The sequence below is a fragment of the Paraburkholderia sp. 22098 genome (genome assembly GCF_052045935.1).
In the GTDB taxonomy this organism is placed as follows: domain Bacteria; phylum Pseudomonadota; class Gammaproteobacteria; order Burkholderiales; family Burkholderiaceae; genus Paraburkholderia; species Paraburkholderia caledonica.
Genome location: NZ_JBQEPV010000015.1, coordinates 1 through 115,343, shown reverse-complemented (window position 1 = coordinate 115,343; position 115,343 = coordinate 1). Strand labels below are relative to the sequence as shown.

Sequence of the window (115,343 nt, the reverse complement as noted above, 5' to 3'; positions counted from 1 at the left end):
GGGCGGCGTGACATTTGTGGGTGTGCTGACACTGGCCGCCTGCGCGTCGACGCCTGCAAGCCGTTCGTCGTCTTCCATCGATCCCCCAGCCGGCGAGCGTCTCATGGCGTTGACTGCATCGGGAGTGCAGACGTACACGTGCGAGTTCGACGCGCAGCATCGTCTGCAATGGGTATTCAAAAGCCCGCTGGCGACGCTATACGACACGAGTGGCCACGCCGTAGTCAATCACGCAGCGGGGCCTTCATGGCAAGCGAGCGACGGTAGCCGCATCGTTGGGCATGCAATCGCACAGTTGCCGAGCGATACGAAAGCGAGCGTGCCGCAACTCCTGCTGGAAACGCATAGCACGGCGGGAAGCGGCACGCTGTCCACGGTGCGGTACGTGCAGCGCGTCAAGACCGTGGGTGGCGTGGCGCCTGCCGCGCCGTGTTCGGCGGCGGGTGAGGCTGGTAGCTCGCCTTATCTAGCCGAGTATGTGTTCTATAAGTAGCGCGTGGCGAGGCTCTGCAACGTAGCTAATGGTGCCGTACCGCATAACGGAAACACGGCGCGAGGTGCGCTGCGGCCGTGGGCGAACCTCTGGCCTACGCTGTACAATCCGCGAACTTTCGTCTGCTGGCAATAAGCGCGCAGTTTGCGGTTCGCGCGCCGTCCGGCGGGCCTCAGCTTTTCGCCAGTCAATCATGTCAACAGCAGATGTCGAGGGTTTGCCCGTTTCACTACCGGGCATGATGCCGCGGCTTCGGGCACTCTCCGATGCCAATGAACGATGATCGCTTGCACGAGTGGCGGCACCGCCACCGGCATGTCCTGTATGCATTGCGCTGGTTCGCCGTACTCGCCATACCGGCGACACTCGCTGTGCTGTTCGTCTGGTGCGCCGGATGGTTTTCACCGCGGCTCGCCCCGGCGCGCATCGTCGATGCATTCCAGGCGACATCTACACCGCATCCCGGTTTTCGGCGCAATCACGCGAAGGGCGTTTGCGTGACGGGGCATTTCGTGAGCGACGGGGCAGGGACACTACTGTCGCGCGCGAGCGTGTTCGCGCACGGCCAGTATCCAGTCGTCGGTCGGCTATCGATACCTGGCAGCGATCCCGGGCAGAGCGATGGCGCCGCCCAGGTGCGCAGTTTCGCGCTGCGCGTCCTGCTGCCGCACGGCGAAGAATGGCGTCTTGCGATGAATTCAGTCCCTGTATTCGCCGTACGCACGCCTCAGGCTTTGTTCGAGCAGCTTGAGGCGGATGCGCGCGATCCGGGGACGGGCCGTGCTAACCCTGCGAAGATGCAGGCGTTTCTCGATAGCCATCCGGAGGCCCGCGCGTTCGGCCGGTATCTCGACCGGCATCCGCCCTCGTCAGGCTATGACAACGCGACGTACTACGGCATTAGCGCGTTCGAGGCTGTAAATGGAGAGGGCGTGCACCGCTTCGTGCGTTGGGACGTGGTGCCGGAAAACCCATATCGTCCCGCGGATGCAGGTCGTCTGCGCGATCCCGACTTCCTCGCGTACGATCTGATGAAGCATCTGCGCAGCGGTCCGTTGCGCTGGCACCTGATGCTGAACGTCGCTTTGCCGGGTGACACGACCGACGACTCCACACGGCAATGGGCGCAGTCGCCGGATCGAATGCGAATCGACGTGGGCACTCTCGTGATCGATCGAGCGCAAGCGCAGATAGACGGCCCGTGCCGCGATATCATTTTCGACCCGACGATCCTGCCCAACGGCATTGCGCCGTCGTCGGATCCGCTGCTTGCAGCGCGCTCGGCTACGTATGCAGAGTCGTTTGGCCGCCGCATGAAGGAAGAGTCGGCAGCGCATGCGGGCGCGCATTGATTTTGCATGAGTGTATCTATGCCTTAACGGTCGTGATCAATGGGCCTTCCTGCTGCGGTTATCATAGATGTCCGCTTGGAAACGTAAGTTTCGCGAGCCCAAGCCTGCTCAATCCTCATTTCCTCCCTTTGCGTACCGTCCAATGAAGCTCGACGACAGCCTACTGATCGCATATGCCGACGGCGAACTGAGCGCTGCCGATGCTGCATCGGTCGAGCAGGCGCTGGCCGAATCGGTCGATCTGAGACGCACCGTGGAATTGCTGCGTGCGTCGCGGCTTCCTTATCGGGAGGCATTCGCGAGGCAGAAGCTGCCACCGGTGCCGGATGAACTTCGGCGACGCGTCGAGGCAATGGCGAGTGCCGCACAAGAAAGAACCGGTTTCGCGGCGAGACAGCCGGCACGACGCTCTCCAAGCCTTTTGTGGCTTGCCGCGGCTTTCGTTGCTGGAGCGTTCTGCGTGGGCCTCGTACAACAATTGAACGCGCGCCTGCCGGGCGCGTTCAGCAACGGCGCGGCGACGACTGCGAGCGTCGACAGGCGGTCGTGGGTTAGCGTCGCCGCGGATTATCAGCGGATGTACACGCGCGAGACCGTTGAGAGTGTCGCGCCGGATCGAACGGCGGCGGTCGACAAGATCGACGCAATCCGCAACGTCGATGGCATTCGCTTGCGCGTTCCGGATTTGCGGCCGGCAGGATTGGCGTTCAAGTCGGTTGAGCGTTTGCGTTATGACGGCAAGCCGCTTGTGCAGATTGTGTACCTGCCCGAGCGCGGCGTGCCCGTCGCCCTTTGCGTAATCAAGGATTCGCGGCCCGACGAGTCGATCGCGCAGAAGAAGGTAGACGGCATGACTGTCGTGTCCTGGCGGCAGAATGAACTTGCGTATGCGTTAATCGGCACGCCTGACTCGGGCGACTTGCCGACCATCGCTCGGCAGATCGCAAACGCCAACCTCGACGAAATATTCTCCGCACTCGCAGCTGACCGTGCGGCGCGCGGCTGACGCTGCCGCGTTCGCGCAGCCTGCGTTTCGGGGAGCCGTCGCGGCATGACGCGCGACCCGCGCCGCGTCGTCAAAAATGCTGCGGCCACTCTAAAAGGCATGCGAATTGCTCAGGTCTTGAGACCGTTACGACGGTCGCGATTGCAGGCGGGCCACGTCGGCGTCGCGCAACATGACGGAGCAATTCAATATGACGGAAAAGAAAATCGCACAAACGGAAGATGAATCGACGTTGAACGCCGGGTCTGGCGACGACAATCCGAAGGTGCATCCCACGTCCAATGCCGAGAAAGATCCGGACGACTGGGTCACGGGCGAAGAACCGATGACGGGCGCTCAAGCCTCGTACTTGAAGACGCTGTGTGAAGAAGCAAAAGAGCCGTTCGACGGCTCGCTGACGAAGGCAGAAGCGTCTCGACGCATTGACGAACTTCAGGGCAAGACCGGCCGCGGAAAGGCCTGATCGGGCATTCTTCGCCATTCATACGGTGCGGCGCGCGCGTGGAGTAAGCCCAGTGCAGTGAGACCGCTCGCTGCAGCGCCGTCCGCGTGACCGGCATATTTACCAATGCGCCTGCAGTTAGCACCTATTCCGGAAGCGTTAAATCCCACGCAGTTCCGGGAGCGGGTTGCGAGCGGTGGTGAAGTTGCCCGCCGATGCTCGACAGTATCCTGCGACTCGTACGCAGGCCGATGTGTTCAAGAGCGCTCGGGAGCAAGCCGCGTCCATTATCGGCTACGCAGATTGTGTATCCGCCCGACGGGTTTCGCGTCAAACTTATTGTCAGCTGCCCGGAAGTCCCGGCGAAAGCATGTTCTACCGCGTTCGCAACGAGTTCGTTCACCACCGTTCCGATTGCGGTACACGTGTCCAGAGTCACGGAGATGCCCGATACGAGATTGATCTCAAGCGTGATACCGCTCTCGCGCAAGCCGTAAAAGTCGTGGAAGCTGTCGGCCATCGACGCAAGGTATCGCCCGAGATCGACCAGTTCGCCATGATCGCCTAGCCCCAGCAGATGGTTGTACAGCGAAGCCATGGCGAAGACGCGGCGCTCGACTTGCTTGAAGCTATCGCGCACATGCGGATCTTTGGCTAGCGCGCCATTGCGTTGAAGCATTGCAACGATGAGCTGAAAGTTGTTACGTATGCGGTGCTGCTGCTCCCTTAACAGGTCTACCTTGGCATCGCGATCGGCGGTGAGCATGGAGCGCGTCCGGTACTTCTCGATACTCTCCGAAAGTGCGCTCGCCACCGACGCGAGAAACGACATCTCCAATGCCCCGATGTGCGTCGGCTCGCGAAAGTCCACCTCGAGAATCCCGTAGGCGCCGCTGCGATTGATAAGAGGAAGGTTGACGGACGTGACGACCTGGTGCTCGATGAGAATGGCCGGGACCTTATCCTGGGGACGTAGCCGAACGTCTGGCTCGACCACCGGCTTCGCATTGGTGAGTGCCTCGCCGGCTGGATTCCATGCTTGGACGGCCCCCGCAGATCGGCCAATCACGTCTGCGCCCATGCCGTATTGTCCCCTGACGACCAGCGTGTCGCCGTCTCCTTCGACTTCGAGCACCTTTGACATTGGCGCATTGCAGCCGAGGGCGGCGCATTTGGCCGCCTCGTCGAGGATGGTTGCGAGAGGGGCATCGTCTTGCAACGCCTCTGTCATTCTCGCAAAGGCTCGCCAATGGCGCAAAACGTCGGTGAGCGCAGCCGTCTCGCCGGGTGCGGGCCGAAGCTCGTCGATGGATGCCGCCAACGTTGCTTTGCGTGCGTAATGCGCCATATGCGTACCGTCGTTTGTAAGCCCGATAATGCATCCTAGCACTTTGCACAGGTGGGCCCGATTGACGTAGTCATGAATGCCGCCTGACGCGGCGTGCGGGTCATGCTGTTGATGCAAAGGCAAACGGGATCGTCGCTGCGCAGTAGTCAGCGCGCGCACCATGTCGTGAGCGGACAATGTTCGCGCACATGTCCGACCTGTCGGGGTTCAGGAGAGGCTTTTCCGATGCACGAATAACAGTGAGAGGCGTCGATTCTTATTTCTATCGGTAATCCGAAATAAATTCTCGACGTTGCCGAATCCAGACCTGTCCGGTCCGCTCGATCAATCAGCGCACGCAGCTCCGCAACACGGCGGAGCGCGCACATTCGTTCTCGTGACTTTCGGCCAGCCTTATTTGCTGATCTGCTGCGGCTCCACCGATATGGCGACGGCTTCGTTGTAGACGACTTCTACCTGATCCCCTTTCTTGACGCGCTTGAACTGTTCAGGATCTTCTACCACGATGTCGACCGAATTGCCCTGCGGACCCTTCAGCGTCACCGTTCTGGTCTGCGGGTTCAGGGCGACCACATTGGCCATCACCGTGATTGCACGGGCGGCCGAGCCTCCGGGTTTTGCGCCTTCTGGTGCGCGGTTGAGCGTTTCACTCTGGCTGACTGTCGCGGGTCCGGTGCTCTTCTTCAGGCTCAAGGTGAGTGCTTGCGTGTACTCGGCTGCGACCGTATCGCCGAGCTTCAACTGGTCGAAGTTCTTCGCTTCTTCTCCAACTGTGACTTGCACGATCTTCCCTTTGGAGTCTTTTAGCCATACAGTCCGGGTATCGGCTTCAATGCCGACGATGGTCGATTTTGTCTTGACTGTTCCAGTCACGGAAACCTTGCCCGGCTCTCTCGTCACGTCGTACTTCGGCGTCGTATCGGCGAGTACTCCATGTGAAAAGGCCGCAGCCAGCGCGACGATTACGAGCTTTGTGGTGTTCATTGCTGATCTCCTCGAGTGTCCGACCGGGGGCCGCCGCGCGAATCGCGCGGCGACGGCGTCACGCACAGGCATGTGCGCAGCGCGATCACCAGGCGCTGTTCATTTGATGGTGTAGCCTCGCCCTTCCATACATGCGGCATATGCGCGGTTGAACGTATCCATGGCGCCTTGAGATTGCGCCTGGCCGGAAGCCTGCGCTGCGCGCCTGTTTTGCCGCGCTCTGGCACCGCCGACCATGGTGCCCGCCGCTGCGCCGACGGCCGCGCCTTTCCCGGCATCTCCGCCAATCGCACCGATCACTGCGCCACCGGCGGCGCCCCGCGCGGCACCCTGAACGCGCTCGCCACCGCCCACTGCGGGGCCCGATGGCGGCGGCGGAGCGTTGGCGACCGCAGTGGGGTCGACACCCGTGTTGTTCTTCGCCCAGGAATAGCAGGCACCGTCGTCCTCCTGCTGCTTCTGGGCGCTTTGTCCTTTGGCTGGATAGGCAATCGGTTTGGCCTGCGGCGCGCCGGAGCCTAGTAGTATGCAAACGGCGAAACCGTACACGGAGCACTTCCTTAGTGTGTTCACAGCACCTCCTCTGTCGGGCTATGTGCCGGTAGCGGCGCGTCTCCTGATGATTGCGTTCAGATGCCGGCGCACACAATGAGACCATGGTCCTATTCGGCCAGGTTTCGACGCCACATCGGCCCGCCCATCAGCCTCTGGTCATGCATTCGCCGTGATGTTGCATTTACGCCCCATTTGCACGCGGCCACCGTGACCGCAATGTCAGGTAGCAGAACGCGCAATTCGCTTAGGACCAAAGTCCGATTCCAGGTCTTCGATCAGCGGCTTACGCTTGATTGTGAGTACGGTCATGCGCGCTGCCAGTAGCGCTAATGCAGCTTTCTCAGTTGCGTGAGACGTGCTGCTCGCCGGCTCACGCACTGGAGGAAAACGTTCGTGACCAATAAAGTGCGCGCCGCTGGCCGGGCGACGGATGCGGCCGCGCCCAGCGGTTGGCGCTCGGTCTTTCCGCCTGCACAATGGCTCGCTTCCTATCAGCCAAAGTGGCTAAAGAAGGACGCGATTGCCGGCGTCACGTTAGCCGCGTATGGCATTCCTGTGTCATTGGCTTATGCGTCGCTTGCCGGCTTGCCGCCGCAATACGGCATCTATTGCTATCTCGTGGGCGGCGTGTGCTACGCGCTTTTCGGGTCGTCGCGGCAACTCGCCATCGGCCCGACGTCGGCTATTTCGATGCTGGTTGGTCTCACCATTGCAGGCATGGCGGACGGCGATCCCGCCCGCTGGGCGTCGATCGCCGCGTTGACTGCCTTATTGATTGCAGGCATGTGCTGCATTGCGTGGTTGCTGCGTCTGAGTTCGCTTGTCAACTTCATCAGCGAAACAATACTTGTGGGCTTCAAGGCGGGCGCTGCGCTAACCATCGCGTTGACCCAGCTTCCGAAACTTTTGGGCACGAAAGGAGGGGGTGAGTCATTTTTCGAACGTCTCATTGTTCTCGGTGGGCAGACCCCAACTACTTCGCTGACGGTGCTGATTTTCGGTCTCGTCTGCATCGCCGTTCTAGTGTTGGGCGAAAAATACCTGCCGGGCAGGCCGGTTGCCCTCGCGGTCGTTATCGTGTCGACCATTATTGTTTCCGTTACTTCATTGGCGGCGCACAGCTTCTCTGTGGTAGGCGCCTTGCCGCGAGGACTGCCCGAATTCCATCTGCCGACGCTGCGCGTGCGAGACGTCGACGGCATCGTTTCGCTAGCATTTGCCTGCTTGCTGCTGTCTTACGTCGAGAGCGTCTCTGCTGCGCGCGCGCTCGCGCAAGCCCATGGTTATGAGATCGACGCCCGTCAGGAATTGCTGGGCCTCGGTGCGGCGAATCTGGCCGCCGGGCTGTTCCAGGGCTATCCGGTTGCCGGTGGACTGTCCCAGTCTTCAGTGAACGACAAGGCCGGTGCACGAACACCGCTGGCGCTCGTATTTGCATCGTTGACGATCGCCTTGTGTCTGATGTTTCTGACCGAACTGCTCAGGAACTTGCCGACCGTGGTTCTCGCGGCAATTGTGATGGTCGCGGTCAAGGGACTGGTCGACGTGAAAGAGATTCGTCATCTCTGGCGCGTGAGTCGCTATGAGTTCGCCGTCTCGTTTGTCGCATTTGCGGCGGTTCTGATGCTCGGCATTCTGAAGGGCGTGATCGTCGCCGTTCTCGTATCGATGCTGCTGATTATCAGGCGGGCCGCACGCCCGCATGTTGCGCTTCTTGGCCGCATTCGCGGAACCCGGCGCTTTTCGGATATCCAGCGTCATGCCGACAACGAATCTATTGCGCATGTGCTTGTGTTTCGGGTTGCGGCGTCGCTGTTGTACTTCAATATCGAGCACGTGCGTCAGACAGTATGGGCAAAGGTCCACGAAGTTAGCGAGCCGATCAAGCTCGTGATATGCGATCTGTCGACGTCGCCCGTGGTCGATCTTTCAGGAGCGCGCATGCTGGCCGCGCTGCATGGCGCACTGCAAGCCGAAGGTATAAACCTACGGATAGTCGGCGCGCACGCTGAGGCGCGCGACATACTCCGCGCCGAGAATCTGGAGGCACGTGTTGGTCCGATTGGACGCCGGTATTCGGTGGCAGACGTTGTAGACGAATTCGAATCAGGCCGTGCGGCAGACTCGAAAGGGGCCCTGCGCGACACGGAACAAGCGGTGAAGACGGTCGTGAGTAAACCGGACTGAAGCGGACAAGAGCGGCCACGGTTCGTAACGGGAAAGGCGCCAAAAAGCACTCGAGCGAGACAGGCAATTGGCGCTGCATATTCTGGTGTGCCGCGATCGTGCCGCTTCAGCAGGTCAGTACATGATATCCACTCAACGCAGTTTGGCGGTAACGAGGAGAACGAGATGAACAGACAGATGAGCGGTGACTCGCGAGTTCGTGCGATCACCGCGGCTCCGGTTCCGGCTGCGGTTGCCTGTTTCTTTCAGCCGGTGCGTTTCGAGCCGTCTCCTTCAATAACCGGGCGCCCCGCACTTGCCCGGATGCGACCGCCGCGTTCGCTTGCTCACCTGTTCGTACGTTGCCTGACTGGAGTTGTGCTGCTTGCCGTGAGCGCGGGCAGTGTCGCTTCGAATTTGAACTTCCTGAAAAACACGCCGATCAGCTTCATGAGAGATGCTGATCGCAAGGCGCTCAACGACGCCGCGCAAAAGGCGCTGGAAAAGAAAGACGGCGAGGTTGTTCCGTGGAGTAACGCAGGAACCGGTAACCCGGTTGTGATCAATGGCACCATTACGCCGCACGACACGTCGACGAAAGGGGACCGGACGTGCCGCACCACGACGCTCGTCGCAAATGCGAAAGGGCAGACACAAAGTTGGACACCAACTGTCTGCAAGACTGGCAGCGGACCGTGGAAAATACTCAGGAAATAGCGGATCGAACGCACCCGGGCGTGACGATACGCAGGTATCTGCGCGCCGCGTCCGGCGAGTTGTTCAATTTCAGTGACAGCACCGCGCTTTGATGCGCAAGAAGAGCAACGCAATCGGCGCGGTCAGAATCGTTCGGCCACGTATTTGAATGGATAGTTGGGCTCCTTGTAACCGTTCGGCTTTTGCCGGGCCGGTAGGGTGACCTTTTCGCGCGCAATCGCCTTATAGGGAATCTTTTGTAGCAGATCGCTAATAATATTGAGTCGCGCACGCCGCTTGTCGTTGGATACCGCGACAAACCATGGGGCGAAATCGGTGTCGGACGCTTCGAACATTGCGTCGCGCGCACGCGAATAGTCGTACCACCTGCTATAAGACTTCAAATCCATGCCGGAGAGTTTCCAGACTTTACGCCCGTCGGTGATGCGAGCTTGCAGACGGCGAGTCTGTTCTTCTTCACTGACTTCGAGCCAGTATTTAAGCAGAATAATCCCCGAATGAACGATTGCACGTTCCACTAGCGGCACCGCCTTGAGAAAGCTCACGGCTTCATTTTCGGTGCAAAAACCCATTACCCGCTCAACGCCTGCACGGTTGTACCAGCTGCGATCGAAGATCACGATTTCTCCGGCTGCGGGCAAGTGAGGCAGGTAGCGTTGCACGTACATCTGGCTTTTCTCGCGGTCCGTGGGTGCGGGCAATGCGACCACGCGGAATACACGCGGACTCACTCTTTCGGTGATTGCCTTGATCGTGCCGCCCTTGCCGGCGCCGTCGCGCCCCTCAAAAACGATGCAGATCTTTTGCCCGGTTTGTACGACCCATTCCTGCAGCTTCACCAGTTCGACCTGCATTGGCGTGAGTTCGCGCAGATATTCCTTGTTGGATAAGGTCTCACGCTTGACTGGCTCGTCCTGCTTGCTTTGGTGCTTCGTCATTGCAATCTCTCCGCGCGCGCCGCCACAGCCTCGGTTGATGATTCACTAGAGTATGCGGCGGCACCGCGGCAAACAATGAGCCTTTGGTCCAATAGCGCGGCTGGTCGTCCTGTTCTATCCTCGGGACGTCCCGACGGGTGCGAGGATAGAGCAAGACGCGCCGCGAACATCGGGCATGCCAGATCGTTCGTGAAGCTAACGAACCGGAACCGCGATGAGACGATCCGAAACCAGAATAGCGTTTGCACTAGTGGGCGTATTTGTCATTGCGCTGAATCCGCTTGCGAATCGTGGTTCACGAAAATGACAGGCGCTATCTACTGGGCAACTACTGAGCAACTACTGGGCAACCTGCCATCGCAACACCGGATGCGTCGCGCCCGCAGGCATCGCCCACGCGCCAGTGGAGCTGAAGTCGTAGGTGGGACCGAAGCTCGACGGCATGCTCATCTGTGCCGTGGTCAACCCCTTCGCTGCCGAGGTGCCCGTCCCGCTATAAACATCGCGGGTTGCCAGGGTGGTCTGAGTGTCCCAGTAAACGTCGCCCGCAATGGTGCCGTTGTTGGTGCTTGCAACGCCGAGCGGAGGCGGGCCGAGCGTCGGATTTATGTTCTGTACGACTTTGCCGGTGGCGAACGACTGCTCGATCGTGCCGTCGTTTCTTTGAACCAGCGCGGCACTGCCGTCCGAACACTGCGAGCCGTTTCCGCCGCCGCAATAGTTCGGCTGGAACGACACCTGTCCGGTCGCGTATGACTGCGAGATGAGTCCCGAGTTGCTGCCGACCAGTCCTCCGCCGCCTCCCGTATGCGCCTGCGCGGCCACTGCGCCCGTTGCATACGACTGCCGGATCGTCCCCGCGTTGATTCCGACCAGTCCGCCGAGCGTGCCCTCGGCGGAGACATCCACGTTGCTGCCCGAGCGCGTGATCGTGCCATAGTTGTACCCGATCAGCCCGCCGGTGCTGGAGGTGTAGCTGTAGCCTCCAAACGCGGAAGCGGATCCGCTAGTGCGTGCGTAAGTGACGAGTCCGTAGTTGAACCCGGCCAGCATGCCGTACGAACCGTAGCCTTGCTGATTATTGATCTTCCCATTCACGTCTACATGACGCACGACGCCCGCCGCGCCGATCACACCGAACAGGCCGGCTGCGCGCTGATCGGGACCGCCGGTCATGGCGCCGGGTGTGACGAGCACCGTGCTCGACAGTGAGAGTCCATTGATTGCATGCCCCATGCCATCGAACTGACCGGAGAACGGCGTCGCGCCGTCGCCGATCGGTGTAAACGGGAACGGAGGCGGGAAGCCCGAGGTCGCGCTTGCGTCGATGTCTTTGCCAAGCGCATAGCTGCCGGCGAGATCCGTCGAGATCTGCTGCAGGTCGCTCAGCGAATTGATCAGTTTATAGGCTGTCGCCTGGGTCAATAGACCGCTGTATGGCGCGGCCGTCCACGCGCTGTTGGTAAGTACTGTGCCGGGGCTGTAACTGCCGTTCATGTCGTACAGCGCGCTGACGATGCCGGTACTCGCGGACCAGTCGAGCGTGCCGTGATTGACGACGCTGCCGCTGTTGTCGATGCCCGACGCGTCCGCCCGCAACGTCAGATTGCCGGAGCCCGAGTTCTTGAGGGTGACGCCGGGAGCAATCGACACGTCGTGGTAGGCCGCGAGCGATAGGGCGGCGGGGCCTTGCCAACTGATGCCCGAAGCGACGCTTAGATCGCCGGATGCGCCGTTCGCGCCCGTGGTCGTTACGTTCACCGATGTCCCCACGTCGAGGCTGCGCCGAACTGCTCCGGCGGCCGGCTGGTCGATCGTAAAAGCGGGAGCCGTTACGTTCCATTGCGACGCGAGCACTTGTGCGCCGGGGACGAACGAGAGCACACGTGCCTGTGCATCGACAATGCCGCCGCTGCCATTCGCATTGAAGGCGGAGATCGTGCCGCCCTGCGTGACCCCGCCCGCATCGGCGACCAGCCAGACGTGGCCGTCGCGTGTCGCGGTGCCGGTTGCGCGTGTGCGTGTGCCGCCGCCCGCGAGTGCGTAAATGTTGCCATCCGCGGCCTGGAGGTTGATCTGCGCGGCCTGCAAAGGCCCCACGTTCGCAATCGTGCCGTTGCTGCCGGTTTGCACGAAAAGCTGCTTGCTGCTCGACGAATCCTGCAGCAACAGTTCTGCGCCTACACCGAATTCCGCTGTCCCGTTCGGTGCTTCGACGGTGCCTGCGTTGACGACAGCCTGCCGGGCGATCAGAAATACGTCGCCGCCAGTCGAACTGATTTTGCCCAGATTGACGACGCTCGCATTCGAGTCGCCGGAGAACGTCAGCGAGCCGCCGTTCATGAACGCGCAGTTGCAGACATCCAGCGTCGATGCGAGAAAGCGTCCACCCGTGCTCACGACGCCGGACGGCCCAACGACGATTCCTTGCGGATTGATCAGATAGAGGTCGCCTGTCGCGCTGAGCTTTCCGAGGATTACGGAGAGCGAGCCGCCCGTCACGCGATTGAGCGTTGCGCCCGAGCCGTTCTGGAACGTGACGGCATTGTCCTTGCCGATTGAAAAGCTGCGCCAGTCGATCACGCCGCGCGTCGAGCCGGGCTGGGTCACGACCAGGTTGTTGCCGCTTGCGTTAATGGAGCCTTGCCCGCTGACGAATTGACCACTTTGCGGTAATACACCGCCCGCGAGGGCGACGGTAGCCGAAGAGACTCCCGCAAGTGCGAGTGTAAGTGCGAGTGCGATGGCGATCGAGCGATGCGATGTGCCAATGACTCGGCAAGCCGAATTTTCAACCGGTGATAGTGGTAACCGAAACGACATGGATGCCTCCTCGGTATCGGTGCGATATTCGTCTGCGGCGGTAAACAGTCGCGGCTGGCTAACGACGCATCGTCTGACGTAACTGGCTGAAATCAGCTTAGCAGCCGCTTGGCTGACACGCCGTAATAATCACATCAATTTGCGCCTGACGATGCCGCTTTTGGCGGATGTGTCGGCAGGTGGCGAATGCCTGCCGCTCGGCATGCCCTGTCACGCTCAACGTTTTTTTGCATACGCACCCTACGCAAGCGGCTATTTATTGCCGACATCCAGACATGAGTTGCATCGCCTGAAGCAGGCGACGGGAAGAAATTACCGAGCCCCATTTCTCGTGGCGTTCCCTTATTGGCGCGAACGCCATAGATAAGGATGTCGAAGGAAATCGGCGCTCCTCCCGGACACGCATCCCACATCCCCTGATCGCGGATTTTTTTGGGCGCGCCCCGGCGCTGGATTGCCTTGCCATGGTTAAACGACGTGAGTTTCTAGGCTTGCTGACGGCTGTCGGCAGCAGTTATATGTTGAGCGCCTGCGGCGGTGGCTCGGGCGGAAGTGCCGGGGGCACAGCCAATGCCGGCGTGACCAGCAGCGCGACGCCCGGTTCGAGCGGCACAGGCAGCAACGGAGCGCCGGCGACAACAGGGAGCCCGAGCACGCAGACCAACGCGACGTCGACGGGCTCGAAGGGCGGGTCGTCGGGGTCGAACAGCAACGGCGGCGCGTCGAACCACGGCACGCCTGCATCGGCGGACGGCACGTTGGTCCCACCCGCCGTGTCGATCACCGACAACCAGGCGGCGGTCTGGACGCTCGTCGGCGGATCGGTCTTCCGGAATAGCGTACGCGCCGGCAATACGTACAACGTGTCTTTGCTGCTCTGGTACGGCGGCGGCATCTATCACGAGGGAACCGGCGGCCAGTTCTACGGCTGGAACGGCTCCAACTGGTTCGCATGCAACGATCCGCGCCTTGGCGGCACCTCGGCCGACGGTACGACGATCCCCGGCGCGTCGTACATCATCGACAAAGTGGGCGCGATCTGGAGCGTCGTGAACGGTGTCGTGCTGCGCAACAACGCAGCGGTCGGCGTGACATCCAATGTCTCGCTGTTGCTGTGGTACGGCGGCAAGCTGTGGTACAGGGCAACGGGCGGCCAGTTCTACGTGTGCAACGACATTGAGCAATGGCTGCCTTGTACCGATCCGCGCATTTCCGTGGCGGCTACTAGCGGCACGTTCCATGGCATCAACGGGCATTACGATTATCGCTACACGCCCGCGCAAGTCGTGTCGATCATGACGAACATGGGATGTTCGACCTATCGCGTCGGCGCCACCGACGACCCGACGCAGCTCGGCGCGGTGGTCAGTCTCGCGCAGGCTTTCCAGGCAGCAGGGTTGACGCTGTTCGTGCTGATCGACATCGGTGTGCGGGACTGGAGCAACGTGCTCTTTGCAAGCGAGTCAGTGGCGTACGCCCGGGGACATTCGTGCGGCGCGACGGTCGCTGCCGCGCTCGCGCCGTATGGCGTGGTTATGTACGAGTGCGGCAACGAGTTGACCCGAGATCCCGCGATCATTCTCGACTCGACCAATGCAGGGACGAAGGCCGTCGACTTCAACAACGGCAACTGGCCGATCATGCGCGGTGTCATGCGCGGCATGATAGACGGCGTGAAATCGGCGCAGGCCACGGCGAAGTGTGGAATCAACTTCTGCGTCGCCGACGTCGGCGCGGCCGATGCGTTGTGGGACGGGACGCAGCCGGACGGCACAAGCGGTTATCCGACGGTACGCTGGGACCTCACGACGTGGCACAACTACGAGGTGTACGGCGACATCTTCGATATCGGCTCGGACGGCTCCGGCCCCGGCTTCGATCTGCCCGCGTACTGTAAAGCGCGGTACGGTGCGCCGTTTCTGCTCACGGAGTGGAACACCGGACCGGAGAAGACTCAGGCCTATCGCGCGGATTACATCAGCTCGCGTTATGCGACCTACTATCAGGCGAGAAAAACGAAGAACGTCCAGTCGGTGATGTACTACGTGCTCGATAGCGGCAACGCGACATATGGCCTGATGATAGACGGCGTGACACTCAATCTGCCGTACAACGCGTTTGTCAGTTTTGTTGCGAGCCATCCAGACAACTGAGCGTCGGGCTGGACGAGTGGCTCGCTCTGTCGACAGCGATTAAAGCCCGGTCCGGCGCCGCGACACTAAAAGAAAAGAGCGGCGAGGGCAGGGCAACGAGCGGGCAGCTTCAGGCCAACCGCGACTGCTTACGCAGGCTTCAGCAGTGTCCGCCATTCCGGCAGGCTGCCTTTCTTGTCGATTGCATCGACGAGCGGCGCGGCGCGCGCGGCGAGTTGCTCCTGCACATCAGCCACGGCGGTTGCGAGCGCGCTCGACATGCCGAGACCGTCCAGCATCAGCGCGGCTTCGCGCATTTCCTCCGAGCGCCGCTGACCGTGCTCGACCACTCGTCCGATCAGATACGCTTCGTAGCCGTTGTCCCAGCCCACACCCGGAAAAGTGGCCGCGAGCGAAGCCAGCACGCGTCCGTCCACGTCGAATTGATGCGCGGCAAGCATCGACTGAACGCACAGCGCTTCCATGCCCTTGATCATGATGCTGCGGCACAGCTTGATTGCCGACGCGAGCCCGACTTCCTCTGCCACTGCTTCGGAGCGCATGCCGAGCCCGTTGAGAAGCTCGGCCGTTTGCGCGGCGACGCGTCCGCCGAGCAGCATCGGCACCCGGATGCCTTGCGGCGGCACGGGCGCCATGACCGCGGCTTCCACGTAATCGGCGCCGCTTTGCTGAATCGCCACGCTATTGCGCTGCTTGACCGCGGGCGACACCGAATTGAGGTCGATGAACACCTGGCCCGCGTTGAGATGCGCGGCGGCGGCGCTGGCGACGGCTTCGGCCTGGCTCGCGGTGACTGCGGAGAACACGAGCTGCGCATCGCGCAGTGCGGACGCAAGATCGTCAGCGATTTGGGCGCCGCTTTTCTCACCGCGCTCGATGATTGTGCCGCGCGTGGCCGCGTCTTGCAGCTTGACGTCGAATGCGCGAACCGTATGGCCCGCTTCGGTGAATGCGCGCGCAAAGATGGGGCCGACTTCGCCGAAGCCGATAATCGCGATGTGGCCGGTGAATTGTTCGAATGACTGAGGCATACAGGAACTCCGGAAAAAGCCTCGCGAATTTCACGAGCGCGAAGCCGGTCAGCAATGACATGAGCAGCACAGGCAGGCTGTCATCGTCGACTGCGGAAAACAGCCTGTGCGAAGTGAGCCGTGAAAATACGTGGGAGCGAGAATTGACCGCTCGCTCGCCGCGTTGGGCCAGCAAAAGCCCAACGTCATACTCAGTCGACGTAGCGCAAACCCAACTGTTTCAACGGCTCGCGCATCTGATACATGTCGAGGCCGAGCACGCCCGAGGCAAGCTTTTCACGCTTCTGCCCTTCGTTTGCCTCGCGTGCGGTGGCTTTATCGAGCGTGTCTTGTGCCTTCGCCGACGGCACCACGACCACGCCGTCCTGATCCGCGACGACCACGTCGCCCGGTGTGACGAGCGCTCCCGCGCAAATCACCGGAATGTTGACCGAGCCAAGGGTCGCCTTGATGGTGCCCTTGGCCGAGATCGCCTTGCTCCACACGGGAAAGCCCATTTCAGTGAGCACGCTCACGTCGCGCACGCCCGCATCGATGATGAGCGCCCGTGCGCCGCGCGCCTTGAAGCTCGTTGCAAGAAGGTCGCCGAAATAGCCGTCGGTGCAATCGGCTGTGACGGCGGCCACTACGATGTCGCCGGGTTGAATCTGCTCGGCTGCAACGTGCATCATCCAGTTGTCGCCGGGATGCAGCAGCACCGTGACGGCGGTGCCGCTCACCGGCGCGCCTGCATAGATCGGGCGCATGTACGGCTTCATCAGACCCACGCGTCCCATGGCTTCGTGAACGGTGGCGCTGCCGAGAGCGCCGAGGCCGTCGGCGACGCTGCAGTCCGCACGCGCGATGTTGCGATAAACCACTCCGAGTTCGTACATGTTCAACGTCCTTGTGCTTTGAGTGCGGCATCGAGGCGCGGATAGACGCGCCGCGCGTTGCCTTCGTAGATCTGGTGGCGCTGTTCCGGATTCATGGCCGCTGCCTCGACGTAGCGCTTCGTGTCGTCGAAGTAGTGGCCCGTTTGCGGGTCGATGCCGCGCACCGCGCCGATCATCTCGCTCGCGAACAGAATGTTGTCGACGGGAATTACGTTTGTAAGCAGGTCGATGCCCGGCTGGTGATACACGCAGGTGTCGAAGAAAATGTTCTTGAGCAGATGCTCTTCGAGCAGCGGCTTCTTCATTTCCTGCGCGAGGCCGCGAAAGCGTCCCCAGTGATACGGCACCGCGCCGCCGCCGTGGGGAATCACGAAACGCAACGTCGGGAAATCGCGGAACAGGTCCGATGTGAGGCACTGCATGAAAGCCGTGGTGTCCGCGTTCAGGTAGTGCGCGCCCGTGGTGTGAAAGCACGCGTTGCAGCTCGTGCTCACGTGGACCATCGCCGGGATGTCGTATTCGGTCATCTTCTCGTAGATCGGATACCAGTAGCGATCGGAGAGCGGCGGGCTCGTCCAGTGGCCGCCCGACGGATCGGGATTCAGATTGATCGCAACATTGCCGTACTGTTCGACGCACTTCACGAGTTCGGGAATGCAGGTGGCCACGTCCACGCCGGGGCTCTGCGGCAGCATCGCGGCGGGAATGAAATGCTCGGGGAACAACTGGCTCACTCGATAGCACAGTTCGTTGCAGATCGCGGCCCACGTGTTCGACACGTCGAAGTTGCCGATGTGATGCGCCATGAAACTGGCGCGCGGGCTGAACACTGTGAGGTCGAGCCCGCGTTCGCGCATCAGGCGCAACTGGTTCGTCTCAATCGACTCGCGCAACTCGTCGTCGCTGATCTGCAACTCGGACGGCTTGGGCGCGTCGGTGGGGTTGCCCAGCGCGGCGATCTGGCGGTTACGCCACGCCTCCAGCGCTTTGGGCGCGGTCGTGTAATGACCGTGAATGTCGATGATCATCTATGTACTCCGAAATAAAATGCGGTATGACGGGATTTTTCGCGTGACTACCTAGGCCTTCTCGTTCGCCTGAGTCCGTCCCGAGGCGCCGGAATGCCCGTCGTCCAATGACTGATGCTCAAGTGGCGCGTTTGCAGGGGCCGCGTCAAGTGAAGCCGCTTCGAGCAAAGGCTCGGGGTCGCCGCCTAGCGCCCTCGTCACGCGCGCCGCGAATTCCAGCAGGCGCGGGCGGTAACGCTCCATTTCCTCCATGCCCATGCGTGCGGACGGCCCGACAATGCCGAGCGCGCCCACCAGTTCCTGGCCAAGGCGGAACACAGGGGCCGAGATGCCCGACGTTTCGCGATCGCGTTCGCCCATCGACAGATAGACGTAGCGGGAGCGGACCGTTTCGTACGGCTCGCCCGGTTCGCCTGCGAACGCGAGCAGCACGCGCCCGCCCGCACCGCGTTCGAGCGGCTGAGTGTCGCCTTGCTGCACTTCCGCGCGAATCGAATGACGCGATGCAATGCGGTAGAGGCACACGCGGTGATCGCGCTCGCGCACATGAAACGAGACGGCCTCGCCGGTTTCCGTGCTGAGTTCCTTCATCGCGGGCAGCAGGACATCGCGCAAATCGAAGCCGGCCTCGTAGACGGCGCTTAGATGTATTGCCGCGGATCCGATCCAGAAGCGGCCGTCGTCGCGGCGAATCAGAAGCTGGTGATGGCAAAGCGCCTGCGCGAGCCGCGAGAGCGTGCTCTTGTAGAGCCCCGTGCGCTCGGACAGCTGGGTTAGCGTGAGCGGTTCGTCGTCGCGGCGAAAGGCGAAGAGAATCGACGCCGCACGATCCAGAACGTCGATTCCACTGGCCGTGACGCCTTGCGGGGCGCGCACGGTTTCGCTATTGCGAGGCATATGTCCGTCTCCGTGTTGTTCTATCAGATAGAACGGATACTCGTCAGATGGAACAATGCTATTCCGATCGCTTTTCGCCGTCAATCACTCAGCCGTGCGTCGTGTCGGTGATATCCCTGAGCGACAGGCGATGATGGTATCGCTACCATCGCATTCATCCCGAAAAGCTCCACCCGTCGGCAGTGCGTGCGGCGTGATGGTAGCGTTACCATGGAGACATCAGTGGCGAACCGTAAAACCTCGGAACAGCTGCGCAGCTATCGCTGGTATGGCGTCAACGACCTTCGCTCGTTCGGCCATCGGTCGCGCACTGCGCAAATGGGCTATCACGCGTCCGATTACATGGGCAAGCCGGTGATCGCCGTCGTCAACACGTGGAGCGAGATCAACTCGTGTCACACGCATTTCAAGCAACGCGTGGAGGAGGTCAAGCGCGGCATCTGGCAGGCCGGCGGCTTCCCGGTCGAGATGCCGGTCATGACGCTCGCCGAGCCGTTCCAGAAACCGACCACGATGCTGTACCGCAACTTCCTCGCGATGGAGACCGAGGAAATCCTGAAGTCGTATCCGTTCGACGGCTGCGTGCTGATGGGCGGCTGCGACAAGACCACGCCCGGCTTGTTGATGGGCGCAATCAGCATGAACCTGCCGTCGATCTTTCTGCCCGCCGGCCCGATGCTGCGAGGCAACTGGAACGGCCGCACGCTCGGCAGCGGGTCGGACACGTGGAAGTACTGGGCCGAATTGCGCGCGGGCAAGATCACGGAAGACGAGTGGAAGGGCATTGAGAGCGGCATCGCGCGCTCGCCTGGGCACTGCATGACGATGGGCACCGCGTCGACCATGACGAGCGCTGCCGAAGCACTCGGTCTTACGTTGCCCGGCTTTTCGTCGATTCCCGCGGTCGATTCGCGGCATGCGCAGTTCGCGTCGCTGACGGGCCAGCGCATCGTCGAAATGGTATGGACCGATGTGAAGCCGTCGGACATCCTCACCGCGGAATCATTCGATAACGCCGTGACCACCGTGCTGGCCATGTCGGGTTCGACCAACGCGATCGTGCATCTCGTGGCGGTGGCGCGCCGCGCCGGTATCGACCTGACGACGGCAAGGTTCGACGAGCTTTCGCGCATCACGCCGGTGATCGGCAATCTGCGCCCGTCGGGTCAGTATCTGATGGAAGACTTTTTCTATGCCGGCGGCCTGCGCGCGCTGCTGCTGGAACTCGGCGATCTGATCGACGGCTCGCAGATGACGGTCAACGGTTCGACCCTCGGCGAGAACATCGCGGGCGCTGAAATTTTCAATGACGATGTGATCCGCAAGCGCGGCAATCCCGTGGTGGCGAGCGACGGCCTCGCGGTATTGACCGGCAATCTCGCGCCGGACGGCGCCGTCATCAAGCCCGCGGCGATGGAAGCGCATCTGTTGAATCATCGCGGCCGCGCCGTGGTGTTCAAGGACTACGCGGATATGGCGGCGCGCATCGACATGGAGGACCTCGACATCACCGCCGATTCGGTGATCGTGCTCCAGCATGCGGGGCCTGTGGGCGCGCCCGGCATGCCCGAATGGGGCCAACTGCCGATCCCGCAGAAGCTGTTGAAGCAGGGCGTGCGCGACATGGTGCGTATTTCCGACGCGCGCATGAGCGGCACCAGTTATGGCGCGTGTGTGTTGCATGTGGCGCCGGAGTCGTTTGTCGGCGGCCCGCTTGCTCTCGTGAAGGACGGCGACATGATCCAACTCGACGTGGCCGCGCGGCGTCTGCATCTGGAAGTGAGCGACGAAGAACTGAGTGCGCGCAAGGCCGCATGGCAGCCGCCGAAGCTTCCCTTCGAACGCGGCTTCGGCGTGATGCATCAACTGCATGTATTGCAGGCGAATAAGGGTTGCGATTTCGACTTTCTCGAAGAGCCGGTGAAAACAGCGGCCGCGCCAAGCGCGCCGACCACACACGATGCGCCGGGTGCGAAAAGCAGCGAACCCGAAATTCACTAATCAAACCGGAGCCCTGAGATGACCGCATCCGAAATCGTCGTGAGCGAAGAGACGCTCGAACAACTGAGGCACGTGAGCACGGCCACGTTGACCACGCAACTCTTCAAGCGCGGCTTGCGCAACGTGTTTTTGCAAGGCGTCGCACCACTCGCCAAACCGGCACCAGGCACGCCGAATCTGGTGGGGCCCGCGTTCACGTTGCGCAATATCCCGGCGCGCGAAGACCTCGATCACGTCGGCGTGTTTCAGGACCCGGACCATCCGCAACGCAAGGCAGTCGAGACCGCGCCTGTCGGCAGTGTGCTCGTGCAGGACTGCCGCGGCGAGCGCTCGGTGGCGTCGGTGGGCTCGATTCTCGCGCTGCGCCTCGCTAAGCGCGGGGTCGCGGGCATGGTGTCCGACGGTCCGGTGCGCGATAGCGGGACCATCGCGGCATTGGGCTTGCCGATCTGGTGCGCGGGCGCGAGCGCGCCGCTGAATCTCGCGAAACATCATGCCGTCGATATGAATGTGCCGATCGCCTGTGGCGGCGTGCCGGTTTATCCGGGCGATATCGTCGTCGCGGATGTGGACGGTGTCGTTATCGTGCCGCGCGAGATGACCGCCGATGTCGCGAGCGATGCGGCCGAGCAGGAACAGCTCGAGGCGTTCATCGCTCAACGGATCGACGAAGGCCGGCCGTTGCGCGGCACGTATCCGCCCAATGAAGAGACCATGGCCGCTTATGCGCAATGGCGCGCACAACGCCAATGAGCCGCTGCGACGCCTGAGTACACATCATCCACGCTTGATCTATCGCAGGACACAGGTCCGCGCATCGAACGCGGCCGCAGGAGACGCTGTGAGCACCACGACACCGGCAATCGCCGAATCGCGCCTGATCAACCGCCTTGCGCTGCGCCTGATGCCGCTGCTGGGGCTGCTCTATCTGGTCGCTTATATCGACCGCTCCAATATCAGCTTTGCCAAGCTGCAAATGCTCGGAAGCCTCGGACTTTCCGAGGTTGCTTATGGGCTCGGCGCGTCGCTGTTCTTTATCGGCTACCTCATTTTCGAAGTGCCGAGCAACGTGATGCTGCACAAGTACGGCGCGCCGCGCTGGATGGCGCGCATCATGTTCACGTGGGGCGTCGTGACGATACTGCTCGCTTTCACGCAGAACGCCACGATGTTCTACGTGCTGCGCTTTCTCCTCGGTGCATCGGAAGCCGGTTTGTATCCTGGTGTGATCTATTACCTCACGCTGTGGTTTCCGGCGCGGCATCGTGTGCGCATGCTCGGCTATTTCACGGTGGGCAGCAGTCTTGGCAATATGGTCGGCGCGCCGATCTGCGGCTGGCTGCTCGACAAGGGCGGGATTGCAGGGCTGCATGGCTGGCAACTGGTGTTCATCGTCACGGGGCTGCCGTCGGTTCTATTGACGGTCGTCGTGCTGTTCCTGCTGCCGTCGTCGCCGAAACAAGCGAAGTTTCTTTCCGCCGACGAGAAAGAGTGGCTCACGCACACGCTCGACGCCGAACGCGCGCAGATCAAGTCGGGCGTCGCGACGCACGGCTCGCTGCTCAGCGTGCTGACCGAGCCGCGCGTGATCGGTATGGCGCTCTACTACATGATGCTGTCGATCTCGGTTTACGGCGTGAGTTACTGGTTGCCGACGCTGGTCAAAGGCTTCGGCGTGAGTAATACGACGAACGGGCTGCTGAACATCATTCCATGGCTGATGGCGACCATCGTGCTCGCGTGGCTGCCTTCCAGGTTGCGCGGTGCCGGCAATCGCGCAATCGTCGCGATGCTGGTTTCGGCTCTGCTGGGTGTCGTGTGTTTTCTGAGCGCGGTGTTTCTGCCGACCAACACGCTGCGATTCATCGCGTTGTGCTTTGGCGCGCCGTGCATGTATCTGCTGATTCCGTGCTTCTGGACCTTGCCGCCCAAATTCCTGTTCGGCGCGCGTGCTGCAGCCGGCATCGCGGCGATCAATTCGCTCGGCAATATCGGCGGCTTCATCGCGCAGAATCTCGTGCCGTGGGTTCGGCAGACAACGGGCAGCGTGAAGGCGCCGATGCTGATTCCCGCGACCTGTCTGCTCGTGTTCGCTGTCATTACGCTGTTGATCTTGCGCCGCGAAAGTGGCGCACGCGGGGCGCAACATGCTGTTCCCGTGACTGAGTAGACTGTGCGCACGCTTTGCCATGCGGCGCGTCTGACTGAGCCGCGTTCGGGCGGCCGCCATTTAGCGAAAGTCCGCGTGGTTCAGCCAGTTTAGAATACGGCGCGCGATCCATTAACTTCCGTCAGCACTCATGCCGAATCAGAAACCGCCCGCTGCCGCTGCCGCCGACGCCGATCTGCCCGACGCGGTGGCGCCCGCCAGACGCATGCGCGGCGGCCCGAAAGGCCTGCGAATCACCGACGTCGCGGCGCAAGCGGGTGTCTCCCCGATCACGGTATCGCGCGTCTTCAACAGTCCTGCGACGGTCGCGCCCGAAACACTCGAACGCGTGCGCCAGGTCGTGCAAAAGCTCGGCTATGTGCCGAACCGGCTTGCGGGCGGCTTGTCGTCGTCGCGCTCCCGGCTGATTGCCGCGATCGTGCCGACCATCGCCCACTCGCTGTTCTCGGAAACGATTCAGGTCTTCAGCGAGACGATGTCGCGCGCGGGCTACCAGGTGCTGCTCGCCTTGAGCGGCTACGACGATTCGAGTGAAGAGGCGTTGCTCGACGCAGTGCTGAGCCGGCGGCCCGAAGGCGTGCTGCTGACCGGTGTCGCGCACACCGACTCCTTGCGCGAGCGGCTTGCGAACGTCGGCATTCCGATCGTCGAAACATGGGACATGACGGATCAGCCTATCGACATGCTGGTCGGTTTCTCGCATTACCGGATCGGCGCGGCGGTGGCCGAGCACTTCCTGCAAAGGAATGTGCGCAAGCCCGGGCTCGTGTCGGCAAACGACCAACGGGCGCTCGCGCGTCGCCGTGGCTTTTGTGAGCGGCTCGCCCAGGCGGGCATTCACGACATCGCAGAAGTACTCGTCGCGCCGCCTAGTTCGGTTGCACTCGGTAAGGCGGCATTGCCTCGGCTCGTCGAGCAGTCCCCCGATATCGACGCGGTTTTTTGCGGGTCGGACCTGCTCGCCATTGGAACGTTGAGCGCGGCCAGGCAATTGGGACTGAGCGTGCCGTCGCAACTGGCGATCTGCGGGTTCGGCGATCTGGAGTTCGCGACCGAGACGACGCCCGAGCTTACCTCTGTGCACGTCGACGGTACACGGATCGGGCTGACCGCGGCGCGCTGCCTGCTAGACCGGCTGGCCGGCACCGAGCAGAACAAAATAACCGACGTGGGCTTCCAGATCGTGGAGCGCGCAACGACCTGATCCGGCTTCGGCAATATCTCCATCACGCCGTTGAATATGCGGCGCCTGTCAGGCCGTCATGGCCTCTTTCCTGTGGTGTCTTTGCGATTGACGAGGCGGCGAATCGAGCCGCCGCGAGCGCGCAATACTTGACGCGGATCAGAAATACACTCACTCGCGACTATTGCGCATGTGCATGCGCACGTGCATCGAATGCCGATGCGGACATTGTTTGATTTAGCTTGTCCGAGATCATGTTTCAGGCCGGTGGGCGCTCTTAAAATCCGACCGCGCATGAAGTAATTGGTCTGGTCTTCATGGCGAGAACATTGTGTAGCGTTCCAGATCGGTCCATGGAAATCAGGCAGATATGGTGAATAAGAAAACCATTGAACGGGTGTTGGTACCCGTGGGGGCTGGACTCGTCGCGTGTCTTGCGGGGTGCAGCAATCTCGACGTGCTCGATCCAAAGGGCAGCGTGGGTGTGGCCGAAAAGTCGCTGATCAGTACGGCGACAATGGCCATGCTGATCGTCGTCGTGCCGGTGATCGTCATGATCCTGGTTTTTGCCTGGCGTTACCGCGCAAGCAACCGTAGCGCGACCTATGCACCAAAGTGGGCGCATTCCACCGCGATCGAAACGGTGGTGTGGACCGTTCCCACTCTGATTATTCTGTTCCTCGGAATTCTGACGTGGAATACCACGCACGAACTCGACCCATACCGACCCATCGAATCGACGGTCAAGCCGATCAAGGTCGAGGTCGTGGCGCTCGACTGGAAGTGGCTTTTCATCTACCCGGAACTCGGCGTTGCTTCGGTCAATCAGCTTGCGTTCCCCGTGGGTACACCGGTTGATTTCAAGGTCACGTCCGATTCCGTGATGAATTCGTTTTTCATCCCGCAACTGGGAAGCCAGATCTACGCAATGGCGGGCATGCAGACGCAACTTCATCTGATAGCCGGCCATGCCGGCGATTACGCCGGTATCTCCGCCAACTTCAGCGGTAAAGGTTTTTCCGACATGAAGTTCCGCGCGCTCGCCGTCACGCCCGCTCAGTTCGATGCGTGGGTCGAAAAAGTGAAGGCCTCGCCGCGCCGGCTCGATATGAACGAGTACAACTCGGTGGCGCAACCGAGCGAGAAGGAGCCGGTCGGCTATTTCTCGACGGTGGACCCGAAGGTCTTCACGAACATCATTGCAAAGTACAACAACGGCAATGTTCTCGATTTGCAGAACAGCAATTGCCGCACAAGGGGTTAGCATATGCTCGGAAATCTGACACTCTCCGCGATCCCGTTCGATCAGCCCATCATCATGGGGGCGGGCGCTCTCATGATCGTCATGGTGCTCGCCGTGGTCGCGACACTGACACGGCTCCACAAATGGAAATGGCTATGGCACGAGTGGCTGACGAGCGTCGATCATAAGAAGATCGGCGTCATGTATATCGTGGTCGCGGTGCTGATGCTCGTGCGCGGCTTCGTCGACGCGGTCATGATGCGTCTTCAGCTCGCTCTGGCGTATCACTCTCCAGGCTATCTTCCGCCGCACCATTACGATCAGATCTTTACGGCTCACGGCGTCATCATGATCTTTTTCATGGCAATGGCGCTGATGGTTGGCCTGTTCAATCTGGTGGTGCCGCTGCAGATCGGAGCGCGCGATGTCGCGTTTCCATTCCTCAATTCGCTCAGTTTCTGGATGACCGCGATTAGCGCGATCCTGATGAATCTGTCGCTCGTGATCGGCGAATTCGCACAGGTCGGCTGGCTCGCGTATCCGCCATTGTCGGAGTTGAAATTCAGTCCGGGCGTCGGGGTGGACTACTACATATGGAGTCTGCAACTGTCAGGTGTGGGCACACTGATTACGGCCATCAACTTCTTCGTGACTATCGTGCGGATGCGCGCTCCCGGCATGACGCTGATGAAAATGCCGGTGTTCACGTGGACGGCGCTTTGTTCGAACGTGCTGATCATGGCCACGTTCCCGATTCTCACGGTGGCTTTGGCGCTGCTCGGGCTCGACCGCTACATGGGCATGCACTTTTTCACGAACGAAGCAGGCGGCAACGCAATGCTGTACCTGAATCTGATCTGGGCATGGGGCCACCCCGAGGTCTACATTCTGGTGTTGCCCGCGTTCGGCATTTATTCGGAAGTCATTGCGACCTTTTCGAAGAAGCCGTTGTTCGGCTACCGGACGATGGTCTATGCAACGTGCGCAATCATGGTCCTCGCGTTTCTCGTCTGGCTGCATCACTTCTTCACGATGGGCTCGGGTGCGGACGTCAATGCATTCTTCGGCATTATGACAATGGTCATTGCCATTCCAACCGGTGTAAAGATCTTCAACTGGCTGTTCACGATCTACCGCGGGCGACTCGAGTTTTCCGCGCCCGTGTTGTGGACGATCGGCTTCATGATCACGTTCACTATCGGCGGCATGACCGGCGTGATGATGGCGATTCCTGGCGCGGACTTCGTGCTGCATAACAGCCTCTTTCTGATTGCACACTTTCACAACGCGATCATTGGCGGCGTGGTTTTCGGCTACCTCGCAGGGTTCCACTACTGGTTCCCGAAAGCATTCGGTTTCAAGCTGAACGAGAAGCTCGGCAAGTGCGCCTTCTGGTGCTGGTTCGTGGGCTTCTATGCTTCGTTCATGCCGCTCTACGTGCTGGGCTTCATGGGTGTGACTCGACGTCTGAACCACTACGACAACCCGGCGTGGCATCCGTGGATGATTGCGGCTGCATGCGGAGTAGCTCTGATCGCGGTCGGCGTGGTTTTCCAGGTGGCGCAAGTATGGGTCAGCGTGGCAAACCGCAATAAACCCGAGTACCGCGACGTAACGGGCGACCCCTGGAACGGCCGTACGCTCGAATGGGCGACCGCGTCGCCGCCGCCGGTCTATAACTTCGCCATCATTCCGACGGTGCGCGAACTCGACGCATACGCTCACATGAAGGAGACGACAAGCGGACTCGCAAAAGCTCCGGCCAATCAGGCATATCAGGACATTCACATGCCGTCCAATACCAGTGCAGGGTTGCTCATCGGTTTGTTCAGTCTCGTGCTCGGCTTTGCCGGCGTCTGGCACATCACCTGGCTCGCTGTCGCGGCACTGCTGGCCATTGTGGCCACGCTGATTGCACGCAGCTTTGGCGACAACGACGGCTATTACATCTCCGCCGACACCGTGCGGGAAATCGAAAGTAAGCGTGGCCCGGCGGCCGCTGCGGTGCAGAGCCGCGAATTCGAAGCTGTGGAGGCCTGATCGATGTCGCAGAAAACAATCTCCGTGACGCACCACGGCGCACACGATGACCACGGTTCGTCGGATACGGTGTTCGGCTTCTGGCTGTATCTGATGACCGACTGCGTGTTGTTTGCATCGCTATTCGCCGTGTTTGCGGTTATGTCGCATCAGTTCGCGGGCGGCCCGTCGGGCAAGGATCTGTTCGACATCGGCGGCGTCGCGGTGGAGACTGCCGCGCTGCTGTTGAGCAGCATCAGCTACGGCTTCGCGATGCTAGGCGCCCGGCGCGGTAAGTCCGCTGCCGTCCTGGGCTGGCTTGCGGTGACCTTCGTGCTCGGTCTTGCGTTTCTCTTTCTGGAAATGCGCGAGTTCTCGCACCTGATCGCCGAAGGCGCAGGACCTTCCCGCAGTGCGTTTCTGTCGTCGTTCTTCACGCTGGTGGGTACGCACGGACTGCACGTTACGGTGGGCCTCGTATGGATGGCGGTGCTGGCCGTGCAGATCATGCGGAGTCCGAAAATGTCGGAACGCCAGATCACGCGTCTCACATGCCTAAGTCTTTTCTGGCATTTCCTCGACATCGTGTGGATCTGCGTCTTTTCCTTTGTCTACCTCGGGAGCGTGCTGTAAATGGCTCATATGCAATCAGTTCCGGCGCAGCAGGGCAACGCCAGCATGCGCGGCTATGTTGGCGGATTCCTGCTGTCCGTGGTGTTGACCGCCGCTGCCTTCGGGCTCGTAATGCGCGGCACTTTCCCGGCGCAGACGGCGATGATCGCGTTATCGATTCTTGCCTTCGTGCAGATCGTCGTGCATCTGGTGTTTTTCCTGCACATCGACATGTCGGCCGGACAACGCTGGAACGTCATGGCGCTCGGTTATACGGCATTAGCCGCCTTGTTCCTGATCGGCGGCACGATGTGGGTCATGCATAACGTCAGTATGAACATGATGTCGCGGTAGTCCGTTGGGATTGCGCATCCATGTATAAAGCGGCCTGGCTTCGCTGGCTGCTTCGTACAAGCCCTCAAAACCGCGCGCCGATACCGCCCTCGATCAGATCCGTATCGCGGTTGTAACGAGTCACTATGCGGTTCCAACTGACACGAGCGAGCCAGCGAGATCCGAAGCGATAGCTCGCCGACACGGCGAAGAGCGCCGATACGCGACCGTCGCCCGTGCGGTCTTGCGGAACGTTGTCGGTCTGCTTGATCGCGACGTACGGACCAACGCCGGCCGACAATGCGAGGCGGTCGCCAAAGAATGCGCGAGTAGCCCACAGTTGCGCCGCGACACCGTCGCGGCGCGATTGAATATGCCCGCCCTCGTGAATGTATGACGCGCTCACGTCGACATAGCGCCACAATCCCCGCCGATATTCAAGACTTCCTGCGCTGCTCGATTCCGACTCGTTGCTGTTGAGGATCGTTTTGCCAAACAGGATGGTGAGTTCATTACCGGTGACATTCGACGTCCGCGACACCGGCCGTTGACGTGGCCCCGGCTCACCCGACGCCTCGAGTTGATAACCGACGCCGAACATCAACGCGGTGGTGTCCGGGCCGCCGAACGCATGCACGTAGTTCAATTGCGCCTGGGCGATCCAGCGTCGGTCAAAGTAGTAGGCGGCGCGCAGACTCCCCAATACGCCCCAGCCGTGAGTGTTGGAATAGTCGCCTCCGGCGCTCGCCGCGGTCGTGTCGAAGTACCGGTATGGCCCGGCGCCCGCCGACAGCTCGAGCCGGTCGTTCCATAACGGCAGGCGTCCCCACGCCTGGAGTGCCTGTCCGTCGCGATGATGGTTGGGCAGATGGCCTTCGTTGAGCCATGAAAAACTCCATGCCGCGTATCGTCCCAAGCCCTCGCGATAATTGGCGCTCCATGAATAGGTATTCGTGCCCGCACTAAAGAGCGGTCCGGCCAGCAGCGAGAATTCCTGTGCGTGCGCGTGCGGCGACAGGCCCGCCAGGGCGCTGAACAGAATCGCCGACAACGGAGCAAGGTGATGCTTGCGGTATCGATTCGCGGACACTATCCGATAGTCAGCAGAGTACTTACAAGGAAGGTAGCTTGTGATCAGCCGCGGTGCAAGGAGAAATGGTCGCGGCGATCGAGGTGTCCGGCCTCATCCGCTCCGGACGCTCAACACGAGCGCTGCGTGATAGCCCTCTACGTGTGCTGGCGCACTCATAGATGGGCCTCGTGTAGCGCTCGTCTGCCATTCATTGCAAAAGCTTTAGCCGCGTGCTGTCGGCTGTGTCGCAAGGCTTCGCGCTGCATCGTCCTGGCTTGCGAAATGTTCTCCGAGATTTGTCTCGGCGGGCAAGTTGGCTTTTGTTGGCTTTTGTTGGCTTGTAGCCGAGTAGTTGCTGCGTCTGACAGCTGGTTGCGCGCACATTCAATTTCGCGAACTTGGCGAACCGGCTAACGTGTCTTGTCTGGCTACTCTTTCTGGGTCGTGCTCGCCAGCAGCATGTTCACGCGCCAGCCTGTGCGCTCTGCAATGTCGCTGAACGGTGGGCCAGCGGACGAGCCCGGCCTCTATATACAGCGTGCTTTTCTCCTGCGCAAAGTTCGCGAGGCGCGGTACAGCGCCTGGGCTGACATCGCCGTGGTGTCTACACGCTGTTTACACGTGACGATGCGCTAAAGATCAGCGCGATTTTCGAAAAGGTCAGGGCAGGGATCGTCATGATTTGATTTCGCGCGGATCCGTGTCCGAGATTAAAACTAGACGCTTGATGAATTAATCTGGATTACCACAGCGTTAAATCTAAATCGCGGCGCGGTAACTGCGCATCGAGATATTTTGGCTGCGTTAGATCCTTCGTAAAGTGAGTCGCCACACCTCCCGGTTGAGCATTGCCTTGGGCGGCCCTTTCGTCCCGAGCGCCGGGAAATCAAAGCGGAATAGCGTAAACCACGAGAAAGGAAATTTCTTACGAAGATTGAAAGAGGAAATTTCCATCCGTGTGCAAACCGAACCATGATGTTCTTCGGGCTGCAATCGTCTGATTTAAGAAGAAATTTCCCGCCTCTCTCGCGTCGCCCGGTTGATTGGGAAACTATTACTGCAAGGAACATGGAAAACGAAACTTCTTACCGGGGTCAGCTTGCCCGACGTGCTATCCATCTAATCTTCCGATCATCATCAGAAAGCAGAAATTTTTGCGAAATGCGAAGTTCACGGAAAGGATCGTGCTTTTTGGCCGAAAACGACTATTTTCCATGTGACCTACCCGACATAAGCGGGTACGATTTACCCCTGTCGCGGCATGGAAGCGAACAACTTTCCGAGCAGTGCAGTCAATTGCGTTCTGTTGGTTAAACGTTTGCGCGGCAATGCGACGTGTTCCAGCGGCGAATGTGCCGCAGCGGTCGTTCCAGATGGTTCATTAAGTATCGCGGCGTCGAGCGCATCGCGATAGGCGCAGCTTTGTCTGTTTGCCTGAGCATGTTAGTCCACGTTGTCTTTGGCAATGTGATTGCAATTACAGCGGTTGCTGGCGATATCACACGTCATTCTGGATCGTTAAGCACAACGAATTAATAAGAGCTGTTTAAAAACAACTCTGCTGAACTTCAAAAACTCATCTTCGGCTTTTTTATCGAGACTTTCTCGACAGTGGGAAAAACAAACATGGTAAAACGACGACAATTTCTTGGAGGCCTGACGGCCCTTGCCGGTAGCTATCTTTTGAGCGCCTGTGGTGGCGGCGGTGAAGACGGCGGCGCGAGTCTGGCAGCCAAGGCTTCCGCAAGCCCAACGGCGAAAGCTGCCGCTGCATCCGCGAACGGAACGGTCATCCCTTCGGCCTCTTCTATCACCGACAGCTCCGGCGACGTATGGACGCTCGCCAACGGTGTGATCTACAGAAACGGCTCTACCGTTGGCAATACGTACAACGTGTCGCTTGTGCTCTGGTATGGCGGCAAGATCTGGCATTGCGGCACCGCCGGTCAGTTCTTCGTGAACGCGGATGTCGCAGAGCAATGGCTCCCTTGTAACGATCCGCGCATCGACGTCGCTCCTGTTCCAGGAAGCTTCTACGGCATGAATGGCCACTACGACTATACGTACACGCCCGAGAAGGTTGTGTCGATTCTGAAGGCCATGAATTGCACGAGCTACCGCGTTGGCGTATCCGACGATCCGAGGCAATTGAATGCTGTAGTCAAGCTCGCGCAGGCTTTCCAGTCGGCAGGACTCACGCTGCTCGTGTTGATCGACGAGGGTGTATATGACGCAAGCGGCGCTGTGATCGGAAGTGAGTCGACCGCGTATAGCCGCGGTTACTCCGTCGGCTCGACTGTCGCGAATGCGTTGAAGCCCTACGGCGTGACGATCTACGAATGCGGTAACGAGTTGACGCGCCAAGACGCGACCGTGATGGACTTCACCTACGCCGGCTCAAAGGCGAGCGACTTCAACAATGCGAACTGGCCTGTCATGCGCGGCGTCATGCGCGGAATGATCGACGGTGTGAAGTCGGTGCAGTCGTCCGCGAAGTGCGGCATCAATTTCTGCGTTGCAGACGTCGGTGCAGCCGACGCACTATGGGACGGCAGGCAACCCGACGGCAGCGGTGGTCATCCGCAGGTACGTTGGGACATTACGACTTGGCACAATTACGAAGTCTATGGCGACCTGTTCAACATCGGGACCGACGGCGCAGGTCCGGGCTTCGACCTTGCAACGTACTGCAAGGCCCGCTATGGCGTGCCGCTTATCGTCACTGAATGGAACGCAGGTCCGGAGCGCTCGGAGAGCTACCGCGGAAATTACATCTCGGACAGGCTTGCCGCATTCTACGGCGCACGAAAGACGCACAACATTCAGTCGGTCATGTACTACGTGCTGGATAGCGGGAACAACACCTACGGCATCATGATCAACGGCACACCGATAGACGCGCCGTACAACGCATTCACCAGCTTTACGTCGAGCCACGCCGACACCTGAGCGCGCTTTGCCGCTTATCGGTTAATGAACCTGGTTCCCGCCTGCTTGCAGGATGGGGCCGGGTTCATTTTGCATTTGATGGCTACTAAGTGGTCCGTGCTGGGACAGTTGCGACTGTCCGACATCAGCGGCAGAACGTGTCCGGAACCAATCTTCCCCAGTCGTAATCGGTGCTATCCGGCGTGAAGGGCAGAACACCTGCTCCCGGCGTAAACGTTAGTTCACCAAAGTACACATGGTTATCCGGTGCATACAGATCCACGCGAACATAGTCGAAGTCTTCACAGAGCTTCGTGGCCGCTTGCAGAATGGCATCGAGGTTCTCGGGGCGGGGTGCCGGCACCGGACTGCGTTTGTAATAGCCGATTGCTATGTCGAGATGGTTCCAATCGACGTCGTACACATCGCCTCTTGTGTTCCCGCCAAATCTGTCGGAAATCACCAGGATGTAGATGATCGGTCGTCCGCTACGCCCGCCGAAGCAGTGCAGTTTGTAGTCGGCGGGAATGTTGCCGCTACTGTCGAGTAACAACTGCTCGAAGAAGATGCGTGGCTTGATCTTGCGGTAGTGCCTTTCACGAGCAATCTTGTAGAAGTCGAGCGACAGCCAGTAGTTTGCGAGGTCCCGCAACTGTTCGAATGAAGTTGCCGACTTGTTTTTGACAACCTCCACATAGCTGCTGCCGTGATTTGCCTTCATGACGAACGCATTCGGCAGAGCATCGAATACTTCTTGCGTGAAAGCGTCGGGGACGGAAAGCAACGGAATAACGTGCTTCTCGCCCAGCTTTTTCGCGACGTACTCACGGACCGTGAGCTTGTCGGTCAACTCGACGAACCATGGATCCGGCCGCAAGTTCTTCTGCAGGATCTTTTCGTTGAAGGTGGTGGGCCGACGCAGGTTCGGGTAGCGGCCAATCTCCTTGTGATGCAGCAGACTAAGAAACAAGGGCGCCGGCAGCATCGATTTGGCCGCTTCCTTGAGTCTTCTAACGCTCGATTGCCTACGCGGTTGCGCTGGCTTTGCGGCGTCGTGCGAGAGCAGCCAGTCGTCGGGTATGTCGTCTTCCGACATATCGGCTTTCCTGCCCCGCAGGGTAGATGTACCGGCTTCGTTGGAGAACCGCGCAGATTTGGTGGTTGTCATTTTCTGTTCCATATCTGATAGCTTGGCGACGCTCGATGCGCGCGCAAAGCCGGGCGGCGCGGTCTCTCAACCGCGCGCCGCCTGGCTGTGTTGATGCCGGACCGTCAGTCGTCGATTGCGACGCATCGTTCTGTCACTTCCAGGCGCTGCTGCGCGCGGAATTGCGTGGGAGACATGCCGTAGCGTTCCTTGAATAGGCGGCCGAGGCGATTGCCGTCGCCCATTCCGCACCGCCGGGCAATCTTGTCTACCGGCAAATCTGTGTTGCGCAGCATGGCGCGTACGACTTCAAAACGGGTGCGCAGCAGGTATTCGAGCGGAGTCATGCCGAACTCGAATTTGAAACGGCGCTGATAGTTTCGTTTGCTCATGGCCGCGCACTCCGCAGCCTTTGCCACGGAGATCGGATTGCTGTAGTTCTCCTTGATCCAACGCGCGGACTCGCGAATCTTCTCTGTCGTGGTGGTAATGCTCGCATCGTCCAGTTCGAATTTGTCTGACTCGACGTAGGTCGTTTGCAGCATGTCGGCAATCTTTCGGGCGATCTCGGTACTGAGGTCGCGTTCGATCTGCGCAAGGGCGAGGTCTGTCGGCGTGGCACTGCTGGTCCGCGTCGTCGTCGGAGCGTCGTCGAATACGAAGATCGGCACTGTGGAATGCATCGGATCCTTGCAAATGACGACCATGTTGGCGCCTTGCTGGATATCGAACGATGCAATAGAGCCTTGACGGGCTATCCATGAAAGCAGACGGTCGTTGGATTCCAACGCCCTCGCCGCGTCGCGACAGGCGACGAACAACGCGTGGAATTCGCCGAGCCGATGGCGCTCGATACTTTGGGTCCAGATCGATATGCCAGACGAACTGGTTACGAGCCCGCCGCTTTCAGAGAGTACTGAAAGCGAATAGGGAGACCCGGGTGCTGTGTCTTCTGACAATTCGTTTGCCAGACGGAATGCGTCGCCGATAGATCCAGCAGTCGCCATGGAGCATTCCTGGGACACTAAGAGCCCAATGTGTTTCGCTGCTTTCCGTGTTGCAGCCTTTGGACTGGTCCGGTGCGCATCAATGTACGACCTGAGAAAATCGGTGGAAGTCGTCACGCTTAGTTCTCCAAACAGGGTGAATCACTGCCTACGTGTCGAGATTAGCGTACTCAAATGACCCTGGCGATGGTGGCCGGTAATCGATGGTGTTTTGGCGCAATTCGGAGGATTGGAGAAATACTTACCTTGTGCGCCTGAATAAAGGCATACGAAAGCCTGTCCGAGTCAGCAACAATTGCTGGAACGAACGAATGCGCGTTTGCAGGGCAAAAGAGCGGTCTTTGCCTTCAAAGCCCCGTGGGAGAAGGCTTAGAGGTATTTCACGCCGGCAGCGCTGGATCGGCCCCGTGAGAAGAGACACAAATGGCGCATAACGCTGAATGCGCGGAGCGGTATCACTCTGTTACATCCATTGCAGATAGCTACAACACTTTCTAAATTGTGTGTTGCGTGGTGATCTCTTCCACGGAATCGGCCATTAGCACCCGAATTTACGCCCCGGGTGATGCACTCATTCCAACCGACGCTATGCTTCACTGCAGCATCTGTAGAAAAGTAGCGGTTGCCCCGGTAGGCGCTATCGAATGCCAGCAATGCGCAATTTCTTCACCTTTGTCACGTAAAGAAGTTGATTGAGGTGTAGTAATTGCCGTGTCTTTAAGTGCTTTGCACTGACGACGTACGACGAGGCATCGCTCACATGAGTCCGGGGCCGGACCGCGCTTTGCGAAGTCGACTGTAGGTCGGTCTCTGGTGTAATAAAAAGCTAACGATTTGTAGTACGGAATTAAACGCGGAGCGCGGTGTCAAGCGTATCGCTTCGTGATCTGGGGGATTGAAAGTCTGGAGACGGGGGCGAGCCGTGTTGCCAACGGCGCAGCCTTTGATCAATTCAAGCAGGTGGACAGCCACTTGGCTTGGCAAACCATGACGTAGTCCCCGATCAAACGTCGGGCCTACGCCATATGCGTTCCTGTCAGAGACGGCAGGAGCCGCGGACCGTTGGTTGAGCCAGGCGGTGTCGACTCATTACTGTGCCCATCAAACATGGAAGGATCAAACCGGTGGACTACTATCCTCTGAATTCGCTCCCGGCGACTGCCAGTACAGAGCGCGGCCAATTAAGCCCCAGTGCCATGTTGCGTCTAATGCGCGACCATATCTGGGAGATCGTACTTACCACGGTCGTCGTGGTCAGCCTGGCCGCCGCTTATCTGCTCATCGCGTCCCCGATCTATTCCGCGGATGTACTCATTCGCGTAGATCCGCCCGAACCGAATGCGCTCGGTCTTGCACTCCAGAACCAGGAGAACCTGCCTCCGCCCGCACCGTCTACCGTGACGGAAATGGGAGTCATGCGCAGCCGCTCCGTGCTCGAGCCAGTGATCCAACGATTCCGGTTCGACGTCTCCGTGACGCCGCACAAGCTACCGCTGCTCGGCGACATTGCAGAGAAGTTTGCGACGCCTGGTGAGCCATCCCGGCCATGGCTTGGACTCAAGTCGTACGCATGGGGAGGCGAGCAGGTAAAGATCGGCACGCTTGACGTTCCCAAAGATCTGGAAGAAGAAAAAATGACGCTGGTTGCTGGAGAGGACAATACCTACGAATTGCGCGGGCCGCAAGATCAGGTATTCCTCCATGGCGTTATCGGCAAACAGGTGTCCAGCAATGGCATTTCAATGCGCGTGGATGAACTTGTCGCACGCCCGGGCACCGAATTCACGGTAGTGCGGTGGAATGCGGTGGACGCAATCAAGCGTTTCGACGCAACCATCAAGGTTAGCGACAAGGTCAAAGACTCCGGTCTTCTTCAGATCGAGTACACCGACAAAAGCGCGGCGAAGGCTGCTGAAGTCGCGAATGCGTTGGGCCAGCAATACCTGGCGACGGCGATTGCCAGCCGGCAACTCAACGACACCACCACGCTCGCGTTCATCAACGGAGAACTTCCTCGCCTGCTCGCAGACCTGAGGAAAGCCGAAGAAGCGCTAAAGGCATTCCGGGCCAATTCCCAGTCGATGCAGCCGACAGCAGAGGCGCAGGCCTACTTGCAAGGCGGCCTCGACATTGACCGGCAAATCGCAACGCTCCAGCTGCAACGCACGCAATTGCTCGAGCGCTATACGCCGCAGAGCCGTTGGGTACAAAGCGTCGACACGCAGCTTGCGCAACTGAAGAACGCAAAGGCGAGCTTCGATGGACATTTCAACGGTATGCCCGCGTCCGAACGTTCGAGCGTCGATTTGATTCGCGCGCAGAAGGTGGCGGAAACGATCTACCTGGGGATGGTGCAGAAGGCCGAGCAATTGCAGGTGCGGCGTGCAAGTACCACTGGTGGAGCGCACGTGGTCGACGAAGCGATCACGCCGCATCGTCCGGTTAAACCGAAGCCGATTCTGGTGCTTCCTGGCGGTCTCGTACTCGGCCTCGTATCCGGCGTTGTCCTCGTCTTCATGCGCCGACATGTGCTGACGGGCGTAACGGATCCGCGTTATGTCGAACGCCGAATGAGCGTGCCGGTATTCGGCGAGATCCTGTTCAGCCAGCAGCAGTTGTTGCTCGATCGAACGAATGCCGGCGCGAAATCGCTGCCGGGTGCTGCCGCGCGCGCAGGACTGCCTCAGCCAGCCACGGGCGGCGTGCCAGAAATTCAGGTGGCAGGCGGTGGCACCAAGGTGCTTGCTGAACGCTTCCCGAACGATACTTCTGTGGAGGCGCTACGAGCAGTGCGCACTTCGCTGGCACGCGATCTCGCGCATTCACGCAACAACATTCTGATGGTGATTGGGCCGACTCCATCGGCGGGGAAGAGCTTTGTCGCGGCCAACATTGCGACGCTGCAGGCCGAGATCGGCGCGCGAGTTCTTCTGATCGATGCCGATATGCGTCGCGGCCATCTCGCATCGCTCTTCAATCAGAACAATCGTGGCGGTCTTTCCGAAGTTCTCTCGGACCGTATGCCACTGCGCAATGCGCTGCGTCATACGGGTATCGACGGTCTCTCATTCATGTCGTGCGGTTCGCGCCCTGACAATCCAGCCGCCTTGCTCGCAAGGCCGCGTTTCAAGGAAGTGCTGGAACGTCTGAGCGGGCAGTTCGATCTGGTGATCTTCGATACGCCGCCGTTCCTTGCGGTCACCGACGCGTCGATCATTGCGAGCGAAGCGGGTGCATCGCTACTCGTGTTGCGCTCGGGCATGCAATCGGAGGAAGAGATCGAGGACACCGTGAAGAAGATGGAGCGCGCGGACGGCCGCATCGCCGGTGCGGTGTTCAACGGTATTCCGCTTCGACGCAGTACTCGCACCTACGGTTATGCAACCAACTATGCGAGCGACTATGGCGATGCCGACGCAACCAGTGGATCCCTGCGAACGTGAGCGAGTTGCTACGTCGTTCGATGAACTCGCAAAACGGAGAAGCAGATGGCGTTTGCAATCAACGGTAAATTCACTTCGCAGCCGGTCACGGGTGTGCAGAGAGTCGCGTATGAGTTGACGAGAGCGATGCAAATGCGGGTTCCGCCGGGCGAGAAGCTCGAGGTATTCGTGCCGCGCGATGCAAAGGAGCCGGGCGCGCTGCTGAGATGGCAGCGACGCTTCCCATGGCTTCGCGGCACGCTGTGGGAACAGATCACACTGCCCATTGCCGCGAGAGGCGTCAGGCTCGTCAACCTCTGCAACATGAACCCGGTGTTGAAACGCCGGCAGGTGGTGATGCTCCACGACATGGCGGTGTATGACGTGCCGGGCGGGTTCTCCAAAAAATTCGTACTGTGGTACCGCCTCTGTTTCTTCATACTGCCACGAATGCAGCCGATGATTCTGACGGTGTCGAAGTTCTCCCGATCGCGGATCTGCCACCACCTGAAGATCGACGAATCGCGAGTCGCAGTAGTGAGTCCCGCTGCGGACCACCTGGACCGCGTTACCTCGGACCCCGCGGTGATCGAGCGGCTCAATCTCGTCAAGGACGCCTATTGCGTCGTGGTCGGAAGTCTCGATCCGCGCAAGAACCTGCAACGCGTGCTGGAAGCGATAGAGAAGCTCGGGCATCTCGACCACGTCAAGTTCGTAGTGGTCGGCGGCAAGAATGCGCGCATCTTCAATAGCGAACTCGCTGAAGAGAAACCGCAATCGGAAAGAGTGGTGTGGGCTGGTTTCGTCACTGACGGCGAGCTGAAGGCACTCTATGAAAACGCCGGGTGTCTTATCTTTCCGTCGCTGTACGAGGGCTTCGGCCTGCCTCCGCTCGAGGCCATGTATTGCGGCTGTCCGGTAGTCGCATCGTCGCTGACCTCCATACCGGAGGTTTGCGCAGATGCGGCGATGTATTGCGACTCAACATCGGCGGACGACATTGCCGCGAAGATCTCTCTAATGATGACAGACGACGTATTGCGGCAACGTTATAGGGCAATGGGACTCGCTCGTGCGCGCGAGTTTCGCTGGGACGTGACCGCGCAAACCGTGCTCGAGATTCTCAAAGGGCAGGCGGGCGTGCAGTTGACGGGCGTGCCGGCCCGCGCGTCGGCGGGCTAGCGCATGTCGGTAGGCAGGCCAATGTTTCGCATTCGAAAGAGTGTCGGCAGACGTCGGGCGTTGGGAACAATCGCCGCCCTTTTTGGTGCGGCCATACCGCTTGCGCGCGGCAAGACTTCGGCGTCGGCCGGTACAGTGCCGCAAGCGGGAAGTTCGGGAAGTACGGGCGGTCGCAGGATCACGGACCTGATCGGCTCGAATGGATGGGCTGGCGCAAGCAACGACGTCGAGATGTGGCGGCAAATGGGCATCACCTGGGGGCGCGATTCGGTTGGCCCCGGTCAGCCGGATTCACCCACTGAGCCCATGCGTGTCGACAAGACCGGATCGCAGTTCGACAACGATCTTCCGTCAGCGCTGCTACTGAACAACCGCAATGGCATCAAGTCGCTGTTGCTGCTCGGCTATACGCCGCCGTGGAATGCCACCGTGCCCGGTGACAGCAATTCTGCGCCCGTGGATGTCCGGGCGTGGACCCGTTACGTCGAGGCAGTTGTGCGTAAGTACTCCGCACCGCCGTTCAACCTGCGCTATTTCCAGATCTGGAACGAGGCGGCCGGGAAATTGTCCGGCGGTTTACCGCAGGCTACCTTCTGGCACGGTCCGAACTTCAACAAGGATGAAAAGCACGCGAAGCCGTACGACCGTGCGATGCAGGACTACGTTGAACGTGTGCATCTACCTGCCGCCCGCATCATCCGGAAGTACAACGCGTATATCGTCTACGGCGGCTGGCCCGATCAGGGCGGCGTGTCCAATTTCTGCAAGTGGCTCGAGTACCGAAGTCCCGCTTCGAATGAACGCATGCTGGACTGGGTCGACTATCTCGACACGCACTACCTGGGCGTCGCCGATCTCGATCCGCTGTATCAGCAGTACGTGAAGAACGGCCCGGCGCGCGGTATCTGGCAGACCGAAATCGGCGATGCGTATATGAAGAATCCGCATTACCTGCCGGAGTACCTCTTTGACTTCGCGGTGTGGGCGCTCGATCGTAACTGGAACGAACCCAACAAGTACGTGTCCATGATCTATCACTGGGACGGATACGAGCCGTTCCGTCTAACTCATCGCGGTCCACCCAGGCGGACCTACAACGCGTCGGGCAGAAGCCTCGTCGTACTTCATCAGACTGTTTCGGGCTCGCTGGCAAGTTTGACGAACCCGTTGCAATTTGGTCCAGGCGCATCCGGTAGCGGTCTGCGCTCCGGCAATGACATCGTGCTGCAGGTTAATGGATCCGCGGGCTGGCGCGCTGTGACAGTGGCGGGGCTTAAGCGGCCTTCGGGCCGAGAAGTAAAGATTGATTTCATAGACGCGGTGACGGGCACAGTAAGTGCACCTGATGCCATTACGACCACATGGAGTAACGACGGTTTGCAACTGCGATTCAAGGTGCCGGACAAAGTCAATGGCGCCGAAAACGATCCGCCAACTCACCTTGCTTATATCGCCGTCCGCTCGCTTGCGTAGCAATTCCGACTCACCGAAAATTTCAAAATAGCGTCGAATGCCATGAACCAGGTCACAGTTGTCATATGCAACTACAACTACGAACGCTATCTAGCGGCCGCGATCGATTCCGCGCTCAGCCAGGACTATCCAGGCACGCAGGTTGTCGTGCTCGACGACGGTTCGACTGACGGATCGCGGAAAATCATAGAAAGCTACGGTAGCCGGATTACCGCGATCTTTCAGGAAAACGGCGGCCAGGTTGCCGCATACAACCACGCGATCAGTACGCTGGAAACGGAATACGCGATCCTTCTCGATTCGGACGACATCCTGTATCCGAGCGCTGTGTCGGAAGTAATGCAGGTCTTTAACAGCGGCTCCTGGGCGAAAGTGCAGTTCCGGCTCGACGTCATGGACGCAAGCGGAACGGCGACAGGGGCGTACGTGCCAAACACCGAACCGCCCGCCAACTGCGGAGAACTCCTGCAGGCGGGTTGGCTCTATCCGTCGCCGCCGGCCTCTGGCAACGCGTATCGGGTAAGCGCACTTAAGCAGGTGTTTCCTATTCCCGCGCCGGGAATCAATCGCTACGGCGCCGACTTCTTTGCGATCTACGGCGCTGCACTAGTCGGCCCGGTAGCCACGGTGCGCAAGTCGCTTGGCGGCTATCGCGTGCATAACGCCGACGGCGGCACGGTGTCCTTCGCCAATTCGGAGCAGATCTCCAAGGCGCCGAAGGCGCTGGGCATGCGCTGGGCGATCCTGAGAAATATTGCGAGGTCGCGTCTGGAGATCGAACTGCCCGCGACATTTCATGATTTTGGCCACGAGAAGGCGATCTTCTGTTCAAGCGTGTATCGGGCGACGCTCGTTCATCGGTGGCGCTGGATGTTGCACGATTCGCGCGGCTACCTGCATGCAATCGTGGCTAATCCTTTCTGGAGCGTGAAGAAGAAGTTCGGCACGCTGTTTCTTTCCGGCCTGTGCCTCGTACCGTACTCGCCACTTTCTGACTTCGTCGTTCGCTACATATCGAACCCGCTCGCACGCCGACGCGTGGCGCAGCGCTAAAGTCAGGAATACGCAATTGGAGAACGGAATGGAAAGACGAGACAACGCAAGCGTCATTGCGTTTGTTTACGGCGGATATTTGATGAGGTACGTGTACCTCATCATCGTGGTGCCGTTTTACGGAAGAATTCTCGGCGTGTCCGAGTACGGGCGCGTGCTTGCGTCAATGTCGCTCATGAACGTGATCTGGATGCTCGTGAGCTACGGATTCACGTTTGTTGGGATGCGCGAAGTCTCGAAGGCGCATTCGGTGCAAGAGTGCAATTCCATCTACTCGCTGCACGTCAGCGCGCGGCTCTTGCTGGCCGCGCTGGGCGGATGCATCGGCCTCGTCGCCACCATGTGCTCGCCGACATTGTCTGAGCGACCTCTTATCGGTGTACTGGCTACATTGCTCGGCATCGTCTCGGCATTGAATCTGGGCTGGCTATTCCAGGGGCGTCAGCGTTTTCGTACGCCGATCATGATCGAGGTCTTCGGCTTCGCTGTGAGCCTCGTGCTGGTGCTGAGCTTCGTGAAGGAACCCTCAGATTCGGTGTGGGTGCTTGCGAGCCTGCTGATTGCGGGAGTGGCGTCGTCGATCATTTCGTATGGCATTACCACTTCACAACTCGGATTGCCGCGTCTGAAACTACAAGGCGTGATGCCGCTGATTCGCAGCTCGACGATGCTGTTCTGCTATTCGTCGGGCTCCGTGGTACTCACGGCGTCGTCCACGTATCTGCTGACGTTGTTGTCCACGCCTGCTCAGGTAGGGTATTTCGGCGCGGCTGAGCGCTTCGCGACTATTGCGCTCAGCCTGATGGGCCCCGCATCGCAGGTATTCGTCCCGACGATTTCGCGGCAGCTTGCTCAAGGCGACAAGGACGGCGCGCATGCGACCACTCGCCAGGGCGCGGCGCTTCTGCTCGGCTATGGCCTACTCGTTTTTTGCGGCGCAATGACGTTGTCGCCCTTTGTCTTGCCGCTGATTCTCGGGCCGGCGTTCGAGCCTGCCGCTCGAGTTCTTCAATGTTTTGCGTGGATGTTCCCGTTCGTCGCATTCAACGAGTTCGTCGCGTTCTATGTATTCGTTCCGCGCAGAAAGGACCGGCTGCTTGCGTTTGCAGGAGTAGCCTCCGGCCTCGTCAATCTGGCCGCGGCGCTGCTTCTCGCGCCGCGCTTCGGAGCAATTGGCATGGCAACTGCGCGGGTCATCGGCGAGGCGACCCTCGCCGTGATCCTGATGGTCATCATGGTCCGGCTCGAATTGGTTGGGCTCGTGCCGGGCGCGCGGCGCGCTGCAGGAATGCTGGGGCTTGCATGGGGCGCAAGAGCCCAGGCAGGCGCGACCAAGGACGACTGAACCGGATTGCCGGCGCTGAAGCGTCCGGCGCGTAATCTCACAGGAGGTTGAAGTGAAAGTCGCTATTGTTCACGATTGGCTCGTGGTTTCGGGCGGCGCAGAGAAGGTTTTAAAGAGCATCGTCGAATGTTTCCCGAAAGCGGACATCTTCTCGATTGTCGACTTTCTCGAAGATCGCGATTGTGTGAAGGGCAAGCCCGTCAACACGTCGTTCATTCAGAAGATGCCTTTTGCGCGGAAACGCTATCGTGCATATCTGCCGTTGATGCCGATCGCAATCGAACAACTGGACCTGTCTGCCTACGACCTCGTTATCTCGAGTTCGCACGCGGTGGCCAAGGGCGTGCTGACGGGCCCCAATCAGATTCATATCAGCTATGTTCATTCGCCGATTCGATATGCGTGGGATCTCCAGCATCAGTATCTACGCGAATCGCACCTGAACAAGGGCCTCAAGTCCATCATGGCCCGTGCGCTGTTGCACTACATCCGCGGCTGGGATTCGCGTTCGGCGAATGGCGTGGACCATCTGCTTGCGAATTCGCACTTCATTGCGCGAAGAATCAGGAAGGCGTATCAGCGCGACGCTACGGTTATCTATCCGCCGGTCGATCTCGACAACATGGTCATGTGCACGCAGAAAGAGAACTTCTACGTGACCGCATCACGCATGGTGCCGTATAAGCGCATAGACCTGATCGTGCGGGCTTTCTCGCAGACGCCGGAGCGCAAGCTCGTGGTGATCGGCGACGGTCCGGAAATGAAGCGCATAAAGGCGGTCGCGGGCCCCAACGTGACGATCCTCGGCCACCAGCCTCTGGAAGTGCTGGTCGATCATCTGCGGCGCGCTCGCGCTTTTGTGTTCGCTGCAGAAGAAGATTTCGGCATCTCCGTTGTGGAGGCTCAGGCATGCGGAACGCCTGTGATCGCGTTCGGCAGGGGAGGCGCACTGGAATCGGTTGTAGGCTTGCCACTCGAGCAGCCAACCGGTGTCTTCTTCGGTGAGCAGACGGCTGAGTCTTTGCTCGAAGCCGTAACGCGGTTTGAGCGCAATGCTACGTTGTTCGACCCGGTCAATTGCCGCCAGAATGCCGAACGGTTCTCGACTGAGAACTTTAAAACCGCATTGACGGATTTCATTGACGCACGGCTTCTGCGCAGCTCAATCGAACAGCTCCGCCCGTACCTCGTGCGCGAGCGGGCTGTCGACGAACGTCATCTGGCGAGCGTGCCTTCGTAAGTTTGAATGCGATATTTGACGCGGCCTGCAAGAGCCATGATCGAGTGAGCGTGGCTGTGTATTTGCGGTGACCGCGTTTCAATAAGCCGCTGAAGCGGCGCCTGGTGTCCATAGGCGAGCGCGCAAACGAACAGAAGGCTCGCGGCCAACCATGCGGGCCGCGCACGTTCAGACTGCTCGGAAAGGGCCTTTCGCAGGAACATCAGGCCTACGATCGCGCCAAGAATCCACCCTGCAATCACCTCCGGCAAGGTATGCGAGAGGTCCATCAGGCGGGATACGCCCGTTAGCGCGCCGATTCCCATTCCAGCTGCAATTCCTAGCGACGGCGGCAGACGCCACCACTTCAATTGCAGTGCGAGCGCGACCATCCACACGCATGTCGACAGCATCGCGTGGCCGCTAATCACGCGGAAGTGCGAAGCGGGAAAAGAGATGCCCCAGCCGGCGTAGAAGATCTTGCTCGCGCCGACAATGGCGATGCCGGCAGCAAGCATCACGATCCACCGGAAGGCGAGCTTGACGTTAAAGAGAGCGATCCAGCAGGCGCAGACAGCGGCCACGGGTAAGGTGACGGCGGCATCGCCTATGTTGGTGAATACTGTCCACATAGGGTTCCCGTTCTTGTTGGGTTTCGCTCTAGCGGGAACTGACGTTCCCGCTAGAGCGCAGCAGGCGTAGCAACTTCTTAGACGCGACGGCGGGCCAGCGATTTGCGCCGATTGAATTCCGCAGTGATCGCATTGGCGGATTGTGACGCCAGCAGCAGGGAGATGACGAGCGAGAGTATCAAAACGTTCGAAGGCGATACGAGCCGATGCTCTGTTGCCGCCATGACCAGCAAACACACGGACGAGATTTCGACGAAGCGGAACGCGGAAAAGTTCTGGCCGCCTCCGACCAACGCGCTGGCAGCCGCTCCATCTTTACTCCACTCCACCAGCTTCCAGAAGAAAGTCAGCGTGAGGAACAGGCCCACCACACCCGTTTCGGCGAGCGCATTCAGGTAAGAGTTATGAGCGTGCGAATCGCTGTGTTCGACCACGATGTCGGAAGGTGCACCGAACAGGTGAAAGTACGACGTTACAGTGCCGATGTGATCGTCGAATGAACCGAAGCCGAGGCCCACGATCGGGCTTTGCTCAAAATAGGCGAGGGCGCGCGGCCACAGCCATTCATAGCGGATGTTGAGGTTGGCGACCTTGGCATCCTGATTGTGGATATTGAATGGGTAGCCCATGTAGTCGATGGTCCCGTCGGTATGGAAGAAGGCCATTGCAAGGGAGCCCGCAATCAGACCGCCCATCAACACAGCCAGTAGCCAGCGCTTACGGCCGAAGTACAGGTATGGCAGTACTGCTGCGGCACCGAGCAGTGAGCCGCGGCTGTATGTTGAAAACAGCATCATTGCGTTGGCCGCGATCAGCGCGAGCAGCAGTTTGCTGCGCTTTTGCAGATAGCATCCAACACCCAGGCAGAACAGCATGGCAAAGAATCCGCCCGCTGCGTTGCGCGCGATGAAGTAACTGCCGAAGCTGTTGTCCGGGTTCGTGAAGATGCTCAGTATGCCGGTCTCGACGACGTAGTAAGCGTATGGCGGGATGTTGATCCCAACCGCGAAGATGAAGAACGTGCGAAGCACTTTGTTCAGATCCAGCCGATGCACATAGAGGCAACCGGCAAAAATGGGAGCGTAGGAAATGAAGAAGTTGCCGTCGCGCCGGTAAAACTCGAATTCGGTAAACGATTTCGGATCGTAAAGCAGCGTGGATACGACGATAAAGGCGGTGAGTGCCGTCAATGGTGTAATAAAAGCCGGATAGCGCCGGCCAAAAAAACGCCATGAGTAAAGAACGATCGGTACAAAGCCGACCGCGCTAAGTGGCACGAGATTCGTAACAGTAAGAAACAACGCAAGTAGCGAAATGTAAGCCATTGCGACTCCCGAAAAACAAATGGCGCATAGCTTGCAATGACATGGCCATTACGTGCGAATACAACCTGGTTGGAGATGCGGCGCGCCGCAGCGGGGCGACGAACCTGAATTGAATTGGGTCCTGCGTATGGATGAATGAGCTATCCAAGCACCCACGAAGGTACCACGTATAGGCACTGATTTCCACGCGCTGCCGCACAGACGGCGGGCGATAACAATGGTCTCGCAGACGTGCGCGCTCGCTAATGCCACCACGCTGGCCAAAACCTCAACTGTTCGCGCCACGATTGCTGTGGTGCAGCGTGAGGTGTCTATGATTGATCACATCGAGTAATGCTTCAGTGGCATCTGCATTCTGGCGCCACGCCGATATGTATGCCGTTTGTTTTTTCGTGAGCGACCCGCTGCTGCCTGAGTGCCCAAGGGTGGACGCTCACGGACGAGAACCCGGTGTGCATCCTTGCTTTACGCGGACAGAACGGCTCGCGTAGCCCGTTGATGCCCACACCCCGTCATTGATCACATGTGAGACCGGAAAGTGCCGACGTATAGCGTATTTCGTCGGCGCTTATGCGATTAATCGCTGTCCGGCCCATATGTCTTGGAGCGATAAATGGATAAAGTTTTTGCAACCGCCGGCGAGACCGACTTCGAAGCTCAGCACGTAGCATCGCGGGAATGCCCCCCGCTCGCGCAAGTCATTCTCGCAGGCGGCTCGGGCACGCGTCTATGGCCTGTGTCGCGTGAGCAGTTCCCGAAGCAGCTGATCGATGTGATTGGCGACAAGACGTTGTTGCAGGCCACGATGAACCGGATGGACGACTTCAATCCGCTATGGAGCGTCGTGCCCGATCCGGTAATTGTGTGCGGTGCCGAACATTATTTCGCAACTTCTGAGCAGGCTCGCGAAAGTGGCGTGAATGCCCGTATCGTCGTCGAGCCCGGTCGCCGCGATACAGCGCCTGCCCTGACCCTTGCCGCGCTGACAGCAGCATCTGAGGGCACGGACGTAATTCTCGTCGCGATGCCTGCGGACCATGCGATTGCAGATCTGACGGCGCTCCATAAGGCAATTGAAATTGCGGCTCGCCACGCGGACGCGGGCGCTATTGCCACGCTGGGCGTTCCGCCTACCGGCCCGGACACGGGCTTTGGGTATATCCGCCTCGGCAGTGCACTGTCGGACGGCGCGCATCGAATCGAACGTTTTGTCGAGAAGCCAGCGCCCGAGTTGGCCGCGCAGTACGTCGAGTCCGGCAATTACTGGTGGAACAGCGGCATGTTCGTAGTACGTGCATCCGTATGGCTCTCCGTGATCCGTCAGTTCCAGCCGCAAATACACGATGCATGCGTTCGAGCTTATGAAGGCGCCAAGGTCACCGACGGCTGTGTCGTTCCCGACGCAGAAGCGTTCTTGCAGTCGCCGTCGGACTCGATCGACTACGCAGTCATGGAACATCTAGGCAAGCCCGAATCGCCTTTCTCGGGCGTGGTCGTGCCGCTCGAGGCCGGCTGGTCGGATCTGGGGTCGTGGGACGCCGTGTGGCAGGCGATGGAGAAAGACGATTGCGGCAACGCGTCGAGCGGACGTGTTCTCTTCGAAGGCGCGACGGCAACTTACGCTCGCTCGCAAGGTGGCCGACTGCTCGCATGCGTCGGTACGAACGATCTGATTGTCGTCGAGACGGACGACGCTGTTCTGGTGGCTGACCGTTCGCACGTGCAGGACATCAAGGGACTCGTGTCGCGTATCAAGGCGGAGAAGTCACCGGAAGCGGATGCGCACAGAAAGGTGCGTCGCCCGTGGGGCTTTTACGATTCGATCGATCAGGGCGACCGTTTCCAGGTGAAGCGAATTGTTGTGATGCCGGGCGCGCGCCTGTCGCTGCAGATGCACCATCACCGCGCAGAGCATTGGATCGTGGTGAGTGGTACCGCTCTCGTCACGCGCGGCGAAGAACAATTCCTTCTTGGCGAAAACGAGTCGACGTATATCCCGCTGGGTATTCGTCACCGGCTCGAGAATCCCGGTTGCGTTCCGCTTCAGATCATTGAAGTGCAGTCCGGAACCTATCTCGGCGAAGACGACATCGTTCGATTCGACGATAAGTATGGCCGTGCTGGTTGATCGGCCGTGGCGAACCAGAGAGCGTACGAGGGAACTGCTATGCGATTGATCACAGGTCTGATGGCCAGGCTGTTCGATGTGGCGATGATCCTCGGAGGCGCGGTGGCCGCGTCTCACATTCGCTTCGACGATTTCGCGCAACGAAACTTCTACTTGGCATTTGTCGCGTTCGCGGCGGCGTTTTCGCTCGCTGTGTTTCCGGCACTGGGCGTCTATCAGTCGTGGCGCGGCCGGTCGAAACGCGTTCTCGCCGGGCAGGTGGCGCTTGGCTGGCTCGTGGTGCAGGCCTGCGCGCTTGCATTGATGTTCTCGTTGCACCGCATCGATTTCGTCTCCCGGTTATGGTTTGTGTACTGGACTGGCATCGCTGGCGGCGCAATGATCGCGGGGCGCATGGTGACCCATGTTCTTCTCGGTCGAGTGCGCAACGCAGGGTTGAATCTCCAGAACGTCGCTGTCGCCGCGTGCGGAGAACATTGCGACGAAATCTTGCGCAAGATGGAGATGGAGCCAGCCGCAGGCTTTCGTGCAAACGCTGTCTACAACCTGCGTCCGGACAAGGAAACCACGATGTCCGTGCCCGTGTTCGAGCAGCGTGCCGCGTTCGCGAAATACGTGCGCGAGCAGCAGATAGATGAAGTGTGGCTGGCGTTGCCTTTGTCGGAAGAGCGCGCGATTCTGGAACTGGTCGATGAATTCCGCAACGATCTGATCAATGTGCGCTTCATGCCGGATGTCCGGGCGCTTGCCCTTTTCGATGGAAGCGTGACCGAGTTGCTCGGCTTTCCAACCATCAACCTGGCCGCCTCGCCATTGCCGCCAAACGCTCTCGTGAAGAAAGAACTGTTCGATCGCATCTTCGCACTGATTGCGTTGATTGCTGTCTCGCCGATTCTTCTCGCGTGTGCGATAGCGGTGAAGCTCAGTTCGCCCGGTCCTGTGTTCTTCAAGCAATGCCGAAAGGGCGCGGACGGTCGCGTCTTTATGATTTACAAGTTCCGGAGTATGCGCTTGCATGCGAAGAAGGAAGGAGTGCTTGAGCAGGCTACGCGTGGCGACCCCCGCATCACGAGGGTCGGACGATTCTTGCGGCGTACGAGCCTTGACGAGTTGCCGCAGTTCTTCAACGTGCTGCGTGGCGACATGTCCGTCGTGGGGCCGAGGCCGCACGCGCTCGAGCACGACGACCTTTATCAGCACATCGTATCGGGCTATATTCACCGCTATCGGATCAAGCCAGGTATCACCGGATGGGCACAAATCAATGGCTTTCGCGGGGAGACGGACCGCATCGAGAAGATGGAGGGCCGCGTAGCGCACGATTTGTACTATCTTCGGAACTGGTCGTTCGCGCTCGACGTCAAGATCATTTTCGCGACTGTATTCAAGGGGCTGCATCATCCCAACGCTTACTGATCCGTCCGTTGGATCGAGGCCCCAGTAATGCAGTGAAGTACCTGCGGAGCTCAAGCATAATCAGAAGGGGGAGGGGACTATGAAACTGATCGACGTTGAGACAGTAGCCAGACGTTCAATAAAGAGCGTGGGGCGATACGCATTCCACCGGGTGCATGGCGTGCAGGCTAAGCGCGTCCTGCGGCAACTGGAGAAGAAATACGGACCAGCGGACCCGGCGACTCTCAAGCAAGCCGATACGTATGCACTCGACGTATTCGGCGATGCGATCTACGCACCCTGGCTTCGCGTTTACGCTGCGTTCAGCGGCACGTTCAAGGAAGGCTGGATCCCCGACAACTTTTACGGCGGCGTGGTCGTGCCCAATATGAAAGGCGGCTACGGCAGGATCTCGAACCTGAAGCCCATGTCGCGGGTCATCTTCGGCGGTGACGCGTTTCCCGATATAGCCTACTTCGCGAATGGCCTGTTCTTTACGGACCGCAACGTGGTGGTCCCGGAGCGCGAGCTCGAAGACGCGGTGTTCCGCGACTGCGATAAGGTCGTCTTCAAACTGGACGGCTCAGGGCAAGGCAAAGGCATTCATTTCTTCGACCGGAAGTCGTTCGACTGCGATCTCATCAAATCGCTCGGCAACGGAGTAATACAGAAGTTCATCGTTCAGCATCCATTGCTGAGCGCGTTCGCTGCCAACTCGGTCGCGACCTTACGCCTCACCACGGCGGTGGACGACCTTGGCCGCGCCTCGCTGCGCGCCGCATTTTTGCGCGTGGGCAGGGCAAGTCATACCCATATCACGGTGGACGACGAAGTTTGTGTGCCCGTGGACCTGGTAACGGGTGAATTCGCTCGCAAAGGCTTCATGAGCGATTGGGGCGCGACTGAAGAGCACCCCGATTCCAAAGTCAGGTTCGCCGGACTGAAAATGCCTGCGTTCAGCGATTGCATCGATACCGTTCTGCAACTCCATCGCAAGGTGCCGTTTGCGCGATGCATTGGGTGGGACGTGACAGTCGACAGTGACGGCAAGGTGCAGATCATGGAATGGAACGGCGAACACAACGATGTGAAGTTCAGTGAGGCGACCCAGGGTCCCTGCTTTCAGGACCTGAAGTGGGAACTGCTGAAGGGTAGCGCCTTATGACGGTATTCAGCGAGGAACGCGCGTGAGCGAACAATTGTGGTGCGTCCATATTGAGGGACCCGACGACTTCATTGCTATGGCTTCGCGAGAAGCGGCGCAGCGTGAAGCGTCGGCTATCAATGCGTATGTGGAGCGCTCAGGGCAAGCTCAGAGCGCCGCGCATGCGCGCGCGGTCGCAATGGAATGGCCGTTCACGCCGGAGGGCCACGCCCGCGCGCTGGAAAGCGACTGGGAAGACTTGCAGCGCATGCCGCACCGCCAGCAGCAGGGCGGGTCGTCGCAGGGCTTGTTGACGAATATCGCGCGGCGCGTGAAGGAACTTATCGAAGTCGCGCGAGGCGCATGACCGAACGGCCACGCGGCCGCTCAAGTGCTCAAACCCCCAGACGCTTCACAATTGCCGTCTTTACGACCGGCATGCCAATTTGCAAGAGCTTGCGGAAGCCCTCGTCGCGCCCGACCTTTTGCTCGACGTTATCTATCATCGCCTGCATGACGTTCGCGGGATAAAACTCCCGGAAAAGTTTGTTCGCGCCGATTTGCTCGAAGACGTGATGAAGGAATGAGCCTCGCGGCGGTCCGACTCTTTTGAACAAACCCATCTTCACAACGCGATTGTTCCAGAGGTGCAGCGAGTACGAATTGGCGCACAACGCTGCGCACTCGTCGAAGTACTGCGGAAGAAATACCTTGTAGTAATCGTCGAAATGTACCGGATAGAAGTCGCTTTCTGGTACTCCTGCATTTACGCCATATACGGACGTCAGCAAACGCGGACCTGTGTCACCCCATTTTATGGAGGTGCCTTTCATCGCCTCGATCCGTTGTAAAAGCTCAAGCAGGCGCGGATCGGCGGGATCGAGGCGCAGCAGAGCGGTGCAGATGCTGGTGGCCGACTCCCGCCCGATAATGTTGCCCTCCAGGCTGCGATCAAACGCGCGCAAAAGCAGCATGTCGGTGTCAACCCAGATTTCGTCCGTCTTCGTAAACATGACGAAGCGAAAATAGTCGGTGAAATGCGCCATTGACGGGGTACCGTCAATAGAAAATGCTGTTAACGCGTCGGATTTCACAATTTCGCTTGCGTCCTTGACGATCACGCCCTTGGGTACGTTCTGTACCTCGCCATACGTATAAAGCGCTACATCACTGCCATAGGCGGTGAACGAACTCAAACAGGCCACCTCATAGGCCGAAAGCTCTGGGCCATGCCAAAACGACGCGAAACGTGCGCTACTCATAGTCTATCCATTGGGAAATTTGGTGCGGTGGGAAGCAGGCGGGGCCCGAAACTGATCGGACCCGAGAGGGCGGACGGCGCACGCGCCTCTGCCTGGAATGCATGTGGCCCAATGATAAACACGCGACAGATTTCGATATTAGTGAAGACCCTAAATGTAGGACATTTGTCGCGAAACGTTGAGTGTAATGGCCGTTAACGCCCTTTCACGTCGCCCCGGCCGCGAGGGCGCGGCAGGCGAACACGCCTTAGCCGCGCCACCTTGCGTTAAGTCAGTGCAGATCGGTTCGCCCTGTGGACGACACGACATTGCCAGCACTGTCCAGGATTGCGACAGGTCCGCTTTGCGTGGCTGGCGGCTCGTCAATCACGAGCGGGCTTGTTACGGTGGTGCGTTCCGCCGGTGCAATGCCGATCGAAGCGGCGCTGCCAAAAAACGAAAACAGCGTGGACAGGTAGCTGCTTACGCTGTCCTGGAGCACGCCTGCAAGCTCGTTATGCGTATCCACGGCGATGTCTTCGACATGCCCCCAATACGCGCAGGTCTTCTTCATTGCGGCGGGGATTTGCTGGAATTGCAGATCGATTACCTGATCCAGCGATACCGAAGAAAGCGCGGCATCGACAAGCGCCCGCTGCTCGGACAAGGACGTCTTGACGGTCTGCATATTCAATTCGACCACTTTCTCGAGTCCGGCAACTGCTTTCGCCGCCATCTGGTAGGCGACAATTGCGTTGTCTTCGTGGCCAACTTCCGGCTGGGTCAATACAACAGCGTTCATAAGGGTGCTCCGTATCAGTGCGGGGGGAGGGAATGCGCAACAACGCGCAGTGTTCAAGCAACGGCTATTCCTCGCCATGCAAACGGATCGAACGCATGTCGGCAATTCGCCAGTGGCGCGGCTGCCAGCGTCAAATTACTATTGACTTGCGCCTGCAGGCGCGTCGCTTGCCGCAGTGGCGGGCGCCGACACGGCAGGCCCGCTTTGCGCGGCACCACTTACTGCGGCCGCACCGCTCGCCTGATCTGTCGACGAAGTACCGGAGCGGTTGCAGCCGGCCAGCGCGATGGCGAGCGCGGCTGCGCACGCGTTGACCCACAAAGCCGAATTTTTCATGGTCGTGAAATAACGTCTGTTGAGGCGAGAGACGACGCAAGGAGCGCGCCGCATTGCGACGAGACAGCAATGCGTATGCCGCGCACAGTACCGTCGTTTCGAGAAACGCGACTACGCAATTCCAGCTTTCGAGCGGTTATGCTGGAACCCACTCACCTGGACGAGAAATGGAAACTTGCCATGACTGAGCCGGATCTATCGAACGTGTACCGAAGCTACATTGCGTGCCTTAATAGTCAGGATTGGACCAGGTTGACGCAATTCGTCCATGACGACGTTTACTACAACGATCAGCGGATCGGCTTGTCGGGATATCGCACGATGCTGGAGAGGAATTTTGAGGAGATTCCAGACCTTCATTTCGACATCGAACTGATGGTGACCGACCCCGCGTATGTAGCGGCACGGCTGCGCTTCAATTGCACACCGAAAGGAAAATTTCTCGGTCTCGACGTCAACGGCAGAACGGTGACTTTCACCGAAAATGTGTTCTATGAATTCCGCGGCGAAAGAATTGGTCAGGTGTGGTCCGTGATCGATAAGGCGGCTATCGAAGCGCAGTTGTAATGCCACGCAAAGCGAGCAGGCGGCTATGGGTTGCTGCCAAGCGGACTCCCAAGCGGATCCCCAGGCGAACCCCTAGGCGAACCCTCAGCCTGGCTGTCAGGCTGCGTGCCAAGCGCCTGAAACAGCGCAGCGGTGTCGGTGAAGCGGTTTGCTTGAGCCCGCGTTTGATCGAGTGCGGTTTGCAACATCTGACGTTGAGCATCGAGTAGAGCAAACTCGCTGATTCCGCCGGCCGCATATTGCTGAGCCGCAACGCCAAGGCTCGCCTCGGCCTCCTGTGCGGCCTCGGTGCGCGCCTGAAGTTCTCGTGCGTCGTTCTGCATTGCCGTCAGCGAGTCGGCGACCTGTTGCAATGCTTCCAGCACGGTTTGCCGATAGCTCGCAAATGCCGCGTCGTACACAGCCTGCGCCGCGCGTTTCTTCGCGTGCAGTTCGCCGCCGTGAAAGATCGGCTGAGTCAGATTGAGGCCGATATTCCACACGTTCAGCCCATTCACAATGTCGCTAATGCGCGTGCGTTCCGAGCCGATTCCCGCCGACAACACGAATTGCGGATACAGGTTCGCCGTGGCGACGCCCACATTTGCGCTGGCTTGATGCAGCAAAGCTTCCGACGCCTGGATGTCCGGCCGCGCACGAGCGAGTGTTGACGGCAAAGCCACTGGAATATCGACTGGCAGATGCAGCGCGTCGAAAGTAAGGGTGTCGAAATCCGCTTCAGATGGCGCTCTCCCGAGCAGAATGGCCAACTGATGGTCGGCAGCAGCTAACTGAGTTGCGAGCGGCGGCAAAGACGCGCGAGTCTGTGCAAGCAGCGTGCGCTGGCTGCGAACGTCGAGTTGCGACACGCCGCCGGCAGCTAAACGCGCTTCCATGATCGACAGTTGATGTGCCTGTGCGTCGACAAGCCGCTGCGTGAGCGCTATTTGTTGTTGCAGCGAGGCGCGGCGCACGGCGGTAGACACCACATTTCCCGCAATCGCGAGCCGTGCCGCATCGAACTCATACGATTCGTAGTCGACTTGGGCCATGCTTGCCTCAAGCGCGCGCCGATTGCCGCCGAAGATATCGAACACATACGAAACGCTGACCGATGTGCTAAATAAAGAGAACGGTCCGGGGTTCTCGACATGTGGAATACCGAACGCTGCGGGGTCTACCTTTTGCCTTGCACCCGAAACAGTTGCGTCGATGCCCGGCCATTGCGTAGCGCCCGCGAGTGCGGTGTAATTTTCGCGCGCTTCTATGAGCTTGGCGCGGGCTTGCGCGAGCGTCGGACTTTCACGCAATGCGTCGTCCACGAGATGGTTCAGTGCGTCTGACTGGAATTGACGCCACCACATCGATGTTGGCCTTGGCGTGAGGCTGAATTTCTGCGCGGCGCCCGCCGCTCCGTTGGACTCGACAGTACGCTCGGGCAATGCCTCGCGTGTATAACTTTGCGTGCGCGGTACTGCCGGTGCCTGAAAGTCCGGCCCCACGGTGCAGCCGCTCAAAGCCACTGCGCAGGCAAGAAGAAGTGTTTTCATGAACATTCTCCTAGTCGAGCGTGCGCCGATAAAAGCGCAGCGCAATTCCCATGACGATGGCGGTAAATAGAGCCATGGGCCACATCGAGGGCCAAAGGTCCGTCCATCCGACGCCCTTGAGCAAAATGCCGCGAATGAGCCGGTTGAAATACGTCAACGGCAACAGGTTGCCAATGAATTGAGCCCATTGCGGCATACCCGCAAACGGGAACATAAAACCGGACAGAAGAATATTCGGCAGGAAATAGAACACAGTAAGCTGCATGGCCTGCAACTGATTCTGTGCGAGCGACGACAGGGTGATTCCTACCGTCAGGTTCGCGGCAATGAAGAGCAGCGCGGCGAGGTAAATCGCCATCAGGCTGCCGACAAAAGGCACATGAAACACGAAGCGCGCCGCAAACAGAATGATCGATGCCTGGATAAGCCCGATGGCGACGTACGGCACGATCTTGCCGGTCATGACCTCGATCGGCAGAACCGGCGTAGCCAGCAGGTTTTCCATGGTGCCGCGCTCACGTTCGCGAGTAACGGCGAGCCCAGTCATCATGACGAGTGTCATCGTCAGGATTACGCCCATGAGTCCGGGAACGACGTTGTACTGGGTAATGCCTTCGGGGTTGTACAGATTGTGAACCTGAACGCCAAATGCGCTTTGCCCGCCATTCAGATGTGCGAGCGGTCCTGTGATGTCCTTGTCGGCGACCGGTTGCACAAGGTGCGGCAGCGCGGCAACGGCGGTTTGCGTTGCAGTAGGGTCGGTCGCGTCGGCTTCGAGCAGCAGCGAAGGGTGCTCGCCACGCACCAGCCTTCTGGAGAAGTCGACGGGTATATTCAGCACGAATTGCACGCGGCCCCTCGCGAGCGCGCGGCGCCCGGCTTCTTCGTCTGGCAGCGTCTCGACGATGTCGAAATAAGCCGAGTTGGTCATTGCGGCAATGAAACTGCGCGAAAACTCGCTCTGATCGTGCACGATGACGGCAGTGGGCAAATGCTTCGGGTCAGTGTTGATTGCGAAACCGAAGAGCGCGAGTTGAACGATGGGCACACCCACGATCATCGCGAATGTGACGCGATCGCGCCGCAGTTGCAGAAACTCTTTGAGTACCACACTCCACCAGCGCGTCAACGAAAAAGCAGTACCGTTGCTCACGTTTGCGCTCCAAAGTTGTCTTTCGAATGACTCATCAAATAGATGAATACGTCTTCAAGACCTGTTTCTATGGGCTCCATGCGAAGTGTGGTGCCTGCGGTGGCCTGCCTGATGGCGCGTTCGAGCGCCGCGTGATCCCGCCCGCTCGCGTGCAGTGCGGCGCCGAATACAACGGTCTGATCGACGCCGGGCGTTGCACGTAGCTTCTCCGACAGTTCGCTCAGGTGCTCGCCTTGAATGGACCACGTCGCGAGATCCTGCGACTCGATCACCTCTTTAGACGTGCCTTGCGCGAGCAGCTTGCCGTAGGCGATATAGGCGAGCTTGTGGCAGCGCTCGGCTTCATCCATGTAATGTGTGCTGACGAGTACGGATATGCCGCGCGCCGCGAGGCGGTGCAGTTCTTCCCAGAAGTCGCGGCGTGCAGTGGGGTCGACGCCCGCGGTCGGTTCGTCGAGCAGCAGCAATCGGGGTTCGTGCAGCATGCATGCCGCAAGCGCGAGACGTTGCTTCCAGCCTCCAGAAAGCGACCCTGTCAACTGATTCGCGCGGCTTTGCAGCCCGAGTGCTTCGAGCGATTTATCGACCGTTTCGCGCCGGTTGCGCATCTGGTAAATGCGCGCAACGAAGTCGAGGTTCTCCCGAATGGTCAGATCTTCCCAGTACGAGAACCGTTGAGTCATATAACCGACATTGCGCTTGATCTGCGCACTGTCGCGACGAATGTCGTAGCCGAGGCATGTGCCGGTGCCCGAGTCGGGCGTGAGCAGTCCGCACATCAAGCGGATGCACGTGGTCTTGCCGCTGCCGTTCGGTCCAAGGAAACCGAAAATCTGGCCACGCGCCACTCGCAATGAAACGTTGTTTACGACGTGCTTGTCGCCGAAATGCTTGTTGAGTTCATGCACGTCGATGACGTACTCGCGGGAGTCGGAGTCACTGCTCATTTGAGCACCACCGTCACCGGCTGGCCGGGATGAAGTTTTGTTGCATCCGCAACGGAAGGGTGCGCCTCGATCATATAAACAAGCTTTGCACGGCTTTCGTTGCTATAGATGACTGGCGGCGTGTACTCCGCATTGTTCGAAACGTAGGTGATTTTCGCCGGCACATCCGCCGCGCAACCGTCGCAATGCATGATTACTTCGCGACCCGGCGTGAGTGCGCCAACCAGCGTCTCGGGCACGAAAAAGCGTACCTTGATGTTCTGCGGCGGCAGCAACTGTACAACTGGGCTGCCCGCCGGCACCCATTCGCCGTTGCGATAGAGCGTGTCGTAGATCAGTCCGTCGGCGGGCGCATTGACGCGCTTCTGATCGAGTTTCCACTGCGCCTGCGCGACCACGGCTTCAGCCGCTGCGACCTGCGCCTGCTGGGCGCTGATCTGTTGCGAGCGGCCGGGCAAACGCGCCACTTGCACCTGATTCGTAAGTTCACGCACTTGCGCTGACGTGGCGTCCGCATTCGCACGCGAATCGTCGAGCTGAGCTTTCGAAATGCCGCCTGCGCTGTATTGCGCTTCGTCGCGTGTGAGTTGCAGCGCCGCCTTGCGCGCGTTCGCGGCAGCTTGGGCCAGTTGTGCACGATTGACGTTGACTTCCGGCACGCGCTTGCCGGTTTGAATATCGGCGAGCTGAGAGCGCGCAGCCGCGAGTTGTTCCTGCGCCTGCTGCAGGGCGGCTGTTTCGTCGACGACGTCCAGAGCGAAAAGCGGCGCGTCTGCCTTGACGGTTTGTCCGCGCGAGACCTGCAATTGCGTGAGCTTGCCCGCCTGCGACGAACCCAGGTAGACATACTCGCCCTCTACATAGCCCTGATAGGCACTCTCGTCGTGACGCGAGCACCCCATGAGCAGGACGCCGAAGAAGAGCGTCCATGCGGGCCGCCTGATTGATGTGATGAAGTTCTTCATTGATCTCGTTCACTCTCCGTGCTGCGGTCGCGGCGCGTGTTCAGCGGGCATTCCATTTTCATCGCCGGGAATTGCCGCATCCTGATGCTTCCGCGAATGCCCGGTCCGCCAGGATGAAGTAAAATAAATGCTATGTGAATTTGAATTCAAATTCAAACTGTTTTTTCAGCGGAACTGACTCATGCCAACAAAACCAGTGACGACCGCAGGGCGCGTCGACCGTAAAGAGAAGGCTGGAAAAGCGCAGGGAACAACGCAGACGAGAGCGACGCAACAGACGAAACAGACGAAGCGGGCAGTGCAGCCCGACGCTAAGTCTCGCGCAAAGCAATCGAACGAGCGTGAGACGCCGCCACCGCCGAAAGCAGCGAAGCGCGCGAGCCGGCCTGACGGAGCGGCGACACGCCAGCATCTGCTCGACATTGCGGGGCAGGTTTTCGCAGCGCGCGGTTTCTCCGATGCCACCAGCAAGGAAATATGCGAGCGTGCGGGCACGCCGATGGCGTCCGTCAACTATCACTTCGGTAGTCGCGAGGCGCTATACGAGGCGGCACTCGTGGAGGCGCATCGTCAGGTGGTGAGCCTCGATGAACTGACCGCACTGACAGAAAGGGCGGGCGACCCTCGCGACAAGTTGCGCGCGGTGATCTCGCGATTCGTCGGCCTGTCCACCAGCACGAGCGCGCCGTGGGGATTCATGCTGATGTTGCGCGAGATGCTGTCGCCGTCGCCCGCTATTCCGGCGCTCATCGAAAACGCGGTGCGGCCGAAAGCTGCGGTTCTGCTCGGTTTGATGGGGGACGTATTGCAGTTGAATCCGCAGGAGCCGACTGTGCAGCGAGCGGTGATGTTCACCGTGCTGCCTTGCATTGCGTTGATGATTGCGCCGCGGCAGGCGCAGGCAGCGTTGCTGCCCGCCGTTGCCAAAGATAAGAATGCGCTCGTCGAAGACTTCGTGCGCTTCGTCATGGCGGGGCTGGACGCAGTCGCCGCAGCGCACCGGGCGCGCAAGTAATTCTATTGGTCGAATGCGATTGCGCGCCTGCGCAGTTCGCGCATTGCGCTGTCCAGATGAGCGCGTGCGCTCTCCTTGTCGCCGGCGCGCATCTGTTCATAAGTGCGCTGCGCCACGTCGTGCTGCACGGCTTTGAGTGGTCGATTGGTGCTCATCGCTTTTAGCTGAACCTCCGCGGCGCGCTCCAGGTAGTAGAGGTCGTCCCACGCTTCTGCAATGCTCGCGCCCGCGACCATTACGCCGTGATTTTTAAGGAACAGGATATCCGCATCGCCGATCGTCTGGGCAATGCGATCGCCTTCCGAATCGTCGAGCGCGAGTCCGTTGTAGTTCTCGTCGACTGCGGTGCGGCCATAGAACTTGAGTGCTGTCTGCCCGAGCCACAATAGCGGCGGACCTTCGAGCAGACACAACGCCGTGGCATTTGGCATATGCGTGTGAAACGCGGCCTTCACGCGCGGCTTCAATCGATGCAAACGTGCGTGAATATAAAACGCGGTTGCTTCCGGCTGGCCTTGGCCGGCTACGACATGCCCGTCGAAATCGCAAACCAGCAACCGTGACGCCGTGATTTCGGAGAACGCATAACCATAAGGATTGACGAAAAACAGGTTGTCGTGCCCGGGCACCACAGCCGAGAAATGATTGCAGATTCCCTCTTCAAAACCGTATTGCGACGCCAGTTGAAAGCATGCCGCGAGTTGAATTCGTGCTTCGTTGATGGCGTCGGATTCGAGCCGCAACGTCGGCTGCGGATTCGTCGCGCCAATGGATGAAAGCGTGTGCGCCATGGTCGTAGTTCCTGAAAGTCACCAGCCGAGCGAAGCGAAAAGCGGCGGTACCTGATCGAGTGTGGAGAGCGTTGCATCGGGTGTGTAGTCGGGCAGCAGCGTGCGGCCTGTTGCGCGATCTATCCACACGCAGCGAAAGCCTATGTCGCGAGCGGCCGCGTGATCGAGATGCGGACTCGCGCAGATATGCACCACCTCGTCGCGCGTCACGCCGAGTTGCTCATGCGCGTAATCGAACAGCCTTCGCGCGGGTTTGTAGGCGCCCGCCTGCTGAGCGGTGATGACGCGGTCGATATGGCCGCCGAGTTGGGCAACGTTGCCGGCTATGACGTCGTCGTCGGTATTCGACACGATGCACAGACGGTAGCCATCTTCCTTCAGTCTCTGCAAGGTGTCGACCACTTCCGGAAATGGCGGCATGGCGGAGATGCGGTTAGTCAATGTGCGGACATCGCGTTCGTCAGCGGGCAGCCCGAGTTCCGTGAGTGCGAGATGAAGCCCAGCGCCTGCCACCTCGCGAAACGAGCGATGCGGCGCAGTCTGCTCGAGCCTATGCTCGTGCCGGTCGTACACTGCGATGAGCCGTGCCGGATCGACGTCGTGACCGTGCTTGGTTTCGAGAATTTCGCGGACGGCCGCCTGCAAGCCTTCGTCCCACTGGATCAGCGTGCCGTAGCAGTCGAACGTAAGCCAGCGGGGGCGGGCGGTGTTGTGCAGTGACATGAATGGACTCCGACGTAAGTAGATCTGTGAATGACGTCAGATTAAGCACATTGACAGATATTTGAAAATTAAATTAATCTCTCGACGTCAGTTGCATCTTAAATAACGAAGCGAGTCCGCCATGCTTGATCTCGACCTGCTGAATACGCTTATTTGCGTCGTCGACGAAGGCAGTTTCACGCGTGCGGGCGAGCGCGTGCATCGCACGCAGTCCACGGTGAGCCAGCAGGTTCGGCGGCTCGAAGAACTCGTCGGGCGCACGTTGCTGATGCGTGACCGAACCGGCAATCAGGTGACGGCAACCGAGCACGGCGAACTGCTCGCGCAATACGCGCGGCGGCTGCTCGCGCTGGCGCAGGAAGCACAAGATGCGTTGACGAGCGACGTCGCGGTCACGCCGCTTCGCATCGGCGTACCGGAAGATTTCGACGCGCGCCGCATGTCGGCGATGTTGTCCGGCTTCGTCAAGACGAAACCAGGGGTGCGGCTCGAAACGGTGGCCGGCATGAGCGCCGAACTGCAACGCAGGCTCTCGGGCGGTGAGATCGAGATCGCGCTGGTCAAACGCGAGCCGGCGAGCGGCGAGTGTCTGGCTTCATGGCCGGAGTCGCTCGTCTGGGTGCGAGGCGCGCATGCGCCAGCGCCGGAGGAGTCGTCAGACGAACCCGTGCCTCTCGCGCTATTTCCGCAAGGCTGTGTCTACCGGCAGCGCGCAATCCGGGGTCTCGACAAGGCGCATCGCCGCTGGCGAATCGCATTCGGAAGCCATAGCCTCACGGGTATCCAGGCGGCAGTTTCTTCTGGGCTCGGCATCTCCGTTCTGCCGACTACAGCGGTACTGCCCGAGCATCGCGTATGCAGCGGCTTTCCGCCTCTGCCGCCGACCGAGCTCGCACTTGTCAGCTCCGGCGGCGTGCTCAACGTGCATCAGCGCGCGCTGGTCGACTTCCTGCTGGCGGAGATGGAGGCGTAGAAGGGCCGGCGGAATGACAAACAAGAACTGAAAAACCGGCCCGACTGCTCGACGCCTACGACAGGTGATGCACTTCCTGCAATCCGAACACAGGCGTTGGAATGCCTTCCATGCGAGCCTTCAGTTGCAGAGAAAGATACTGCGAGTAGTGCCGCGACTGATGCAGGTTTCCGCCATGAAACCACAGCGCCTGCTGCTGCGTGGGCTTCCACATGTTGCGCTGCTCGCCTTCCCACGGACCTGGATCTTTGGTTGTATTCGAGCCGAGTCCCCACACCTTGCCGACCTTGTCGGCCACTTCGCGTGAGATGAGATCGGCGGCCCAGCCGTTCATGGAACCGTAGCCGGTTGCATACACGATGAGGTCCGCTTGGAGTTCGCTGCCGTCGCTGAGCAGCACCGAATGCTCTTTCAGTTCCACCACGTCCACGCCGCTTTTCAGCTTGATCTTGCCGTCGGCGACGAGTTCGGACGCACCGACATCGATGTAATACCCGGAGCCGCGGCGCAGGTACTTCATGAACAGACCCGAATCGTCGTCGCCGAAATCGAGCATGAAGCCACTTTCTTCGAGCCGCGCGTAGAACGCCGCATCGCGTTCGCGAATTGCGTTGAAGACCGGAATCTGGAACTCGTGAAGAATCGCATACGGTATGGACGCAAAGGTCAGGTCAGCCTTCGCGGTCGTCATGCCCGCCGCCACCGCGCGCTCCGAATAAAGATCGCCGAGCGCGAACTCCATCAGCGAATCCGATTTGACGATGTGCGTGGACGAGCGCTGCACCATGGTCACGTCGACGCCTGCTTCCCACAGCGCTGCGCAGATGTCGTGAGCCGAATTGTTCGCCCCGATCACGACGACTTTCTTACCGTGATACGCGTCCGGACCGGGATGCCGCGACGAATGATGCTGCTCGCCCTTGAACACGTCCATGCCCTTGAAGCTCGGGATATTCGGCTTGCCCGACATACCGGTGGCGAGCACGAGTTGCTTCGGCCGAAGCGTGAGATTGCGGCCTTCCCGTTCGACTTCGACGATCCATTCGCCCTTGGCCTCGTCGTAGCGTGCGGATTTGCACACGGTCGAGCCCCAGTAGTTCAACTCCATGACCTTCGTATACATCTCGAGCCAGTCGCCGATCTTGTCCTTCGGTGTGAACACCGGCCAGTTGTCCGGAAAGGGCAGGTAAGGCATATGGTCGTACCAGACCGGATCGTGCAGGCAGAGCGTCTTGTAGCGCTTGCGCCATGCGTCGCCCGGCCTCTCGTTTTTGTCGATGATGATGGTCGGCACCCCAAGCTGCCGCAGCCGCGCACCCAGTCCTATACCGCCTTGCCCGCCGCCGACGATCAGGCAATACGGCTCTTCCGAGGTGCCGAGTGCGTCGAGTTCCGCCTCGCGCCGCTCCTTCCAGCTCGTGCGGTCGCGGCGCGCACCGTGCTCGGCGCCCATAGGCCGCTTCGGGCCTTTCGGCTCCTCATGCCCCTTGAGTTCCGCCATGGTCGTGAGCAGCGTCCAGATGAGGCCGTCCTTCAGGCGAATGAAACCGCTGCCTCGCGCGACTCCGGTTTCGAAAGTGATCCAGCCTTGCGCAATGCCGTCGGCCTGCGTCGCTGTTTCGTTCTCTGCAAGCCGGAGTTTCGACGGCTTGATCGCGTCCACCTGCGCATCGAGCATCGCGGCGATCTGCTCGCGGCCTTCGAGCGTCTTGATGTTCCATGTGAACGCGACCAGATCGCGCCAGTAACACTCCGGCTGAAACAGGTCGACGGCGGCCTGCGTGTCGCCGCGTTTCAGCGCGGCTTCGAGGCTTTCCAGCACCTGGGATATCGCTTGATTTGCAGTGTTTTCAGACATGGTTGCTCCTCCATTTGAAACGGATAGTCGGACTTCATTGGTAGCGCGGGTTCTACGCCCGCTAGGGGAATCGGGGCAGCGCCGCTAGCACTTGTGCGGCGGCAGGATGCGCAGCTTCGCAATCCGCCGGTACAAGGTTGCGCGGGACATGCCGAGCGCTTGCGCGGCCAGTTCGGTGCGCCACTTCGCGTCGTTCATTGCATCGACGATGCGGCGGCGTTCGAGCGCGTCGCTATCGGACAGAACCGGCGCAGCGTGCGGCGCGGCACTATCAGCGTTACTGCTATTGCTGTTCTCTCGCGGCGCGGCCGTCCTGCTTCGCGCAAGCCGCGCGGCGGAGGGCTGACGGACGCGTGCATAGAGCGGCGAGCCGGTGTCGCCCAGTCTCAGCGAGACGAGGCCACGGCCCGCTTTCGCGTTGAAGAGACGCTCGGCGGGAACGTCGAAAATCTCCGACACGTGACGCGGCAACTGGTTGAGCGCCGGCACGCATTCGCGTGCGCGGCGGTTGGCAGCGATGACGTGGCCGCGGGCGTCGATCGCAATGAGGATCTCGGGCTGCGCTTCGACGTAATGGCGGTTGCGATGCGCAAGCAGCACCCAGCAATCCGCGGCCGCGTTGAGGAAACAGGCGTCTTCGATCAGAAGCGCGCTTTGCCGCACGATGTGATTGACGAGCCGCTGGCTTTCGCGGTCGTCGGGGGAGCGCACGGCCGACGCATCGAGTACGCCGAGCAATTCGCCGTGCAAACCGAAAATCGGCGAGGCGCTGCATGTGAGGGTGGTGAAAGCCGCACGAAAATGATCGGTTCTATGCACGGTAATGGGCTCGGCATCGAGCAGCACCGTCGCGACACCGCAGGTTCCTTCCTCGCTTTCGGACCAGCATGAGCCGAGATAGAGCCCAGCGCGTTTGAAGTCGTGCCGGCGGTCTTTATCGACGCGGTAGTCGATCGTGACGCCCTGTGCGTCGGTCAGCATCACGCAGTAGTCGGCCTCGCGCACCATCTCGTGCAGCCGCGACAGGCACTGGCCCGACGCGCGCAGAAACGATTCCTCGCGATGCTGCACGTCGCGCAATTCCGGCACGGTCAGAATGCGCGGACCGGCGGTCGCGCCCGGATCGAGGTGGTATTGCTCGAGCGAACGTTTATATGACGACGCAAGCCGCTTTCCGTCGACGCCCGCACGCGTCGTCCGTCCTTCTATGACGTTGCATATGCGGTCGATATGTCTCGTTGACGGAACGTAGGGCATGACGAGCCTCCGGGCGAACTCAGCGCGAACTGGGTGCTGGAGACATTCTGCGCCGCTATCCTGCGCGTGTCTCCGAAGCCTGAAACGTACGGTACGTTTGTAGCACGCGCGAATCGGCAGAGCACACTGCAGTGCACCATCGTCGCCGGTGAGATTTTTTTCTCAGCGTGCAAACTCGCACGGAACGCGGCGTGAGCGCTTGCCCGGAGCAATAAAAAACCGGCCCGCAGGCCGGTTTTTTGTTATCAGGCGAAAAATTCAGAATGTTTCCCAGCTGTCCGCGCCTGCGCTCTGCAATTCGCGTTCTTTGGGCTGCGTAGGCGCCAGCGGCGACGCCACGGCGGCTTTTGCGAAAGTCGTGACCGGTTTTAAATGCGACGGCACGGGTTTCTTCGACGTCGCAATGGCGCGCGCCGGCTTCGTTCGAACGCTGCGCGCCGTGCTTTGCACCGGCTGCTGTGCCGCGTCGACACGGAAGATCGACACCGCCGCACGAAGGCTTTCCGCCTGGTCCGACATGGCCTGTGCAGCGGCGGTGGCTTGCTCGACGAGCGCCGCGTTTTGCTGCGTGACCTCATCCATTTGCGTGACGGCCACGTTGACCTGCTCGATACCCTTCGTCTGCTCGGACGATGCCGACGCTATCTCGCCCATGATGTCGGTCACCTGTTTGACCGAGCGCACCACTTCGCCCATCGTTTGACCGGCATTTTCAACGAGCTGTGAGCCGTTTGTCACATGAGACACCGACGCTTCTATCAGGTCCTTGATTTCCTTTGCCGCCGTCGCGCTACGCTGCGCGAGCGTGCGGACTTCGCCCGCAACCACCGCGAAGCCCCGGCCGTCTTCGCCTGCGCGAGCGGCTTCGACCGCCGCGTTGAGGGCGAGAATATTCGTCTGGAACGCAATTCCTTCGATCACCGAAATGATTTCGGTCACCTTCGTCGAACTCGAAGAAATGTCTTGCATGGTGGCCACGACCTGCTGAACCACTTCGCCACCCGAAGCCGCCGTCGCCGACGCCGCCGACGCGAGCGTGCTGCCCTGGCGCGCGTTATCCGTGTTGTTACGCACGGTTGAGGTTAGCTCTTCCATGCTGGCCGCGGTTTGCTGCAGCGATGCGGCCTGTTCCTCGGTGCGTTGCGAGAGATCCTGATTGCCTTGCGCGATCTCGCCGGCAGCCACGGAAATTGACTCTGCCGATGTTTTGATGCCGGACACAATCGATGTGAGCTTCTCGCGCATTGCCTCCAGAGAAGCCATCAAACTCGTCCGATCGCCGGGTGCCACTCGCACGCTGACGGTGAGGTTGCCTTCGGCGATCTGTGCCGCCATTTCCTGCGCGGCGCTCGGCTCACCACCCAACTGGCGCAGAATGCTGCGCGAGATCAGCGCGGCGGTGACAATGCCCAGCAGGACGGCGATAGCCGCAATGACCGCGACCATCGTGCGGACCTTTGCATAAGTGGCGACAGCGTTCTCTCGAGCTTCCTTATTCTGTTGGTCCTCTAGAGCCGCCAGCTCGACTGCGCGTGCGAGCCACACTCGCTGCGGCGGGCGTGCGTTCTGCAACAGTTCCTGCATCGCGCCGGCGGTGTCGTGCGCCAGTGCGAGGTCCATGGCCTTGCGCTGCGGCGCCATCGCTGCGGCTTCGTCCTGCTTGATCTGATCGAGCAGCGAACGCTCCTTTGGCGCGGTGCCGGGCTCGGCGAACATACGTGAGAGTTGCTGGAATGCGTCCGCATAAAGCTGGTCCTGCTTCTTCATGCGTTCCGCCTCTTGTGCAACATCGCGCGGATCGCTGATCAACGCGAGGTTGCGAAGCGCGATGGCGCGATCCTGTATCGACGAGCGCAACTCGTTTGCAAGACGCGTTTCCTCGTTATTCACGCGAGCGATGCCGTCCAGACTCGCGTCCAGTTCCGAGAGACCGTAGAAGGCAATGGCGGCGAGCACCAGCATGAATGCCGTCAACAGCCCGAAGCCGGCTTGCAATCGTGTCGATACCTTGATGTTTTTCATTTCCGTCCGCATTCAGAAAGGCGTATGTCTGGTTTACGACTGCCTGACGGAATACTGAAGGTTGTTTGTAATCGACGACGTCAAGCCGCGCCGCGACGGGCCGGTGCGTGGATAGGGCGGCAAGATGGGGACTGGCAAAATTTGCCGGATGTATTGCGCCGATGCTTACAGCCGTCATCGGCGTTTCACGATTCGCGGCCCGTTCAAGGCTGAACCGGTTGCCATGTCGGATCGGGATCGAACGCTTTCAGCGCTGCCGCTTCTCGCGCCGAATTCGGCCCCAGGTTCTTCTGATAAACCTGGCCGTCCTGATTAACGATGAAGCTCATCACGCCGGTCTTGCCATACTCGCTCGGCCACGCAACAAGGCCGCAGCCGTTCGTCATTGCGCCGTTCTCGACGTAGTCGAGTGCGCCGTTTTTCGCGTGCGGTCCCTGCGCGGTCAGAATACGGAAGTGATAACCGTGGTAGCCGTCCTTGCTCAACGAGCCGGTTTTCGGCATGGCGGCAGCGAGCGGGCCAAGCGGGCTCTCGGGTTCGCCCTCGGCGGTGGGCCAGTAGAGACCGTCATGCTTGCCTGACGTGCTGAGCAGCCGCTGCGCATAGTGGCCGGTCGACGCGCGGTAGTCACGCTGAGCGTCGAGATACGCAAGCGAGGTCATGATCGCTGCGCGTTCGTTGCGGCCGATCCTGCGCGTCAGAATTTCGTCGCTGCCTGCCGGTGGATCGAAGCGCCAGCCGTTGGCCGCCTGCACGAGCGGAATCGGCAATGTCCAACCGCTCGTGCCCACCGACAGGTGCTTGCTCGGGCGGCCGTGAAGCGGCGCTGCGTCGTCCACGATCCGATGGCCCGCAGCCCATGCGCCAAGGAATTCGTAGATGTCTTCTTCGCCGACGTCCTTCGTCGGAATGAAGCGGTTGTAGTTCGTGCCGAGCACGTGCTGCATCGCCGGGTGATCGTTGGTGGCGATCGCGTCGACGAGTGCGTCGGCGGCGGCTTCCGGGGTCGGGTAAACGGCTTGGGCCTGCGCCGGTGCGGGGCAAAACAATAGCGTCGAAAGTGCGATTGCAGCGCTGGCAAGACGATGCGATGAGCGCCGTACGGCGGCGTTCGCTAGGAAAACGCGGATCGAGTGAATGCGGTTCATGAGCGGCTCCTGGGTATCGTTCAACGTTGGCGGCCGAGGTGACGCTGTCCGCCGCCGCCCGCACCAAAGCCGCCGTGCGGCTGTCCGCCTCCACCCGCACCGAAGCCGCCAGTGGGCGGGTGCCCGCCGCCCGCTCCGAAACCGCCGCCGCGAGGTTGCCCACCGCCGCCAGCACCCGGGCTGCCGCCGCGCGCTTGCCCGCCCCCGCCAAAGCCGTTGCGTGCGCCGGCTTGTGCTTGCCGGCTTTCTTGCCCGCGGTGCATGTCCTGCTGCGCCGCCGCGCCGTTGCCGGCGCCGCGTAGCGCATTGTCGCGATTTACATTCTGTGCGCTCGACCGGACATTGCTCGCGTTGGCGCCGCCGTGCTGGATACCCTGCAAACGCTCGCTCGCGCTCCCGCCCAGATTCTGGCCAGTGCGGTTCTGCAAGGTCTGTTGCGCCTGCGCGCGAGATGCCGACATATCGCGCCCCCGGTAAGCGTCGCGCTGAGCGCTACCCATATTCGCGGAGGCGTTCCGGTTGAACGTGGTGTCGCGGTTCCACCGGGTCGTGTTGCTGTTCACATCGAGGCGCCGGTTGACGTTCACGTTGTTGTACCGGTTGACGTTGATATTGACGCTGTGATTGTTCCAGTTGACGTCGCTCCACAGCGCGCTCGTGATCGCGATGCCCGCGCCGAACGCAAGGCCCGCGGCGAGTCCGCTCGCGACCGCATAGCCTGGAGGCGGTGGTACATACACGGGCGGATACGCTGGATAGGGCCACGCACCGTAGACCACAGTCGGGTTATACGTCGGCACGTACACGACTTGCGGATTGGCCGGCACGATCTGGATCGTGCTCTGCTCGACGATAACCTTCTGTTGCTCGGAGGTCTTCAGATTGCCCGCCTGTTGCGCCTGCTTGCGCAGCCGTTGCACGGAGTCCATCACGTCGTTCGGCTGCGCAAGAAACGCATTGCCCAGTTGCGCGACCCAGTCTGGCTTTGAGGCCATTGTGGCAAGCACCTGGGGGAAGGCCACCAGTGATTGCACGCTCGGGTCCCACGGCTCTGCTGCGACCGCTTTGACCGCGTCGTCGCCCTTGATGTTGGAGTTTGCTTTCGACCAGGCCGCTGCGGCCCCGACGTCCTGTGGAAAGGTGGATGCCATCAGCACCTGGGCGAGCAGTGCGTCGGGGTAGAGCGCGATTGGCGCGGTGAGCGAATCGAGTTGCTGCTTCGACACATTCGCTGCGGTTTGCGCATGAGCCGCGGGAATCGCGACCTGAAGCATGACCGGCAAACCTGCCAGCATGGCGAGGGCGATCAGCGTCGCTCTCTGGTTTGCGCGTGAGCGTTTCACGATGAACTCTCCCTATTCGAAGCTGCGTCAACTCATTACGGCGTACAACGTATATCGGACTCCGAAAGACATGGCGTCTGAAGGAAACATTTCATGCACGCGTTTTGAAGTCCGGTAGTGCGCCAATGGACAGATTATTAACCGGCTTTTATATGGAATTTCAATGCGCGGGAAAATATATTCAGGTTGAAGTTGGCGAAACGATCACCTAAGAGAACAATTTATCTATTGCTTCAGGACATAAAACCGGAGGTCGTGAAAATACAGACACGTCGAATTGTCTGCTTGCGTTTCGTCCTGAGTTTTTCTATCTGCGATGCAATACAGCGCTCGCCTCAACGCGTCGTTCGATTGACGTGGGTCACTCTGCGACGGAGCCAAGCAGCGATACCGGCACGCCATGACAGCTGACCGTCGCGACAACCCCGACGCCGAGGCCTTCGACGAACTTCACGCGAGTCTCGAACGGCGACACCTGTTTATCGACGCGCAGAATGTTGAGCGGCCACGATGAATGCGATAGCCGTTCATGCGCAATGGCGCCGACCCACAGCGGCACGGCTGCCGCGCCGTCGCCGACCGCATAACCGCTCGGCCAGAAGCGCAACACGTCGCGCTCGGCGCGCGTGTCGCCGGGACGCATGAAAACGAGCGACGACGGCACTCCGTTGTTCAGCTTCGGCAGGACGGGCAGAGCGACCGCGGGCACGTCCGGCGAGGCCAGCGAGAGCAGGCTATGGGCGGACACGTCGGTGCCTTCGAGCCATCCCTCGCTGCGCAATTGGCGGCGGATCGCGTCGCCATCCGAGACCCATTGCAGCGTGAGCGGCTCCTTGCGGTCACCGCCCATGTCCGAGCGATAGCACGGCAAGTGCTTCCACACGGAGAGCGTCCATTGTTGCTGCGTCACGCGTGCGAGCGGCAGAGGCGCTGGCGTGCCGGGCGGCGTCATCATGCCGAGACCCGACTGCAGACCCATGCTGGCGAGCACCACCACGAGGACGATTGCCGGCATCCAGCTGCGCGCCGGTGGCGACTCCGGATGACGCAACATCGCAGTAAGCGCGACGATCGCCACCCACACGTACGAGAGCGCGGCGCCGCCAATCGCATCCGATACCCAGTAGCGGCCGAAGTACACGCCCGCAAGCGCGACCACGGTTACGACGAGCGTGCTCGCGGTGACCACCAGCAATCCTTCGAGCATGCCGACCCGCCGCGCGAGCAGGAACGCAAGAAACCCATAGACGATGACCGTGGCCGCCACGTGGTTGCTCGGAAACGCGTAGGTACTCGTCATGAGCGCGTTGGGCGCGGCGCGCTGCATGGCGAACTGCAAGGCGAAGATCAGCATCTGCGAAAAGACGACGGCCGCGAGCCAGTAGCCCACGGTGCGCCAGCGGCGCTCCAACAGCATCCACAGCGTAACGGTGACTATCAGCGCGGCGAGCGTCGCGCTGCTGCCCAGCGTCGCGAGAGCGGCGAGCACCGTGTCGCCCCACGGCGTGCGCACCGATTGCATGAAGCGATACACGGACTCGTCGACATGAGTGAGCGGATCTCCGGTGATCACCTGATGAAGCACGCCGAAGAACAGTGCGCCGCACACGAGCACGACCAGCGACGCCAGCAGGACGCTGGTGGCATCCGGCGCTTGCGGGTCCAGCATTCTTCGCGCGACCCGGCCAAGCGGTCCGGGATGACGGCAAGCCCAGCTGCCGAGATGCCGCCCAGCCGCGTTCGACCACGCGTTGGCGTGCGACAGCAGGAAAGCCGCTGCGCGGTAGCTGAGCCAGACGCTGCCCACGAGCAGCGCGAGGACCACCACGAGCCGGAACGAGACGGCCCCAGCGAGCAGCACCGAAGCGCCGAACACGACGCCCGGCAGGATATGCGCCGGTGCCCACAGCAGCGCCGAGAGCACGTTCATCGCGTAGAAGCGCACGGGCGACATGCCGAGCATGCCGGCAACCACCGGTACGATCGCGCGCAACGGTCCGACAAAGCGCGCGAGCACCACGCTTTTTGCGCCGTGCTTGTCGAAGAAGCGGTAACCCGCTTCGAGCACTTCGGGATGTCGGGAGAAGGGCCAAAGCTTGACGATCCGCTTCTTGTAGCGGCTGCCGAGCCAGAAGCTGAGGCCGTCGCCGGCGATTGCACCGACGATTGCCCATGCAAGGACCCAGCCGAGGCTCAGCGAGCCGGTGCCGGTCAATGCGCCCGCAAGAAACATTGCGGTGCTGCCGGGAACGAAGGTACCGATGACCGCGACCGACTCCAGAAAGGCCGCGAAAAATACAACCGTGAGCATCCATTCCGGATGGCCGGCCAGCTGATGCAAGAGGTGAAGGTAGGCTTGCTCCATTGTGCGCGATCAGCCGTTATGGCGTAACGATCGATCATAACGCGCACGGAGCGTTTCTATTGCCCAAGCTGTCCTTTTCGCGGGCGTCGGCTCGAGTGAGGACTTGGGTAGGGCGTCCCGTAGAACCCGTGACGGCGGTGAACGAAGTGGGCAACGGTTCGTCATACTGGTCGAGGGGCGCGTTACCTAACGGAGTGCAGCAGATGAAAATCGCAACTGGCGGTGTGAGGCGGACGGTGCTGATCGCGGCATGCGTCGCCGGCTTTAGTGGAATGGCTTGCGCGCAGTCGGGCAGCGCGGGCGCGGGCGTTGGCGGGTTGAGCGCTACACCGTCGGGAGGAAGCGTCAATGGCGGCGGAGCAGTGGGCACGACGCTGGCCCCCACGCCCGGCCTCGCAACGCCGGGAGGTGCTGCGGGAACTGGCAGGATCGGCGTGATGGGTGCCGGCGCGGGCCGCGTGCCGAACAACATGCGTGCGAACGGCACGAGCCTGAACCAGAACCCCGATCCGCGCGTACCGAGCCTGAGCGGAAGGCCCCCGGCGCCGCGATAGATCGAGTCGCGAGGGCCGGATTGACTGGCGCGGCCGGCTTAAAATGGGCGTTCCACCAACCGGTTCATTCGACTACAGGAAGCGCCCATGGCATACGGTGAGCACAAATACGAAGTCTCCGTGCAGTGGACAGGCAACCTCGGCAGCGGCACCTCGGGATATCGCGACTACAGCCGCGATCATGTGATTGCGGCGGGAAGCAAGCCCGAGATTCCAGGCTCGTCCGACGCCGCGTTTCTCGGCGACGCAAAGCGGTGGAACCCCGAAGACTTGCTGGTCGCATCCGCTTCGGCCTGTCACAAGCTGTGGTATCTGCATCTGTGCGCGGACGCCGGCATTGCCGTGGTGCAGTACCAGGACCACGCCGAAGGCACCATGCTCGACAGTCCGCAACAAGGGCGCTTCTCGCAGATCGTTTTGCGCCCGCACGTCGTGATTCAGCCGGGCGGCGATGTGGAACTCGCGCGGCGCCTGCATCACGTTGCGCACGAGAAGTGCTATATCGCGAACTCGGTGAACTTTCCGATTCTGTGCGAGCCGGTGATCGAGACGAGCCCGGACTGAGCGATCTATTGCCGGGCGCTGTTGGCTGCAAGCCAGCGGAAGCTAGCGGACCTTTGCCGCGCTATCAAGCGCCTATTGAGCCGCTACCGCACGGGGGCATTCCCAGCGCATTAGCGATTGCCGTCGAGCAGATCGCCCAGCAGTTCGTCGAACGCGGCCTGCGCGTCTTCGAGTTCCTGCAACGCGGCGTCGAAAGTCTGCAGCGCGAATTGCGAAGGATTGCCGCTGCCGGCCGGCGGAAATTGCGATTGCAACGATGCAAACGCTGTCTTCACGCGTTGCGTCGCGGTCAATACGCGCTCCATTGCAGCGCTCTCTTCGGCGCGGGCTTTGTCGTGATCGATGTTGCCGGTGTTGTCCATTCGGTACTCCGTGTTCGTGGGTGCGGCGTGCGCCGCGTGAAATGGCGTGACTATGCCACGTTCGGGCTCACGATAGCGGCAAGCCGCCGTCGGCCTTTACTTCGCGCAACGACAATGCCGATTCGACCGACGTCACGCCCGGCAGACTGCGCATCTGGTCGCGCATGAAGCTGCCGTAGTCGTCCAGATCGCGCGCCACCACCTGCAAGATGTAGTCTGCGCTGCCCGACACGTTGTGACATGCGATCACCCGCGGTATGGCCTGCACCTCGCGCTCGAAGCGGTTGGCCAGATCTTTGTCGTGCACGGCGAAGCGCACGAGAATGAATGCGACCACGCCGAACCCGAGCGCCGAACGTGCGAGCACTGCGCGGTACTGGCCGATGTAGCCGTCGTTCTCCAGACGCTTGAGGCGTCGCGCGCACGGTGTTTCGCTCAGTCCGACCAGTTCGGCGAGCTTCGCGTTCGACATGCGGCCGTCTTTTTGCAGCGCGGCGAGGATCGCGCGATCGGTCTTGTCGAGGTCAGTTGACATGGGTTGGCGTGCGCTTTTCGGGTTTTAGTGGGAAGCTGGCGGAAACAGCGCAATGTTAGCGCATTCCGCCAAATTCCCAGCCACGACTCTAGAAATTCGCCAGCAAAACCTCCGTCGACAATAGCAAGATAGAGCCTCGAAACAATGAGGCTCCCATGATTTCCGCACACCTTCTTGCTGTCTATATTGCCGCGCTGCTGGTCGTTTATGCCGTGCCCGGGCCCGACATGGCGCTGATCCTCCAAACCAGTATCGGACGCGGTGTGAGGAGCGGCTTTGCGGCGGCTTGCGGACTCGGTTTGGCGCGTGCGACTCACGTCACGCTCTCCGCCTGTGGCGCCGCCGCGCTGTTGCGCAACGCGCCGTGGCTGTACGACGTGGTGCGTTATGGCGGCGCGGTTTATCTCGCGTGGATCGGCATCCAGATTTTCCGCTCGCCGATGTTCGCGTTGCCAGAAGACGGCGCGGCGCGCGACGAAGCTAACCGCCCGACGGACGCAACGGCGACAGCAGGCATGCGACAGTTGAGGGCGGCGTTCGTCAAGGGCTTGCTGACCAACCTGCTGAATCCGAAAGCGCTGCTGTTCTGTTCGGTCTTGTTGCCGCAATTCGTGCGTCCGGAGGCGGGGCCCGTTGCGTTGCAGATGATCGAGCTGGGTTCAGTGCTGCTCGCGGTCGGCTTTTGCTTCGACCTCACGTATGCGATCGGCGCCGCGCGGATCGCGGGATGGATGCGCGCGCACCCGCTTGCTCAAACGTTGCAGCGCTGGACCTTCTCCGCGGCGCTGATCGGATTCGCACTGCGACTTTCTCTCGATTGACACGAATTCGACCGGCTCTACCGGTTCAGCTTGCGTTCGCGGCGCGAACGGTCGTCGATAATTTTTCTGCGGTGCTTGTCTTTCATCTTCTTCCAGGTTTTGCATTCGTCGCGGGTGCGCAAGCAGCCAATGCAAAAGCCGGTTTCACTGTCGAATTTGCAGATGTCGATACAGGGCGATGCTGTGCTCATAGCCGGTGGACAGGTTGTGGAGGGCAGAGGAGGTGAGGGGACTTTCGCATGACGCATGCCTGCGCGCCAAGTGATTGTGTTAATAAAGCCGATAGAGCGCCGATGGAGCGCTCATTCAGCGGCCATGTCCGGCCGGCGATGACACGAACACCACCGACATGCTTCGCCTTCAATGAAAACATTTCTGCTTTATGCGATTACCGCCGTCGCCGAGATTATCGGCTGCTATTTGCCGTGGCGATGGCTGAAAGAGGGCGGCTCTGTCTGGCTGCTCGTGCCGGGCGCGCTCAGCCTCGCGCTTTTCGCCTGGCTGCTCACGCTGCACGGCACCGCCGCGGGCCGCGTGTATGCGGCGTACGGCGGCGTGTATGTGGCGGTGGCGATCTTGTGGCTATGGTGCGTCGACAAGGTGCGGCCGACGTTGTGGGACGCAGCCGGCGTCGCAGTGACGCTCGCCGGCATGGCAATCATCGCATTTCAGCCCCGCGCCTGAGCGCGTGAACCGGCGCGCCCGGGTGCCGCTGCACCGCGGCGCGATTCCGGCGCGGCCCCAGCGCATTCGCTATTCCAATCGCTTACTTCAACCCGCCCAGATAGTCGAGCTTGCCGAGTTCCACGCCGTTGTGGCGCAGGATGCCGTACGCCGTGGTCACGTGGAAGAAGAAGTTCGGCAACACGAAGCCCAGCAGATAAGACTGGCCCGTGAACTCGACGGGCCCGTTGCGCATTTTCAGGGTGACTGTGCGCTCCTCCGATCCGTCGATCTGCTGCGGGCTGAATTCCTGCAGATAGTCGATCGTTTTTTGAAGGCGGGCATGCAGTTCGTCAAAGGTCTGTTCGACGTCGTCGTATTTGGGCGCTTCGACATTGGCGAGACGCGCGGCGCAGCCCTTTGCGGTGTCGCTTGCGATATACACCTGACGCACGAGCGGCAACATGTCCGGCGCGAGGCGGGCGTTCGTGAACACCGACGGATCGATCTGCTTTTCGGCTGCGTGTGCCTGAGCCTTGCCGAGGATGGCCTGCAGATTGGTGAGGCCGCGAATCAGCACGGGCAGTGATGCTTGATACATCGAAATTGACATGGGTTCCTCTGATTCCTCGATTGCCCGCGCGGACGGCGCGTAAGGCAATGTAACGGCGGGATAGCCGCTGCAGCATCATAGCGGAGCGACGCGAACCGCGCATGACGCGCCGCCGCGTTAGCCATTCGGCCGACTGCCGCCTGCGCCGGAACTGTGTTCGAATGCATTGGTCCGAAGGTTTGCGAAGTCCTGCAAGCAGCACCTTGAAATCAGCAACGTGCCGTCTGTCGTCGGGCAGAGAGCGGACAGGGCGCCCCCGCCAGTCCCTCGTGCATCCGGCGCCGTCACGCCAACAGGAGAGTCGACACATGGCCACCAAGCACCCGCTGCCCGGAAGCGAGCGAACGGTAGAACAAGGTTCGAAACTCATCGGAGCTTGCGATCCGTCGGAAAAGATCGAGGTTTTCGTAATGCTGCGCCGCCAGCAGCAGGCGCAATTCGACGCGCTGATGAAACGCATAGAGGCAGGCGACCCGAACGTGGAACCGCTGTCGCGTGAGACGTTGGCCAAAGACTATGGCGCAGCCCCGGACGACATCGCCAAAGTCAAGGCATTCGCGGCTGCGCACGGCCTGAGCGTGGTGCGTGAAGACCCGGCCGCGCGCTCCGTGCTGCTCTCCGGAACCGTTGAGCAATTCCAGAATGCGTTCGGAGTCAAGCTTGAAAAGTATCAGCACCATACGGCCGGGGAATTTCGCGGCCGTACCGGCGCGGTCAACGTGCCCGACGATCTGCACGGCGTCGTGGAGGCGGTGCTCGGGCTCGACAACCGTCCGCAGGCACGGCCGCACTTTCGCATCCGCCCGCCGTTCCGCCCGGCCCGGACGCATCAGGCTTCTTTCACGCCGATTGAACTGGCGTCTCTCTACAAATTTCCCGAAGGCGACGGCGGCGGCCAGTGCGTCGGCATCATCGAACTGGGCGGCGGGTATGACCCGGCTGACCTCTCGTCGTACTTCAAGAGCCTCGGCGTGCCGTCGCCCACGGTGAAGTCGGTGAGCGTCGACCAGGCGCGCAATGAGCCGACTGGCGACCCTAACGGTCCCGACGGCGAAGTCACTCTCGATATCGAAATCGTCGGCGCAATCGTGCCCGGCGCGACCATTGCCGTGTACTTCGCGCCGAACAGCGACGCGGGTTTCATCGACGCCGTCAGCCGTGCGGTACACGATACGGTCAACAAGCCGTCGGTCATCTCGATCAGTTGGGGCGGCCCGGAATCCATCTGGACCAGCCAGTCGCTGAAGGCGTTCAACAGCGTGCTGCAAACCGCGGCCGCGCTCGGCGTGACGGTCTGCGCCGCGTCGGGCGATAGCGGATCGAGCGACGGCGCGGGCGCGGGAGATCAGGTCGATTTCCCGGCGGCGAGCCCGTATGTACTCGCGTGCGGCGGCACGAGCCTGAGCGCATCGGGTACGTCCATCACGCATGAGGTGGTCTGGAACGACGGCCCGCAAGGCGGCGCCGGCGGCGGAGGCGTGAGTGGCGCTTTTTCGTTGCCGGCCTGGCAGGAGGGCTTGTCGGTTGCGCTGTCGAAGGGTGGCAAGAAGCCGCTTGCGAAGCGCGGCGTGCCCGACGTCGCGGGCGACGCCTCGCCGCTGACCGGCTACACCGTGCTCGTCGCGGGCACACAAACGGTGGTCGGCGGGACGAGCGCGGTTGCGCCGCTTTGGGCCGCGCTGATTGCCCGCATCAACGCGGCGAAAGGCAAGCCGGCGGGTTTCGTGAACCCGAAGCTTTATAAGGCGGCGGGCGTTTGCAACGACATCACGCAGGGCAACAACGGCAGCTTCGCGGCGTCGGCGGGCTGGGACGCCTGTACGGGACTCGGCAGCCCCAATGGTCAGAAAGTGGCCGGAGCACTATAGTCAGCAGGAATCCGCAGCACCGGCACAAGACGTGAACGTACCCAGGGAGTCATCATGACAAGCACAGAGTCAACGTCCGTTAGTCCGCAATCGTCGCAGAATTCTCAAACCTCGGGCGCGCCCCCAGCGGCCGGTGGGAAACGCAAGCCGGCTGATCAGCCTTTCTTCGATCCGGTTGCATACGGCAACGGGCCTGACGACTCCGTAACGGCCACGGACGAGAGTGCCGCGATCACGCATCACTCGGTCACGATAGACGGCAAAAAGATTAATTACACAGCGACGGTGGGTCATCTCGTGATCGTCGATCCGAGCAGTTCGGAACCCGCCGCGCGGATGTTCTACGTCGCGTTCACGCAGGACAACCAGAAAGAGGAAACCCGGCCGCTCACCTTCTTCTATAACGGCGGACCGGGCTCGTCCGCGGTATTCGTGCTGCTCGGCTCGTTCGGGCCGCGCCGCATCAAAACGTCGATGCCGAACTTCACGCCGCCCGCGCCCTACACGATAGAAGACAACCCCGACAGCCTGCTCGACAGAAGCGATCTGATCTTCATCAATCCGGTCGGCACTGGCTATTCGGCGGCGATCGCGCCGAAGAAGAACCGCGATTTCTGGGGCGTCGACCAGGACGCGGATTCGATCGCGCAATTCATCAAGCGCTTTCTCACGAAGAACAACCGCTGGAATTCGCCGAAGTACCTGTTCGGCGAGTCGTACGGCACGGCGCGTAGTTGCGTCGTCGCCTACCGGCTGCACGAAGGCGGTGTCGATCTGAACGGCATTACGCTGCAATCGTCGATTCTTGACTACACGCAGGCGGGCAATCCTGTCGGCGCGCTGCCCACGGCCGCCGCCGACGCGTGGTATCACAAGAAGCTCGGCATCGCGCCGCGGCCGACCGATCTGGGCGCGTTCGCTGAAGAAGTCGCGCAGTTCGCGCGCACCGACTACCTGGCGGCGCTGCGCAAATTCCCGACCACCGATTCTGCGACGGTCGAGAAACTCGCCGAATACACGGGCATCGACAAGACGACCTTGCTTGCGTGGAGCCTCGATGTCGCGTCGTACGACAGCCGCGGCAATTCGCTATTTCTGACCACGCTGCTCAAGCCGCAAGGTCTAGTGCTTGGCGCATACGACGGCCGGGTCACCGCGATCGGAACCGGTATAGCCGGCAAGGTCGATCCCAACTCGGGCGGCAACGATCCGACCATGACGGCGGTCTCGGGCGTCTACACGACGATGTGGAACGTCTATCTGAACGAGCAGTTGAAATACACGTCGAACTCGGCGTTCACGGACCTGAACGATCAGGCGTTCCAGTTCTGGGACTTCAGCCATATCGACCCGACCGGTGCTCAGAAGGGCGTGGACGAAAAGGGCAACGTGATTCTGTACACGGCCGGCGATCTGGCCGCCGTCATGGCACTGAATCCGGACCTCAAGGTGCTGTCGGCAAACGGCTTCTACGATTTCGTCACGCCGTTCTACCAGACTGTGCTCGACCTGCAGCAGATGCCGTTGCTCAGTCAGCAGGTTCGGCAGAACCTTTCGGCGCGCTTTTATCCGTCGGGCCACATGATTTATCTCGACGGCGGCTCGCGTACCGCGTTGAAGGCGGATCTCGCGGCAATGTACGATTCGGCGGTGGCGAACACCGAGGCACTGAGCCGTATTCGGGCGCTGCAGGCTCGCGTGGCACAGTAGTCGGGCGGTGGTGGGTCCGCGGCGGCATTTCGTCGCCGTGGAAGCTCCATCGCAACGCGCGCCGTGCATCCGGCGGACAAGCATTTTTTTCGCATGCGTATTGAATGTGTTTTAATTACCTTGCGAATTGACTATTGCGTGCCTCCGCAGGCGCGCCGACGAATGAACGCAGAAATTGCAGACAGGCGTCGCAGCGGCTGTTCCAGCGACCACACAGGTACGATCTTCAGGGCACATCTGCTCGCGCTAGCGTCCCGGCGTCCGCGCTCGTTGCGGTTTGCCGTGGCGCTGAGCGCCACCGCGCTTCTCGCGTTGCGCGTGGGTGGCGCGTATGCGCAGGAGGCGCGCATGCTCGACGAACGCGTCACACAGCAATCGATCGGCGAAACGATATGCCGCCCGGGCTATGCCAGCGCGGTCGCGCCGCCGTTCGATGAACTCATGGCGCACAAGGACCGCATGCTTGCCGAGCGCGGTATCGACGCCGACGACGGCGCCGATTTCGCGCTGGACAGGCGCGTACCAGTCGTGCTGGGCGGTTCGCCGGACGCGCCTTCCAACCTTGGTCTGCTGCCGTGGGCTGGCCGCCAGGGCGAGCGCCGGAAGGCGCGCGCGGCGGTCATGCTCAAGCGCTGCGTCTGCGAGGGCAAGATCAGTCTCGCGGAAGCGCAAGCGGCGATCGTCGGCGACTGGTCGGTGGTCTATTCGGGCTTCAGCCAGACCTCGTGCGACGTCAGCCGGCTGGACGTCGCCACCAGCGCCGAGAGCGGGCGGGCAGCCGGACATGGCTCGCAGCCTTGAGGCTGTGTTCCCGGAAGCCGCGTGCCGCTGATCAAATTCGTTCGCATGGACCTGGCCGCGCTCGTGTGCAGATTGAAGAGGGTTTTCTTTCAACGTGCGCCCGTGAGTCGCTTGCCGTTCATCGCGCCATCTGAACTTATTCCTGGAGAATCATCATGACCCATTCACCTCTTGCCGCGGCGACGCTTGCCGCACTGACCTTCGCGTGTGCCGCCGGCAGCGCGTCCGTATTCGCCGCCGAGCCGGTTCATTGCGGTAAAGCGGACGCGCTGCAAATTCGCGGCGACGTGCCTGCAGCCATCAGCTTCGACGTGTACCGCCAGTTGCGTCCGTTGAATGCGCAACGCGTCGCGCTGTTCCAGTCGGCTGGCGAAGTAAAGCATCTACCCGACGGACTTGCAGTGTGCGAAGTCGCGGACGACGGCGTCGACGATCCGTCCGCAGTCCTGGTCGAACTGCCGCAAGGCAAGAACGCATGGTGGGTGAGCGCAGCCAACGTTCAGCAGGCGGACTGATCCTCCCGCATAAGCCGGGTTGCCCCGTTGCACCTCGGCGTGATCTCAGCGGTGATTGACGCGGCGGTCCGTTTCTTGCGACCGGCTTCCGCATGCCCAGAGGCGCGGTGGATAGCCGGGCGCACCCAGGGAGCATGCGGCTTCGCTACCCAGCGAATGTTCCGCTGTTCAGGTACAGTGCACTGACTGCGTCTTCAACGCGGTGTCCTCCAGGACGCCGTGACGTGCTGCATGCATGGTCGCAAGTGGCTTTCTGAAACAGGGCCAGCCCAATTACCGGAGATTCGAATGATTGCCTTCTACCTGTCATTGGCCGCGCTTGGCGCAGCGGGCGCCGCACTCATCCGTGAACTCGCCGCCGCGCAGGCCAGACAGCGTGCCGCATTGCGCCGCGTGCACATACATTCCTCCGACCGCAGTAGCCGCCGAGGGTAGGCCGCATGAACCTGATCGTGCGCAACATCGCGCCGTCGTGCAGCGAGCAGGAAGTGCGCGAATTCCTCCAGCGCGAATTGGGGCACTACGCTCGCAATGTCGAGGTTGTCGACGCCGGCACGCCCGGCGCATATGCCACGGTCGAACTGGATGCGCAGGTGCCGTATGTCGGCGACGTCATCGCGCGTCAAATTCATGGCAAGCAGTTGGGCGGCATGGTGCTCGAGGCGAGCGCCGATCTATTCACCGACGAGCCGCCACCGGAGCAGTGACTGCTGCGCCTTCCTCGGGCGTCTTCCGCAGGGAAGGCGCGAGTAGGGTGCGGGCAAGGCGCAGAAAGCGGCGTTTCAAGACTTGAGCCGGCGGTGCGCCCAACCGGTGTTCGCTGTGTTGGTGTGCGGCTCTTGCCGTCTCAGTCTCCGCTTTCTACCTCCGGCCAATCGAACGGCGTGTACGGCAACGCGCGCTTGTGCCGCGTGATCTCGTAAAAACGCAAGATGATCTTGCGTGCCTCATCGCTTACGGATTTTCCTTCCAGGAAGTCGTCGATCGTCTCGTATGGAACGCCGTAGGCGTCTTCGTCGGGCCGTTGCGGGCGCAACGCTTCGAGGTCCGCGGTCGGCACCTTGTGAGCGAGCGCGTCGGAGGCGCCCAGTGCTTTCGCGACCGCACGCACCCGCCGCTTGTTGAGTCCGGCGAGCGGTAGGACATCGGCGCCGCCGTCTCCGAACTTCGTAAAAAATCCCATCAGCGACTCGGCCGCGTGGTCGGTGCCGATCACCACGCCCATGCGCGTGCTGGCTATCGCGTACTGCGCGATCATCCGTTGCCGTGCCTTGATATTGCCGTGGACGAAATCTTCCTGCGCTTCGTCCGCGAACGGCAGGCCGCTTTGATGCAGCGACGCGAGCATCGCGTCCGCGGCGGGCTTGATGTCCACGGTCACGGTCTCGTCCGCGCGAATGAAGGCCAGCGCCTGCTGCGCGTCGGCTTCGTCTTTCTGCTCGCCGTGCGGCAAGCGAATCGCGACGAAACGCGCGTAGTAGTTCGCGGCGCGCAACCGCTCGACGGCCAGTTGCGCGAGGCGCCCGGCCGTAGTCGAATCGATGCCGCCACTGATACCCAGCACGTACGCTTTCAGGCCGTTACCGCGCAAATAGTTCGCGAGAAAAGAGACGCGGCGCTCGATCTCCGCGTTGGCGTCGAACTCGGCAGTGACGTGCATTTCGGCGGCGATGTCCGCTTGAATCGCGGCTGGATCGGTTTGCTTCATGATCTTGTGCTCCTCGCGCCCGGGCGCAATGTCAAAGAAACAACTTCAGCGCGACAGTGGCGAGCATGTAGCGGACCCGCCGAAGGTCCATCGACAGATTGCCATGCGCTGAGTAACATCCTCGTTCCGAGAGCCGCATCAACCTGCGAGCAACCAATAATAATCACATCAGTGCGAACCCGCGATGAACCATCTCAAGCGGCCTCGCCCGCCTGTATTCGTCTGTCCGACTTTTGCACGAGTGGCCGCCCAGTGCAAAGCCGGCTGTATGCCGTATGCATTTTCCTTGTCGCGCGCCACGCGTGAGTTGTTTCCCGTAATGCGGCGGACGCCTGGCCAGGCGCTATCCACCTTTGCCGGGTTGAGCAAGCTTACATGCGGCGTCGCGCTTGCCGTCTCCGCTTGTGCGGCCTTCGCTGCCGGGCCGCCTGCGGCAACGAGCGACGCGGCGTTTTCCGTCGATGCGTCGTCCGTCGCGGCACCCGATGCGGCCGGCGGCGTGGACCCGCGCCGGGCATTCGCGCTGCGGGATGTATTCGCCCGCCACGTCACGCGACGGCTCAACGTACCGGCGTCCGAGCAGCGCGCCTACGCCGCTCGTCTGCAAACGGCGCTGCATGAGCACGAGCTCGGCGAACTGTCCGGGGAATACGTCGTGATGGTCGACCGCAATGCAAACGTGCAGGCGCTCCTGATCTATTTCCGCGCGGCGCCCGCCGACGCCTGGCAGATGATCGGCGCGTCGCCCGTATCCACCGGACGGCCTGGCGAATACGACCACTTCGTCACGCCGCTCGGCGTGTTCGAGCACACGCCGTCCAACATGGATTTTCGCTCTGAAGGTACCGAGAACGAGAACCATATTCGCGGCTACGGCAAGCGTGACATGCGCATTTTCGATCTGGGCTGGGCGCAGGCAGAGCGTGGCTGGGGCAAGGGCGGGATTTCGCAGATGCGATTCCAGATGCATGCCACCGACCCCGACCGGCTGGAGCCGTTGCTCGGCGTGCGCCACTCGAAGGGTTGCGTCCGGATCCCGGCATCGCTCAACACTTTTCTGGATCATTATGGGATCCTCGACGCGGAATATGAGGCGCTCGTCGACTCGGGCAAATCGCTGTGGGTGTTGAAGAGCGATCGGCAGATCATGCCGTGGGCAGGGCGGTATATCGTCGTGGTGGATTCGGCGCGCAAGGCTCGTCCAGCGTGGGCGCCGGCGCCCGACGCCAGGACGCGCGCCAAAGTGCCGGCGGGGGCGGACACAGCGGATTGATGCGCGGCGTTTGGTCGGCGGTCAGCGTCTTGAGCGCCATGCGGTCAGCGCCTCGAGCGCCATCTGGTACGCGCATTAGTGCAGTCGACGCGATGCCATCAACGCATCAACGCATCCATCAACGCATCAGCAACATCGTGCCCGCGCCGAGTATTCCGCCGCACAAAGCGCACGCCCACAACAGCGCCCGCGTACGCCGGTATTCGCGACCGATGTCGGCGAGCAGTTGGGCGTTTTGCCGCGGCGAGCGCGCGCGGTCGTGTTCGTGCTGCAGATAGCGCACGGCCAGTTGCGGCACGCGTGGCAGCATATGCGCGAGATGCGGCAGCTCGCGTGAAATGCGCTGAAACCAGCCGCGATGATCGACGTCGCGGCGCGCGATGTCCGCGAGCACGCGCCGCGCGATGTTCCAGGTATCGACGCCCGGATGCAGCGCGCGCGCCAGCATCTCCGCCTGATGGAACGATCGTTGCGCGGTAGCGAGCCGGCCGGAGACAACACCATCGAACGGAAGCACCGCGTGCAGCAGTTGGTGAAAGAGCGACCCGGCGGAGCGGTCTTCTGCAGCCGCCGCAAAATGCGCTTCGGCTCGGGTACGCAACTCAGCTTCGAGCATTTCGGGGCGAGTCTGATGCGGCACGTTCCCGGCGTCGCGGTGCAGTTCTGCGAGCCGGCCGTAGTCCTGCTCGAAGAGGGCGGTCGCGCCATGAACGAAGAACTCGCGCTCGCCGGTCGAGAGGCTGGACATGATCGAAAATTCCGCCAGCACGAGTCGTCCTAAAGAATCGGGCTCGACGCTTACGCGGACCCGTCGCGCGTCAAGCGTCGCGTGAAAGAAGCCGTGTTCGAATGCCTGCTCGGTCACCACTTCCACAATATGCGCGGCGAGCGGTGCGAGCTTCACCTGATGCGCGTGCAGACCGCTCAGGTCGGTAGCCGGCAGCGTGTCGATGCGCTGCATCGTGAGCGTGTGACTGGTGCAGAGATCCCAGATCACGTCGGGTACGACAAGGCGCGTGTCGCCCTCGAAATGATGACCGGTCTGGCTCAGGTTGGCGGCTTCGGCGCGCAGGTCGAAGCGGCGCTGAATCTCGTCCGCGAAGGTTTGAGCCAGCGCCCGCAACCGCAGGCGGCGCGCGGTGCTCGACAGTTTTTCCAGCCAGCGGGCGACCCATCGCAAAAGCGCAAGCTCGTCGCCGATCTGCTGCAACTGTCCGGCACGCAGCAATTTGATCGCCACCTCCCTATGACCGTTGACCGGCATCAGCAATCGCGCGAAATGCGTCTGTTCGGCGAAGCCGCTGCGCACCGGTATCAGGTCGACCGCGCTGAAGAGGGTCGCGAGCGGCCGGCCGAACGCTCGTGTCAAGGCTTCCTCGGATTCGCGCGGCGGCAGCGGCGTTTCCATATGATCGATCGCGTCGATCGCGTCGTGCAATGTCGAGGTTGCCAGTTCCGGGCGCTCGACCAGCGTCTTCGCGAACTGACCCGCAAGTGGGCCGAGCGCGGGCAGCAGGCTGTGAACGCTGCGCGCGCTGCGTGTCGACGAATGCACGCGGCCGACAAGCTCGACCAGCCAGTGCAGCTTGCGATTGGCTGGCGCGGCGAGCCAGATCAGGCGCGCGCCGTAACGCAGTGCGTGGTAGAGCAGGAGTAAGCGGCGAAACAGTGGGGGCATCGGCAGTTCGATTGGCGGCAATGCGGCGCTTAGAACTGGGCGCCGCGGGGCCAGGACAATCAGATTATCAGGAATGCGCGCCGACGGGCGCTTCTGCGAACCGGCAGCCCGGTCATGCTATGGAGGCAGCGTGCTGGACGCGTCAGTCTCGCTATGCGCTCTTTGGTGATCGCATCTGACCATTGTTCGAACTTCAACGCTGGTTTTTCTCGAAGCCAATGATGCTCGCGATTGCGCTGATCGATTCGGTATCGAGCACATGCAGGAAGAACGAACGAAGCTCATGACCCACATGAGCGACACGTGTGAGCGCCGCTGTTTTCTGAGGAAAGCACTTCTCGAAATAGTGTTCGTGCGGCACAGCGGGGAACATACATCCGTCGCGATGGTATGGCGAAAAACTTAAGGAAACCTGAAGAAAATCGCTTTGCAGCCTTTATGACAGTTTTTTTAACGACGCAGTGACAAATGTGTTCTGGCGCACAGTTTGGAACAACTAGACCACTATTCTCGAAGCGGGAAGTGTATGCAGTGCGCGTTGCGTGAACGTATCGAGCATCCAAACACATTCACACGAGGAAATGATGGCCGAAGCGAGCGTACCCCTGTGTGTCGATCTCGATGGAACGCTGACGAGCACCGACCTCCTGGTGGAATCGTTCCTCGTGCTTGTAAAACGAAATCCACTGTACGCGTTCTTATGTATTGGCTGGCTGTTGCGCGGCAAGGCTCATCTGAAGGCGCAGATTGCTCAGCGTGCCGCCATCGACGTGACGGTGCTGCCTTATAACGCGCGCCTCGTGGAGTTTCTGCGAGAAGAACGGTCGTGTGGCAGAGATCTATATTTATGCACCGCTGCAAACCGCAAGTTCGCTGAAGAGATAGCCTCGTATTTCGGCTTCTTCAAAGGGATTCTGGCAAGCACTGACGCCCACAATCTGTCGGGTGTTCACAAAGCTTCTGCGTTGTCCGAAGAATTCGGTCCGCACGGTTTCGACTACTGCGGCAACGCGCTATGTGACGTGCCGGTGTGGAAGCAATGTAGACGGGCGATCGTCGTGGGAACGCGCCAGATTGCCGAGGCGGCCGAAATGGTCAATCAAAAGGTTCTCTTCTTCGAGGATCGCCGGTCGTTAATCGCGCTCACTGTCAGGGAAATGCGTGTTTACCAGTGGGTCAAGAATCTCCTGATTTTTGTGCCGCTGCTTGCATCACACCGATTTACCGAAGCAGACACGCTACAAGCCGAAGTCATTGCATTTTTTTCTTTCTGCTTCTGCGCTTCGTCTGTATATCTGCTCAATGACATGCTGGACCTCGACGCGGATCGACGCCATGTGCACAAACGCGATCGGCCGTTTGCGTCGGGACAGTTGTCGCTGGCTTTCGGCATGCTTCTCGGGTGTGTGCTTCTTATCGCGTCTGCGGGGTTTGCTCTGCTGCTGCCTTTTACTTTCCAGCTGGTACTGGCCGGCTACTTTGCGACCACGCTTGCGTATTCGCTCAGGCTAAAACGGTTCATGCTTGTCGACGTCTTTGTTCTCGCGGCTCTTTACACCGCGCGAGTCGTGGCCGGCGGCGCTGCGGGGGACATCCCGCTTTCCGACTGGTTGATCATGTTTTCGATTCTTATCTTTCTGAGCCTCGCCATGGTCAAACGCTATGCGGAGCTCGACGCGCTATTGCGTGAAGCAAAAGTCTGCGCGGTTGGGCGCGGATACGTCACGCAGGATCTGGGCATTCTGCGTTCATTCGGCACGGCCTCCGGTTATGTCGCAGTACTGGTTCTTGCGCTGTATATGAATTCATCCGATGTACGCGTGCTTTATCGACATCCACACGCACTGTGGTTTCTATTCGGACTGCTGCTCTTCTGGATCAGCCGTGTATGGATGTTAGCCTTTCGCGGCGAGATGCATGATGATCCAATTGTCTTCACCATCAAGAATCGCCTGAGCTTGCTCGTAGTATTTCTCTGCGTGGCGACGGTGATAGCGGCAAGTTGACCTCTGAGCATTCAATCGATGCAACTAGGTTTCTCTATTCTTTTCGTCAGTACTCCATTGCTATAAGCGCCCCCTCGGTTAAATCTGTGAGCAAGCGGAATGCCCATATCTTCCTCCGAAAGTGCGGGCGCTGCGGCGCGCGCTTTTCGGCCGTAAATGTCCCCCGCTTGTGCGAGTACTTCGCACGATATGTTGTGTTCAGAGGCAATGCCCGATGATGGCGATTAATCGGCTGACGTCGACTGGAGCGCTCGAGGGCAATCTGAAAGCATTCCGCATTTTGCGGCCGGAGCGCAGATTTTTCTTCATTCTTACGTGCGCCAGCGCGCATTCGAGAGCCGGTTCCCGGCATCGTACGGTGGCAAATAACATAATCTGGGTGTACCGCAGGCAGCAAAGCGACTCGTTGGGCGGGCCTACTCCGCAAGACGGATGGTCACCGTTCTGTCCCAGTACGTACCTTATTGTCTACGCGAAAAATGAATAGCTTCGACACGAGCATCGAGACTTTTTTTAGCGGATTCCATTCTTGTATCCTGTGCAATCATGCGGTGCAAGCCATCGCGGACATGTACACATTCAAAGGTCTGGTACTGATTCCCGTTTTATGGTGGCTATGGTTTCAGTCGGCCGAGCGTCGGCAATGGCGGCGTGAAGTCGTCATTGCGACTACCGTGAGCGGGCTATTGGCTCTTCTTGCCGGAAGACTTCTGGCGCATTTTTTACCGTTCCGCACGCGACCGGCGTTTTCGCCCGATCTGCATCTTCATTTCCCAGTTGTCCCGCAAAGCGAAAGCTTGTTATCAGCGTGGAGCTCATTCCCGAGCGATCACGCAATGTTGTGGATGTCGGTTGCGGTAGGCATCTTCATCGTTTCTCGCCGCGTTGGCATTCTTGCGCTGCTGTATGTTGCAATATTCATTTGCATGCCGCGCGCTTACCTCGGCTTCCATTACCCAACCGACCTGTTGGCTGGAGCCGCGATTGGCATCGTCATCACCTACATCATGACTCGCGATTCCGTCAGAGCGCATTACGCGACGCCCATGTTGCGCTGGATCGAGCGCAATCCTGGACCATCGGCCATGTTGGGATTCGTGCTGTGCCTGGAACTCGTTACCCAGTTCGATGAAATCAGAGCCTTCGCCACTTCCGTCTTCAAGGTTGTCTGATTCGTTTGTCATTCAGACGGTGGACCGAACGATTCAAGCGGAGCGCGTTACGCGAATGCCGGCCCTCTCGACTCTTATCCCGCACGTAGCATGCAGTGACGTGGGTTTCGCTGCGCGAATAAGAGCCGAGATGCGCGCCGTCCTTCTCCAGGTGATATCTAAAGACCAAAGGTCTACACAATCTGAAAAGGGGTGTTGATGACTGCTCGAAACGGAACGGCGTATACCGGGAGGCCGTTGTATTTGTGGAGCGTCTGGCTGATTGCTACTGTTGTGGCTTGCACGCCGCTCTTCGTCTCGTCGATTCCGCCATTGGGACAGCACTTCTATAACATCGTCAGAGTAGACATTCTGGCGCATCCCGGTTCCTACGCTGGCAACTTCGTGGTTCGGTGGGACCCATTGCCCGACCTTGCGATGGACCTGACCCTGCCGTGGATCGCGAAGCTGATGCCGGTGGAGTGGGCAGCATGGTTCTTTATCGTTGTCGAACTCTCGTTGCTAAGCTCGGGCTGCCTGGTTCTCAGCCGTGCTCTGAATGGCCGGTGGTCGTGGTTCCCGCTATTCAGTTTTCTGCTTCTCTACAACTGGATCCTGATACGCGGTTACGATAACTTTCTGTTCGGCACTGGCCTTTGTTTGTGGGCGATAGCCTTGCATGTGGCGCTTCGCCGGTTCACGGTCGCGCGGATCATAGCGTCGTCTTGCAGCGCCCTTGTGATTTATTTTTGCCATCTTTTTCCTTTGGCCGTTTTTGCACTGGTCATAGGAACATGGGAGCTTGGTTGCTTCCTGCAGGAAGGGAAATTGCGAATCCGCTCGCTCGTCACGCACGCGAGCGCAAGCCTGGTTCCGTTGATACTTCCCGTTGTGTTGCTGGCGCATAGCAGTACCGGCGGACTTCGTGGCTCCGTCGATTTCGGCTTCGTTCATATATTCGCCAAAGTCAGCCGTTGGCTCGATGTCTTCGCAATCGGCAATCCCCCGGCCGACGTCGCAGTGCTGGCAAGCATGGGCCTGACATTAGCCATCGGCTTTCTAATGAGATGGTGGTCCTGTAAGCCTGAGTGCCGGATCACGGTGATTGCGCTTCCGTTGGTAGCGCTATTCGCGCCGTTCTCCGCATTTGCTTCTTATGGCGTGGTCGAGCGATGCGCGCTGAGCTTCGCATTCCTGCTGACAGCGCTCGTGGATGTGCGGGCTTCGGCACCGCGTCTGCAACGGGTCGGCGCGCTAGCGCTCGCGATTGTTTTCCTGTTTCGCATTGCGACGGTAACTGCCGATTGGCGTGCGGCGAAGCCTTCCATTCAGGCGTACCGCGCTACTTTCGCGTCGCTGAAATCGGGGTCGGTGCTGTTTCAATACAAACAGGACACGACGTATCCGTCGCCAAGGACCGCGCCTCACCGCTGGAATCCGTATCTGGATAAGGTCGTTGCGCTTGCAACGCTCGATCGGGTTCTCGTACCGGATCTCTATCTGAAAGCGGGCCAGCAGCCGGTGCTTTATCGCGCGGAAAACGCGGCATTGAGGAAGTTCCAGGACGATATCGAAAACGGTGACACGGCATTCCGGGCGAACGACGGAATGTTGCGCGCATGGGCCGCGGACTTGCAGAACAGGTTTCCAGACCTGCAAACCCGATTCACGGAAGTCTATCTCGCTGTGTTCGATCCGCAACGGCGTCTTTCTGAAACACTAACCGGTTGGCAACTCGTTGCGACGCTACCGGAACATCGACTCTACCGGATGCTTCCTCGGTGAGCGTGGTCATCATGCATCCGATCGGCTAGCCGCTTACGGTGCGTAAGGCCGTTCGAAGAATGTCGTTTTTCTGCCAGCGGACGTCGCATTCGCGGCATGTCGGCGCGGCTGTTGACCATTACATTCGAAGGAACCCCGCCACGTCGCTACAGCCGTGCCGCACAGTAAGAACGAGACTCAGCCCGAATGAAACAGGCACGCGAAACGGCTGCCCATCAGCCGACAGGCGCGTCCTATTTATTGGACACGCAACCGCTTGCCGACGGGTGGGAAAGCACGGGTTCGCTCAGCGCCGCTGTCCAGCCGGGCGAGGCGACCGCAGGCGCGAAGTCCGCCGCTGCTGTCGTCGGGTCCGCGCCAGTCGTCGGGAGCTTGCGCTCCACTGCGGTCCTGCTGTTGGGCTACGCGATTCTCATCACCGGAAACGGTCTGCTCAGCACGCTTATCTCGTTGCGCCTCATTCAACAGCAGGCGCCGTCGATCGTGGTGGGCGTCGTGCAATCGGCGTATTACATCGGATTTCTATTGGGCGCTGTTTATTGCGGCGCGCTCATTACGCGCGTCGGTCATCACCGCGCGTTCGTCACCTTCGCCGCAGCCTCGGCGTGCTGCGCGCTCGGGTACGCCGTGTGGAGCGCGGCCGCGATGTGGGTCGTTCTGCGCTTCGTCACAGGCTTCTGTCTGGTCGGCATTTTCACGGTCGTCGAGAGCTGGTTGCATCAGGTCGCGAGCAACGCTCAACGGGGCCGCGTGTTCTCGGCTTATCTGATCACCAACTACCTCGGTGTCGGCACCGGGCAGTTTCTCATCGGCCTTGCGGACCCAGGTGGGTTCGAACTTTTCAGCGCGGTCGCAGCTTTGTTCACGGCGTCATTGATCCCGGTCGCGCTCGCAGGCACAGCGCCCGCAGCCACGGCCGCGCTCGACGCGTCTCGTGCCACATACGGCTCGCGTCTCGCACGCGGGCTGTCGGGGTTGCAGAGCATCTATCGTTGGGCGCCGCTCGGCGTTGCCGCGTGTCTGTCGGCCGGGGCGCTCAATAGCGCGTTCTACACGATGCAGCCCGTATTCATGCGGCGCATCGGCTATGCGGTGCCAGACGTGTCTCACTTCATGGGCTTCGCACTGCTCGCTGCGCTCGTACCGCAATGGCCGGTTGCGCGGCTGGCCGACCGGTTCGACAGGCGCAAGGTGCTGCTATGTCTTGCGGCAGTTACCGGGTCGCTAAGCTTGCTGCTGTTCCTGCTGCACGATGACAGGTTGATCCGGGCCTTCGGCTATCTCTATGTCGCGGTAGCGTTTTCCATGTACGGCGTCGTCACCTCCTACGTGAACGACTGCATTCCCGCCGATGAGCGCGTTGCCGTGAGCGCCGGTCTGTTGCTGATCTTCTCGATGGGGGCGAGCGCCGGCCCGACGCTCGCGTCCGCAACGATGTCGGTCGCGGGTCCTTCCGGGCTCTATCTGTTCACGGGGCTCGTCACAGGCGCGCTCGCCACGCTGACAATGCGCAGCGTGGCGGGTCGGCACGGGCGATAACGCCAAGCCACGCGCGCCGTCGCCTTTCGGCGGCTTCCAGCGAACCCGGCAACTTCTCCGAATTCTCCAGAATCATTCGACCGCCATGACCTGTCGCTTCGAGGACGGGGATTACCCTTAGCGCTTCGTCGGCCAACGCCCGTGCTGTAAGGGAAATGCCGGGAGGCAAAAACGCGATGTCGCTTTTGTGACAAACGAAGTCGAATGCAGATGAAGGGTTCCCAGTTTTGTCCGGCTATCTTTGCCGCATAGCGAAGCACACCGACACGCGCCTGAACAGGCCGTCAACGCCGGAACGGGAGACAACGTGGAAACCCTTGCTTTCATGCTCGATAACTTTGCGTCGATCATCAGGCTCACCATCGAGCACGTGGAGATCGTCGGCGTGGGTGTCGGTCTCGCCATTGTCACGGGCGTGCCGCTCGGCATCGTGATCACGGCCAATGCGCGCGCCGCGAAGATCGTGTTGTATTTCGCGGCGATCCTGATGACGATTCCCTCGGTTGCGCTGTTCGGGTTGATGATCCCGGTCCTGTCGGTGATCGGCCAGGGCATCGGTTTTCTCCCGACCGTTATTGCGCTCTTTCTCTATTCGCAACTGCCGATCGTGCGCAACACGTACACGGCGATCACCAACATCGATCCTGCGTTGCGCGAGGCGGCGCGCGGCATCGGCATGACCACGCGCCAGCGTCTGTGGAAGGTCGAAATTCCCATTGCGCTGCCCATCATCATGGCGGGCGTGCGGATGGCCGTGGTGATCAATGTCGGCATTGCCGCTGTCGCCGCTTATATCGGTGCAGGCGGGCTCGGCAAGCTGATCAGCCGCGGCATTTCGCAATCGGACCCGCGTCAGTTGATCGCCGGCGCCATTCTCGTAAGCCTTCTTGCCATTGCCGCCGACTATGGCCTCGGCTGGGTGCAACGTCTGCTGACGCCGAAGGGTCTTCGCAGCCCGTCGCGGACCGGCCGGCTGGCATTACGTCTTGGCGCGTGGGCGTCATTCCGTAAATCTCCTCATCACGCGCAATAATCATGATCAAGCTCTCCAGCATCTCGAAGCGCTATGAAGGCGCGAGCGCCCCGGTGGTCGACGGCATCGACATGGAAGTCGGCGCGGGTGAAATCTGCGTGCTGCTCGGCCCGTCGGGCTGTGGCAAGACGACCACGTTGAAGATGATCAACCGCCTGATCCAGCCGAGTTCGGGAAAGATCTTTATCGACGGCCGCGATACCGACGAGTTCGAGGTGGTCGAATTGCGCCGCCAGATCGGCTACGTGATCCAGCAGATCGGGTTGTTCCCCAACATGACGGTCGAGGAGAACATCAGCGTGGTGCCGCGTCTGCTCGGCTGGGACAAGGCGAAGGCAAAGCGTCGCGCGGCCGAATTGCTGGAGATCGTGGCGCTGGATCCTTCGACTTATCTGTCGCGCTATCCGAAGGACCTTTCGGGCGGCCAGCAGCAGCGCGTCGGGGTGGCGCGCGCGCTCGCGACCGATCCGCCCGTCATGCTGATGGACGAACCGTTCGGCGCAATCGACCCGATCAATCGCGAGTTGATCCAGGACGAGTTCCTGCGCATTCAGCAGCAGGTCAAGAAGACCATTATGTTCGTCAGCCATGACATCGACGAAGCCGTGAAAATGGCTGACCGCATCGCGATCTTTCGCGGAGGCCGGCTCGAGCAGTTCGACACACCGGACACGATCCTCGCGCGACCCGCGAGCCCGTTCATTGCCGGCTTCGTCGGCGCGGACCGAGCGTTGAAGCGGCTGCGCCTCGTGCGTGCCAGCGACGCTTTGTCGGCCTGCGATTGCGCCGCACGCGTGGGCGACAGCAGCGAGCGCGCACGGGCGTTGCTCGAACGGCACGGCGTCGAACAGATCGTGTTGCTCGATGCGGCGGGCAAGCCGCAAGGCTATCTGAGCGCTGCCGAGCTCAGCGCAATCGAGGGCACGCTGATGGCAGCCCACGCGAAACCGGTGCAAGGCGTGGCGCGTCATAGCGATGACCTGCGCAGCGTGATTTCGTCGATGTTCTCACTTGGGCAATCCTGGCTTGCTACTGTCGACGACGAGGGCCGCTTCGTCGGCTACGTGAATCAGGCGCACATTGTCGACATGTTGCGTCTGCCAGCGGAGGCCCGCGCATGAATACACTGCTCTCACGCTGCGCTCTCCTGTTCGCTTGCGCTGCGCCGCTGCAAGCGCGTGCGGACAACTGGCTTCTATCCATTGCGCAATATCGCACCGATATCGTCTACCAGTCCATCACGCAGATGACGATGGTCGCCATAGCCGGCGGGCTTGCAATCGTCGTTGCGGTGCCGCTCGGCATCTATCTGAGCCGCGAGTCGGGCAAGCACGCGCGCGCAGGTCAAGCGCTCCTGCAGACGCTCAACATGGGGCAGGCCGTGCCGAAACTCGCGCTGCTCGCGCTCGCCATGAGCGTACTTGGCATTGGCCGCTGGCCGTCGATTTTCGCGTTGTGGGTGGCTACCTTGCTGCCCATTGTGCTCAACACGCTCGAAGGCCTGCGCGCCGTGCCGCGTGCGCTGATCGAAGCGGCCACCGGCATGGGCATGACACCGAGGCAGGTCTTATTTCGCGTCGAATTACCCAACGCGCTTTATGTGATCTTTGCGGGCATCCGCACCGCGCTCGCTATCACCGTCGGAACGGCGCCGCTTGCGTTTCTGGTCGGCGGCGGCGGACTCGGTGAACTGATCTTTACCGGCATCGACATGAACGACTTTTCGATGCTGCTGGCAGGCGCGATTCCCACCGCGGTGCTGGCGGTTCTCACCGACGTGCTGATCGGCCAGATGCAGGTGCATCTCGTGTCGCGCGGCGTCACTCCCCAACGCTAGTTCAATCACACGCATACGCGTTTCTTCGAGGACATCATGAACATTGCCTTCTTCAAGCGGGCCTGCGCGCTCGTCGCCATTTCCCTTGCGTCGTCGTGGACCATTACTTGTGCGGCGGCGAATGTCGTGGTCGGCGGCAAGAACTTCACGGAGCAGCAACTGCTTGCCGAGATGACGACCGAACTATTGCAGGCCAAGGGTTTCACCGTTACGAAAAAAGACGGCTTGGGCAGCGCGGTGTTGCGCGCGGCGCAAGAGAACGGACAGGTCGACGTGTATTGGGAATACACCGGAACGTCGCTGATCACGTACAACAAGATCAATGATCGCCTTTCGCCGGACGACACATACAAGAAGGTGAAGGAACTGGACGCTGGGAAAGGGTTGGTGTGGCTCGATCCTTCTCGTGCGAACAATACGTATTCGTTCGCGATGAATCAGGACGAAGCAAAGAAGCTCGGCATCGTAACCCTTAGCGATCTTGCAAAGGCCATCAAGTCAGGCAAGACGCTGAGCTTTGCGTCCAACTCGGAGTTCTATGCTCGCCCCGACGGGCTGCGTCCGCTGCAAAAACTGTATGGCTTCGAATTTTCGCAGGACGAGGTTAAGCGGATGGACTCGGGTCTCACGTATCAGGCGTTGAAGGACCGTCAGGTGGACATCGCGCTCGTTTTCGCCACCGATGGCCGCGTGCCGGCATTCAACTTCGTCATTCTCAAGGACGACAAGGGCTTCTTTCCTTCGTATGCGCTGACACCCGTGATCCGCAAGGCGACGCTCGACGCTAACCCGAAGCTCGGCCCGATCCTGAACTCGCTCTCGGCAAAGCTCGACGCACCGACGATGGCTCGATTGAACGCCTCCGTCGACGTGCAAAAGAAATCGTTCAGCGAAGTTTCGCATGACTTCCTGAAGCAAGCGGGTCTGCTGTAACGCTCGCGATCCGACCCAACCTGAGAGACAAGAACATGCCTTCGTCTTCCCTCGACGCGCCGCGAGACGGCGCGCTGAAAGTTGCCGCCGCGCAAATCGACAGCTCGTACGGCGATCTGGACGCGAACCTCGGCAAGCACCTGAGCATGATCGGTGAAGCGCGCAAGCACGGCGTCTCGATGCTGCTGTTCCCCGAATTGTCGCTGTGCGGACATAGCGCGGGCAAAGACGCGCTGCAGCTATCAATGCATGTCGATCACCCGGCCATTGCCGCACTTGCCGAAGCAAGCGTCGGGCTCCATACGTCGTTCGGTTTCATCGAAGAAGCGCCTGGTGGCCAGTTCTATAACAGCCAGGCGACCGTGACGCACGGAAGGATCGTGCACGTGCATCGCAAGATTCAACTGGCGACCTACGGCAAGCTGCGCGATGGCCTGTATTACGCGCCGGGAGCGGAACTCGGCGCGTTCGGCATCGACCGCGACTGGCGCGTCGGCACGCCGATCTGCAACGACCTGTGGAATCCGGCTCTCGTGCACGACCTGATGTGCGACGGCGTCACGCTGCTCGCCGCTCCGATCAGTTCGGCGCGCGAAGCGGTAGGCGGCGGTTTCGACAACCCTTCTGCGTGGGAACTGAATCTGCGCTTCTACGCGGTGACCTACGGGGTCGCCGTGGTGATGGCGAACCGGATCGGCACCGAAGGCATGCTGCGCTTCTGGGGCGGTTCGCGCATTCTCGATCCGTTCGGCAACACGGTTGCAATGGGCTCGACTACCGACGAAGAACTGGTTGTCGGCGAACTCGACTACGCGGCACTGCGCGAAGCGCGCTTCCTGCTGCCGACCGTGCGGGACTCCCGCGTCTATGCGGGCCGCGGCATCCGTGCGGCTCATTCACCTGTCAACACCTGAAGCGTCGCCTGCCATGCAAGATTTTCTCCTTACCGACGAAGACCGTGCGTTCCGCGCGGAAGTGCGGGCCTTTCTGCAGCGCGAACTTGCGCCGCGCGCGGCCGATATCGAAGACCGGCGCGACTGGGAAGCCGTCAAGCACGTGGTGCGCGCGCTGGCCGAAGCCGGTTATCTGAGGCTCATGTTCGCGGACCTTTATCGCGGCTCGCTGAAAAAGCCCGGACTCACGCACGCGACGATCTTGTCGGAGGAAGCGTCCGCCATCAACTATGCATTCGAAACGACCATTGCCACGGCGCTGAGTTGCGCATATCCGTTGCATCGTCACGCGAGCGAGGCGCTGCGCGATGCGTATCTCGAACCGATTCTGGATGGCCGCGCGGTCGGCGCGATCTGTGTGACCGAGCCGGGCACGGGGAGCGATTCGGCGGACATGCAAACACGCGTCGAATACGACGCACGTACCGACGAATGGGTCGTCAACGGCTTCAAGCGCTATATCTCGAACGCTTCGGTAGCGGACGTCTATATTGCCTACGGCATCACGTCGCGCGATGACGCGAAGCCTGCCATTACCGCGGTGGCGGTGCCGAAGGACGCCCGTGGCATTAGCTTTCCTCGCAATTACACGTTCATGGGCCGGCACGGCTGCATCGTCGGCGAGGTCGAATTCGACAATTGCCGCGTGCCAGTCGACCACCTGCTGGGCGGCGCGGGCGAGGGCTCCGCCATCATGCGCGGCATGTTCAACTTCGAGCGCGCGATTCTGGGCGGCTCGAGTCTCGGCGTCGCGCGTAGTGCGTTCGAAATCGCGCGTGAGCATGCGCAAAGACGCAGGACGTTCGGGCAATTCCTCGGCTGCAAGCAACTGATCTGGGACAAGATTGCGCAGATGAGCTGGCGCATCGACGCCGCCGAGCTGATTACCTATCGCGCCACCAAGATGTACGACGCCGGCGCCGACGGCAAGGCCCTGATGAAGGAAGCGGCAATGGCCAAGCTCGTCGCGACCGAGACGGCGAATTTCTGTGTGAACGAAACGGTGCAGATATTGGGTGGCGATGGCCTCACCAAGGAATATGGCCGGGCTGAACAGCTGTATCGCGACGCGCGCGCGCTGACGATTGTCGGCGGGACGTCGGAAATGGCGAAATACCTGATCGCCTCGCGCGATCTCCCGGATCTGAAGATCAACCTCTGAGCGCATTCCATTTCCATCATGCTGACCATTACCTCGCTGTTCGAAAATACGGTCGCGAAGTACCCCGACCGTCTCGCGCTGGTCTGCGGTAACGCGCGTTTTACCTACGCACAGTGGGATGAGCACGTGCGCGGACTCGCGCAGGCGCTGTTCGACCTGGGCGTGCGGCAAACGGACCGCGTCGCAATCTTCCAGAAGACTTCAGACGCAACGGCCACCGCTTATCTTGCCTGCCAGTTGCTGGGCGCGATTGCGGTGCCGATGAACTACCGGCTATCCGCGAATGAAGCGATATTCATCATCCGCGATGCCGGTGCGCGTGCACTGATCTACGACCATTCGATGCAGCCGGTCGTCGCGAAGATCGAGCAGGGCCTGCCCGATCTTCGCATCTACGTGCGCGTGGCAGGGCACGGGAACCATACGGATGAGCCCGATCGCAACGATGCGCCGGCGTATCACCGCGACTTCGATGCGCTGATAGACAGTACGCGCCATCGCGATGCGCCGCTGCCCACGCTGATGCCCGACGATATTTCCGCGCTCGTCTACACGTCCGGCACGACGGGGCGTCCCAAAGGCGCGATACACACCCATGCCAACGACGTCGCGATCGCGACGAACTGCGTCATGGAGTACAGCCTCACGAGCACCGACTCGGCGCTCCACATCGCGCCGCTTTACCACGTTGGCGGCATGCAGGCGTATTTCATGCCGCACCTGATGGTCGGCGCGGCCAACATCGTGCTGCCGCGCTACGATCCGGCGCGCACGCTCGCCGCCATCGCGCAACACGGCATCACGACACTGTTTGCCGTGCCGACACAGATTCAGGACATGTTGTTTCATCCCGCATTCACGCAGAGCGATCACAGCAGCCTGCGGATGATCACCACGGGCGGCGCGGCCATTCCGGCCGCAGCGATGCAACGCGTGATCGATGAGTTCTGTCCGAACGTGTACAACGGCTACGGCATGACGGAGGCGAGCCTCACGCTGCTGCTGCATCCGCGCGACGCACTCGCGCGCCTCGGCTCCTGCGGCAAGCCGACTTTGATCAGCACCTGCCGTGTCGTGACGAACGACCCGGCGCGCGCCGTGCCTTCCACAGAAGGCGTCGTGCCGGGCGAGGTGGGTCAGCTGATTGTGCGCGGCCCGCAACTCGCGCGTGCGTACTGGAACAATCCGGTCGAAACAGCCAGGAAGTTCCGCGACGGCTGGCTGTACACCGGCGATCTGTTCAGCGTCGACGAGGGCGGCTATTTCCACTTCCACGGTCGCGCCGACGACATGATCGTCTCGGGCGGCGAGAACATTTATCCGCGTGAAGTCGAGGAGGTGTTGTACCACTGCCCTGGCGTTCAGGAGGCCGCGGTAATCGGCGTGCCGGACGCGAAGTGGGGCCAGGCGGTAACGGCTTTCGTCGTGCGCAGCGACGCGCAGTTGACGGAGGACGCGATCATCGCATTCTGCAAGGCCAGTGACGACCTCGCGCCGTACAAGCGGCCAAAGAAAGTGCTGTTTGTCGAGCGCTTGCCGCTGAATCCGAGCGGCAAGGTTCTGCGGCGCGAACTGGCCGCCTCGGTGCACGAGAATCTTTTGCAAACGGGAACGTAATCATGAACGAACCGGTACTTTACGAACTGGACGGCGGCGTCGCCACCATTACGCTGAACCGTCCTGAAACGCGCAACGCACTGACCGAAATGGAAGTGGTCGATGCGCTCGTCGAGAGCCTCGAGCGCGCGCAAGCCGATCTGAACGTGCGCGCAATCGTGCTCACGGGCGCGGGTCCCGCGTTCTCCTCAGGCGGTAACATCAAGCACATGCGCGACGAGGTGGGAACGTTCGGCGGCAACTCCGCGCAGATACGCGAGAACTACCGGCGTGGCATTCAACGCATTCCGCGCGCGTTTCATGAACTCGACCTGCCCTGCATCGCCGCAGTCAACGGACCTGCGCATGGTGCGGGTTGCGACCTTGCGCTGATGTGCGATATCCGTATCGCAGCGCACAGCGCGCTTTTCGCGGAAAGCTTTGCGAAGATCGGCATCATTCCCGGCGACGGCGGCGCGTGGTTGCTGCCGCGTGCGGTCGGCCTCTCGCGTGCAGCCGAAATGATTTTTACAGGCACGCCCATCGACGCGCAATGCGCGCTGGATTGGGGTTTGGTATCGCGGGTCGTGCCCGACGCGGAGTTGCTGTCGACGGCCAGGGAACTTGCGGCGCGCATCGCGAGTAATCCTCCGAACGTGCTGCGCATGAGCAAGCGCCTCATTCGCGAAGGACAGCGGATGGACCTGCCGAGCCTGCTGGAACTGTCGGCGGCGTTTCAGGGAATCGTGCATCGCACGGCAGATCACCGTGAGGCGCTCGCCGCCACTTTCGAGAAGCGCACGCCGAATTACACCGGCGATTAATTGCGAACGGACCGGTAAATCGCAGCGAAAGAGGCAATGGACCGGCGCGGCGCAATATGCGACAGTTTCGCCACCTTGACCGATCCAGCATGAACATGCGCAGCAAAATCAACGACGAGACGCCGCAATCTGCCGCCGCGCGCCAGGTGCAATGGCCAGCGGCAGGAGAGGGTGCACTCGTCGCCGCGAACGCGGAAAGCGCGGCGACGGAAAGCTCGGCGGATTTGAGCCAGGAGCGGCGGCCCGACACGCAACGCATCGGTTTTTTTCTGGTACCCAACTTCTCGATGATGGCGCTCAGTTCCGCGAGCGAGCCGCTGCGCGCGGCCAACCGGGTGAGCGGCAAGCCGCTGTACAGCTGGCATCTGATCAGCGCTGACGGCGAGCCGGTGTCGTCCAGTTCAGGATTCTCGCTGCAGCCCGAATCGGCTATGACCTCGTCGATTGCCGTAGACCAACTGTTCGTGGTGGCGAGTATCGATGTGGAGAACTACCGCAACGAGCGGGTGTTCGACTTTTTGCGCCGCTATGCCGCGACAGGCAAACCGCTCGGCGGTGTGAGCCTCGGGACGATGATCCTGGCGCGCGCCGGGCTTCTTGACAAGCGGCGTTGCACGATTCATTGGGAAGCGCTGAAAGCGCTCGCCGACGAGTTTCCCTCGCTGGCCGTCACGCGCGACCTCTACTGTATCGACGGCGACCGGCTCACCTGTGGCGGCGGCACAGCCGCGATCGACTTGATGCTGGATGTGATCGCTCGCGCGCATAACCATCGGCTTGCGGCCGATGTCGCCGACCAGTTCCTGCATACGCGTATTCGCGCGTCGCAGGAGAGCCAGAAGATGGCAATTCAGTGGCGTTACGGTATCGAGGACCGGCGCATCGTCAATGCAATTACGCTAATGGAGCAGAACATAGAGCGCCCCGTTCCCGTGCAGACGCTCGCCTCGCTGGTAGGCATTTCGCCTCGGCAGTTCGAGCGTATGTGGCTCAAACACTTCGACATGGGGCCCTCGCAGTTCTACCTGGGCGTGCGCCTGAAGGCAGCGCAAAAGCTCCTGCACGAATCGACGTTTTCCATTTTCGACATTGCGATGCAGTGCGGATTTGCAAGCGCCTCGCATCTGGGGCGGTGTTATCGGAAGCTCTTTGACGCCACACCCGGACAGGAACGTGCCGCGAGGGGCAAGTGAAGATCGCCATTGCGTAAGAGGCAACGATCCGGTTCCACTTGCTGCGAGCCGGATCAGTTTCGAACGCAACAGCGGTGTCTCGCAAGTTGCGTCACAGACTCCGGCCCTCACGCTATTCAATCAATACGACCGCTCATTGTGGATGAGCGGCCGTCCTTCTCCTCGAACCTACATCCCGATGCTCGACCCTCCGCTCGAACTCGTGCCTGTGCTCGTGCCCGTGGCTGAACTCGAGGTCGATGCCGGATTCAGATCGATTCTTCCATAGACGCCGTTTGCTTCGTCATTGGGCCCCGCCGCGAAGAAGAGCGTAGTAGCAGGCTGATTGTTGAGCCCGTTGCCGAATGCAATGCCCCACAAGCCCGGCTCGACGATCGCACTGCCGTTCGAACTCTTGACGGCACCCATCGACTGGCCGCTCGATGCGTTGAATGCGTTAATCGTGCCGTCGCCGAAATTGCCGATCAATATCGCGCCGCTCAATGAGCCGAAATTGCTTGGCGCTTGCGCAATACCCCATGGTGCATTCAGTGCACCGCCGGTTGCAAAGTGCTGTTTGAGGTTACCTGCCGTATCGAATACGTCCACCATACCGAGTCCCGCTCCGGCGACGTCGTCATGTTTGTCGGCATCCTGCTTCGCGTAGGTGACGAACAGGTTCGATCCGATCAACTGGATGCCGAACGGCGCAAAGCCGGCAGGAATGGCTGGATCCGTAAAGGCGCCGGGCATGGCGACTTTGGCAAAATTGGTGTCGAAGACGTCGATCTTGTTGTTATGGAAATCGGCCGCGTAGAGAAAGTTGTTGCCGTTGTTGGCCGCGAGCGCGAGGCCCTTGTACACGGCGCCGCCGGTGCCGTCGTCGTACATGACGAACGCATTGGTCGGGCCAACGGCAGGCGCCCATGCGGTGACGGTGCCGCCTTCGCCCACGAAGATAAATGCGGCGACGCCAGACTTGCCGTTTTGCGTCACGTTGAAGCTTTGCGTGCCGTTGAATACGATGCCTGTTGGCGACGCTGTCCCGTTCTTGCCGTCGGGGATCGTGACGACGAGCGATTGCGGCACGCCGTTGCCGTCATAGAGTGTCGCGCGGTTGGTTCCGTTGTCGGCGACCCAGACGAAGCCTTTCGGATTAAAGGCCACGCCCCAGGCATTCTTCAGATTGACGTCGGTGTGTGCCGCCGACACGGCGCCATCCGAGACGAGCGCCTTTGCGGTGAACGACGACTGTGCAGGCGGCCCAGAACTGGGAGAACTGGAACTGCCGCCGCATGACGCGAGTGTCGCGATAGCTGCGCTGCAGGCTACGACGGTGAACGCTGCGAGTAGAGACTTCATGGCCGCACTCCTTGTTCCGTCCAAAGGTCACAACGCTCAATGAACGAGAGGGCGATCGGGTTTATTCCAGTGGAGGGAACTTATTTGCGAGTACTTTCTATGGCTGAACTGGATAGATAAAAGCGGGCTACGAGTTCACGTGCTGGCCTCCGGTTCGCCGCGTGGCAACGAGCTGCGATGTAGCGCAACGATTACATGCGATGTAATTGGCGCCATGAGCGGCGGCATCTAGTCTGTGTCTGTCGCGCTTCCATTTCGGTTGCGCTCAAGGCCAAGGAGATACCATGTCCCGCTTTCCCACATACACGATCGAATCCGCTCCGGCAGAATCAATGCCCGTGCTCCAGCAATTGCAACAGGCGTTCGGCCTGATACCGAACATCGCGGCCAGGATGGCGCGATCGCCGGTACTGATCAACGGTTTTATCGGCCTGTTCGAGCGCGTGCATGCGAGCAGTTTCACCGAGCCGCAAATTCAGACGCTGTTGCTGACCAACGCCGTGACGAATGCCAGTGTCTGGGCCGTCGCATTTCACACGGCGCTGGCGTTGAAAGAAGGGGTGAATGCCGCCGACGTAGACGCAATCCGCCGCGGTGGCTTGCCTGATGACGGCGAACTGGCCGCGCTATCCGCATTGGCGCGCACGCTGATAGAAAAGCGCGGCCACCTGAGCGAATCGGACCAGACAAGTTTCCTGGAAGCCGGGTTCAGTGCTGAGCAGATACTCGAAGTTATTGCGGTGGTTGCGGCATCGACGATCACAAACTATACGGGCAGCGTCACCCAGCCGCAGCTCGAAGCGCAGTTCGAGGAATTCGTCTGGCTTGCACCCGCACGCTGAATTATTTTGTTCTTTATCTTGATCAGGGAAATCCGATGAACGCGAGCAGTCCCGATCCGAAAGCGCCCCAAAGTGAGCTTGGCGACTTGCTGCGCTATTGGCGCGATATGCGTGGCGTGAGTCAACTGGATCTGTCGCTCGAAGCCGGCGTTTCGCAGCGCCAGATCAGCTTTATCGAAAGCGGGCGCAGCGTGCCGGGCCGGGACACGCTGCTGACGCTTGCACAGACGCTCGACGTGCCGCTACGCGAGCGTAACGCGCTGTTGCTCGCGGCTGGCTATGCACCGGTGTATTCGGAAACGCCATGGAACGCACAGGAGATGAACGGTGTGATCGCCGCGTTGGAGCGCGTCGTTCGCCAGCATGAGCCTTTCCCGGCGATCGTGATGGACCGCCACTGGAACGTTCTCATGACCAACGACGCGGCGCCGCGCTTCTTCGACTGTTTCATCGACATGGGCTCGCGCAAAGGTCCGCGCAATATGCTGCATCTGATCTTCGACCCGCAGGGCATGCGTCCATTCGTGGCCGATTGGGACACGGTCTCGCGAAGCTTGCTGCAGCGGGTGTATCGGGAGTCGATTGGTCACGTCGTCGATGCCGGCACGAGGCGTCTGCTCGACGAACTGCTCGCCTATCTAGATGTGCCGCGCGACTGGAAGACGCATCATGTGCCGTCCGCCGGGCCCACGATTCCTGTCATTCCGCTTGGCTTCATCAGCGGGGACGCGGTGCTTCGATATTTCTCGATGGTCACGACCGTTGGTGCGCCGCAGAACGTCGCCGCGCAGGAGATACGCCTGGAATGCATGTTTCCCGCCGATGACGAAACCGAAGCGCGCCACCTCCAGTTGCTCGCCAGGCGTTCGGAGCAACGTTGAGCCGGTGTGCGGTGGACATGCGGCAGAGAGCTGATCGTCCCAGCAGTTCCTGCCGCCTGCAACGGCCGCGTCCCGCCTGGGCGGGACGCTTGTCGCGACTTAACTCAGCCTCAATCAAGCCCCGGGCTTTCCGCCGATAGTGTTGCCTTGTTGCCAGGCGCGCTTACCTTCCTCGGACAACTCTCCGCTGCTGTGCGACGCGTCCGGTTTCGTACCTTCTACTGCCATTGCGCCGCCTGGCTGTTCCTGGGCAGGGACGCGTTCACCCTTGCGCGCCGCGGCGCGATCGTCCTGAGTGCGGCCTGCGTAAGTTTCTGTTGCCATTTCAACCTCCGGAAAAGAAGAGAACCATCATGTCTTTGCGATGGACGCGCGAACTTCGTACCGATGGACGCGCTTGCCCGCATCGAGACACCCGGAGTCAACTGCGCGCATTGCGCGTGCCAGACGCGGCATTCGCGTCGCGTTGAAGGCGTTCCATGCGGCCTGTGAGGAAATCGTCACACAATTTTCTCTCCGTGTATGATTCCGGCGTCGAAAGCTATTGCGGCACGTTTGAATGCATTGTGTGTAGCCGGGTCTTTACCAGCGTCGCGGGCAAGCCAAAGCGCAGATAAACATCTATGCCAATGTGCGAGCCCGGCAACGTGGAGTTGCACAGACGCCGCTTGCGGATACATAAAGCCGTTATGGCAAAAGGCTTGACGAAGAAATGCCTCGCGCGACAACCTCTCGCGGGAAGATGAAGGAACAACGCTGAATGCTCGCAGAACAACGTCACCAATACATCCTGGCGCAAGTCGCCAAAACGGGCGCGCTGTCAGTCGCCGAGCTGGTGCGCGAACTGAACGTGTCGCGCGAGACCATTCGCCGTGACCTCAACGCGCTCGCCGGACGCGGCCTGCTCGTCACCACTCACGGTGGCGCGCTTTCGAGTGACCGGCGCGAGCCCGATCTCGACACGCGTGAAGCGGCAAACGCCGGCGCGAAGCGCGCGATCGGCGAGCGTGCAGCCGAGTTCGTTCCCGACGGCGCGTCGCTGATCGTCGACTCCGGCAGCACGACGCAGGCGGTCGCGCGAGCCTTACTCGACCGGCACCGTCTATCGGTGTACACCAACGACTGGCGCATCGCGCTGCTGCTTGGACGGCGCAACGACAATCGCGTCACGCTGTTGGGCGGCGAGCTGTCCGATATCGAAGACGCCACCTTCGGGCTCGACACGGTCCACCAGCTCACGCAATATCACGCGGACTTCGCATTCATCGGCGCAGGCGGCATTTCGCCGGACGGTTATCTCACCGACTACAGCCGCATGGCCGCCGAAGTGCGCAGCCGCATGATCGCCGCCGCCGACACGGTGGTCGTCGTGGCCGACCATTCGAAGTTCGGCCGCGTCACACCGGTGCGGATCAACGGCATCGAGTCGGCGCGTTATCTCGTGACCGAACTGGCGCCCGAGCGCGCCATCGGCAAGGCGATTACGGCCCATGGCCCGGAAATCGTGATTGCTTGAGTCCACGTTCGCGGCCTGTGCGCATGGTACGGCGTCAAGCTGCGACCCGCGTCGCGCCGACTGCTGCTGGTAGAGCGCAGCCGCATGATCCGATTCCTGATCAGCGGCCATGCAGCAGCGGCTCTGCTCAATCTCTTCACGCAACTTCCCGCTACCTCGTTCGGCTTGGCTATTATTGGCGAATTGTGTCAATTTTTGGAATTCGACAGAATAGTCATGGCGTTGTCACCGAAACCTGTGATCCTTGCCGTGCCCATACAGGCATGGCAGGCAGCGCGAACGTGGTAGACAGGTTGTAAGTCTCGCTTGGAAGACGCCGCGAAGTTGTCGGCAATCTGCAATCGGCTGATCGCATCGGAGTCGGCTGCGGCAACATGCAACAAGTCACGCAAGCAGCACGTAAGCGGAACATAAGCGGAACAGCAGCAGCACATAAGCGGCACATCAGCAACACGCACGCAAGCAGCAAATAAAACGCATACGGCGCGCACCACGCGCCATTCAATCACAACAGGTATCGGGTTTTCCCGACCGTCTGGTTTTTTTGCCTTTCGGAGAAAGCGACATGACAAAGACAAACTCCCCTCAGACCACGGGCCTCGCACGTAAGCTTCTGCCGGCGCTGGTCGCCGCCGCGATGTTCAGCGGCGTGGCCATGCAGGCGCAGGCTGCCGACGCGGTGGTGCTGTACACCGCCGACGGCCTGGAAAATCTCTATAAAGACGTGCTGCCGGCCTTCGAAAAGAAGGAGGGCGTGAAAGTCAACATCGTCACCGCGGGCAGCGGGGAAGTCGTGAACCGCGCGACAATTGAAAAGGACCAGCCGAAGGCGGACGTGATCGTCACGCTGCCGCCGTTCATCCAGCAGGCGGATCAGAGCGGTCTGCTTCAGGCATACCAGAGCGCGAACTACAAGAACGTGCCGGCGATCGCCAAGGCGCCGAACGGCTCGTGGGCGACCTTCGTGAACAACTATTTCTCGTTCGCGATCAATCCGGAAGTCACGAAAAACCAGCCGAAAACTTTTGCCGATCTGCTGCACCCGGACTACAGCGGCAAGGTCGCTTACTCGAACCCGGCGACGGCGGGCGACGGCATGGCCGTGATCATCCTGACATCATCGCTGATGGGTGAGGACAAGGCATTCGATTATCTGAAGAAGCTGGAACAAAGTGCCAAGTTCCACACCAAGGGCACGGGTTACCTCGACGTTCTGCTGTCGCGCAACGAAATCGCGTTCGCGAACGGCGATCTGCAGATGGATCTGGACGACGCCGCCAACGGCGGCCTGTCGCTCAAGCCCGTGTTCCTCGCAGCCGCGCCGGGCGAGCAACCGACCACGTTCCAGTTGCCGTATGCAATCGGCCTCATCAAGAACGGTCCGAACCAGGCGCAAGGCAAGAAGCTGATCGACTATCTGATGTCGACGGAAGTGCAGGCCAAGGTGCCGGACATCTTCGGCATTCCGGGCCGCACCGACGTGCCGCTCGCCGGCAAAAACGGCGAGACCGTCAAGCAGGCGATTGCGGGCGTGAAGCTGATTCCGGTGGACTGGAACCACGTGATGGCCAAGAAAGCCGACTGGACCGCGCGCTGGAAAAGCGACGTGATCGGTTCGTCGGGCAAGCAGATCGAAGTCGTCAAGCCGAAGTAAGCCGCTTTTTAGGCTTTCCAGTCTTGCTTCCCAGTCGAAGCACGCAGCGCTCTCGCGATCGGTGTGATCGCCGGCGCGCTGCCTGAGCATCAATCTTGTTGGAGGATGAATCCGGTGAATACGGCCAGTCTTGCTGGGCGAGGCGCGCTCGACGCCTCGCTGGACGCGCTCGGCGCCGCGCGTTCGGACGCGCCTGGCGGCGTGCAGATCGATCACCTGACGGTGCGCTTCGGCTCGCGCACCGTGCTCGACGATCTGTCGTTGACCATCCAGCGCGGCGAGCTGCTCACCGTGCTCGGCCGCAGCGGCTGCGGCAAGACTACGCTGCTGCGGTTCATCGCCGGGTTTATCGAGGCGGACGGGTTGTCCGGCACGCTCACGGTCGCGGGCCACGATCTCACGCACGTGCCGCCGCATAAGCGCAACCTTGGCCTGTTGTTCCAGAGCTACGCGCTGTTTCCACATCTGTCGGTATTCGAAAATGTCGCGTTCGGCTTGCGGGCACGGCGCATATCGGCGAAGGACATCGCACGGCGCGTGGCCGAGGTGCTGAAGCTCGTGCAACTCGGCGACGCCGGGCACGTGATGCCCGCGCAGCTTTCCGGCGGCATGCAGCAGCGTGTGGCTCTTGCACGTGCGCTCGTGATCGAGCCGGACGTGCTGTTGCTCGACGAGCCGCTCTCCGCGCTCGATGCCAATCTGCGCGCGTCGGTGCGCTCCGAACTGAAGGCGCTGCATGAGCGCCTGCCCAATCTGACCATTGTCTGCGTGACGCACGACCAGGATGACGCGCTGGTGCTGTCGGATCGCACGCTGTTGATGCGCGACGGCCGTATCGCGCAGCTCGGCACGCCGCAACAGTTGTACGACGCGCCGAACGACGGCTTTGTCGCGCGCTATCTCGGCACGGCGAATCTGCTGCCGCCGCAAGTCGCTTTCGGCATGGACGACGCGCGCTACAACGAACGCGAGCGGGTCGCCTGTCTGCGGCCGGAAGCGCTGCGCATCGTGCCGCTTGGAGAAGGGCAGTTGCACGGCGCAATAACATCGGTCGAATGGTATGGCGCGGTATTGTCGGTGTCGGTCGCCCTCGACGCGATGCCGAACGAACCGCTCCTCGTCACCATGCAGCGCGGCCACGGCATGATGCCGGAGAAAGGAGCGCGCGTTTCCCTGCGTTACGAGGCTGACGATGTCGTCCTTATCCACCCCTGAGGCGTCGAATCCGCTTCCCGCCTCGGCGGCAGCCGCAGCCGACGCCCGCCGCAGCGCAAGCGCCGCTTTGCATCGGGCCGCGGTAAAGCGCCGGGAGCGCATGGCGCAATGGCATCTTCTGTTCATCGCGGTGGTCGTGCTCGGGCCGCTCGTCATCTACCCGCTCGTGCGCCTCGTGTTGCTGAGCTTGAGCGGGCCGCATGGCATCGGTCTGCAGGCGTATGCGGCGTTCTTCGGCAATCCCGAGACGCGCGGCGTGATCGGCACGACGCTGTGGATTCTGTTCGCGAGCGCCGGACTTGCATCGCTGCTCGGCGTCGCACTGGCGTCGTTGCTGTTTTTCAAGCCATTTCCGGGCGCGCGGATGGTTACGCGGTTTCTCGAACTGTTCGTCGCGTTCCCGTCGTTTCTGGTCGCCTTCACGCTGATTTTTCTGTACGGCTCGCAAGGCTCGGTCAGCATCGGCTTGCAGCGGCTCTTTCATCTGGAGGCGCCGCCGCTCGATTTCCTGTTCGGCGTGGGCGGCGTGATTCTCGCCGAGGTCGTGTTCTACGCGCCGTTCGTCGTGAGGCCCACTCTGGCTTCGTTCGCCACGCTCGACATGCGTCTGATCGAAGCCGCCAGAAGTCTCGGCGCTAGCGGCTGGATGGTCGCATTCAAGGTAATCGTGCCGCTTGCGTGGCCGGGTATCGCTGCAGGCACGATCCTGTGCTTTCTGCTGACACTCAACGAGTTCGGCATTCTGCTCGTGCTCGGCAGCGCGCATCTGATCACGTTGCCGGTCGCCATTTACAGCTCGGCCACTGTCGACCTCGATCTGCCGACGGCGGCAGCGGGTGCGGTCGTCATGCTGATTATGTCCTTGTCGCTGTACGCGTTGTATCGCCAGGTCAACCGTCGCAAGGTAAAAGGAGCGGGCCATGGCCGTTGAACTCGACCCGACCGTGCTGCCGGTCATGCACAAGAAGGCGCGCCCGGTGCGCCGGAGTTTGTTCGTGCGGATGCTCGGCGGCCTGTTTCTCGGTTTTGCCGCGCTGTTGTGCTTCTGGCTTTTCGTGTTGCCCGTGATCGTGGTCGGCTTGTCGAGCGTGGCGGCGCATTGGTCCGGCACGATTCTGCCGGCCGGCTTCAGCACGCGCTGGTTCGAGCGGCTCGGTTCCAGCGACTTCGACGCGCTCACAACGAGTCTCGAGATCGGCATGGGTGTCGCCGTGCTCGGCACGATTCTCGGGTTGTGGCTTGCGCTCGCGCTCGAAGGACGAGACCGGCGCGGACTCGGCGCGTTCGTCGACACCATCGCCATGATGCCCAACGGCGTGCCGAGCGTGGTGCTCGGTCTCGCGGTACTGATCGCCTATCACAAGCGGCCGGTTGACCTGTCGAGTTCCGCGGCGATCGTCGTCTTTGTTCAACTCGCGCTCGTGCTGCCGTTCTGCTACCGGTGCGCGGCGGCGGCGTTGCGCCCTGAACTGACGATTTTGCGCGAAGCCGCCGCGAGCCTCGGCGCGCCTCCGTCGATGGTGCTGCGCCGCGTCGTGCTGCCGCAACTCGTGCCGGCAATCCGCGCGAGTCTCGCACTCGGGTTCGCGCTGTCGCTCGGCGAACTGGGCGCGACCCTCACTGTTTATCCGCCCGGCTTTGCGACGGTGCCGATCGTCGTGGTCGGTCAGGTGGAGCGCGGCTACTACCTGCCTGCTTCCGCGCTGTCGCTGATTCTGCTGCTCGTCTCGCTCGCCGCGCTGCTGCTGATCGCGGCCCGTGTGCCGCGCCGTCGGATCGACTGAACCTGCGTTTTCCTCGTTTCCCTGGTGGCGCGTCGTGCGGCGCGCAGACATTCCACATACTTTCGATGTGGCGAAATTTGTCAAAATGACCGAATATATGCAAACTGCTTCTGTCGATCCGATTGAGGTTGTGCGCAGGCATTCGCTGACGACACTGGTTCGCGACGAGATCGAAAGGCACATCGTCGAAGGCGAACTGGCGCCGGGCGCCAAACTCAACGAAGCAGACTGGGCGGCGCGCCTGCAGGTGTCGCGCGGGCCGGTTCGCGAGGCGTTCCGGGCGCTCGAGCAGGCCGGGCTCGTGCGCACCGAGAAGAATCGCGGCGTGTTCGTGCGGACGGTGTCGCTCGCCGAAGCCGACGAGATTTACGCGGTGCGCGCGGTGCTCGAAGAGGCGGCGTGCCGGATGTTGGCCGCGAACATCGACGCGAGTCAGCTGGCGGTGCTGCGCGATTGGCTCGATGCCATGCGCGCGGCGCTCGATGCGCAAGATCACGATGCGTACGCGCGGGCCAACGTCGCGTTTCATGACGCGATCGTGGCGGCGGCGCGCAATGTGAAGTTGTACGAGACGTATCGAAGGCTGGTGAGCGAGTTGAGTCTTTTCCGGCGCGCGGCACTGGTGGTGCATGCCGATGCGATGGAGCGCTCGCTAGCGGAACATCGCGCGATTCTGACTGCGCTCGCGTCGCGGGATGCCGCGCATGCCGCGGCGCTGATGCACGCGCACGTGAACGGCGGCTTGCAGCGCGCGCATGCGGCGTGCGAGGGAGGCGGCGTGGCGGGTGGGCAGTTGGGAACGGCGCGCGGTGCGTCTGCTGCGGGCGACTGACGGACGACTGCAGGGCGATTGCAGCACGACTGAAGCGATCGCGTTGTCGTAACGCATTGGCTTGAGGACGCGTGCGTAGCACGCAGGGACGGGAACAATGGCAAGCGCAAACGAAAACGCGAAGCAACGCACGATCGAGGTCAACGGTCGCGGCTACCGGCTGCCTGACGAGCCGACGGTTGTGATCTGCGTCGACGGCTGCGAGTTCGATTATCTGGAAGCTGCGGTCGCGGCGGGCGTTGCGCCGTTCATCGGCAAGATGCTCAAGGGCGGCGCGGCCTTCAAGGGCGATTGCGTAATTCCCTCGTTCACCAACCCCAACAATCTGTCGATCGTCTGCGGCGTGCCGCCGTCGGTGCACGGCATCTGCGGGAATTACTTCTGGGACCCGAATGCGAATGGCGGCGCGGGTGCGGAAGTGATGATGAACGATCCAGCCTATCTGCGTGCCGGCACGTTGCTGGCCGCGGCAGCCGAAGCGGGCGCGCGCGTCGCGGTCGTCACCGCTAAAGACAAGTTGCGCCGGTTGTTGGGCTGGCAGCTGAACGGCATCTGCTTTTCCGCGGAAAAAGCGGACACGGTGACGCGCGAGGAAAACGGCATCGACGAAGTACTGGAACTGGTCGGCTTGCCGCTTCCCGACGTGTACAGCGCGGCGCTTTCGGAATTCGTGTTCGCTGCTGGCGTGCGGCTCGCGCAAACTCGCGAGCTCGACCTGATGTATCTGTCCACGACCGACTACATACAGCACAAATGGGCGCCGGGCACCGAAGGCGCGAACGCGTTCTACGCGATGATGGACGGCTATCTGGCGAAGCTCGACGCGCTCGGCTGGGTGATCGGGCTCACCGCCGATCACGGCATGAACGCGAAGCACGATCCGCAAAGCGGCGAGCCCAACGTGATCTATCTGCAAGACCTGCTCGACGAATGGCTCGGCGCGCGTAAGGCGCGCGTGATCTTGCCGATCACGGATCCGTATGTGGTGCATCACGGCGCGCTCGGTTCGTTTGCGACAGTTTATTTGCCGCGCGATGTCGATGTCGCGCAGGTGATCGAGCGGATTCGCGGGCTGCAAGGCGTCGAAATTGCACTCGATAACCACACGGCGTGCGAGCGCTTCGAGCTGCCGAACGACCGCGTCGGCGATATCGTCGTGACCGGTACGAAGCATGTGGTGCTCGGTACTCGCCGCGACGAGCACGATTTGTCGGGGCTTACGGTGCCGTTGCGCTCGCACGGCGGCTTGTCCGAGCAGGAAGTGCCGCTCCTTTTCAACCGGCGTGTCGACGGATTGCCGGGCGCGGGGAGCGGAAAGAGGCTGCGCAATTTCGATATCTTCGACGTCGCGTTGAACCGCGTGTCGGCATCATGAACGCGACGCTGCGGGACCATCCGGCGTTCCGCGCGGAGGCGCTGCGGCTCGAAGGCGAACGCGCGGCGCGTCCACGCTCGCTCGATGTAGTCGATCCGTATACGGGTACGCGCGTGGGCTCGGTCGCGCTTGCGAGCGTCGATGATGTGCGCGCCGCATTCGAATACGCCGCTGCTTATCAGGCAAAGCTCACGCGTTATGAGCGCTCGCAGATTCTCGAACGCGCGGCCGCGTTGCTGCGTGACAGGACCGAAGAGGCGTCGGATCTGATCTCGCTCGAATCGGGTTTGTCGAAGCAGGACTCGCGGTATGAAATCGGTCGTGTGGCAGACGTGTTCAGGTTTGCGGCAATCGAAGCATTGCGCGACGACGGGCAAAGTTTCTCGTGCGATCTGACGCCGCATGGCAAGCGGCGACGCGTGTTTTCGCAGCGCGAGCCACTTGCGGGCGTGATCGTCGCGATTACCCCGTTCAACCATCCGATGAACCAGGTTGCGCATAAGGTTGCGCCGGCAATCGCGACGAACAATCGCGTGGTGCTGAAGCCGTCCGAGAAAGTGCCGCTGTCGGCGCTTTATCTCGCCGACATTCTGTACGAAGCCGGCTTGCCGGCGCCCATGCTGCAAGTGCTGACCGGCGACCCGCGCGAAATCGCCGATGAACTTATCACGCATCCGTTGGCTGAACTCGTCTCGTTCACGGGCGGCGTGGCGATTGGCAAGTACATCGCGGCAAAGGCGGCGTACCGCCGCGTCGTGCTCGAGCTAGGCGGCAACGATCCGCTGATCGTGCTCGAGGACGCCGATCTCGAGCGCGCGGCGACGCTCGCGGTGCATGGCTCGTACAAGAACTCCGGGCAGCGCTGCACGGCGGTCAAGCGGATGCTCGTGCAAAAGCGCGTCGCCGCCGATTTCGCCGACCTGGTCGTCGAGAAGACGCGGGCCTGGACTTTCGGCGATCCATTCGATGCGGCCAATCAGATGGGCACGGTCATCGACGTCGCCGCGGCGCAGCTATTCGAGGCGCGGGTGAATGAGGCGATTGCCGGCGGCGCGCGCTTACGTATCGGCAATCGACGCAATGGCGCGCTGTATTCGCCTACGGTGCTCGACGGCGTGGAGCCGGACATGACCCTCGTGCGAGAGGAAACCTTTGGGCCAGTGTCGCCGATCATCAGCTTCGACACGCTCGACGACGCGATACGTATCAGCAACGGCACATGCTTCGGGTTGTCTTCAGGTGTATGCACGAACCGGCAGGACGCGATCACGCGGTTCATCAACGAACTGCGAGTGGGGACGGTCAACGTGTGGGAAGTGCCTGGCTATCGGACAGAGTTGACGCCGTTTGGCGGCATCAAAGACTCGGGGCTCGGCTACAAGGAAGGCGTTCAGGAAGCGATGAAAAGCTTCACTAACCTCAAGACTTTTTCGTTACCGTGGGAGTAATAGCGTGGCATTGAGTGTGACGGACATCCGTTCGCTGTTCGAGCAATACGGTGACATCGCTTATAGCGGCGAACCGGTGACGCAGCTTCAGCACGCATTGCAGAGCGGCGCGCTGGCCGAAGAAGCGGGCGCCGGCGACGAACTCGTCGCCGCTTCGTTTTTGCACGATCTCGGGCATCTGCTGAATCTTCAGGGCGCGACGCCGACGGAGCGGGGCATCGACGATCTGCACCAGTACTTTGCGCTGCCGTTCTTGCGGCCGGTGTTGCCCGATGCGGTATTGGAGCCGATTCGTTTGCACGTCGACGCAAAGCGCTGCCTCTGCGCGATCGATCAAGGCTATTTCGATCAGCTTTCCGCCGATTCGGTGCGGAGCCTGGGTCTGCAAGGCGGCATCTTCAGCAGCGAGGAAGCGGAGAGATTTCTGCAGAAGCCGTACGCGCAGGACGCGCTCCGGCTGCGCAAGTGGGATGACCGCGCGAAAGAAGAACACCGCGTAACGCCGGGTCTAGATCACTACCTCGATGTGGTGGAGCGTGTGATGCGTAAGAGCGCGATGGTGTAGTTCTGGCTTGTCTATGTCGTTGTCCTGGCGCTGCTTCTTGCGCAATTTCCGTGTGTCGAAATAACGCTTGCAAGGCGCTGGCCGGCTCGCTAGAATCTCGCTCTTTCGTGCTCCGGACACTGGGGCACGGGAAGCGGGAAAGCCAGTAGTGGCAAGGCTTCGAGCGGTGGCAGCAGGTTCAGGCAGTAGCAGAAACCTGTTGACGGCGCAGCCGGAGTTCTTCATAATCTCGTTTCTCTGCTGCAGATGCAGCGACGCAGAACGAAGCGGTGCCGGGTGGTGGTAGGAAGGCAGCGCGGAGTGGGCGGATCGATCTTTAAAAACTAACAGCCGATAA

Annotated in this window: 101 protein-coding genes (1 of these 101 running past the window's edge); 63 read left to right on the top strand and 38 right to left on the bottom strand. The window is 60.8% G+C overall.

The window, feature by feature from the left end; genetic code table 11:
• From ACTJLB_RS26490 to ACTJLB_RS26475, 4 genes are all read left to right on the top strand, one after another.
• Positions 1-493 carry the 3' portion of a DUF3455 domain-containing protein gene (locus tag ACTJLB_RS26490; RefSeq protein ID WP_087754359.1) on the top strand. It extends 23 nt beyond the left edge of the window, so 493 of the gene's 516 nt are visible here — the last part of the coding sequence; its start codon lies off the left edge, out of view; its stop codon occupies positions 491-493.
• A gap of 272 nt (positions 494-765) precedes the next feature.
• Entirely contained in the window at positions 766-1,845 is a 1,080-nt protein-coding gene (locus ACTJLB_RS26485; RefSeq protein WP_440785018.1) for a catalase family peroxidase, read from the top strand.
• 142 nt (positions 1,846-1,987) lie between these two features.
• Positions 1,988-2,851 carry an anti-sigma factor family protein gene (locus ACTJLB_RS26480; RefSeq protein WP_440785017.1) on the top strand — a complete coding sequence of 288 codons (864 nt, stop codon included), beginning with the start codon at positions 1,988-1,990 and terminating at the stop codon, positions 2,849-2,851.
• Between the two features lie 190 nt (positions 2,852-3,041).
• Positions 3,042-3,314, top strand: a complete 273-nt coding sequence (locus ACTJLB_RS26475) for a DUF3072 domain-containing protein (protein WP_084690132.1) — start codon at positions 3,042-3,044, stop codon at positions 3,312-3,314.
• 124 nt (positions 3,315-3,438) lie between these two features.
• On the opposite strand, the gene ACTJLB_RS26470 is transcribed toward ACTJLB_RS26475, so the two are convergent.
• The 3 genes from ACTJLB_RS26470 to ACTJLB_RS26460 form a co-directional block, all read right to left on the bottom strand.
• Entirely contained in the window at positions 3,439-4,803 is a 1,365-nt protein-coding gene (locus ACTJLB_RS26470) for a sensor histidine kinase (RefSeq protein ID WP_440785016.1), read from the bottom strand.
• A gap of 231 nt (positions 4,804-5,034) precedes the next feature.
• A complete protein-coding gene (locus ACTJLB_RS26465) occupies positions 5,035-5,625 on the bottom strand; it encodes a hypothetical protein (protein ID WP_020068457.1) in 591 nt (196 codons plus the stop codon).
• A gap of 99 nt (positions 5,626-5,724) precedes the next feature.
• Positions 5,725-6,174 (bottom strand): glycine zipper family protein, encoded by a 450-nt coding sequence (locus tag ACTJLB_RS26460; RefSeq protein WP_392394728.1) that lies wholly within the window; start codon positions 6,172-6,174, stop codon positions 5,725-5,727.
• 399 nt (positions 6,175-6,573) lie between these two features.
• Between ACTJLB_RS26460 and ACTJLB_RS26455 the strand changes: the two genes are divergently transcribed.
• The gene (locus tag ACTJLB_RS26455) at positions 6,574-8,367 is read left to right on the top strand and encodes a SulP family inorganic anion transporter (RefSeq protein WP_440785015.1); all 1,794 of its coding nucleotides are present in this window, start codon (positions 6,574-6,576) and stop codon (positions 8,365-8,367) included.
• Positions 8,368-8,724: 357 nt separating this feature from the next.
• Complete coding sequence (locus ACTJLB_RS26450) at positions 8,725-9,063, top strand: RT0821/Lpp0805 family surface protein (RefSeq protein WP_392394444.1); 339 nt, start codon at positions 8,725-8,727, stop codon at positions 9,061-9,063.
• 122 nt (positions 9,064-9,185) lie between these two features.
• Here the strand turns inward: ACTJLB_RS26450 and ppk2 are convergent, their stop codons facing one another.
• Complete coding sequence (gene ppk2, locus ACTJLB_RS26445) at positions 9,186-10,001, bottom strand: polyphosphate kinase 2 (protein WP_440785014.1); 816 nt, start codon at positions 9,999-10,001, stop codon at positions 9,186-9,188.
• A gap of 339 nt (positions 10,002-10,340) precedes the next feature.
• Positions 10,341-12,824: a two-partner secretion domain-containing protein gene (locus tag ACTJLB_RS26440; RefSeq protein WP_440785013.1), complete on the bottom strand. Its 2,484-nt coding sequence runs from the start codon at positions 12,822-12,824 to the stop codon at positions 10,341-10,343.
• A gap of 464 nt (positions 12,825-13,288) precedes the next feature.
• Here ACTJLB_RS26440 and ACTJLB_RS26435 point away from each other — a divergent pair, with 464 nt between their 5' ends.
• The gene (locus ACTJLB_RS26435; protein WP_440785012.1) at positions 13,289-14,977 is read left to right on the top strand and encodes a hypothetical protein; all 1,689 of its coding nucleotides are present in this window, start codon (positions 13,289-13,291) and stop codon (positions 14,975-14,977) included.
• 128 nt (positions 14,978-15,105) lie between these two features.
• Here ACTJLB_RS26435 and ACTJLB_RS26430 read toward each other — a convergent pair whose 3' ends face one another.
• From ACTJLB_RS26430 to ACTJLB_RS26415, 4 genes are all read right to left on the bottom strand, one after another.
• The gene (locus ACTJLB_RS26430) at positions 15,106-16,008 is read right to left on the bottom strand and encodes a DUF1932 domain-containing protein (RefSeq protein ID WP_440785011.1); all 903 of its coding nucleotides are present in this window, start codon (positions 16,006-16,008) and stop codon (positions 15,106-15,108) included.
• Between the two features lie 191 nt (positions 16,009-16,199).
• Positions 16,200-16,883 (bottom strand): 4-carboxy-4-hydroxy-2-oxoadipate aldolase/oxaloacetate decarboxylase, encoded by a 684-nt coding sequence (gene ligK, locus ACTJLB_RS26425; RefSeq protein ID WP_440785010.1) that lies wholly within the window; start codon positions 16,881-16,883, stop codon positions 16,200-16,202.
• Between the two features lie 2 nt (positions 16,884-16,885).
• Positions 16,886-17,911: an amidohydrolase family protein gene (locus ACTJLB_RS26420; protein WP_440785009.1), complete on the bottom strand. Its 1,026-nt coding sequence runs from the start codon at positions 17,909-17,911 to the stop codon at positions 16,886-16,888.
• 51 nt (positions 17,912-17,962) lie between these two features.
• Complete coding sequence (locus tag ACTJLB_RS26415; RefSeq protein ID WP_440785007.1) at positions 17,963-18,808, bottom strand: IclR family transcriptional regulator; 846 nt, start codon at positions 18,806-18,808, stop codon at positions 17,963-17,965.
• Between the two features lie 210 nt (positions 18,809-19,018).
• Here ACTJLB_RS26415 and araD point away from each other — a divergent pair, with 210 nt between their 5' ends.
• From araD to cyoD, 8 genes are all read left to right on the top strand, one after another.
• Entirely contained in the window at positions 19,019-20,809 is a 1,791-nt protein-coding gene (gene araD, locus ACTJLB_RS26410) for an L-arabinonate dehydratase (RefSeq protein ID WP_440785006.1), read from the top strand.
• Between the two features lie 18 nt (positions 20,810-20,827).
• Positions 20,828-21,562 carry a ribonuclease activity regulator RraA gene (locus ACTJLB_RS26405; protein ID WP_440785005.1) on the top strand — a complete coding sequence of 245 codons (735 nt, stop codon included), beginning with the start codon at positions 20,828-20,830 and terminating at the stop codon, positions 21,560-21,562.
• A gap of 88 nt (positions 21,563-21,650) precedes the next feature.
• On the top strand, positions 21,651-22,979 hold the full coding sequence (locus ACTJLB_RS26400; RefSeq protein ID WP_392394436.1) for an MFS transporter: 1,329 nt from the start codon (positions 21,651-21,653) through the stop codon (positions 22,977-22,979).
• A 130-nt stretch (positions 22,980-23,109) separates the two neighbouring features.
• Entirely contained in the window at positions 23,110-24,183 is a 1,074-nt protein-coding gene (locus ACTJLB_RS26395; protein WP_440785003.1) for a LacI family DNA-binding transcriptional regulator, read from the top strand.
• Positions 24,184-24,532: 349 nt separating this feature from the next.
• Entirely contained in the window at positions 24,533-25,426 is an 894-nt protein-coding gene (gene cyoA, locus ACTJLB_RS26390; protein WP_440785002.1) for a ubiquinol oxidase subunit II, read from the top strand.
• 3 nt (positions 25,427-25,429) lie between these two features.
• A complete protein-coding gene (gene cyoB / locus ACTJLB_RS26385) occupies positions 25,430-27,445 on the top strand; it encodes a cytochrome o ubiquinol oxidase subunit I (RefSeq protein WP_087754343.1) in 2,016 nt (671 codons plus the stop codon).
• A gap of 3 nt (positions 27,446-27,448) precedes the next feature.
• Positions 27,449-28,057: a cytochrome o ubiquinol oxidase subunit III gene (gene cyoC, locus ACTJLB_RS26380; protein ID WP_087754342.1), complete on the top strand. Its 609-nt coding sequence runs from the start codon at positions 27,449-27,451 to the stop codon at positions 28,055-28,057.
• Positions 28,058-28,390, top strand: a complete 333-nt coding sequence (cyoD, locus tag ACTJLB_RS26375) for a cytochrome o ubiquinol oxidase subunit IV (RefSeq protein ID WP_440785000.1) — start codon at positions 28,058-28,060, stop codon at positions 28,388-28,390. It abuts the gene before it with no gap.
• Positions 28,391-28,454: 64 nt separating this feature from the next.
• On the opposite strand, the gene ACTJLB_RS26370 is transcribed toward cyoD, so the two are convergent.
• On the bottom strand, positions 28,455-29,459 hold the full coding sequence (locus ACTJLB_RS26370; protein WP_440784998.1) for a hypothetical protein: 1,005 nt from the start codon (positions 29,457-29,459) through the stop codon (positions 28,455-28,457).
• A 1,608-nt stretch (positions 29,460-31,067) separates the two neighbouring features.
• Between ACTJLB_RS26370 and ACTJLB_RS26365 the strand changes: the two genes are divergently transcribed.
• The gene (locus ACTJLB_RS26365) at positions 31,068-32,390 is read left to right on the top strand and encodes a hypothetical protein (RefSeq protein ID WP_440784997.1); all 1,323 of its coding nucleotides are present in this window, start codon (positions 31,068-31,070) and stop codon (positions 32,388-32,390) included.
• 124 nt (positions 32,391-32,514) lie between these two features.
• On the opposite strand, the gene ACTJLB_RS26360 is transcribed toward ACTJLB_RS26365, so the two are convergent.
• Positions 32,515-33,537, bottom strand: a complete 1,023-nt coding sequence (locus ACTJLB_RS26360; RefSeq protein ID WP_440784995.1) for an ATP-grasp fold amidoligase family protein — start codon at positions 33,535-33,537, stop codon at positions 32,515-32,517.
• Positions 33,538-33,641: 104 nt separating this feature from the next.
• Positions 33,642-34,523 (bottom strand): GlxA family transcriptional regulator, encoded by an 882-nt coding sequence (locus ACTJLB_RS26355; protein ID WP_440785051.1) that lies wholly within the window; start codon positions 34,521-34,523, stop codon positions 33,642-33,644.
• A gap of 1,124 nt (positions 34,524-35,647) precedes the next feature.
• Here ACTJLB_RS26355 and ACTJLB_RS26350 point away from each other — a divergent pair.
• The 6 genes from ACTJLB_RS26350 to ACTJLB_RS26325 are packed head-to-tail and all read left to right on the top strand — an operon-like array spanning position 35,648 to position 44,238.
• Entirely contained in the window at positions 35,648-37,966 is a 2,319-nt protein-coding gene (locus tag ACTJLB_RS26350; protein WP_027804711.1) for a polysaccharide biosynthesis tyrosine autokinase, read from the top strand.
• A gap of 45 nt (positions 37,967-38,011) precedes the next feature.
• Positions 38,012-39,127, top strand: coding sequence for a glycosyltransferase family 4 protein (locus ACTJLB_RS26345; RefSeq protein ID WP_440784993.1), 1,116 nt, complete (start codon positions 38,012-38,014; stop codon positions 39,125-39,127).
• A 21-nt stretch (positions 39,128-39,148) separates the two neighbouring features.
• Complete coding sequence (locus tag ACTJLB_RS26340) at positions 39,149-40,600, top strand: hypothetical protein (protein WP_440784992.1); 1,452 nt, start codon at positions 39,149-39,151, stop codon at positions 40,598-40,600.
• 42 nt (positions 40,601-40,642) lie between these two features.
• On the top strand, positions 40,643-41,653 hold the full coding sequence (locus tag ACTJLB_RS26335) for a glycosyltransferase family 2 protein (protein WP_440784990.1): 1,011 nt from the start codon (positions 40,643-40,645) through the stop codon (positions 41,651-41,653).
• 28 nt (positions 41,654-41,681) lie between these two features.
• Positions 41,682-42,998, top strand: coding sequence for a lipopolysaccharide biosynthesis protein (locus ACTJLB_RS26330; RefSeq protein WP_087754336.1), 1,317 nt, complete (start codon positions 41,682-41,684; stop codon positions 42,996-42,998).
• A 52-nt stretch (positions 42,999-43,050) separates the two neighbouring features.
• Complete coding sequence (locus ACTJLB_RS26325; RefSeq protein WP_087754335.1) at positions 43,051-44,238, top strand: glycosyltransferase family 4 protein; 1,188 nt, start codon at positions 43,051-43,053, stop codon at positions 44,236-44,238.
• Here ACTJLB_RS26325 and ACTJLB_RS26320 read toward each other — a convergent pair.
• Both ACTJLB_RS26320 and ACTJLB_RS26315 read right to left on the bottom strand, forming a co-directional pair.
• The gene (locus ACTJLB_RS26320) at positions 44,214-44,849 is read right to left on the bottom strand and encodes a phosphatase PAP2 family protein (protein WP_027804712.1); all 636 of its coding nucleotides are present in this window, start codon (positions 44,847-44,849) and stop codon (positions 44,214-44,216) included. The two genes, ACTJLB_RS26325 and ACTJLB_RS26320, sit on opposite strands and share 25 nt — an antisense overlap.
• A gap of 77 nt (positions 44,850-44,926) precedes the next feature.
• The gene (locus tag ACTJLB_RS26315; protein ID WP_020068488.1) at positions 44,927-46,174 is read right to left on the bottom strand and encodes an O-antigen ligase family protein; all 1,248 of its coding nucleotides are present in this window, start codon (positions 46,172-46,174) and stop codon (positions 44,927-44,929) included.
• Positions 46,175-46,787: 613 nt separating this feature from the next.
• On the opposite strand from ACTJLB_RS26315, the gene ACTJLB_RS26310 reads away from it, so the two are divergent.
• The 4 genes from ACTJLB_RS26310 (at position 46,788) to ACTJLB_RS26295 (ending at position 51,208) form a co-directional block, all read left to right on the top strand.
• Positions 46,788-48,302: a mannose-1-phosphate guanylyltransferase/mannose-6-phosphate isomerase gene (locus tag ACTJLB_RS26310; protein ID WP_440784988.1), complete on the top strand. Its 1,515-nt coding sequence runs from the start codon at positions 46,788-46,790 to the stop codon at positions 48,300-48,302.
• Positions 48,303-48,341: 39 nt separating this feature from the next.
• The gene (locus tag ACTJLB_RS26305) at positions 48,342-49,718 is read left to right on the top strand and encodes an undecaprenyl-phosphate glucose phosphotransferase (RefSeq protein WP_440784987.1); all 1,377 of its coding nucleotides are present in this window, start codon (positions 48,342-48,344) and stop codon (positions 49,716-49,718) included.
• A gap of 79 nt (positions 49,719-49,797) precedes the next feature.
• The gene (locus ACTJLB_RS26300) at positions 49,798-50,862 is read left to right on the top strand and encodes a sugar-transfer associated ATP-grasp domain-containing protein (RefSeq protein WP_027804713.1); all 1,065 of its coding nucleotides are present in this window, start codon (positions 49,798-49,800) and stop codon (positions 50,860-50,862) included.
• A gap of 22 nt (positions 50,863-50,884) precedes the next feature.
• Positions 50,885-51,208 (top strand): hypothetical protein, encoded by a 324-nt coding sequence (locus ACTJLB_RS26295; RefSeq protein WP_020068493.1) that lies wholly within the window; start codon positions 50,885-50,887, stop codon positions 51,206-51,208.
• A gap of 28 nt (positions 51,209-51,236) precedes the next feature.
• Here ACTJLB_RS26295 and ACTJLB_RS26290 read toward each other — a convergent pair whose 3' ends face one another.
• The 3 genes from ACTJLB_RS26290 to ACTJLB_RS26280 all read right to left on the bottom strand — a co-directional run bounded on the left by ACTJLB_RS26290 (position 51,237) and on the right by ACTJLB_RS26280 (position 53,220).
• Positions 51,237-52,103 carry a hypothetical protein gene (locus ACTJLB_RS26290; protein WP_020068494.1) on the bottom strand — a complete coding sequence of 289 codons (867 nt, stop codon included), beginning with the start codon at positions 52,101-52,103 and terminating at the stop codon, positions 51,237-51,239.
• 271 nt (positions 52,104-52,374) lie between these two features.
• Positions 52,375-52,884 (bottom strand): phasin family protein, encoded by a 510-nt coding sequence (locus tag ACTJLB_RS26285; protein ID WP_440784986.1) that lies wholly within the window; start codon positions 52,882-52,884, stop codon positions 52,375-52,377.
• A 138-nt stretch (positions 52,885-53,022) separates the two neighbouring features.
• The gene (locus ACTJLB_RS26280) at positions 53,023-53,220 is read right to left on the bottom strand and encodes a hypothetical protein (RefSeq protein ID WP_087754329.1); all 198 of its coding nucleotides are present in this window, start codon (positions 53,218-53,220) and stop codon (positions 53,023-53,025) included.
• Between the two features lie 180 nt (positions 53,221-53,400).
• Between ACTJLB_RS26280 and ACTJLB_RS26275 the strand changes: the two genes are divergently transcribed.
• Entirely contained in the window at positions 53,401-53,787 is a 387-nt protein-coding gene (locus ACTJLB_RS26275) for an ester cyclase (protein ID WP_440784984.1), read from the top strand.
• Positions 53,788-53,810: 23 nt separating this feature from the next.
• Here ACTJLB_RS26275 and ACTJLB_RS26270 read toward each other — a convergent pair whose 3' ends face one another.
• From ACTJLB_RS26270 to ACTJLB_RS26255, 4 genes are read right to left on the bottom strand one after another with little or no spacing between them, the layout of a single operon-like run.
• Entirely contained in the window at positions 53,811-55,316 is a 1,506-nt protein-coding gene (locus ACTJLB_RS26270) for an efflux transporter outer membrane subunit (RefSeq protein WP_440784983.1), read from the bottom strand.
• A 10-nt stretch (positions 55,317-55,326) separates the two neighbouring features.
• On the bottom strand, positions 55,327-56,469 hold the full coding sequence (locus ACTJLB_RS26265) for an ABC transporter permease (RefSeq protein ID WP_440784982.1): 1,143 nt from the start codon (positions 56,467-56,469) through the stop codon (positions 55,327-55,329).
• Complete coding sequence (locus tag ACTJLB_RS26260; RefSeq protein ID WP_410800988.1) at positions 56,466-57,416, bottom strand: ABC transporter ATP-binding protein; 951 nt, start codon at positions 57,414-57,416, stop codon at positions 56,466-56,468. The genes ACTJLB_RS26265 and ACTJLB_RS26260 overlap by 4 nt, the downstream gene beginning before the upstream one ends.
• A complete protein-coding gene (locus ACTJLB_RS26255) occupies positions 57,413-58,381 on the bottom strand; it encodes an HlyD family secretion protein (protein ID WP_440784981.1) in 969 nt (322 codons plus the stop codon). The genes ACTJLB_RS26260 and ACTJLB_RS26255 overlap by 4 nt, the downstream gene beginning before the upstream one ends.
• A gap of 181 nt (positions 58,382-58,562) precedes the next feature.
• Here ACTJLB_RS26255 and ACTJLB_RS26250 point away from each other — a divergent pair, with 181 nt between their 5' ends.
• Positions 58,563-59,396 carry a TetR/AcrR family transcriptional regulator gene (locus tag ACTJLB_RS26250; RefSeq protein ID WP_440784980.1) on the top strand — a complete coding sequence of 278 codons (834 nt, stop codon included), beginning with the start codon at positions 58,563-58,565 and terminating at the stop codon, positions 59,394-59,396.
• A 2-nt stretch (positions 59,397-59,398) separates the two neighbouring features.
• Here the strand turns inward: ACTJLB_RS26250 and ACTJLB_RS26245 are convergent, their stop codons facing one another.
• Both ACTJLB_RS26245 and ACTJLB_RS26240 read right to left on the bottom strand, forming a co-directional pair.
• On the bottom strand, positions 59,399-60,187 hold the full coding sequence (locus tag ACTJLB_RS26245; protein ID WP_440784979.1) for an aldolase: 789 nt from the start codon (positions 60,185-60,187) through the stop codon (positions 59,399-59,401).
• Positions 60,188-60,205: 18 nt separating this feature from the next.
• On the bottom strand, positions 60,206-60,910 hold the full coding sequence (locus ACTJLB_RS26240; RefSeq protein WP_440784978.1) for a haloacid dehalogenase type II: 705 nt from the start codon (positions 60,908-60,910) through the stop codon (positions 60,206-60,208).
• Between the two features lie 121 nt (positions 60,911-61,031).
• On the opposite strand from ACTJLB_RS26240, the gene ACTJLB_RS26235 reads away from it, so the two are divergent.
• Complete coding sequence (locus tag ACTJLB_RS26235; protein WP_020068506.1) at positions 61,032-61,883, top strand: LysR substrate-binding domain-containing protein; 852 nt, start codon at positions 61,032-61,034, stop codon at positions 61,881-61,883.
• Between the two features lie 55 nt (positions 61,884-61,938).
• Here ACTJLB_RS26235 and ACTJLB_RS26230 read toward each other — a convergent pair whose 3' ends face one another.
• The 6 genes from ACTJLB_RS26230 to ACTJLB_RS26205 all read right to left on the bottom strand — a co-directional run bounded on the left by ACTJLB_RS26230 (position 61,939) and on the right by ACTJLB_RS26205 (position 71,876).
• Complete coding sequence (locus ACTJLB_RS26230; protein WP_440784977.1) at positions 61,939-63,741, bottom strand: NAD(P)-binding domain-containing protein; 1,803 nt, start codon at positions 63,739-63,741, stop codon at positions 61,939-61,941.
• 84 nt (positions 63,742-63,825) lie between these two features.
• Positions 63,826-64,998, bottom strand: a complete 1,173-nt coding sequence (locus ACTJLB_RS26225; RefSeq protein ID WP_088175391.1) for a sigma-54-dependent Fis family transcriptional regulator — start codon at positions 64,996-64,998, stop codon at positions 63,826-63,828.
• 258 nt (positions 64,999-65,256) lie between these two features.
• Positions 65,257-67,020 (bottom strand): methyl-accepting chemotaxis protein, encoded by a 1,764-nt coding sequence (locus tag ACTJLB_RS26220; RefSeq protein WP_440784975.1) that lies wholly within the window; start codon positions 67,018-67,020, stop codon positions 65,257-65,259.
• A gap of 203 nt (positions 67,021-67,223) precedes the next feature.
• The gene (locus ACTJLB_RS26215; protein ID WP_440784974.1) at positions 67,224-68,168 is read right to left on the bottom strand and encodes a DUF2950 domain-containing protein; all 945 of its coding nucleotides are present in this window, start codon (positions 68,166-68,168) and stop codon (positions 67,224-67,226) included.
• 20 nt (positions 68,169-68,188) lie between these two features.
• Positions 68,189-69,511: a DUF3300 domain-containing protein gene (locus ACTJLB_RS26210; protein WP_440784973.1), complete on the bottom strand. Its 1,323-nt coding sequence runs from the start codon at positions 69,509-69,511 to the stop codon at positions 68,189-68,191.
• Between the two features lie 361 nt (positions 69,512-69,872).
• Positions 69,873-71,876 carry a bifunctional DedA family/phosphatase PAP2 family protein gene (locus ACTJLB_RS26205; RefSeq protein ID WP_408423871.1) on the bottom strand — a complete coding sequence of 668 codons (2,004 nt, stop codon included), beginning with the start codon at positions 71,874-71,876 and terminating at the stop codon, positions 69,873-69,875.
• A gap of 203 nt (positions 71,877-72,079) precedes the next feature.
• Between ACTJLB_RS26205 and ACTJLB_RS26200 the strand changes: the two genes are divergently transcribed.
• Both ACTJLB_RS26200 and ACTJLB_RS26195 read left to right on the top strand, forming a co-directional pair.
• Complete coding sequence (locus ACTJLB_RS26200; RefSeq protein ID WP_440784972.1) at positions 72,080-72,430, top strand: hypothetical protein; 351 nt, start codon at positions 72,080-72,082, stop codon at positions 72,428-72,430.
• Positions 72,431-72,517: 87 nt separating this feature from the next.
• A complete protein-coding gene (locus tag ACTJLB_RS26195; protein WP_408174484.1) occupies positions 72,518-72,994 on the top strand; it encodes an OsmC family protein in 477 nt (158 codons plus the stop codon).
• A gap of 110 nt (positions 72,995-73,104) precedes the next feature.
• On the opposite strand, the gene ACTJLB_RS26190 is transcribed toward ACTJLB_RS26195, so the two are convergent.
• Together ACTJLB_RS26190 and ACTJLB_RS26185 are read right to left on the bottom strand one after the other, a co-directional pair.
• Entirely contained in the window at positions 73,105-73,356 is a 252-nt protein-coding gene (locus ACTJLB_RS26190) for a hypothetical protein (protein WP_020068515.1), read from the bottom strand.
• 67 nt (positions 73,357-73,423) lie between these two features.
• Positions 73,424-73,891 (bottom strand): Lrp/AsnC family transcriptional regulator, encoded by a 468-nt coding sequence (locus ACTJLB_RS26185; RefSeq protein WP_020068516.1) that lies wholly within the window; start codon positions 73,889-73,891, stop codon positions 73,424-73,426.
• A 155-nt stretch (positions 73,892-74,046) separates the two neighbouring features.
• Here ACTJLB_RS26185 and ACTJLB_RS26180 point away from each other — a divergent pair, with 155 nt between their 5' ends.
• Complete coding sequence (locus tag ACTJLB_RS26180; RefSeq protein WP_392394413.1) at positions 74,047-74,712, top strand: LysE family translocator; 666 nt, start codon at positions 74,047-74,049, stop codon at positions 74,710-74,712.
• A 17-nt stretch (positions 74,713-74,729) separates the two neighbouring features.
• Here ACTJLB_RS26180 and ACTJLB_RS26175 read toward each other — a convergent pair whose 3' ends face one another.
• Positions 74,730-74,903 (bottom strand): DUF1289 domain-containing protein, encoded by a 174-nt coding sequence (locus tag ACTJLB_RS26175; protein WP_020068518.1) that lies wholly within the window; start codon positions 74,901-74,903, stop codon positions 74,730-74,732.
• 172 nt (positions 74,904-75,075) lie between these two features.
• On the opposite strand from ACTJLB_RS26175, the gene ACTJLB_RS26170 reads away from it, so the two are divergent.
• On the top strand, positions 75,076-75,396 hold the full coding sequence (locus ACTJLB_RS26170; RefSeq protein WP_131320797.1) for a YnfA family protein: 321 nt from the start codon (positions 75,076-75,078) through the stop codon (positions 75,394-75,396).
• An 82-nt stretch (positions 75,397-75,478) separates the two neighbouring features.
• On the opposite strand, the gene ACTJLB_RS26165 is transcribed toward ACTJLB_RS26170, so the two are convergent.
• Positions 75,479-75,988: a DUF1993 domain-containing protein gene (locus ACTJLB_RS26165; protein WP_020068520.1), complete on the bottom strand. Its 510-nt coding sequence runs from the start codon at positions 75,986-75,988 to the stop codon at positions 75,479-75,481.
• A 308-nt stretch (positions 75,989-76,296) separates the two neighbouring features.
• On the opposite strand from ACTJLB_RS26165, the gene ACTJLB_RS26160 reads away from it, so the two are divergent.
• From ACTJLB_RS26160 to ACTJLB_RS26140, 5 genes are all read left to right on the top strand, one after another.
• Complete coding sequence (locus ACTJLB_RS26160; protein ID WP_310353181.1) at positions 76,297-77,856, top strand: S53 family peptidase; 1,560 nt, start codon at positions 76,297-76,299, stop codon at positions 77,854-77,856.
• A gap of 54 nt (positions 77,857-77,910) precedes the next feature.
• Positions 77,911-79,566, top strand: coding sequence for a S10 family peptidase (locus ACTJLB_RS26155; RefSeq protein ID WP_440784971.1), 1,656 nt, complete (start codon positions 77,911-77,913; stop codon positions 79,564-79,566).
• A gap of 162 nt (positions 79,567-79,728) precedes the next feature.
• Complete coding sequence (locus ACTJLB_RS26150; protein WP_440784970.1) at positions 79,729-80,367, top strand: hypothetical protein; 639 nt, start codon at positions 79,729-79,731, stop codon at positions 80,365-80,367.
• A 155-nt stretch (positions 80,368-80,522) separates the two neighbouring features.
• Positions 80,523-80,882 (top strand): hypothetical protein, encoded by a 360-nt coding sequence (locus ACTJLB_RS26145; RefSeq protein ID WP_020068524.1) that lies wholly within the window; start codon positions 80,523-80,525, stop codon positions 80,880-80,882.
• Positions 80,883-81,322: 440 nt separating this feature from the next.
• Positions 81,323-81,589, top strand: coding sequence for a hypothetical protein (locus ACTJLB_RS26140; protein WP_087754310.1), 267 nt, complete (start codon positions 81,323-81,325; stop codon positions 81,587-81,589).
• A gap of 140 nt (positions 81,590-81,729) precedes the next feature.
• Here the strand turns inward: ACTJLB_RS26140 and nadE are convergent, their stop codons facing one another.
• On the bottom strand, positions 81,730-82,590 hold the full coding sequence (gene nadE, locus ACTJLB_RS26135) for an ammonia-dependent NAD(+) synthetase (protein ID WP_440784969.1): 861 nt from the start codon (positions 82,588-82,590) through the stop codon (positions 81,730-81,732).
• A gap of 268 nt (positions 82,591-82,858) precedes the next feature.
• Here nadE and ACTJLB_RS26130 point away from each other — a divergent pair, with 268 nt between their 5' ends.
• A complete protein-coding gene (locus ACTJLB_RS26130) occupies positions 82,859-83,863 on the top strand; it encodes a L,D-transpeptidase (RefSeq protein WP_440784968.1) in 1,005 nt (334 codons plus the stop codon).
• Positions 83,864-83,981: 118 nt separating this feature from the next.
• Here the strand turns inward: ACTJLB_RS26130 and ACTJLB_RS26125 are convergent, their stop codons facing one another.
• Together ACTJLB_RS26125 and ACTJLB_RS26120 are read right to left on the bottom strand one after the other, a co-directional pair.
• On the bottom strand, positions 83,982-85,541 hold the full coding sequence (locus ACTJLB_RS26125) for an ABC1 kinase family protein (protein WP_440784967.1): 1,560 nt from the start codon (positions 85,539-85,541) through the stop codon (positions 83,982-83,984).
• Between the two features lie 193 nt (positions 85,542-85,734).
• Complete coding sequence (locus tag ACTJLB_RS26120) at positions 85,735-85,914, bottom strand: hypothetical protein (RefSeq protein ID WP_440784966.1); 180 nt, start codon at positions 85,912-85,914, stop codon at positions 85,735-85,737.
• A 211-nt stretch (positions 85,915-86,125) separates the two neighbouring features.
• Between ACTJLB_RS26120 and ACTJLB_RS26115 the strand changes: the two genes are divergently transcribed.
• The 13 genes from ACTJLB_RS26115 to ACTJLB_RS26055 all read left to right on the top strand — a co-directional run bounded on the left by ACTJLB_RS26115 (position 86,126) and on the right by ACTJLB_RS26055 (position 101,553).
• Positions 86,126-87,547 carry a UbiA family prenyltransferase gene (locus ACTJLB_RS26115; protein WP_087754306.1) on the top strand — a complete coding sequence of 474 codons (1,422 nt, stop codon included), beginning with the start codon at positions 86,126-86,128 and terminating at the stop codon, positions 87,545-87,547.
• A gap of 479 nt (positions 87,548-88,026) precedes the next feature.
• Positions 88,027-88,719 (top strand): phosphatase PAP2 family protein, encoded by a 693-nt coding sequence (locus tag ACTJLB_RS26110; RefSeq protein ID WP_440784965.1) that lies wholly within the window; start codon positions 88,027-88,029, stop codon positions 88,717-88,719.
• A gap of 198 nt (positions 88,720-88,917) precedes the next feature.
• The gene (locus ACTJLB_RS26105; protein ID WP_087754305.1) at positions 88,918-90,483 is read left to right on the top strand and encodes a hypothetical protein; all 1,566 of its coding nucleotides are present in this window, start codon (positions 88,918-88,920) and stop codon (positions 90,481-90,483) included.
• 186 nt (positions 90,484-90,669) lie between these two features.
• The gene (locus tag ACTJLB_RS26100; protein WP_440784964.1) at positions 90,670-92,022 is read left to right on the top strand and encodes an MFS transporter; all 1,353 of its coding nucleotides are present in this window, start codon (positions 90,670-90,672) and stop codon (positions 92,020-92,022) included.
• A 307-nt stretch (positions 92,023-92,329) separates the two neighbouring features.
• Positions 92,330-93,055: an ABC transporter permease gene (locus ACTJLB_RS26095; protein ID WP_440784963.1), complete on the top strand. Its 726-nt coding sequence runs from the start codon at positions 92,330-92,332 to the stop codon at positions 93,053-93,055.
• A gap of 2 nt (positions 93,056-93,057) precedes the next feature.
• Entirely contained in the window at positions 93,058-94,176 is a 1,119-nt protein-coding gene (locus ACTJLB_RS26090; RefSeq protein ID WP_408129751.1) for an ABC transporter ATP-binding protein, read from the top strand.
• The gene (locus ACTJLB_RS26085; protein WP_020068537.1) at positions 94,173-94,892 is read left to right on the top strand and encodes an ABC transporter permease; all 720 of its coding nucleotides are present in this window, start codon (positions 94,173-94,175) and stop codon (positions 94,890-94,892) included. Before ACTJLB_RS26090 ends, ACTJLB_RS26085 begins: the two co-directional genes overlap by 4 nt.
• A 36-nt stretch (positions 94,893-94,928) precedes the next feature.
• Positions 94,929-95,825, top strand: coding sequence for a glycine betaine ABC transporter substrate-binding protein (locus ACTJLB_RS26080; protein WP_408199349.1), 897 nt, complete (start codon positions 94,929-94,931; stop codon positions 95,823-95,825).
• A gap of 35 nt (positions 95,826-95,860) precedes the next feature.
• Complete coding sequence (locus tag ACTJLB_RS26075; protein WP_214876634.1) at positions 95,861-96,739, top strand: nitrilase-related carbon-nitrogen hydrolase; 879 nt, start codon at positions 95,861-95,863, stop codon at positions 96,737-96,739.
• A 13-nt stretch (positions 96,740-96,752) separates the two neighbouring features.
• Positions 96,753-97,940 carry an acyl-CoA dehydrogenase family protein gene (locus ACTJLB_RS26070; RefSeq protein WP_440784962.1) on the top strand — a complete coding sequence of 396 codons (1,188 nt, stop codon included), beginning with the start codon at positions 96,753-96,755 and terminating at the stop codon, positions 97,938-97,940.
• An 18-nt stretch (positions 97,941-97,958) separates the two neighbouring features.
• A complete protein-coding gene (locus tag ACTJLB_RS26065) occupies positions 97,959-99,557 on the top strand; it encodes a class I adenylate-forming enzyme family protein (RefSeq protein ID WP_440784961.1) in 1,599 nt (532 codons plus the stop codon).
• Positions 99,558-99,559: 2 nt separating this feature from the next.
• Positions 99,560-100,360, top strand: coding sequence for a crotonase/enoyl-CoA hydratase family protein (locus tag ACTJLB_RS26060; protein WP_020068542.1), 801 nt, complete (start codon positions 99,560-99,562; stop codon positions 100,358-100,360).
• Positions 100,361-100,449: 89 nt separating this feature from the next.
• The gene (locus ACTJLB_RS26055) at positions 100,450-101,553 is read left to right on the top strand and encodes a GlxA family transcriptional regulator (protein ID WP_440784960.1); all 1,104 of its coding nucleotides are present in this window, start codon (positions 100,450-100,452) and stop codon (positions 101,551-101,553) included.
• A 168-nt stretch (positions 101,554-101,721) separates the two neighbouring features.
• Here ACTJLB_RS26055 and ACTJLB_RS26050 read toward each other — a convergent pair whose 3' ends face one another.
• Positions 101,722-102,894, bottom strand: coding sequence for a TIGR03118 family protein (locus tag ACTJLB_RS26050; RefSeq protein ID WP_408493201.1), 1,173 nt, complete (start codon positions 102,892-102,894; stop codon positions 101,722-101,724).
• Between the two features lie 284 nt (positions 102,895-103,178).
• Between ACTJLB_RS26050 and ACTJLB_RS26045 the strand changes: the two genes are divergently transcribed.
• Both ACTJLB_RS26045 and ACTJLB_RS26040 read left to right on the top strand, forming a co-directional pair.
• Complete coding sequence (locus ACTJLB_RS26045; RefSeq protein ID WP_088175404.1) at positions 103,179-103,736, top strand: carboxymuconolactone decarboxylase family protein; 558 nt, start codon at positions 103,179-103,181, stop codon at positions 103,734-103,736.
• Between the two features lie 35 nt (positions 103,737-103,771).
• Positions 103,772-104,617 carry a helix-turn-helix domain-containing protein gene (locus ACTJLB_RS26040; protein ID WP_440784959.1) on the top strand — a complete coding sequence of 282 codons (846 nt, stop codon included), beginning with the start codon at positions 103,772-103,774 and terminating at the stop codon, positions 104,615-104,617.
• A gap of 114 nt (positions 104,618-104,731) precedes the next feature.
• Here the strand turns inward: ACTJLB_RS26040 and ACTJLB_RS26035 are convergent, their stop codons facing one another.
• Entirely contained in the window at positions 104,732-104,941 is a 210-nt protein-coding gene (locus ACTJLB_RS26035) for a hypothetical protein (RefSeq protein ID WP_408167151.1), read from the bottom strand.
• A gap of 436 nt (positions 104,942-105,377) precedes the next feature.
• Between ACTJLB_RS26035 and ACTJLB_RS26030 the strand changes: the two genes are divergently transcribed.
• The 9 genes from ACTJLB_RS26030 (at position 105,378) to ACTJLB_RS25990 (ending at position 115,006) form a co-directional block, all read left to right on the top strand.
• Positions 105,378-106,133 (top strand): DeoR/GlpR family DNA-binding transcription regulator, encoded by a 756-nt coding sequence (locus ACTJLB_RS26030; protein WP_027779716.1) that lies wholly within the window; start codon positions 105,378-105,380, stop codon positions 106,131-106,133.
• Positions 106,134-106,698: 565 nt separating this feature from the next.
• Positions 106,699-107,787: a 2-aminoethylphosphonate ABC transporter substrate-binding protein gene (gene phnS / locus ACTJLB_RS26025; protein ID WP_408485405.1), complete on the top strand. Its 1,089-nt coding sequence runs from the start codon at positions 106,699-106,701 to the stop codon at positions 107,785-107,787.
• Positions 107,788-107,901: 114 nt separating this feature from the next.
• A complete protein-coding gene (phnT, locus tag ACTJLB_RS26020) occupies positions 107,902-109,002 on the top strand; it encodes a 2-aminoethylphosphonate ABC transport system ATP-binding subunit PhnT (protein ID WP_087754394.1) in 1,101 nt (366 codons plus the stop codon).
• Entirely contained in the window at positions 108,980-109,933 is a 954-nt protein-coding gene (locus ACTJLB_RS26015; protein ID WP_088175408.1) for a 2-aminoethylphosphonate ABC transporter permease subunit, read from the top strand. The genes phnT and ACTJLB_RS26015 overlap by 23 nt, the downstream gene beginning before the upstream one ends.
• Complete coding sequence (gene phnV / locus ACTJLB_RS26010) at positions 109,923-110,786, top strand: 2-aminoethylphosphonate ABC transport system, membrane component PhnV (protein WP_087754299.1); 864 nt, start codon at positions 109,923-109,925, stop codon at positions 110,784-110,786. Before ACTJLB_RS26015 ends, phnV begins: the two co-directional genes overlap by 11 nt.
• A gap of 85 nt (positions 110,787-110,871) precedes the next feature.
• A complete protein-coding gene (locus ACTJLB_RS26005; protein WP_440784958.1) occupies positions 110,872-111,618 on the top strand; it encodes a phosphonate utilization associated transcriptional regulator in 747 nt (248 codons plus the stop codon).
• 97 nt (positions 111,619-111,715) lie between these two features.
• Positions 111,716-112,993: a phosphonoacetate hydrolase gene (gene phnA / locus ACTJLB_RS26000; RefSeq protein ID WP_440784957.1), complete on the top strand. Its 1,278-nt coding sequence runs from the start codon at positions 111,716-111,718 to the stop codon at positions 112,991-112,993.
• Positions 112,990-114,441, top strand: coding sequence for a phosphonoacetaldehyde dehydrogenase (gene phnY, locus ACTJLB_RS25995; RefSeq protein ID WP_440784956.1), 1,452 nt, complete (start codon positions 112,990-112,992; stop codon positions 114,439-114,441). Before phnA ends, phnY begins: the two co-directional genes overlap by 4 nt.
• Before the next feature lie 4 nt (positions 114,442-114,445).
• Entirely contained in the window at positions 114,446-115,006 is a 561-nt protein-coding gene (locus ACTJLB_RS25990; RefSeq protein ID WP_131320820.1) for a phosphonate degradation HD-domain oxygenase, read from the top strand.
• The last annotated feature ends 337 nt before the right edge of the window (positions 115,007-115,343 follow it).

Excerpts from the sequence above, each read along its gene's own strand:
- ACTJLB_RS26485 (WP_440785018.1), top strand. The coding sequence starts at position 766 with ATGAACGATGATCGCTTGCACGAGTGGCGGCACCGCCACCGGCATGTC.
- ACTJLB_RS26480 (WP_440785017.1), top strand. The coding sequence starts at position 1,988 with ATGAAGCTCGACGACAGCCTACTGATCGCATATGCCGACGGCGAACTG.
- ACTJLB_RS26475 (WP_084690132.1), top strand. The coding sequence starts at position 3,042 with ATGACGGAAAAGAAAATCGCACAAACGGAAGATGAATCGACGTTGAAC.
- ACTJLB_RS26470 (WP_440785016.1), bottom strand. The coding sequence starts at position 4,803 with ATGGTGCGCGCGCTGACTACTGCGCAGCGACGATCCCGTTTGCCTTTG.
- ACTJLB_RS26465 (WP_020068457.1), bottom strand. The coding sequence starts at position 5,625 with ATGAACACCACAAAGCTCGTAATCGTCGCGCTGGCTGCGGCCTTTTCA.
- ppk2 (WP_440785014.1), bottom strand. The coding sequence starts at position 10,001 with ATGACGAAGCACCAAAGCAAGCAGGACGAGCCAGTCAAGCGTGAGACC.
- ACTJLB_RS26440 (WP_440785013.1), bottom strand. The coding sequence starts at position 12,824 with ATGTCGTTTCGGTTACCACTATCACCGGTTGAAAATTCGGCTTGCCGA.
- ACTJLB_RS26435 (WP_440785012.1), top strand. The coding sequence starts at position 13,289 with ATGGTTAAACGACGTGAGTTTCTAGGCTTGCTGACGGCTGTCGGCAGC.
- ACTJLB_RS26430 (WP_440785011.1), bottom strand. The coding sequence starts at position 16,008 with ATGCCTCAGTCATTCGAACAATTCACCGGCCACATCGCGATTATCGGC.
- ligK (WP_440785010.1), bottom strand. The coding sequence starts at position 16,883 with ATGTACGAACTCGGAGTGGTTTATCGCAACATCGCGCGTGCGGACTGC.
- ACTJLB_RS26420 (WP_440785009.1), bottom strand. The coding sequence starts at position 17,911 with ATGATCATCGACATTCACGGTCATTACACGACCGCGCCCAAAGCGCTG.
- ACTJLB_RS26415 (WP_440785007.1), bottom strand. The coding sequence starts at position 18,808 with ATGCCTCGCAATAGCGAAACCGTGCGCGCCCCGCAAGGCGTCACGGCC.
- araD (WP_440785006.1), top strand. The coding sequence starts at position 19,019 with ATGGAGACATCAGTGGCGAACCGTAAAACCTCGGAACAGCTGCGCAGC.
- ACTJLB_RS26405 (WP_440785005.1), top strand. The coding sequence starts at position 20,828 with ATGACCGCATCCGAAATCGTCGTGAGCGAAGAGACGCTCGAACAACTG.
- ACTJLB_RS26395 (WP_440785003.1), top strand. The coding sequence starts at position 23,110 with ATGCCGAATCAGAAACCGCCCGCTGCCGCTGCCGCCGACGCCGATCTG.
- cyoA (WP_440785002.1), top strand. The coding sequence starts at position 24,533 with ATGGTGAATAAGAAAACCATTGAACGGGTGTTGGTACCCGTGGGGGCT.
- cyoB (WP_087754343.1), top strand. The coding sequence starts at position 25,430 with ATGCTCGGAAATCTGACACTCTCCGCGATCCCGTTCGATCAGCCCATC.
- cyoC (WP_087754342.1), top strand. The coding sequence starts at position 27,449 with ATGTCGCAGAAAACAATCTCCGTGACGCACCACGGCGCACACGATGAC.
- cyoD (WP_440785000.1), top strand. The coding sequence starts at position 28,058 with ATGGCTCATATGCAATCAGTTCCGGCGCAGCAGGGCAACGCCAGCATG.
- ACTJLB_RS26365 (WP_440784997.1), top strand. The coding sequence starts at position 31,068 with ATGGTAAAACGACGACAATTTCTTGGAGGCCTGACGGCCCTTGCCGGT.
- ACTJLB_RS26360 (WP_440784995.1), bottom strand. The coding sequence starts at position 33,537 with ATGACAACCACCAAATCTGCGCGGTTCTCCAACGAAGCCGGTACATCT.
- ACTJLB_RS26355 (WP_440785051.1), bottom strand. The coding sequence starts at position 34,523 with ATGGCGACTGCTGGATCTATCGGCGACGCATTCCGTCTGGCAAACGAA.
- ACTJLB_RS26345 (WP_440784993.1), top strand. The coding sequence starts at position 38,012 with ATGGCGTTTGCAATCAACGGTAAATTCACTTCGCAGCCGGTCACGGGT.
- ACTJLB_RS26340 (WP_440784992.1), top strand. The coding sequence starts at position 39,149 with ATGTTTCGCATTCGAAAGAGTGTCGGCAGACGTCGGGCGTTGGGAACA.
- ACTJLB_RS26335 (WP_440784990.1), top strand. The coding sequence starts at position 40,643 with ATGAACCAGGTCACAGTTGTCATATGCAACTACAACTACGAACGCTAT.
- ACTJLB_RS26330 (WP_087754336.1), top strand. The coding sequence starts at position 41,682 with ATGGAAAGACGAGACAACGCAAGCGTCATTGCGTTTGTTTACGGCGGA.
- ACTJLB_RS26320 (WP_027804712.1), bottom strand. The coding sequence starts at position 44,849 with ATGTGGACAGTATTCACCAACATAGGCGATGCCGCCGTCACCTTACCC.
- ACTJLB_RS26315 (WP_020068488.1), bottom strand. The coding sequence starts at position 46,174 with ATGGCTTACATTTCGCTACTTGCGTTGTTTCTTACTGTTACGAATCTC.
- ACTJLB_RS26310 (WP_440784988.1), top strand. The coding sequence starts at position 46,788 with ATGGATAAAGTTTTTGCAACCGCCGGCGAGACCGACTTCGAAGCTCAG.
- ACTJLB_RS26305 (WP_440784987.1), top strand. The coding sequence starts at position 48,342 with ATGCGATTGATCACAGGTCTGATGGCCAGGCTGTTCGATGTGGCGATG.
- ACTJLB_RS26300 (WP_027804713.1), top strand. The coding sequence starts at position 49,798 with ATGAAACTGATCGACGTTGAGACAGTAGCCAGACGTTCAATAAAGAGC.
- ACTJLB_RS26290 (WP_020068494.1), bottom strand. The coding sequence starts at position 52,103 with ATGAGTAGCGCACGTTTCGCGTCGTTTTGGCATGGCCCAGAGCTTTCG.
- ACTJLB_RS26285 (WP_440784986.1), bottom strand. The coding sequence starts at position 52,884 with ATGAACGCTGTTGTATTGACCCAGCCGGAAGTTGGCCACGAAGACAAC.
- ACTJLB_RS26280 (WP_087754329.1), bottom strand. The coding sequence starts at position 53,220 with ATGAAAAATTCGGCTTTGTGGGTCAACGCGTGCGCAGCCGCGCTCGCC.
- ACTJLB_RS26275 (WP_440784984.1), top strand. The coding sequence starts at position 53,401 with ATGACTGAGCCGGATCTATCGAACGTGTACCGAAGCTACATTGCGTGC.
- ACTJLB_RS26270 (WP_440784983.1), bottom strand. The coding sequence starts at position 55,316 with ATGAAAACACTTCTTCTTGCCTGCGCAGTGGCTTTGAGCGGCTGCACC.
- ACTJLB_RS26260 (WP_410800988.1), bottom strand. The coding sequence starts at position 57,416 with ATGAGCAGTGACTCCGACTCCCGCGAGTACGTCATCGACGTGCATGAA.
- ACTJLB_RS26255 (WP_440784981.1), bottom strand. The coding sequence starts at position 58,381 with ATGAAGAACTTCATCACATCAATCAGGCGGCCCGCATGGACGCTCTTC.
- ACTJLB_RS26250 (WP_440784980.1), top strand. The coding sequence starts at position 58,563 with ATGCCAACAAAACCAGTGACGACCGCAGGGCGCGTCGACCGTAAAGAG.
- ACTJLB_RS26245 (WP_440784979.1), bottom strand. The coding sequence starts at position 60,187 with ATGGCGCACACGCTTTCATCCATTGGCGCGACGAATCCGCAGCCGACG.
- ACTJLB_RS26240 (WP_440784978.1), bottom strand. The coding sequence starts at position 60,910 with ATGTCACTGCACAACACCGCCCGCCCCCGCTGGCTTACGTTCGACTGC.
- ACTJLB_RS26235 (WP_020068506.1), top strand. The coding sequence starts at position 61,032 with ATGCTTGATCTCGACCTGCTGAATACGCTTATTTGCGTCGTCGACGAA.
- ACTJLB_RS26230 (WP_440784977.1), bottom strand. The coding sequence starts at position 63,741 with ATGTCTGAAAACACTGCAAATCAAGCGATATCCCAGGTGCTGGAAAGC.
- ACTJLB_RS26225 (WP_088175391.1), bottom strand. The coding sequence starts at position 64,998 with ATGCCCTACGTTCCGTCAACGAGACATATCGACCGCATATGCAACGTC.
- ACTJLB_RS26220 (WP_440784975.1), bottom strand. The coding sequence starts at position 67,020 with ATGAAAAACATCAAGGTATCGACACGATTGCAAGCCGGCTTCGGGCTG.
- ACTJLB_RS26215 (WP_440784974.1), bottom strand. The coding sequence starts at position 68,168 with ATGAACCGCATTCACTCGATCCGCGTTTTCCTAGCGAACGCCGCCGTA.
- ACTJLB_RS26205 (WP_408423871.1), bottom strand. The coding sequence starts at position 71,876 with ATGGAGCAAGCCTACCTTCACCTCTTGCATCAGCTGGCCGGCCATCCG.
- ACTJLB_RS26200 (WP_440784972.1), top strand. The coding sequence starts at position 72,080 with ATGAAAATCGCAACTGGCGGTGTGAGGCGGACGGTGCTGATCGCGGCA.
- ACTJLB_RS26195 (WP_408174484.1), top strand. The coding sequence starts at position 72,518 with ATGGCATACGGTGAGCACAAATACGAAGTCTCCGTGCAGTGGACAGGC.
- ACTJLB_RS26190 (WP_020068515.1), bottom strand. The coding sequence starts at position 73,356 with ATGGACAACACCGGCAACATCGATCACGACAAAGCCCGCGCCGAAGAG.
- ACTJLB_RS26185 (WP_020068516.1), bottom strand. The coding sequence starts at position 73,891 with ATGTCAACTGACCTCGACAAGACCGATCGCGCGATCCTCGCCGCGCTG.
- ACTJLB_RS26180 (WP_392394413.1), top strand. The coding sequence starts at position 74,047 with ATGATTTCCGCACACCTTCTTGCTGTCTATATTGCCGCGCTGCTGGTC.
- ACTJLB_RS26175 (WP_020068518.1), bottom strand. The coding sequence starts at position 74,903 with ATGAGCACAGCATCGCCCTGTATCGACATCTGCAAATTCGACAGTGAA.
- ACTJLB_RS26170 (WP_131320797.1), top strand. The coding sequence starts at position 75,076 with ATGAAAACATTTCTGCTTTATGCGATTACCGCCGTCGCCGAGATTATC.
- ACTJLB_RS26165 (WP_020068520.1), bottom strand. The coding sequence starts at position 75,988 with ATGTCAATTTCGATGTATCAAGCATCACTGCCCGTGCTGATTCGCGGC.
- ACTJLB_RS26160 (WP_310353181.1), top strand. The coding sequence starts at position 76,297 with ATGGCCACCAAGCACCCGCTGCCCGGAAGCGAGCGAACGGTAGAACAA.
- ACTJLB_RS26155 (WP_440784971.1), top strand. The coding sequence starts at position 77,911 with ATGACAAGCACAGAGTCAACGTCCGTTAGTCCGCAATCGTCGCAGAAT.
- ACTJLB_RS26150 (WP_440784970.1), top strand. The coding sequence starts at position 79,729 with ATGAACGCAGAAATTGCAGACAGGCGTCGCAGCGGCTGTTCCAGCGAC.
- ACTJLB_RS26145 (WP_020068524.1), top strand. The coding sequence starts at position 80,523 with ATGACCCATTCACCTCTTGCCGCGGCGACGCTTGCCGCACTGACCTTC.
- ACTJLB_RS26140 (WP_087754310.1), top strand. The coding sequence starts at position 81,323 with ATGAACCTGATCGTGCGCAACATCGCGCCGTCGTGCAGCGAGCAGGAA.
- nadE (WP_440784969.1), bottom strand. The coding sequence starts at position 82,590 with ATGAAGCAAACCGATCCAGCCGCGATTCAAGCGGACATCGCCGCCGAA.
- ACTJLB_RS26130 (WP_440784968.1), top strand. The coding sequence starts at position 82,859 with ATGCCGTATGCATTTTCCTTGTCGCGCGCCACGCGTGAGTTGTTTCCC.
- ACTJLB_RS26125 (WP_440784967.1), bottom strand. The coding sequence starts at position 85,541 with ATGCCCCCACTGTTTCGCCGCTTACTCCTGCTCTACCACGCACTGCGT.
- ACTJLB_RS26120 (WP_440784966.1), bottom strand. The coding sequence starts at position 85,914 with ATGTTCCCCGCTGTGCCGCACGAACACTATTTCGAGAAGTGCTTTCCT.
- ACTJLB_RS26115 (WP_087754306.1), top strand. The coding sequence starts at position 86,126 with ATGGCCGAAGCGAGCGTACCCCTGTGTGTCGATCTCGATGGAACGCTG.
- ACTJLB_RS26110 (WP_440784965.1), top strand. The coding sequence starts at position 88,027 with ATGAATAGCTTCGACACGAGCATCGAGACTTTTTTTAGCGGATTCCAT.
- ACTJLB_RS26105 (WP_087754305.1), top strand. The coding sequence starts at position 88,918 with ATGACTGCTCGAAACGGAACGGCGTATACCGGGAGGCCGTTGTATTTG.
- ACTJLB_RS26100 (WP_440784964.1), top strand. The coding sequence starts at position 90,670 with ATGAAACAGGCACGCGAAACGGCTGCCCATCAGCCGACAGGCGCGTCC.
- ACTJLB_RS26090 (WP_408129751.1), top strand. The coding sequence starts at position 93,058 with ATGATCAAGCTCTCCAGCATCTCGAAGCGCTATGAAGGCGCGAGCGCC.
- ACTJLB_RS26085 (WP_020068537.1), top strand. The coding sequence starts at position 94,173 with ATGAATACACTGCTCTCACGCTGCGCTCTCCTGTTCGCTTGCGCTGCG.
- ACTJLB_RS26080 (WP_408199349.1), top strand. The coding sequence starts at position 94,929 with ATGAACATTGCCTTCTTCAAGCGGGCCTGCGCGCTCGTCGCCATTTCC.
- ACTJLB_RS26075 (WP_214876634.1), top strand. The coding sequence starts at position 95,861 with ATGCCTTCGTCTTCCCTCGACGCGCCGCGAGACGGCGCGCTGAAAGTT.
- ACTJLB_RS26070 (WP_440784962.1), top strand. The coding sequence starts at position 96,753 with ATGCAAGATTTTCTCCTTACCGACGAAGACCGTGCGTTCCGCGCGGAA.
- ACTJLB_RS26065 (WP_440784961.1), top strand. The coding sequence starts at position 97,959 with ATGCTGACCATTACCTCGCTGTTCGAAAATACGGTCGCGAAGTACCCC.
- ACTJLB_RS26060 (WP_020068542.1), top strand. The coding sequence starts at position 99,560 with ATGAACGAACCGGTACTTTACGAACTGGACGGCGGCGTCGCCACCATT.
- ACTJLB_RS26055 (WP_440784960.1), top strand. The coding sequence starts at position 100,450 with ATGAACATGCGCAGCAAAATCAACGACGAGACGCCGCAATCTGCCGCC.
- ACTJLB_RS26050 (WP_408493201.1), bottom strand. The coding sequence starts at position 102,894 with ATGAAGTCTCTACTCGCAGCGTTCACCGTCGTAGCCTGCAGCGCAGCT.
- ACTJLB_RS26045 (WP_088175404.1), top strand. The coding sequence starts at position 103,179 with ATGTCCCGCTTTCCCACATACACGATCGAATCCGCTCCGGCAGAATCA.
- ACTJLB_RS26040 (WP_440784959.1), top strand. The coding sequence starts at position 103,772 with ATGAACGCGAGCAGTCCCGATCCGAAAGCGCCCCAAAGTGAGCTTGGC.
- ACTJLB_RS26035 (WP_408167151.1), bottom strand. The coding sequence starts at position 104,941 with ATGGCAACAGAAACTTACGCAGGCCGCACTCAGGACGATCGCGCCGCG.
- ACTJLB_RS26030 (WP_027779716.1), top strand. The coding sequence starts at position 105,378 with ATGCTCGCAGAACAACGTCACCAATACATCCTGGCGCAAGTCGCCAAA.
- phnS (WP_408485405.1), top strand. The coding sequence starts at position 106,699 with ATGACAAAGACAAACTCCCCTCAGACCACGGGCCTCGCACGTAAGCTT.
- ACTJLB_RS26015 (WP_088175408.1), top strand. The coding sequence starts at position 108,980 with ATGTCGTCCTTATCCACCCCTGAGGCGTCGAATCCGCTTCCCGCCTCG.
- phnV (WP_087754299.1), top strand. The coding sequence starts at position 109,923 with ATGGCCGTTGAACTCGACCCGACCGTGCTGCCGGTCATGCACAAGAAG.
- ACTJLB_RS26005 (WP_440784958.1), top strand. The coding sequence starts at position 110,872 with ATGACCGAATATATGCAAACTGCTTCTGTCGATCCGATTGAGGTTGTG.
- phnA (WP_440784957.1), top strand. The coding sequence starts at position 111,716 with ATGGCAAGCGCAAACGAAAACGCGAAGCAACGCACGATCGAGGTCAAC.
- phnY (WP_440784956.1), top strand. The coding sequence starts at position 112,990 with ATGAACGCGACGCTGCGGGACCATCCGGCGTTCCGCGCGGAGGCGCTG.